Genomic DNA, 115,343 nt, shown 5'->3' with positions numbered 1-115,343 from the left:
TATACCCGTCATCTTTCAAGTTGCCTCTTTGTTGGCTGCACTCACTCACCCCGGTCTCATCGTTATCTATGCTCCCGGGGATTCGCTCCCTTGCCGTCGCGATGCATCTTGAAATCCATAGGGTATATACTAATGAAGTCTACTCTCACCCTGCTCCGGCAAATCATCTTCATCTTGCTCATCAGGATCTTCGAAGTAAGTGCCCCAACCGTCATAATTAATGCCAATTTTTTCAGCCAGATTCACTAACTGTTCAACCTGGGCATCGATCAGTTCTGCATTCAATCCACACTCACTGATAACATCACAACACATCAGAATAGTACCATCTTCGACTTCCAATTCTTCCGCATCAGTCACTTCATAACCCAGTTTAAAGGCTTCAACCGCAGCCTTTTCCAACAGACTAAAATCCTCAGCAGAAAAGTGATGCTCAATGGTATAAAGTGCATCTGGATCACTACCATCTTCCAGTAATTCTTCAATAATAAGCCGCGTTTCTTCGCGTTGTTCTTCTAAGTCTCTTTGATTTGCCATACCTAATATCCTCAAGCAGTTGGCCGTCCCAATACTCATTCTCCCACACCACAGGCGGGCTAACCACTGTTTACATCAAAGAAATCCAATACGGAGTTGAAATTGCATTTTTATAGATATAGATTGAATTTAAATGCAAACAATAAATACGGAGACACCAAACAATGAATCCGTTCCATCAGCGTCATTTCCTAAGGTTACTTGATTTTTCCTCAGCAGAAATTCATGCCTTGTTAAGACTATCTGCTGAATTAAAATCGACTAAAAAATCTGGTACAGAAAAAGCCCTGTTAACAGGCAAAAATATTGTGCTGATTTTTGAAAAAGATTCCACCCGTACCCGCTGTTCATTTGAAGTGGCAGCTTACGATCAAGGAGCAAATATCACCTACCTCGGTTCCAGTGGCAACCAGATTGGTCATAAAGAATCGATCAAAGATACCGCCCGTATACTTGGCCGTATGTATGACGGTATTCAATATCGCGGCTATGCCCAGACAATCGTTGAATCACTGGCAAAATATGCAGGTGTTCCGGTATGGAATGGGCTAACAGATGAATTTCACCCTACTCAGCTACTGGCAGATCTGCTAACTATTCAGGAACATCAACCAGAAAAACCGTTGTCAGAAATCAAATTCGCCTACTTGGGGGATGCCCGTAACAATATGGGTAATACCATGCTAGAAGCCGCGGCACTAACGGGTATGGATGTTCGGTTGATTGCCCCTGAAAAGTACTGGCCCAATGCCGCGCTGGTGACTGAATGTCAGAAACTGGCTGAAAAAACAGGAGGCCAAATTACCCTGACGGAAAATATCGCCGAGGGGGTTAAAAATACCGATTTTCTTTATACCGATGTCTGGGTTTCTATGGGCGAGCCAAAAGAAGTTTGGCAACAACGCATTAACCTACTGAAACCTTATCAAGTGAATATGGATATGGTGAACATGACAGGCAATCCACAGGTAAAATTCCTGCACTGTCTGCCAGCATTTCATAATGAAGAAACGACATTAGGCAAACAACTCGCTGCTGAGTTTAATATGTATGGAGGGCTGGAAGTGACTAATGAAGTTTTTGAATCAGAGCACAGTATTGTGTTTGATCAAGCAGAAAATCGCCTACATACCATTAAAGCGGTAATGGTAGCAACTCTAGCAAATGATCTTAAAATCTAATTAGTTGGGATATCCTCAGGATTATGTCTTTAAAGATATGATCCTGCCAATATTATTTTTCTTTGGTCGAATGCTTGCTGTAATATTTTTCACGAGTATAATGCGCCACAATTTGCCGGGAGAAATCATGAAAGACAGCGCTGATTTTTGTCATAAAGCACAACTGCCTGAAAAAAGAAGGCAACTAGCCGTCATTGTTTTCCCGTTGCTAAACCAATCATTTAACGCCCCTCAATGAGGGGCTTTTTTTTGCCCGGTAATCAATTCATGATCGCCACCCGGATGTCAGCATTAGAGGAGAGTGAAAAATGGCTAATCCGTTATATCGCAAACATATCATCTCAATAAATGATCTGAGCCGCGAAGATCTGGAATTGGTGTTGCAGACTGCTGCTGCACTGAAAGCCAGACCACAACCTGAATTGCTGAAACCCAAGGTTATCGCCAGTTGTTTCTTCGAAGCTTCCACCCGCACTCGCCTCTCTTTTGAAACAGCAATCCACCGCCTTGGCGCTTCAGTTGTCGGTTTCTCAGACAGCAGCAACACTTCCCTAGGTAAGAAAGGTGAAACGCTAGCCGATACTATTTCCGTTATCAGCCAATATGTTGACGCCATCGTGATACGCCATCCACAGGAAGGCGCCCCGCGTCTGGCTTCTGAATTTTCCGGTGACACTCCGATTATCAATGCCGGTGACGGCGCCAACCAACATCCGACTCAAACCTTGCTGGATCTGTTCACTATTCAGGAAACTCAGCAACGGCTGGATAGTTTGAATATCGCGATGGTTGGTGATCTGAAATATGGCCGCACGGTCCATTCGCTATCACAAGCGCTGGCGAAATTTAATGGCAACCACTTTTATTTTATCGCCCCGGAAGCGTTGGCAATGCCAAGCCATATTCTTCATATGCTGAATGAAAAAGGTGCAACCTACAGCCAACACGCTAATATTGAAGAAGTATTACCGGAGCTAGATATTCTTTATATGACTCGTGTACAGAAAGAGCGTCTTGATCCATCCGAATATGCCAACGTAAAAGCACAATTTGTTCTGCGTGCTTCCGATCTGATCGGAGCGAAAGAGAACCTCAAAGTTCTGCATCCGTTGCCACGTATTGATGAAATTACTGTCGATGTCGATAAAACGCCCTATGCTTATTATTTCCAACAGGCAGAAAATGGGATTTATGCTCGTCAGGCTCTATTATCTTTAGTTTTAAATGAATGATTAAAGTAAAGAGAATATATTCAATTCGAGAATATAATTGACCATATTAATTTTCAAGTCAATCCAAAATACTTCTTGCCCATTAACGGGCAAGATAAAATTACCTATACCCGTCATCTTCCAAGTTGCCTCTTTGTTGGCTACACTCACTCACCCCGGTCACAGAGCTATCTATGCTCCCGGGGATTCGCTCCCTTGCCGTCGCGATGCATCTTGAAATCCATCGGATATAGGTTATCAAAAGTAAATGTATTACGAAAATAACATACTTAATCCAATAAAATACAATAATACTGTAAAGGCAATTCTTAGTTTTCTTTCTGGAAGCGTATTGGCTAATTTTGTTCCTAACAATGCTCCTGGTATTGTTGGTATTATGAATAGCCAGAGATAATTATAATTTAAAAAACCTATATTTCCAGGTGGTAAGTTGTTTTTATTTAGGCCGAGTGATACCATAAATATTAGTACAAATACAGAATACAACCAGACTACAACAGTTGTTGTCCCTATTGATTTTTTAATATTTAAGCCAATGCTCTCATAATAAGGAACAACAAATGAAGCTGCCCCGGACAAAGTTGATATTAATCCTAGTAAAAAACAACCAATATAACGAAATGACCAGCCAAGATCTCTATTTGTATTATTTTGTTGGGTATTGGAAATTAATTTTTGTGTTGACCTAATCGCCAAAATTAATGTTGCTAAAGAAAAGACATATATAACCAATTGGCTTGAAACAACAGTCATGGTAAAACAACCTAGTATTGAGCCGATTATAATTAGTGGAGAAGACCATTTTAGAACATTCCAATCAATATGGTTGTATTTGTGATGTTTAACAATAGCAACTAGACCAGATATCATTAGAGAAGCTATCATCGTTGTGATGCTAGTTTGCATGATATAACTAGAATTTGGGTTAGCATAAGATAAAAATAAATAAATTGTAGGAGTAAAAATCAAACCCGCTCCCCCACCAAAGAGCCCAGATAGTATACTTCCAGCAAATGCAGATATTATAATTAATATATCTATATACATACACGCACCTTACATTAACCCAAATTATGGATAAGAAATTGACGAGAAGCGTTCCAAGAGCAAAGTTTTGGTACACACCAAAAACAGCTCCGAGGTGGAACAGGTTATAGACAAGTTAGCTGAGATTTTCTGTGATGTCGATGATTTCTCCCGTTTTTTCATCCCTCAATGGGAACGATTTTCCCACCTTGCTCAGTAATCAAAGGATTTATGTTGACCGTTTTAGGCGGTTTGATTGTTTATTGCCTTAAATGGAAGAAGCCATCACTGAAAGTTTTCTATTCAGAAGACGATTTTTCAGTGACGGCTTAAACAGAATTCGGGTTGCATTTATAATATTTATTCTTAAATGAAAACAACCTATTAGAAGTGGTAGCGTCTTGATTTTAGAGATTTGATTACGTCCTTCTGTAGCAAAATCAATTCCGCCTTCTATGAAGGCAGATTTTTACTATAGGATAAGCCAATCTCTGCACGAAATAGCTCTACTAAATATTGAATTATCATTTATAACATCTAGCATAGAATAGCTATTTTGTATCAATTCAAGCCTTACTAATTCTGGGTCTGTTTTATCTTGAAATAACCTAGTTGCAGTGTGAAATCCTCGATTGATGCCAAGACCATGTCTAAAGTCTGTGCTAGCTAGACTATCTCCGACAGCGCAAGCTGTTACTGAAGAAATTTGATTATGTAATGAATTATTATCATTCGAAAAGATAAGATTAATTTTTGTTGTTACTTTATTTGTTGATAACCATCTCTCGGTTCTAGATGGTACAAAAATAACTCTAATTTTCATTAAATCTAAAAAGTTTTCTTCAAGATTAGCATATGTGTTTTCTATAGTTACTCTTTTATCTATTATCCTACGAACGACTAAAGCAAGACTGTCTGCCTCTGACCAATTGAAACCTTGCAAGTAATTAATGAATTCTAATCCATTAATACCGGAAAGTTTATTTCTTCTAATCGTATTGAATAAGTCAACTGCTCTTTTATATAGAAAATGATCTTTCTTAAGAGATGTTATTTTGTCTAAGAATGGTGGTAATTTTATTGAAAAAGGTGTTGTATCAAATTTCAGAAATGGTAATTTAGTACTCGTGTGATTTATAGAATACCCACATTCTTCAAAAAATTCACTAAATTTATCAGATGGATATGAGAATTCAGCTACAGATGAGTTTCCTTCGCTAAAAAAGATTGTATTTTCATGACAGTCATGAAATTCAGTTTTTTTATTTTCAACATGAGACATTTCATGTTCTGGCCAGGTCATTTTTAGAGCTGAACCATATTCATACTCACTTTCGAATTGAATGCCTATTGTTTTATTCATTAAGATGGAATGATAACCAGTTGCATCTACAATTAATTCCGGGTTTAAATTTTTTAAAATACTATTATCATCAAAGTGCTCTGTAAAAATAGAAATTGAAACAATATCATTGTCAGAAGATATATCTTTTAATCCTACCATAAAAAAACGATTTTTATAAAATTTTTCCATATTTTCTAGAATGGTGGATTGTATGTTTTTTATACTCATGTGATCTAAATCACTATACTTCTTCCGATTATCTTCATAATCTTCTTTAAGTACTCCATGAGGACACTTTTTCACTATTTCTGGAAGATAAGAGAGAGAAAAAAGCTTTCGATGAAATTGTACAACCATTGATCTTTCTGCCCAGCCTTTAAAGGTGTAAGCAGAAATAAATCGCTTATCTAATATCAATACATTTTCCGCAAAATTATTTTCTAATATTTTAAAAGCAGAAAATAGACCAATTGGGCCAGCCCCTAAGACAATAACCGTTTCGTATTTATTATTCATATATACCCACTTAACTTGAAGATGCAGGATTCTAAACCTGGAAGTTGTCATTAATACGGTACGACAGGTTCCCGGCAAGTTCCGGTAATATTTCCGTAAAAAAGCGATGTATTTATCCCACTCTTCTTTTACAAGACGGATAACAACCTGTGTGGTGGGCAGAAGATTCGCAGTCAGATAAGCAATAAGTGCCTGAGTCTGTGTTTCGCTGAGATAGTCCTGAGAGCCGCCATTTTCGGGCTTCCATTTGCGGTGATTAAGGTAATCGCTGATATGACGATTAACGGTCGTTTCATGAAGACGCAGAGCCTGAGCGATCATCACTGAACTCCAGCCCTCAGAGGCCAGCAGAATCGCTTTGATACGATCACATTCCCTCTTATCACGACAGGTGTGATGGAGGTGTTCAAGTTCGGCTTTTTGTCCATCGGTAATGAATATTTCCATGACTGATACCATGAGCCTTATTTTGGGGAAAACCAAACAGTTTCAATAAGCACGGGTATATTTCCGTATAATTAAAATAACTTTTAGTTAAAAAATAAAATTTAATTTTTGCAAGCCCTCTTTTTAAGTTAAAAAGATAGATACGTTTCTTAGTATTTTTTAAAAACTCTTGAATTTTATATAACTCAATTAGAGCATTCTTTAATCTCCCTTGGATTCACATTATAAGATTAAATACTGAACGAACCATGTTCTCCATTTAAAAGTAATATCATGGGTAAATTGATTTTCTTTTTGAAATAGCACCCATTTATAGAAAATGGCGTGTTCATAAGTGGATTTTTTATATATTAAAAAACATGCTTTCATTTTAAATCATTTCAAAAAAAATTAATACTGTTTTTATATGAATTTGCTTTTTTTATTTCAAGTATTTATTTTTCATTTTATTAATTATACCAACTTATTATTAACTTTTAATATATTTACAGAAAAGTAATATTTTTAGTTATTAACCGTCATTCCGCACCTAATTCCTGATTTAAAATAAGTATCTCTCGACCAGCTAGCCGGCTTTCATGGGGCATACCGCTGCCTTTCTGTACTTCAAAATGAAATTTCACTATTTCTGTGCTAACTCACGCTCTCTGCGGGGATATGGCTTTCTGATATTCCTTGATAGATTGTCCTGTCAGGAGGAGATTGGGAATAATTTGTAGTACTGAATCACCGACGCTTTATCTGGATAAACGAGGTACCACCGCCTAAAATGGAAGACGTGTCGATTCTTAATAATATTCTGGAGGATGAATACAGAAAGTTGTCACTAAAATGTATTCATATAAAACACGATGACCCAAGATCATAAACTACAAGTCGAAGCGATTAGATGCGGTACGGTGATTGACCATATCCCGGCTCAGGTCGGCTTCAAACTACTCTCTCTGTTTAAGCTAACTGAAACCGATCAACGCATTACCATCGGCCTGAATTTACCTTCCAATCAACTAGGTAAAAAAGATCTCATCAAAATCGAAAATACATTCCTGACAGAACAGCAAGCTAACCAACTTGCTATGTATGCGCCGAATGCCACAGTGAACTGTATTGAAGACTATGAAGTTGTGAAGAAACTCCCCATTAACTTGCCTGAGCGTATCGATAGCGTATTAGTCTGCCCTAACAGCAACTGCATCAGCCACAATGAACCCGTAGAAAGCAGTTTTCGAGTCAAAGTGACAACGGAAGATGTGGTGCTAACCTGCAAATACTGCGAGAAAGAATTTGACCGCAATGTGGTGATACTCAACGAATAAATGATCTAATGTCAGTTGCTGAGGCAAAAGCGAACACTATAATAGTACCCTTAATGAAATATTCATTCAGTTATCACATTAACAGGAGAACCTATGTCATACGAGATTAATACCAATAAAGCCCCTGCTGCAATTGGTCCATATGTTCAGGGTGTTGATCTAGGCAATATGGTCATCACTTCCGGCCAGATTCCAGTCAACCCAGAAACAGGTGATGTCGCAGAAGATATCGCCGCTCAAGCTCGTCAATCACTGGAAAATGTTAAAGCTATCGTTGAGAAAGCCGGTCTCACTGTAGGTGACATTGTTAAAACAACTGTCTTCGTTAAAGACCTGAATGACTTCGGTACCGTTAACGCAACCTATGAAGCATTCTTCAAAGAACACAATGCATCTTTCCCGGCACGTTCTTGTGTTGAAGTAGCTCGTCTACCAAAAGACGTTAAAATCGAAATCGAAGCTATCGCGATTCGTAAATAATCCCTGCCCTGTTTTCTACAACCCCTTGGTTAGTTACTGACCAAGGGGTTGTACTTCTCACTGGACCTTAAATATTAAGTCTTCATTCTTTGTTTCAGATCAAATGAGATCGTGATTATCTCACCGAAAATTACTATATATTGTGTTTAAATATAAAAATAAAACCATATATAGTAATATCTATCTTTAAGCTGGATATCAAAACGAGAATAGTTGCCCTTTTGGATAACATTCTCAAGGAGTCATATTGTGAAAACTGTTGTGATAAAACGGGATGGTCACCAGGTACCATTTGATGAAACACGTATCAGAGATACCGTAAAACGGGCCACTTCTGCCGTTGGCATGACGGATGATGAGTATTGTATCCAAGTTGCATCCACAGTAACGCAATCAATGGCTAACTACAGGCAAGTTGATGCACAAGATATTCAGAACGCAATAGAAAAGCAATTGATAGCAGACAACCATAAGCACCTTGCCCATCGCTATATTCAATATCGTCACGACAGAGATACTGTCCGAGAATTACACAGCCGACTTAATCAAGAAATCCGTGGTTTAATTGAACAGAGTAACGTTCCCCTGCTCAATGAGAACGCCAATAAAGACAGCAAAGTGATTCCAACTCAACGGGATCTGCTGGCCGGGATTGTTGCTAAAAATTATGCCAAACAATATATTCTGCCGCGTAATGTGGTATTGGCTCACGAAAGAGGCGAAATCCACTATCATGATCTCGATTATTCCCCCTTTTTCCCAATGTTTAACTGTATGCTAATCGACCTAAAAGGCATGCTAACCAGTGGGTTCAAAATGGGTAATGCCGAAATAGAACCACCAAAATCCATTTCAACCGCAACAGCGGTAACGGCTCAAATTATCGCTCAGGTTGCCAGCCATATTTATGGCGGTACCACCATCAATCGTATAGATGAAGTATTAGCCCCCTTCGTTAAAGCCAGCTATGAAAAACACTTGGCGATTGCCGAAGAGTGGGATATCACCAATAAAAAATCTTATGCCGAAGTACGAACAGAAAAAGAGTGTTATGACGCTTTTCAATCACTGGAATATGAAGTTAATACACTGCATACCGCCAACGGACAAACTCCTTTTGTCACTTTTGGCTTTGGTCTGGGTACATCAAAAGAATCCCGTCTAATCCAACAATCTATTCTGCGTAACCGCATTACTGGTTTGGGTAAGAACCACAAAACAGCGGTGTTCCCCAAACTGGTATTTGCTATCCGTGATGGCCTAAATCACAAACTCGGCGATCCTAACTACGATATCAAGCAACTGGCTCTCAAATGTGCCAGTAAGCGCATGTACCCAGATATTCTTAACTATGATCAAGTGGTTAAGGTCACAGGCTCCTTTAAAACCCCAATGGGTTGTCGCAGTTTCCTCGGTGTTTATGAGGAAAAGGGGGAACAAATTCATGAAGGACGCAATAACTTAGGGGTTATCAGTTTGAACCTGCCTCGGATAGCTATCGAAGCCAAAGGAGATGAAAAACATTTCTGGCAATTACTAGACAAACGTCTGGCACTGACAAAGCAAGCACTAATGACCCGTGTTACCCGCTTGGAAAGTGTCAAAGCACGAGTTGCACCAATCCTTTATATGGAAGGTGCCTGCGGGGTTCGCTTGAAAGCCGATGATCATATCGCTGAAATCTTCAAGCATGGCCGGGCTTCTATCTCCCTAGGCTATATTGGTATTCATGAGACCATTAACGCATTGTATGGCAATCAAGTTCATCTATTTGATGATCAACAATTACGTGTAAAAGCACTCTCAATTGTTGATCATCTGCGAAAAGCCACTGATCAATGGAAAAAAGAGACAGGTTACGGTTTCAGTTTGTACAGCACACCAAGTGAAAATCTATGTGACCGTTTCTGCCGCCTTGACACCGCTGAGTTTGGAGTGATTGAAGGAGTGACAGACAAAGGTTATTACACCAACAGCTTCCATCTTGACGTTGAAAAGAAGGTCAATCCTTATGACAAATTGGATTTTGAAGCCCCTTATCCACCACTAACAAATGGCGGTTTTATCTGTTACGGCGAATATCCTAATTTGCAACATAATCTAAAAGCACTGGAAGATGTCTGGGATTACAGCTACTCACGTGTCCCTTATTACGGTACCAATACCCCCATCGACGAATGCTATGACTGTGGATTCGCCGGTGAATTCTCCTGTACCAGTAAAGGGTTTACCTGTCCACGTTGTGGCAATCATGAACCTTCCAGAGTATCAGTCATCCGCCGCGTCTGTGGTTATCTGGGAAGTCCCGATGCCCGCCCATTCAATGCAGGCAAACAAGAAGAAGTGAAACGCAGAGTAAAACATCTGACAAATGGGCAATTAGGCTAATTTAAGGCAGGCTGACAACGTGAATTACCACCAATACTACTCTGTTGATGTGGTCAACGGCCCCGGAACCCGCTGCACACTATTTGTCGCGGGGTGCGAACATCAATGCCCCGGTTGTTATAACAAAAGTACCTGGCGGGTGCACTCCGGCCAACCATTTACGCAGGAAATGGAAGACCGTGTAATTTTTGATTTACAGGACAAACGCATTAAACGACAAGGACTATCTTTATCTGGTGGAGATCCCCTACATCCACACAACACATCCGCAATCCTGAAATTGGTAAAACGGGTTAAAGCAGAGTGCCCAGACAAGGACATTTGGCTTTGGACGGGTTATCGGCTAAAGGGACTTAGCGAAATTCAACGGGAAATTACCAGCTATATTAATGTGCTAGTGGATGGCAAGTTTATACAAGATCTTTATGAACCCGGTTTACTATGGCGTGGTAGCTACAACCAGATTATTCATAGATTAAGATAATTTTATCGCTGCCAGCAGATTTTTTTACCAAATCCAAGCGTATTATCAGTCATCTTTATTTCATTGAGATTCAGTTGCCAAATAGGTGTTTTAACAGCAATTGCCACAGGAAAACGGCGGCAATAACGTGCTCTGGCCGCTTTATCTTTTTCACCCTCAAGACGAATGACTTCTCCTTTGAACTGAATACCTTTTATCTGTGCAATATTACGAATCTGCCCGGCAATAGTACCTGCAACCTGTGGATTTACCTGTATCATTTCACCGTGGCGAGTATGACGTTCAGTCATAAACCAGAAGGCTATTTCATCGGCATTGAAAACATAGAAACAATTTGCGCACCAAATATCATCACCGGTTGCTGTACAAAGTGTTAGAACATGCTGTCTTGCGAGGTATCTGTGGATAATCTGAAAGTTTTCAGTCGCGTTCACTCTCTCTCCAATAGCAGAATTGTATCTGCCTAGAAGCGCAGAACCACGCCGGGATAAACATCATCCTACGGCGTGTTCTGATATCTCCTGACAGGGACAGGGTTCAGTATGCTCTACTATAAATTAGTTATAGATCTCAGCAACACCTGATAATTGATTCTTACCGCTGGCAGAGACAATGCGGAAAGAAGATGCGCCTGCTTTGTCAGCTTTTTTGGACAATTCGGTACTTAGGGTTTCCAAAGTATCAGCCCCTGTTACAGAAACTACACCAATTTTAGGGGAAGAAGAAGTTTGAACTTCTGTTGCCGCCATACTACCAAAAGAGATAGCACTTAAAGCTAAAGCAACAGCGATATATTTTACGTTTTTCATATTATGATCCTTGATCAATTTTTAGTGGAATGAGTTACTCTCTGTGATGTGGATCATAGTATGCTCTAAAGGCCGGAATAAAAATTAGCAATTATTGCTATTCTATTTCAATTTTTTTGAATAAACAATGCGACGTATAGCAAATTGATATGTAACAGGTTTTATAAAACTGTTATATTGTAATAACTTAAACTAAATTATTCAGAAAAATGATATAGAAAAATGTTCGAGTAAAATATAAATATCAAAAATAGAAAACTCAGAAAAAAATTATATGGCTGAAAATCAATGGGTTCTTTACTTACTGAAAACAAAATCAGGAATGCTTTATACCGGGATAACAACAAATATTCACCGCCGTTTTGCACAACATAAAAACGGGAAAGGAGCCAAATCACTGAGGGGGAAAGGACCGTTACAGCTAGTTTTCAGTAGTCATGCCGGAGACCGCTCCAATGCCTCACAGCTGGAATATCAAGTAAAACAATTAAGTAAACAGCAAAAAGAGAGGCTGGTTATTTGCCAGCCCGTCTGTATAGCAGAATATTTAGCATCAATTAAAAACGGTCAAAGTATGGGGAGTAAGTAACCAACCCCTTATGGTCAGCCAAAGAACTATCAGCTAATTCATATACCTGAAAATAAGATTCACACGTTGACCACTGGCAATGCAACTGATGCTCACTGGCAAGCGTAAAACCAAACCGGCGATAGTAGTGTGGATCACCTAAAACAACGACGACACCATAACCAAATTCATTCAGGCTATCCAAACCTTCATACACCAGCTTTTCACCAATCCCCTGCCGACGATATTCTTCAACAACCGCTAACGGCGCCAGACCAACCCATTGGTGATCTTCACCATTAATATCCACCGGACTAAAAGCCACGTAACCGATTACCTGGCCTTCGTCATCAGTAGCAACCACCCCTAACGTCAATAATCCATCTTCCCGCAATTGTTGGACCAATTCCGCTTCTGCCGGGGTATCAAAAGATTTCCGTAATAACTGATCTATTCCCGCTGCATCTACAGGAATTTCTACTCTGATCAACATGATAATCGCGCAAGATCGTGCTGATCCACGCCCTCCGGCAAACTCGCTTCTATACACTCAGCCAATTGGAACAAACCCGCACAAAGAACAGCAAGCATGAACTTCAACGCTATCGTATCTACCAAATTTTTAACACACAACCCTAATTCTGTACGAATAACTATTAGAACCAGATAATTGGCTTCGTCGCTGAAACTAACCTCTTCCTGCTTATACTGGTTGACAACTAAATGACTATCACGGACAGTAATAAACCAGTGCAGAGTAAGATTGTGGATTTTTCCTAACACAGCTCAGACTCCTTACTTGATAAAGTAACGTAGCTATCTAGCCAAAATATATCGGCATTCGCCCGATCCTACATCAAGAATCCAATACAGACCTAACTGTAAATTTTACCTTTTAACTATGAGGGTAATATCTGACTATAAACTGCGCTAAATCAAAACATCCCACCACTAATTCAATTACAATTACTAATCATTCATTACTTTATTCCGGTATTTTATATGTAGTAACTTTGCCCCCACAAAAAATTTATTTACGGAACAAAGTTGTCGTCGATAACGGAGAAGAACTTATCTATATCTGTCTGAAATATGATATTAAAGTCCATGATTCCTTAATCCCAATGGAAACAAAAGCATCTCATAAACATACAGTTATAGAAAAAAATGTAAACATAAGTTGCATGATGAAATTAAAATTTACACATACTGATTATAGCCGATTGCAAACTTTTGGCTTAATGTATGGCATCAGTCCATATGTATTTCTTAAATTATTGAGAGAGATAATGCTAAAAAGCACGCATCGGATTTATTAAGATTTGCTTCTGGATTGATTATCCTTGGGCTGAATTGTCACAAACGTATATAGTTTAATCCTTATACAATAAATAGGAACGGTGTATGGAAAGCCAAGATATTTATTCAAAATTCATTGGTAAGAGGATAAAGCTATGGATGGATGAGCGTTTCCCGCTACAAAATGCGCCGCTTTTCTTTATCTTTTATATCATCAGCTATTCCGTAGCTTTTTATTCAATAGGGGAAAAGCCAGTTTTGACATGGGAGATCCTTCTCGGTTGCCTGATGTCCTTCTCCTATTTTTTACTATTACGGATATTCGATGAGCATAAAGATTACCAACTGGATTGTGAACATCATCCACAACGGATTTTACAACGCGGTATTATTACGCTGAAAAATCTACGGGTACTTGGTATCTGTTGTATCGCATTACAATTAGGTGGAAGTCTATTTCTAGATCGGGGAATTGGCTCAGTTACTTTTGCCTGGCTGTTAGTCTTTATCTGGACCTGTCTTATGGGGAAAGAATTCTTTATCGGTGAATGGCTAAACCAACACCTTACTTGGTATGCCATTTCCCATATGCTGGTAATGCCACTCATTATCTGGTGGTTAGGCAATATCGCCAGTCCTAACCTCACATTCACTTTTCCAATATGGGTTTTAATGGGGTTGTGCTTCTTTTCTGGATTCAGTTTTGAAATTACACGCAAGTGCAAAGGCCCAGATGAAGAACGTCTGGAAATACCGACCTATTCATCTATTTTCGGCAGAAAAGGAGCCGTTGCTATTATCGCGGCATTACTCACTGTAATGTTGGCGTTACAGATTTGGCTAATCAATATCACCACTGATGGTATAGCGTTATGGGCGTTAATTATCTTGGTCGTTTGTTATGTGTTGTGTCTATGGCAATTAGGCAAATTCCTCTATAGCCCCACCATCAAGAATCGCAAACGCGATGAAGCTGTCGTGGGAATATTCATGGTGCTAGGTTATTCAGTTTGCACTGCTAGCATCTTAATAAAGCTTGGGTTTGCTTAGGCATTAAAGGAAATATAGTTATGTTGCAAAAGAATATCCCATCATATGTAAGTGATGCATCAGATAATACCACTGATCACATAGAAAACTGTGCGCGAGGTTCTATTCTAGAATTGTCACGTGACATATTCAGCATCAAAAAACACCAAGGAACATCTACCGTCCGTACAGATACAACCCAAGTAAAACTATTGCCCCGCCGCCACCTCTACACCTACACCGAGGAAGCGCGACAAAAGCGTCTGGATTATTTGGCAAAACATACCGGGCATGCATTGGAACACGTGGCAGATACTCATCTGGATGCGACCAAACTGACAAAAACCATTGAGGGATTTATTGGTTCAATAGAAATCCCCGTGGGGATCGCCGGCCCTCTCTTGATAAAGGGACAATACGCTCAAGGGGTATATTATGCTCCACTTGCTACCACAGAGGGCGCTTTGATTGCTTCGGTATCCCGTGGTTCTTCCGTTATTACGCAATCAGGGGGGACGACCGCGCGTGTACTCGGTCAACGCATGATACGAGCCCCTCGTTTTGAATTTCATAGCGTCTCGCATAGCATTATGTTCAGTGATTGGATCAAAGAACATATCAGCGAATTACGGTATGAAATAGGACGCCATTCCAAACATGCGCAATTGTTGGAAATAAATCCACATATCATTGGTCGCAGCGTCCATTTGCAATTTATCTACAATACAGCCGCTGCGGCAGGTCAAAATATGACCACCGTTTGCACTTGGTATGCATGTCAATGGATCCAACAGCAATTAGCCAAAATGGCGTTTATACCACTACGTCACTTTATGATCGATGGTAATACATCTAGTGATAAAAAGGTGTCTTATCAACCTTTCATCGAAGGTCGTGGAACTCGTGTAGTGGCTGAGGTTTATTTAGATGCTGAATCCTGTCAGCAAATCTTGCGAGTCACACCACAACAACTTGTCACGGCTTATCATCATGTCTGCGAAGGAGCTATTGCCTCAGGGATGATCGGCATGAATATTAATGCCGCAAATGTAATTGCCGGGATGTTTACCGCTCTAGGGCAGGATATTGCCTGTGTACATGAATCGTCAGTCGCCCACCTGCACATGACATTAACTGCCGATAACCGCGTCTATTGCAGTATTACACTGCCTTCTCTGATCATCGGTACTATCGGTGGCGGAACGTATTTACCACACCAACGTGAATGTCTGAACATGTTGGGCTGCACCGATGAAAATGGCACCGCCCGCCTGGCGGAGATCATCGCCAGCTATTGTCTGGCCCTTGATATTTCAACATTGTCAGCTATTGCTGCGGATGAATTCGCTCAATCACATGAAAGACTTGGCCGCTATCGCCCTGTCACCACTAACAATATCACTGCACACACCCCACAGGAACTTGATCTCTCCTTCTTCCAGCAAGCAGATTTTAACCCTGTGTTACAAGGGGCCCATTTAACCACGATCAATCCTAAATTTTCTGGCGGTGATGAACACAGCATGCTGACGCATCTGAGCTCGAATTATGCGGAACGTTTAATTGGCTTATTTCCTTTTTCCATGACGACATCCGCACAGCATAATTTACCCGTAATGCTGAAACTGAAACCTTTGGGAACAGAGGTCGTCGAGATGGTACTGGATATTGCCAAACACTGCTCTTCCGAGTTGTTTGCCGTTTTCCAAGATTTTGCACATCAGCTTGAATTTAACCAAAGCCATAGCCGTGAGCTGGCTATTATGAATCAGCAAGATCCACGGTTGATGCGCTACATTCCAGTTATCTATGGTGTAATTGAAAACGAAGCAACCGGAACTTATGCCCTGATTGAAGAATTGCTCCACGATATGGTGTTAATGAACAATATTAACCTGGAAACACCTTGGGAGCAGCGCCACCTTGAAGCCGCCATCCGAGGAATAGCCGATATTCACTCTATCTGGTTGGGACGGGAAGAAGAGCTCACGTGGAAATTCTCGCAACTACAAATTCCGAATGCCGATACGGTTTCACAGATGAAGCCCCTGTGGCAAAAACTGGGCAATTTTATCCACCAAACGTTCCCTGAGTTGTTCACTGCCGAAGAACATAAAGATTTCCAGCACTGGGTAGACAATGCCTCCACCTGGTGGAAAGAGATCGAACAGATGCCCAGGACATTGATCCACGGTGATTTCAACCCACGCAATATTGCCTTCCGACAACAGGAAACCGGCTTACATTTATGCGCTTGGGATTGGGAATTGTCTACTTTGCATCTCCCCCAGCGCGACCTGGCAGAACTTCTGGCTTTTAGCTTAGACCCACAAAGTGATGCAGATAAGGTAGCTTATTATATTGAACTACACCGGGTTGAACTTGAGCAAAAATCGGGGATCTCCCTCGATCCAATAATTTGGCATCGTGGCTATGAATTAGCGCTGCATGATTTATGGATGAGAAGGATTCCGCTTTACATGATGGCACACAATGTTGTTGGCTACCCATTTATGGAGCGCACAATGAAAACGCTCCGCTGGCTTATTTCATTAACACGGAATTAATAATCAACCGAATAAACTATTTAATTTACTCTTCCTCTAAAATAAGGGTGCAGCAATAGCTTGTAATACATTCATATCTTATTGATCTATTCACGCCAACAATATTACGTACAAATAAGAGCATGATGTAAGCAAGGTATACTATTGCTGTATTGGTGGAACAATATGAAATATCTCTACACGCAAGATAACGCTATTGCATTGCCGGAACATTCCTTAGGTGGAAAAGCGGCTAATTTATTATGGCTTACGCAAAACGGTTTTCCTGTACCTAATTATTGGGTCATCAGCAGCGAGGTACTTAATAGCCTACTCATCAACGATACGTTTGCAAGCAACATCATAGAGCAGTTGGCTACCGTACCACATGATATCAGCCAGGAAACACTCGACGCTATTGCCGCGCCATTGCGTCAGTGGCTACAGTCGATTCCATTACCTACTAAATTAGAAGAAGAATTAGCTCTCTTGTCAGAGAATCACCCAGATGAATTTTTCGCTGTTCGCTCATCAGCCATTGGTGAGGATGCCGCCAATGCTTCTTTCGCCGGGCAGATGGACAGCTACCTATTTCAGCGGGGTAAATCAGCGCTTGCCAATAGCTTACGTGCCGTGATGGCCTCAGCTTTTAACACGCGTGCATTACAATATCGCCTACACAAACGGCTACCGATGGGCAATATCAGTAGTGCTGTCATCATTCAGAACATGGTTGCCGGTGAGGTTTCCGGTGTCATGTTTACTGCACACCCTGTTACGGGTAGCAGGCAACATTGCCTAATCTCATCCGCCTGGGGCACCGGAGAAGGCGTAGTTTCCGGCGAATGCGATACCGATGAATTTTCAGTTCATCTCACCACACCTGAGATCGAACGTCATATCACACAAAAAGAGACAGCAACTGTTTTCAATACCACCAACGGCAGCGGTACAGTAACAATACCCGTCGCGAAAGAAAAACAGTGGGAACCGACCTTACTCGATAATAAAATCTATGCATTACGAGATATTGGCAAAGAAATTGCAGCAGCTCAAGGGTGTCCACAAGATATCGAATGGACGATTCAAAACCATCAAATCTTTATTCTACAGACCCGGCCAATAACCCGATTGCCACGTCTGGACGATAAAAGCGAACGTCATATTATTTTCGATAATTCCAATATTCAGGAATCTTATTGTGGAATAACAACACCACTGACTTTCTCTTTTGCCCGGGCAGGTTATGCCACCGTTTATGAACAGACAATACGTGCTTTAGGTTGCTCAGATAAACAGGTTAATCAGCATCGTTCTATGCTGGAAAATATGCTCGGCTTAGTTAAAGGTAGGATCTATTACAACATCAACAATTGGTACAAAGGACTCCTATTACTTCCCGCTTTCCAAACCAATAAAAAAGATATGGAAAGAATGATGGGGCTAGAAGATCCGGTTGATTTTATTGAAGATCAAGCACTTTCGCTGGGCGATAAAATAAAAAAACTGCCAAAGATGGGATGGGCGCTTCTGCGCCTGCTATATGCTTTCAGAACGATGGATCAGCGGGTAGAACTATTTTTAGAACAGTTTAAATGGCATGCCGCCGCTATAAAACAAGCAGAGCTGCATACTTGCAACAGCGGCCAACTGATCGAAAAATTAAAATATCTGGATGAACATCTGCTACGACGCTGGACGACACCGATCTTAAACGATTTCTACGTGATGATGTTTAATGGCCGTGTACATCGGGGGCTAATTGCTGCCGGTATTGAAAACTCATCTGCATTATTAGGTGATCTTCTTTCTGGGGATGAAGATATCGAAAGTACCCAGCCGACCAAAGTGCTGTTAAAAATGTGCCAATATGTACGCCAGCACTCTGAGTTATGCAGCCTATTGATCCACGGTGATGCTCGTACCCTGTTGACCCAAGTACACCAACTCGATGAATCATTCCACCAGCAGTGCATTGATTATATTAAAAAATATGGCGATCGCACGATGGGTGAATTGAAGCTGGAAACCATCACACTAAAACAAGATCCCAGTTTTTTATTTCTGATACTAAAAAACTACCTTGCTATCGATACCCTCACACCAGAGACGTTATCCAGCCGGGAAAGAAAATTGCGTACTCAAGCCGAAAATACCGCATTTCAGCAAATACAGGAACGACTCGGTTCCAAGCGGATGAACGCCTTCAAAAAGAATTTGCAAAAATTGCGTCAAGCAATACGCCACCGGGAAAATATGCGCTTCACCCGAACTCGCATGTTCGGGCTGTATCGAGATATCTTCCTACAACTTGGTCAGGCATATGCCTTAGAAGGGATACTCGCTGAACCCCGCGATATTTTTTATCTCACGTTAGAGGAGATCTACAGCGGCTACGAAGGAACAGCAATACAGACCCAACTTAAGCCTTTAGTTGCTATGCGCAAGCAAGAATATGCCAACTACGAAACAGAGGATGAACCAGCTCATCACTTTTTCATTAGAGGTTCACTGTATCAGCAGCAAGATTACAGCTATCCCTATCAGGAAAAACAGGCCCCTACTGATAGCAGCGTGCTACAAGGCATAGGTTGCTACCCAGGGCAAGTTGAAACAACTATCCGATTAATTAAAAACCCACAAGATGAAATGTCGCTGGCAGGGCAGATCCTGTGTACTGTACGCACCGATCCCGGTTGGGCACCGTTATTCCCTACAGCAGGTGGATTACTAATCGAACGCGGTTCCACACTTTCACATTCCGCCGTTGTTGCTCGTGAACTGGGGATCCCCGCCATCGTCGGCATTCCCGCCGTCACACAAATTTTGAAAGATGGCGATCGGGTAAACATGGATGGAGCAACTGGGACTGTTGTCCGCTTGCACGACACCACTGTAGAAGAGCTGACATCAAGGAGTGAACATGTCTAATATCTTCATAGGAGAATGGTCTCCAGCCAATCCACTACCTGAAGGTTTTCTTGACCTTCCCCCCAGTATTTATCGCGATTGGCCGCTATGGCCTGGTGAAGACCGGGAAAAAGTACAACAGCAATTCAGCCTGAAGAATTCTTGGTTTAATCACAGTAAAGCCTGGATTGGCTGCATTCCAGGGAAAGCCCGTCTTGTCGGCTTTTTAGTACCTCATAGAGTTGATGGCCGATCTGCCGCATTTTTTGGCTTTTGGGAAACTGATAACGACATAGCAAGCAACACCATGTTGTTTAGCGCTCTAGAACAATGGGCCAAGGAAAATGGTGCGTGCAATCTCTACGGGCCGATTAACTTTTCAACTTTCGGACACTACCGCGTTCGACTTGATCATTTTGATGTGCCTCCCTTTGAACATGAGCCTTATAACCCTCCTTACTATCACCTTTTGTTGAAAGAATTAGGGTTTGATATCCGTTATCGCTATACCTCGATATTCGACGATACCCAAGCAATAGAAGGCAACTTTCGGCAGGCTCATCAACGCGCACAAAGACTTCCTGATGTTCCAGCGACATTATTGCCGCTAACGCCTGAATTATGGATGCAAGAGCAAGTTAAACTCTATTCTTTTATCGACTCGGTGTTTGGTGAGAATTTCGCTTATACCACCCCGTCTTGGGCCACATTTCAGCAGCATTGTGGTAAGGAGTTTATCAAACCTTTTTGCCATTACCCTGCGTCATTTCTGGCTAAAACTCCTAGTGGCGAAATTGCCGGGATAATTTTGAGTCTGTCAGTCCTGCAAAAAGGTCAGCCCGCTATCGGGTTGCTGAAAACCGTGGCAGTCGCACCGCAATACCGGCGCAGTCGGCTGTACAACACGCTATACCACTCATTTGAACAGAGTGCCAGACGTATTCACCCTCGTCTAGGAGGGGCCATGATGCGTGAAGATAATACATCGCTCAAAACCGCAAAACGGCTTTTCAATACACCTGCTGCCACCAAGCATCAATATGCGCTTTATTACAGGAGGATCGCATGACAAATATTTGTCAACCAATTGTCGATGCAGCCCAAAAACATCCTGAGCATTTAGCCCTGCAAACGCCACATTCACGGGATCATAGTAACGGTTTAAGCTTTCAGGAGTTTTTTTCTCACGCCTCCCATTTCCAGTATCAGTTAACTCAAGCTGGGTTCGTCGCTGGCGATCGCTTGTTAGTGATTATCCAACCAAGCTTAGTACTTTATCCATTGCTTATCGCCATTCTGGGGCTAGGACTAGTTCCCGTTATGCTTGAGCGCGGGCTTGCCAAAAAGCAACTGAGGGAGATACTACGCCACAGTAAATTATCGGCGGTGATCACTCAACCTACATTAGGAAAATTCTGGTTTCTGATCCCTGAACTGTGGCGACTGCGACGTTTTGTCATCGGACAACGTATCTTGGGCATGAAAGTGCTGGAAACACCCAATCAACATTTACCACTGAGTAGCTTTATCTGCCGAGATTTACCGTCGGATACAACTGGGTTAATTACCTTTACCTCGGGTTCTACCGGCACACCCAAAGGCGCAAACCGCACTCATGACAGCTTGCTAGCACAACTTTATGCCATAACAGCACTTTTTATCGAAGGGAAGAATGAGATAGATCTACACAGTTTCCCCGTTATGGTGCTGCACTCATTATGCTGCGGCAACAGCAGTATTCTGCCTGATTTTGACTTTGCCCATCCCGCAACTGTCGATCCGCAGAAGATCGTCAAGCAAGTGCAAGACAAAAGTGTTACATGCCTCAGTGGTGCTCCCGCCTATATGAACAAAGTCACCGGTTATGCTAAGAGCAAAGGGTTGTCATTCCCCAACGTGCGAACAGTCATCGTAGGTGGTGCGCCTGCTAACAAGGCTCTGCTTGAAAACTGCCTGACCGTCTTTCCATATGCTCGGCATTTAGTGGTCTATGGTTCCACCGAGGTTGAACCGATCAGTACCGTCGAAATGACGACTCAATTAAACCACTGGGCAACTCATGATGGTTATCTGGTCGGAAAACCGGTTACACAAGCAGAAATATGTATCCGGGAAATAACGGCTAACCCCCAACAAATTACCCCACTAGCTGCCGGTAATGTCGGTGAAATCTTGGTTGCCGGGCCTCATGTGCTCAAAGACTATATTGATAATCCTCAAGCAACGAAAAAAAACAAACTCCCACGTAAACAGGGAGGCATTTGGCACTGTACCGGTGACATCGGCTATCTGGATACGACAGGACAGCTCTGGCTACTTGGGCGGGTAAAAGACAAAGTGGTGTTAGATGATGGTCATATCATCCATCCCTACGTACTGGAAAAAAGGATCAATGAACTGCCAGGGGTCACTCAAAGCGCATTCGTGTTACATCCTTTAGGTGGAGCCGCCCTGATACTGGAAAGTGCCACACTACCGACAGATTTACCCGCTATTTTAGACGAGCTGGATCTCACGCAGGTTACTCGTATTTATTGTGCTAATCCTATCCCTGTTGACATTCGTCATAACAGCAAAATAAACCGCATCGCGCTGATCAATATGCTCGGTAAAGGCCAATTATCTTCCGTTCCACACAAGGAAAAATTATGAATAATAATCATTTCATCATTCATCTAAACAAAGCAGACTATATTACTATCGTTGGGGCGGTCTTTAGCGCGCTTGCCGTCGCAGCCGCATTACAACATTGGTATTATTTAGCTATTGCGTTTTTGTATCTTGCCATGCTTGGCGATGCGCTTGATGGCATGCTAGCCAGACACTTAAATATTGCGCGCCCATTCGGTCGTTATCTTGATGGATTTATGGATCAACTTATTTACTTGATCTCTCCAGCCATTATCCTCTACCTTTCCGGTTATCAATCTTGGTATTCCCTGTTTATTATCTTAATGATCATTAGCGGTTGCCTGAGATTATCCGTATTTAATGAAGTCGGAAATATTCAGGATGAAGATCGACTCTCCTACCTTGGTATGCCGGTATTCTGGAGCTTATTTATTGTCAGTGGTTACGCTTTGGTAGGTTTGGTGGCAACGCCAGGGCTGACCCATCTTTTACTGACATTAGCGCTTCTTGCATTCAGTATCGCCATGCTATGGGATCGCCCGTTTTATAAGTTCAAACATCTCAGTACTATCGTCAGTACAACACTTGCAGGGTTTGTTTTATTTACAGGTCTTCATTTCTGGAGTTTTTATGCTCAATAGTTTTTATCACGCGGGGATTTTACTTATCCCCGTTATCCTTGGTGGTTGTTTACATATGGTGATTGTGACGAAAAACTATTTTTCCTGCTGGGCTATTCCAATACATCAACGTTATTTCGGTCGCAACAAGACCTGGCGCGGTTTTATTGTTGTACCCATTATTACCGCGCTATTTTCACCGCTGTGGTTAATACTCTGTACCGAAACACAGGACACCATTATTCCACGGACGATTGGATCCTGCTTATTTACCGGGTTCCTAGCGGGTTTAGGTTACGTTCTTTTCGAATTGCCAAACTCCTGGTTGAAAAGGAGACTCGGCGCCCCACCGGGACAACATCCGAAGCAAAATAAGCAGTTGTTTATTTTATTCGATCAACTTGATTCTGCTATTGGTATTACAATGGCCTATTTTATTTGTCTTAATCTTACTTATATTGATGCGTTTTTCATTTTCCTCTGGTTTTTAATCAGCGCTTTTATCGTTAAAAATATGCTGTTTTTACTTTCGCTGAAAAAAACCAGATTCTAGTCAGAAAATTCGATGGAAATACCGCAGCAAAACGGCTTCCTTTAACGGAAGCCTTTTAGAACAAGCAAATCTTAAATATCACCACCAACGGAACACACATTCTGTAGTATTACTTCGCAGTTAAAGATAACTCAACACCACATGCAGCAGCATAACGTTTAAGTGTGTGCCAACTAGCTTTCGTTACATTCTTCTCAATACGGGTAACCGCAGACGGGTTAATTCCCATCCGTTTAGCCACATCTACTTTTTTTAGACCTGCCTTTTCCCGCCATTCAGTGAGCTGTTCTAGCAACTCATATTCTTCTGTGGCCTCAGCATAGGCTTGCAGAGCTTCCGGTGTATTAAGAAGACGTTTTCTCACTTCCGAATGTGAGATAGGAGTTACTTTAGCCATGTGTCATATCCTCCAGTCGTTTCAGCGCTAACTCTATTTCAGGTGGTGGAGTTTTATCTCCTTTTTTCACAAAACATCGTAAGATGTAAATCCGCTTCCCCTTTTGGAACACAAATAGTGTCCTCGCGATGTCTGAACCCGAAGCCCGTAATTCAAATAAACTATCCCGAACGGGTCTTGTTAACGGGTAGCGTAGCCCGTTGCCACGTTGCTCTAACTGGTCCAGTAATCTTGCCATCTTACCCCGAAGCTCACCCGGTAAATCTTCTACTTCCTCAGCAGCTTCCGGATGATACAAAAGTTCAAACATCTTTCGACCTCCTTCAACCGGGTTGAAATTAACTTATACGTGAAATTCATGCAAACGATAAATTAATTTATAGGGCAAAAGATCGGATTTTCGTACAGAAATCAGCTAAGAATACCGAAACAATCCGTTTTACCAACAATGACTTTGGTATATCACGGATAGTATTTCCATAAGTATTTTCCATCTCATATCGGTGAAATTGACCGTTCCTGACAACACACCAAACTATCATTGGTTCTGTTATATGATTCTGAAAAAACAATACATAGAGAGATATTTAATGGTAAGTACTAATTATTAATGTGATTACCATAACTTAATCTATCCAACTGAATTACATAGATAAAAAATCATAATGAGTATAAAAATAGAACATATATACACCACTCTATCTGGTCATTTTTCTATCGCACTAGAATAAATCACGAATTAGGAAACATAAATCATCACTTAAATACCCTATGCAAATAATAGGTTATTTTCCTGAATTCACCATTACGCACCATACCTATCAAAATTCCTAGCAGGGTATAAACCACACCAAGAACCAGCATCATAGCGATATCTCCCAATACATTCTGTACTGGCAATCCCATCTGGTTAACACCAGCAATCGCTTTTGTTGCCCAAGTAGACGGTAAAACAGAAGAAATTACTCTCACCCAATCAGGCATTGCCTGCACCGGCCAGACTGTGCCGGAAATATAGAACACAGGCGTGGTAAGCAAAGCGATCGTTAAATAGATCATTTCTACACTGCGCATACACTCTGTTACTAATTTCCCTAATCCGAGTACTGCCAACATAAACAGGAACGTCAGCATTAATAGCAAAGGAATAGACGCCTCCTGCCGATATCCCAACACCCACGGCCAAAGCACAAAAAAGATGATGGAAAGAAAAAGCCAAATCGGTAATAGCGCCGACAGCGCTCCCAAATAGACAGGCAATGGTGGTTTACCTTTCGGTGTACCACGTATCGTAATACTGACCCGCACACAAGATATCAATAACGAGTGTTGTAATAACATCACCAACAAACCGGGAAAAACAATTGCGGCAAAACTGACACCAGGGTTAAATAATCCAATAGCTTCACTACGAATCGGCATTAATAATAATTTTGTCTGTTCAGGACTAAAACCATATTTCAATAATAATTTGCTGTTATATTCGTTTAGCAATTGCCGGTGAGCAGAAGTCAATTCTTGTTGAATTTGTCCATTAGCAAGACGACTGGTTGCATCGCCATAAATCGGAAAGGTGATATTTTTTCCATTAAGGATATTTTTCTCCAGATCCGCCGGGATGATGATAATCGCAAAAATTTCACGTAGCAGTAGATCGTGACGAGCACCAGCCAAATTGTCATAGCTATGGACAGCAATTTTAGCCGTAGAATTAATCTGGCGTATCAAAGCGCGACTAGCAGAGCTGTGATCTTGGTCGATCACAGCAACCGGTAGATCCCATACTGTTGGCCGGACATATACCAAACTCATCATACACAAGGAAACTAGCATCAACATCCACATGGGCTTTTCCAACATTCCCATTAATACCCGGCGAAAAGTTTGCCAATACATCTGCATTATTCATCACCCTGTGGCAAGCCAAGCCGTTTAAATAACCGATTTCGTACTAACAGAAAGCAAACGACCGGATAAATAAGCAATAAAGCACAAACAGATAAAATACCCAGTAAAGAAACCTCACGCAGAAAAATATCAAACATCGCATTTAAAGCATGCGTCAAAGGCTCAATATTGGCAATTATCCGCGCCGGCAATATCATTGATAATTCTGGCACTGACATACCTGAAAAAGTTGTCGCAATACTGACTAGCACTCCGATTAAACTGTAAGCCGTCAGTGTGCTATTAGTGAAAGTAAACAACAACAAGCCAATACTTTGAGCGGCAATGACATAGAAGAAACCCACTATCACCATATATATTGGGTTACCATTCACTTTTGCATCAAATATACCAATCAGAGCCGCCAATTCTACGATTAGCAACAAAGTAAAAAACAGGGTATAAGGTGCTAATTTTCCCAACAACGCGAAAGTAAATGGTTTCATTGTCATCAGTGTCTTGCTGCGTGCCATGCTATAAATCGTGCAGGTTACAACAAAAAGCTGTAACAAATGAATTGTGGCCGCAAACTGCTGATAATAGATGTAACTACCGCTGGCATTAAAAAGGCTATCATAAACGAGCGTGACATTAGCTAATGGAGGTAACTGATGGCCCATTTCCGTCGCTAATATAGAACGGTACTTCGCATTAATCTCTGCCATTAATCCACTGAAATCCTGAATAGAGTAACTTCCAGCACCATAAAACAACGCGTTGTAATACATACGCACGGTTGGCTGGTCACCTCTGAGCGCATTAGCTTCAAAATCGTGCGGGATATAAAGTAAAGAGTAATCCTTAGCACTACCAAGCCGTTCAAGAGATTCATGCAATCCGCCATCATAAGATTTAATCTGCGCATGGGAAGCCGCATCCAGGTTACGTATTAGATGACGTGACAGCGGACTCTGATCATTATCAACCACCGATACTGGCAGATTGAGCAATGTCCCTTCTGAGAAATTAGCGCTGATAAGCACAAATAGCATCAACGGGAATAACCAGCTTAACCAGTGAAAAACTGGACTACGAATCACAGCCCGGATTTCTTGGCTAAAAGCACGCTCGAAACCACGCCATGCAACCTTGCTCCGCATCAGTCACCTACTTATCCCAACGCCACAATGCACTCATACCAGGACGTAAACCTTTAATAGGCTGTAAGGAATACAAGCGCACTTCAAAGGTTCTTAAATCGAAATCACCGGTGGCACGAGTGGCACGTTTAGTCGCGTAATCACCCATTGGTGAGATATAACGAACTTCGGCTTCAATCTCTTTATCACCTAGCGCAGGTATACGAAGTTTGACTTTATCCCCTTTGTGCACCTTTGCCAGAATGTCTTCCCGCAGGTTATAAATAAAATAAGCTTCTGGTACACGGATTAATGTCACTAAGGGGCTATTAGCACTAAATAATTCACCAACTTCTGCCGGAATCGGCCCAACTTCCCCCGCGACAGGTGCTTTGACCTGCAAATCATTACTCTGGGTTTGTAACTCAATCAGTTGCTGTTCAGCCTGACGTAAAGCCGCTGCATATTTCTGACGCAGTTCAATCCTGTCACCATGCATACCTTCATCCAATACCGCTTTTGCACTCTGCATTTTCTGATAGGCAACATCTCTACTTCTGTGAGCATTATCTAGATCGTTCCGTGAAACATAGCCTTTAGATGCTATATTCTGAATACGATCATATTCACGTACCGCGTTATCATATTCGGTCTGAGCTTGTGCCAAACCCGCTTCCAAATTTCGAATACTTTCTTCACGTGTTCCATGAAGAGATTGTTCCAACTGCGCTTTGGCTTGATCACGAGCAGCTTCTAATGAAGCAACCTGGGCCAGTAATTCAGGGCTTTCGAGAGTGATAAGCAACTGGCCTATTTTAACATCATCTCCTCGTTCAACGTGACGTTTAATCACTCGTCCCTTAGCTTTAGATGCCACAATCACTTCCGGTGCATCAACTTCACCTTGCAACAATAAATATTGGTTATGGGAACGAAATAACACAGCCATTGCTGTGAGCAAAATAACCAGTAAGATCGTAAAAAGTGTTCTTTTTTTCATGATGTCTTACACATCCAAAATTACCCGACTCGAAACTAACGCTATAGCTTCGCATTGTTCTACGGAAAATTTCTTATATGTTTGTGCGTATAATCACTGATAGAAAGGAAAACGCTTTATAATAGTGTCGTGGTTTATGATTCTTGTCAAATATTAACCCACTTAAACTAAACTTTTAATAATATTATTAGCTGTTTCTGTAAACTAATAACATCCATAAATCCTCCCGGAAAGTTTATGTACGAATTTAATCTTGTGTTGTTATTACTACAACAGATGTGTGTTTATTTGGTTATCGCCTGGCTACTAAGTAAAACACCGCTATTTATTCCACTATTACAAGTGACTGTACGTTTACCTCATAAGTTGCTGTGTTATGTTACTTTTTCCATTTTTTGCATTATGGGGACTTATTTTGGTTTGCATATAGGTGATTCCATTGCCAATACCCGTGCTATTGGCGCTGTCCTTGGCGGACTTCTGGGTGGACCCGGTGTCGGCGCACTGGTGGGATTAACCGGTGGGCTGCACCGCTATTCTCTTGGTGGGATGACCGCTTTCAGTTGCATGATATCGACCATTATTGAAGGTTTAATCGGTGGCATTATTCACAGCTATCTGATGAAACGTGGTCAGATAAACCGACTGATTAATCCCTGGACAGCCGCTATCGTCACGTTTTGTGCTGAAATAATACAAATGGGCATTTTACTACTGCTCTCTCGTCCATACAGTGAAGCATTAGCGTTGGTCAAAAATATCGCCGCCCCCATGATCGTCACCAATAGTATCGGCTCAGCAATGTTTATACGTATCCTGCTTGACCGACGCGCGATATTTGAAAAATATACCAGTGCATTTTCTGCCCAGGCACTAAAAATCGCTGTCTATACCGAAGGTATTCTGCGAAAAGGATTTAATGAAAATAACAGTATGAAGGTAGCGAAAGTTATTTATCAACAACTGGAAATAGGCGCAGTGGCTATTACAGATAGAGAAAAACTCCTGGCGTTTATTGGTATCGGTTCAGATCATCACCTCCCTGGAACACCTATTTCTTCAGAACAATCCCGTCGAGCAATTGAAAATAATGAAGTGGTTTATGCCGATGGCAATGAAATACCTTACCGTTGTTCAATCAATCCAACCTGCAAACTCGGTTCCACCTTGGTCATTCCGTTACAGGGAGAAAATCAGCAAGTTATCGGCGCAATCAAACTTTATGAAGCCAAAAACCGTCTGTTCAGCTCAATCAACCGCCCCCTAGGAGAAGGTATTGCCAGTTTGTTATCCGCCCAAATCCTCACAGGGCAGTATGAACGTAACAAACAATCACTACTTCAATCAGAAATTAAGCTGCTTCATGCGCAAGTGAATCCTCACTTTTTATTTAATGCCTTAAATACCCTGCAAGCAGTGATCCGACGGGACAGTTATCAAGCAGGTCAATTAGTACAATATCTCTCAACCTTTTTCCGTAAAAACTTGAAACGGTCAGAAGAGATTGTCACGCTGTCTGATGAAATAGAGCATGTGAATGCTTACTTACAAATTGAGAAGGCGCGTTTCCGTGAGCATCTGCAAATAAATATTGAACTGCCGGAATCTCTGATTCACGCCAAATTACCCGCTTTTTCTCTCCAGCCAATAGTAGAAAATGCGATCAAACACGGCACATCACAGTTATTAGAAACCGGCAGGGTTACTATTCGTGCTCATCAGCAGAATCAATTGTTGATACTGGAAGTGGAAGATAATGCTGGTCTTTATAAATCGGTCTCTATGGGGGATGGACTAGGAAAGAGTCTGGTAGATAAACGGCTACGACTTCGCTATGGTGAAAATTATGGCGTGCAAATAGATTGCCAGCCAGAAAAATTTACCCGCGTAATTTTATACTTGCCACTCATTAAAGAGGCTAATAAAACTGTGTGCATATGAATATATTAATTGTTGATGACGAACCGCTTGCGCGAGAAAACCTACGTTGTTTGCTAGAAGAAGAACATGATATTCAAATTATTGGCGAATGCGCCAATGCCGTTGAAGCCATTGGCGCCATACATCATCTAAAACCCGATGTTGTATTTTTGGATATCCAGATGCCACGTATCACCGGATTGGAAATGGTTGGTATGCTAGATCCAGAGCATCGTCCCTATATTGTTTTCCTGACCGCATTTGATGAATATGCAATACAAGCGTTTGAAGAGCACGCATTTGACTATTTATTAAAACCACTGGAAAAAAACCGTCTAACCAAAACCTTACAACGATTACGGCAAGGGTATCAGAAACAGGATATTTCCACCCTGAAAGCAGAAGAGCCGTTGAAATATATCCCATGCACCGGCCACAGCCGAATCTGGCTTGTGCGGCTGGATGAAATCCTTTATGTCACCTCCCGCCCAAGTGGAGTTTATGTTATGTGTACCAATGGGCAGGAAGGATTTACTGAACTAACACTTCGCACATTAGAAACCCGCACACCAATGATGAGAAATCATCGTCAATATCTGGTCAATATGACCCATCTGCGCGAAATCCTATTTGGTGATCACGGACAGGCCGAACTGATTCTACGCAATGGCAAAACTATCCCCGTCAGCCGCCGTTATTTGAAACCATTGAAAGAGGCACTAGGATTGAAGTAACCGTGACACTCATCATCTTTTCAGCGGGTTAGTCAGTTCTTACTCACCGCTCACCTGCTGAATCTGACCACTTAACCCGCCATACAACCACTCACTTAGACACTCCCTTATAGCTTCCTTTACCTATGACAAGATACGAGTAAAAATTTATAACTCTCAGGAGAAGAGGAATGCAACACGCTCTCACATTTGTCATTGCAACGTTGTGTATTCTGGTTATCTGCTACCGCTTGTACGGCGTATTCTTCGTTAAAAAGGTACTGAAAGCAGATGACAGCGAGGTTACACCTTCCCATTTACTGGAAGACGGTAAAGATTATGTACCCACGAAAAAATGGGTCAATTTTGGTAGCCACTTCGCAGCAATCGCAGCCGCAGGACCGCTGGTTGGCCCTGTATTAGCAGCTCAATATGGTTATTTGCCAAGTATATTATGGCTACTAATCGGCTGTGTTATCGGCGGAGCCGTGCATGATACGGTTGTTTTATTCGCCTCAATGAAACACAGTGGTAAATCCCTGTCAGAAGTTGCCAAAACAGAACTTGGCCCAATTGCTGGTTGGTGCACCGGCCTTGCAATGCTGTTCATCATTACTATTACTATGGCTGGTCTATCCATGGTGGTTGTTCACGCGCTAGAGCGTAATCCCTGGGGAACATTTGCAGTATTTATGACCATTCCGGTCGCAATCGGTGTCGGTCTATGGGAGCACTTCACAGGTAATATGCGCGGAGCAACTTGGGTAGGTATTATCACCATCATGGCTTGTGTGATTGTCGGCCCTTACATTCAAACATCTACTTTCGGTGAATGGCTAAGTCTACGTACATCAACTGTTAGCTTGGTGCTGCCAATCTATGCGTTTTTTGCAACCGCTCTGCCAGTATGGATGCTACTGACTCCCCGAGGTTACCTTTCTAGTTTTATGAAAATCGGCGTATTCGGCGCGCTAGTTGTGGGAGTCATCTTTATTAATCCAGAGATCCAATTCCCGGCAGTCACTGAATTTATTCATGGTAATGGCCCTGTACTGGCTGGTCCGGTGTGGCCGTTTATCTCTATTACCATCGCGTGTGGCGCTATTTCTGGTTTTCATGCATTTATCGGCTCTGGCACAACACCAAAACAGATCGATAAGTGGAGTGATATTCTGCCAGTTGGTTTCGGTGCCATGCTGGCAGAGTGTGTCGTTGGCGTCATGGCATTGATCGCTGCCACTTCTCTATATCCTGCTGACTATTTTGCGATTAACTCCTCTCCAGAGGTCTTTGCTACACTAGGTATGGATGTTATCCATCTACCACAACTGAGTCAGGAAATTGGTCTGGATCTATATGGCCGTACCGGTGGTGCAGTCACATTGGCAGTTGGTATGGCAGATATCTTCACTCGCATTCCTTGGTTCAGCCAGTTAGCATCCTACTTCTTCCAGTTCGTCGTCATGTTCGAAGCTGTATTTATCCTGACAGCGGTTGATTCCGGTACACGTGTTGCCCGTTACCTGCTGCAAGATTTCTTGGGCGATATCTGGGCACCTCTGAAACGCATTAACTGGTTACCAGGTTCCATTGGTTGCAGTATCGTTGCCTGTTTACTGTGGGGCTACCTACTGAATTCCGGCGATATCAATTCAGTCTGGGCGCTATTCGGTGTCTCTAATCAATTAATGGCGTCCATCGGCCTGATGATTGGTGCAACAATTATCCTACGTCTGTCCGAAAAACGCTGGTATATGCTGACCTGCCTGATACCACTCGCTTACCTGTACGTTACTGTGAACTATGCTGCTTACTGGATGGTGAAGAATATTTACTTCAACTCCGCAACAAAAGGTTTCAACATCTTCAACGGAACAATCTCCATTGTGATGGTTATCCTCGGCATTGTGATTATGGTCTCTTCCATTATTCAATGGCTGAAACTATGGCGCACCCGCAGTGCAGGTAATCCCGTTGAAGCATTAAGTAACTGATCTCTTTCTGTATATTAAAAGCTGCCTTTTGTATAAAAAGCAGCTTTTTTTATTATAAAAATATTGAAACAATTAACTGGCAACAAAAACGGCTCCTGTAAAAAGAGCCGCTTTATTATTTAAATATCAGTCCAGGTGATTACTGTGCGTTACTATTGTTATAACGACGGCGTGGAGCAGATGAACCATTATCATCACCTCGACCACGGAAACTGCTACGGCTTTGGCCTTCACCACGACCTTCACCACTGCGGCGTTCACCATTGAAGCGACGGCCACCACCATTGAAACTCTCACGATCACGACGGGGGCCATTACCATTACCATTACCGTTACTGTTACCGTTACGCCCACCACCACGACGTTCGCGGCGTTCAAATGGTTGTGCATCACCCATTAACTGCATATTCATTGGCTTATTCAAAATGCGGGTACGGGTAAAGTGGGATAACAAATCACCTGGCATGCCTTTTGGCAATTCAATCGTGGAATGCGTTGCAAACAATTTGATGTTGCCAATATAACGGCTGCTGATATCACCTTCGTTAGCAATCGCACCAACGATATGACGAACTTCAACACCATCATCGCGACCCACTTCAATACGGTACAACTCCATTTCACCGACATCACGGCGTTCACGACGAGGACGATCACTACGTTCGCCACGATCATCAAAGCCACTACGACGACGATCATCACGTTCGTTGAATTCGCGGCGAGGACGACGAACCGGATCCGGAGGCAGAATCAACGGGCGCTCACCCTGTGCCATTTTCAATAATGCGGCTGCCAGCGTTTCTATATCCAAATCTTCCGCAGGTTGCAGTTTAGACAGCAGAGTACGGTACTGATCCAGATCGCTACTTTCCAATTGCTGCTGTACATTAGTAGCAAATTTTTCCAGACGACGCTGACTTAGCAATTCAGCATTTGGCAGTTCAACTTCCGGGATAGTCAGCTTCATTGTACGTTCAACGTTACGTAACAAGCGACGTTCACGGTTTTCTACAAACAACAGAGCACGACCTGCACGACCTGCACGGCCAGTACGGCCAATACGGTGAACATAAGATTCCGCATCCATTGGAATGTCATAGTTAACAACCAGACTGATGCGCTCAACATCCAAGCCACGTGCTGCAACATCAGTTGCAATCAAAATATCCAAACGGCCATCTTTCAGACGTTCCAATGTCTGCTCACGCAGTGCCTGGTTCATATCACCGTTTAGCGCCGCACTGTTGTAGCCATTACGCTCCAGTGCTTCTGCTACTTCCAACGTTGCATTTTTGGTACGCACAAAAATAATCGCGGCATCAAAATCCTCAGCTTCAAGGAAACGCACCAAAGCTTCATTTTTACGCATACCGTAAACAGACCAATAGCTCTGGCTGATGTCAGGACGAGTCGTTACACTCGCTTGGATACGCACTTCTTGCGGATCGTTCATAAAACGACGAGTAATGCGACGGATAGCTTCTGGCATAGTTGCAGAGAACAGCGCAGTCTGATGTTCAGCAGGGATCTGGCTCATGATGTTTTCAACATCTTCGATAAAGCCCATACGCAGCATTTCGTCTGCTTCATCCAAAACTAAACCGCTCAGGTTAGACAGATCCAACGTACCACGCTTCAGATGGTCCAGAAGACGTCCTGGTGTACCCACAACAATTTGTGGCCCTTGACGTAAAGCACGTAACTGAACGTCATAACGTTGCCCACCATACAGTGCAACAACATTCACGTTACGCATATGTTTAGAAAAATCTGCGCACGCTTCGGCTACCTGTACCGCCAGTTCACGGGTCGGCGCCAACACAAGGATCTGCGGAGCTTTCAACTCAGCATTGATATTATGCAGTAAAGGCAGACTGAATGCCGCTGTTTTACCACTCCCCGTCTGCGCCATGCCCAGTACGTCACGGCCATTTAATAAATGGGGAATACATTGTTGCTGAATTGGAGATGGCTTTTCATAGCCAAGATCTTCCAGTGCAGAAAGGATAGGTGCTGATAAACCCAGATCAGCAAAAGAGATTTCAGTCTCAGTGGTCATGTAATGGTGCCTCATTAGTTATGGCGGCCAGTCTACATAACGCATCGAAAAAAATTTCGGTCATTTTCATTTAAAATGTGAACTGGCTCAAAGTATTTAATTAAACGAACAAACAAGCCCTCATCGGTCAAGATGATGGACTTTACTAATCGATCTCGAAATGTTCGTCAGCTATTGCTGGTCCGATTCTGATAGGTCATCTTGTTCCTGGCCTAACAGCGCCAATTCCAACAATGCATAGCGGTGCTCAACAAAGTTATGTGCATTGTTAGCTACCGTCAGCTTGAATAACGCAGATGCGCTATCCTTGTCCCCCAGACTTAGGTAATGTTTACCTAAATAGAAGTCAGTTTCACTGAGATGCTCAGCGAGCGAAGTGTTATCCGTTGCATTCTCTTTCAAGCGGTTCATCAATGTATATTCACTAATTTTGCCTAAATAGAATTCAACTATATTCCAGCCCCATTGCCCCCGGTTCGCTTTTTCGTAGTGTTGCGACAAGTTCACCATCGCCCCTTTAGGATAAAATTCCTTTTCCACCAGGTACACCCACAACGAACGGAAAGGATCATTTGGATCGTCTTGATAAAACGCCTGCAGATCATCCTGCGCTAACTTATACCGACCACCGTAATACAACGCGATGCCACGGTTAAGACGCGCGTAATTGTAAGTTGGATCAAGCTCTAATACAGAATCAAACGCTTCATAGGCGGCATCAAAATTGCCAGCCTGTGTGAAGTAAATTCCCAGATAATTAAAAATCTCTGGAATATTAGGCCTAATAGATAAGGCAACAGAAAAATCATTCCGTGCCAAAGCCCTTAGCCCGAGACTATCATACAGCACACCTCTCTCATATAAAAGCTGTGCGTACTCATCTTCTGTCAATGACCGACTCGCAAGAATCTGTTCCATACGAGCCAGAATGACTTCTTGTTGCAATGAAGGTTGTAACGGAATAGCAAAAACTTCGTTTTTACGCCAATCCTTGCTGCTGCATCCTGCCAAAAGAAGTATTGCTACAGCATAACACCAGCGCAGAAAAAGATTCATTTCCTACTCCCGAAAGTCAGACATTAATTAAGAATGCCCTATCACCCATATTGCATTTATTGGGCCTCCTGCCCTGAGTCTATAAACGGCGCTTTTTTACAAGACGCCGTTTATAACATCAAATTTATTCTGCTGATTGTGGTGCCAGTGGTGTATCCTCGGCAATTACGCCGACTGTCGCTTCTTTAATGCTCAGACGAACACGACCCTGGCGATCAATTTCCAGAACTTTAACTGAGACTTCCTGACCAACCTGCAAATAGTCAGCCACTTTCTCAACACGCTTATCAGCAATCTGAGAAATATGTACCAGACCTTCTTTACCACCACCGATAGCAACAAACGCGCCAAAATCAACGATGCGGGTTACTTTACCAATGTAAACACGAGCAACTTCGATTTCAGCAGTGATTTCTTCAATGCGGCTGATGGCATGTTTTGCTTTTTCACCATCAGTTGCAGCAATTTTCACTGTGCCATCATCTTCAATCTCAATGGTAGTACCAGTTTCTTCTGTCAGTGCACGGATAACTGAACCACCTTTACCGATAACATCTTTGATCTTATCAGGATTGATCTTAATAGTATGAATACGTGGTGCAAATTCAGAAATATCATTACGTGGGCTGTTAATTGCCTGTTCCATTACACTCAGGATATGCAAACGCGCACCTTTTGCTTGATTCAGAGCAATTTGCATAATTTCACGGGTAATGCCTTCAATTTTGATGTCCATTTGCAGAGCGCTGATACCTTCACAGCTACCCGCTACTTTAAAGTCCATGTCTCCCAAATGATCTTCATCACCCAAGATGTCAGACAGAACAACAAAATTATCGCCTTCTTTCACTAACCCCATTGCAATACCAGCAACAGCAGCTTTAATCGGCACACCCGCGTCCATTAACGCAAGAGATGCTCCACAAACAGATGCCATTGAAGACGAGCCGTTTGATTCCGTGATTTCAGAAACAACCCGAACGGTATATGGGAATTCGTTAGCTTTTGGCATAACTGCCGCCACACCACGTTTGGCCAGACGACCATGACCAATTTCACGACGTTTTGGTGAACCCATCATACCTGTTTCACCAACAGAATATGGAGGGAAGTTGTAGTGTAATAGGAAACGATCTGTACGCTCTCCCATCAACTCGTCAATGATCTGTGCATCACGTTCTGTACCCAAAGTCGCAGTAACCAAAGCCTGAGTTTCACCACGGGTAAACAGCGCAGAGCCATGAGTTCGGGGCAGAACACCAGTACGTACATCCAATGCACGCACCATATCTTTTTCACGACCATCAATACGTGGTTCACCACACAAGACTCGGCTACGAACAACTTTTTTCTCTAAGCTACCCAAAATTTCATGGATTTCAGCTTCTTCTAAAGCCTCATCCTGTTCCAACAGCGCTGCCGTAACTTCCTCTTTAATAGCATCAACCCGAGCATAACGCTCCTGTTTTTCAGTGATACGATAAGCATCACCCAGACGGCCTTCTGCCAATTCAGCTACCCGGTCATGCAACGCTTGATTAACAGGTTCTGGCACCCAATTCCATTTTTCTTTGCCTGCTTCCGCAGCCAACGCATTAATGTTATCAATAACCACCTGTTGTTGATCATGGCCGAATACTACCGCACCTAACATTTGCTCTTCAGTTAGAATGTCTGCTTCAGACTCAACCATCAGAACAGCACCAGCAGTACCTGAAACCACCAGATCCAAACGGCTATTTTTCAGCTCATCACTGGTTGGGTTCAGCACATACTGATCATTAATATAACCAACACGAGCAGCGCCAATTGGGCCATTGAACGGGATACCAGATAGTGCCAACACAGCAGAAGCACCGATCATTGCAACAATATCTGGGTTAACTTGCGGGTTAACAGAAACAACTGTTGCTACAATCTGCACCTCGTTCAGGAAACCTTCCGGGAACAGAGGACGCAGAGGACGATCAATCAAACGAGCGACTAACGTTTCTCCTTCACCTGGACGACCTTCACGACGAAAGAAGCTGCCTGGAACACGACCAGCAGCATAAGTACGCTCCTGATAGTTAACAGTCAGTGGAAAGAAATCCTGACCTTCTTTTGCTTTCTTTTGACCAACAACAGTGACAAATACAGCCGTGTCATCCATATTGACCATGGCAGCAGCTGTGGCCTGGCGGGCCATCATACCTGTTTCGATAGCAACGGTATGTTGACCATATTGAAATTTACGAACAATCGGATTAAGCAAAATAATATCCTTTCGTTAACATTGCCTTTTATATTCAGCAGACAACAATGAATGATCTCTCCATGCCACATCCTCGCGACTAACGACAGGTCTTACTCCCTTAAGCACTCTCATTAGCCGCGCGAACCTCTGTAACTGAAGAGCCTTAACAAAAACCACCACCAGCATTTTTGTGCTGTTATCTATGATGGCTTCTCAGAAGAAAAGGGGCCATATATGGCCCCTTTCCACTGAAACTTGCTTGATTAGCGACGCAGGCCAAGACGCCCAATCAGCGCAGTGTAACTTGTTACATTTTTACGCTTCAGATAGTCCAAAAGTTTACGACGCTGAGAAACCATGCGCAGCAGACCACGACGGCTGTGGTGATCCTTTTTGTGCTCTGAAAAATGGCCTTGCAAGTGGTTAATCTGTGCAGTTAACAAAGCAATCTGTACTTCACTAGAGCCACTGTCATTCGCATCACGACCAAATTCAGCAATAATTTGCGCTTTTGCTTCAGTACTTAGAGACATATTACAACTCCAAAAATATATAAACTAAAATTACAGGTGCCGATCTCTAATTCAGCCACCCAACATATAACTGCGCTATTCTACGCTGCAAATAAGTTAAGCGCAAGATAACCCAAAATACCCTAATCCCGACTTTCAACAACTAAACGGCGGGGAGCAACAAGCCCATCATCATTGATAACAGCAATGCCAATGAATTTCCGTTCATCACCTTCAGTTACGCGTACCATACTTTCAACTAAAGCTGGGGATTTGGCACTGCGCACCGCCTGACCTTGTTTAAAATAAGCCGCAACTACTGGAATCAAATTAACCTCTGGGAAATGAGCAATTGCACTATCCATTGGTAATAGTAATGAATCAATTAATTCGCCCACAGGTATTTCCTGATCTTTGGCTTGCTTTTGTAATTCATATAATTGCTCAAGTGTCACCATGCAATCATTTGGATAATGCGCTACCTGTAAACGTCTTAAATAAATAACGTGAGCACCACAGCCTAATAATTCACCTAAATCATCAATAATAGTGCGAATATAAGTGCCTTTCGAACAGTGTATTTCCAATTCCAGTTCATCATCTTCCCAACGGATAAACTGTAATTCATAGACTGTAATTGGCCGTGCTTCGCGTTCTACCTCAATACCCTGACGAGCATACTCATACAATGGTTTTCCCTGATATTTCAGTGCAGAATACATGGAAGGAATTTGCATGGTATCACCAAGGAATTTATCCAAAGCTGCATCAAGCTGAACCTGACTTAACCGGATTGCCCTTTCACTGATGATTTGCCCGTGTGAATCAGATGTGTCAGTTCGCTGACCAAGACGAGCTATCACTCGATAACGCTTGTCAGAATCAAGTAAGAACTGGGAAAACTTCGTCGCTTCACCAAGGCAAACCGGCAGCATACCGGTTGCCAGTGGATCCAACGCGCCAGTGTGACCAGCTTTGCTAGCGTTGAAAATACGTTTTACTTTTTGTAACGCATCATTAGAAGAAATATCCTGCGGCTTATCCAGTAACAACACACCATGTATATCACGACCGCGACGACGATGCCCCATTACTTCTCCTCTTTGTGATCCACAGAAGCCCGGCGCTGTTCATCATTCTTTACAACATTAGTAACCAGATTGGACATCCTCATCCCCTCTACCAGGGAATTATCGTAGGAGAAAGTCAGTTCTGGCACGACACGCAAACGCATTGCTTTACCCAGCAGAGAGCGAATAAAACCAGAAGCTTCATTCAATGCCTTAATACCATTCTTTACCACATCGGAATCATGTTCTTCAGTCAACACATTCAGAAAGGTGACGAATACTTTGGCATAAGCCAAATCACGAGAAACTTCAACGCCAGAAACAGTCGCCATACCGATTCGGGGATCTTTCACTTCTCGCTGTAAAATGATGGCAATCTCTTTTTGCATTTCCTGTGCAACGCGCTGAGTACGACTGAATTCTCTTGCCATTGTTATATCTCCTGACATTTGGGGGGCAAAAGCCCCCCAATAATGAAATTAACCAGTGGTAGGAATTAAGCGATAGATCGTTTAACTTCAATAACTTCAAATACTTCGATCATGTCACCAACACGAACATCGTTGTAGTTCTTAACACCGATACCACATTCCATGCCATTACGGACTTCGTTAACGTCATCTTTAAAGCGGCGAAGGGATTCCAATTCACCTTCATAAATCACTACGTTATCACGCAACACGCGAATTGGATTATTGCGTTTAATAGTACCTTCGGTCACCATACAACCTGCAATCGCACCAAATTTCGGTGATTTAAACACATCACGAACTTCTGCTAGTCCCATGATCTGCTGTTTATATTCAGGCGCCAGCATACCACTCATTGCCTGTTTAACCTCATCAATCAGGCTATAGATAACAGAGTAATAACGCAGATCCAAACTTTCATTTTCAACAACTCGGCGTGCAGAAGCATCGGCGCGAACATTGAAGCCTAGAATAATTGCATTAGAAGCAGCAGCCAGTGTTGCATCAGTTTCAGTAATACCACCTACGCCAGAGCCGATGATTTTCACTTTCACTTCATCAGTAGACAATTGTTCCAATGCTTCGCGGATCGCTTCACATGATCCCTGAACGTCAGATTTCAGAACAATATTCAATTCAGAAACTTCACCTTCTTCCATGTTAGCAAACATGTTTTCCAGTTTAGACTTCTGCTGGCGAGCCAGTTTGACCTCACGGAATTTACCCTGACGATACAGAGCAACTTCACGAGCTTTCTTCTCATCACGTACAACCGTTGCTTCATCACCAGCCGCAGGTACGTTGGATAGGCCAAGGATTTCCACTGGAATAGATGGCCCTGCGGAGAACACTTCACGACCTAGCTCGTCACGCATTGCCCGAACTCGTCCATATTCAAAGCCACAAAGTACTATATCACCTTTGTTCAAAGTACCTTCCTGAACCAGCACTGTCGCAACCGGACCACGGCCTTTATCCAAGAATGATTCGATAACAACGCCGCTTGCCATACCAGAACGGACTGCTTTTAGTTCAAGAACTTCAGCTTGAAGTAAGATTGCGTCCAGCAATTCATCAATACCAATACCCGCTTTAGCGGATACATTGATAAACTGAGTTTCACCACCCCATTCTTCAGGCTGAACACCGTGCTGAGAAAGCTCACTCTTCACGCGATCCGGATCAGCTTCTGGTTTGTCGATCTTGTTAACCGCAACAACTACAGGCACATTCGCTGCTTTTGCATGCTGAATAGCTTCGATAGTCTGAGGCATCACGCCATCATCAGCAGCAACAACCAGGACCACGATGTCGGTAGCTTTTGCACCGCGTGCACGCATTGAAGTAAATGCAGCATGCCCTGGAGTATCTAGGAAAGTAATCATGCCACTTTCAGTTTCAACATGGTAAGCACCGATATGCTGGGTAATACCACCCGCCTCACCAGAAGCAACTTTCGTAGAACGAATATAATCCAGCAGAGAAGTTTTACCGTGATCAACGTGACCCATGATGGTCACAACCGGCGCGCGCGATTCAGCAACAGCTTCACCTATATCGCGGTCGCTCATCAGCGCTTCTTCCAGCTCATTCTCACGACGCAGGATAACTTTATGACCCATTTCTTCAGCAACCAGCTGTGCAGTTTCCTGATCGATCACCTGGTTGATGGTTGCCATTGCACCCATTTTCATCATGGCTTTGATGACCTGAGAACCTTTGACAGCCATTTTATTCGCCAATTCAGCAACTGTAATAGTTTCACCGATCACAACATCACGGTTAACAGCAGCTACAGGCTTATTGAAGCTTTGTTGCAATGTACTGGTTTTACGTTGCTTGCCTTTTGTACGACCAACTGCACGGGCTTCTTCACGATCTGCTTTAGATTCAGAATGTTTATTATTCTTCTTCTGGCGAGTAGCCTTACCACTACGACTGCGGGCACGACGATCACCTTCAACTTTAGCATCATTTTCGTCTTCTGCTGCACGGGCATGACGGGAGGTAGTGACATGATAATCATCGCTATCAATGGAATCTGAATCACTTGACCACTTATCCTGATTCTCTTCAGCCATACGACGAGCTTCCTCAGCAACGCGTTTAGCCTCTTCCTCTACCTTACGACGCATCTCTTCTTCTGCTTTACGCTTAAGATCGGCAGCTTCTGCTTCACGGCGTGCTTTTTCACTTTGAGTTGTTTTATCAGTCTGTGCTGGTTTTTGTTTATGTTCGGTATGTTGATTGGTCACTTTTTCATTTTCCGCTGCCGGGCGCTTAGCTTTTTCAGCTGCTTCACGTTTGGCCTTGTCTTCTGCCTCACGTTTAGCCTGCTCTTCAGCGAGTTTCTTCGCTGCTGTTTCGGCTTCGCGTTGCGCTTTTTCTTCTGCTTCGCGCCGTGCTTGCTCTTCCGCTTCACGCTTCGCCTGATCTTCCGCTTTAGCCTGTTCAACTGCATCGCGGTTCACATATGTACGCTTTTTGCGGACCTCAACGGCTACCGGTTTGCTTTTACCATCGGTGCCTGAAACATTCAGCGTACTACGTGTCTTACGCTGCAATGTTAATTTATCGGGTTTACCAGCTGAACCACCTTGTTCGCGGTTCAAATGTGCCAGTAAAGCTTCTTTTTCTTTCTGGGAGACTAAATCAGTTTCGGTTTTTTTAATCCCTGCATCAGCAAATTGCTGTACCAGGCGATCAACTGAAGTCTGTATCTCTTCTGCCAGTGATTTTACGGTTACATCTGTCATGCTGTTCCTTCCTGCTACGGTTTATTACGCATCATCGCCAAACCAACAGATATTTCGGGCAGCCATGATGAGCTCGCCTGTTTTCTCATCATTCAAACCTTCAATATCAGATAGGTCGTCGATACCCTGCTCGGCAAGATCTTCCAGCGTATAGATGCCACGGGCAGCCAGGTCAAATGCCAGAGTACGATTCATACCAGTCAGATTTAACAACTCTTCAGTTGGTTGTTTATCACTGAGGCTTTCTTTCTGAGCCAGTTCCAGAGTAGTTAAAGCAGCTTTCGCACGTTCACGCAGGACTTCGATAGTTTCCTCATCAATGCCTTCAATTTCCAGAAGTTCCTTAATTGGTACATAGGCCAATTCTTCCAGAGTTGAGAACCCTTCTTCGACTAGAACGGTAGCAAATTCTTCATCAATATCGAGATGCTTAGTGAATGTATCAATAGAAGCATGAGCTTCTGCCTGATGTTTTGCTTGTAACTCTTCAGCAGTCATGACATTTAATTCCCATTTGTCATCACCACGGTGTTTTTTCAACAACTGCGCAGCCAGGCGCACATTTTGACCATTACGGCCGATAGCCTGCGCTAAGTTGTTGCTTTCAACGGCAACATCCATCGTACACTTGTCTTCGTCGACAACAATAGATGCAACATCAGCCGGAGCCATAGCATTAATGACAAACTGAACAGGATTATCATCCCACAGTACGATATCGATTCGTTCGCCGCCCAGTTCACTGGAAACAGCCTGTACCCGCGCACCACGCATGCCAACGCAAGCACCTACCGGATCGATACGCTTGTCATTCGTTTTTACTGCAATCTTAGCGCGAGAACCCGGATCTCGGGCAGCAGCTTTAATTTCAATTAGCTCCTCACCAATTTCCGGAACCTCAATACGGAACAGTTCAACCAGCATTTCCGGGCGGGAACGACTGACAAACAGTTGCGCACCTCGTGCTTCAGGGCGAACATCATACAGTACACCACGCACGCGGTCACCTGGGCGGAAATTTTCCCTTGGTAACATATCTTCGCGAAGGATAACGGCTTCAGCGTTATTGCCCAAATCAAGAGTGATATTCTCACGATTGACTTTCTTAACTACACTGGTGATGATCTCACCTTGCTGTTCGCGGAACTGGTCAACAACCATAGCGCGCTCAGCCTCACGTACTTTTTGTACAATAACCTGTTTAGCGGTTTGCGTTGTAATACGATCAAACGTTACTGATTCAATTTGATCTTCGGTATAGCTACCCAAATCGATTTCAGGCTCTTCAAATCTAGCCGCTTCCAGCGTAATTTCACGAGTCGGCTGAGTCACTTCTTCAACAACTAACCAACGGCGGAAAGTGTCAAAATCGCCAGATTTACGGTCAATGCTGACACGAACATCAATATCTTGTTCATATTTTTTCTTGGTGGCTGTGGCCAATGCTGTTTCCAGCGCCTCGAAGATCTTTTCGCGTGGAAGGGATTTTTCGTTGGAAACCGCTTCCACAACAGCCAGAATTTCTTTATTCATCCTAGTTGCCTCATCCGAACTTTAAAAGTGGGGTACCAGGTTCGCTTTCTGGATGTTGCTCAGTGCGAACACTTCATCTTTTCCATCCACCGTAACCGTGATAATTTCGCCGTCGACAGTTTTGATAATGCCCAGCCATTTCCGACGGTTTTGCATTGCTATACGTAAAACCAGACTGACTTCCTCACCAATAAAACGCTGGTAATGTTCAGCCGTGAACAATGGACGCTCTAAGCCAGGTGAAGAAATTTCCAGGTTATAAAGCACTGAGATAGGATCTTCGACATCCAATACCGCACTGACCTGGTGGCTAACATCAGCACAATCATCAACAGTGATACCATTCTCACTATCAATATAAATCCGCAATGTAGAAACACGTGCACGAATAAACTCCAAGCCGACTAACTCAAAGCCTAAAGCTTCAACTGGTGCTGAAATCATCGCTGTTAATTTTTGCTCTAATGTGGACAAGCCCACCCCCAAGACATAAAAAAAGGGCTAATTAGCCCAGTAGTTCTGTTGTCAAATAACAAAAAACCCCGAAATTCGGGGCTTTATGCAACTGGACCCTATTTGCTGCCAGTGGCTTCAACCACTCACTTCATGCCCCTTTAAATCAGAACCAATATTTCAAATATTGCTGAATTATTTCGTTCAAAAAAGTGCATCTTAATTTAAGAAGTGGTTGCGGGAGCCGGATTTGAACCGACGACCTTCGGGTTATGAGCCCGACGAGCTACCATGCTGCTCCATCCCGCGTTCGAAAACGTGGCAAATATTACGCCGATAGCTGCAAAAACGCAAGCTATCCGAATAATGGTACCGAGGACGGGACTTGAACCCGTAAGCCCTAGTGTGGGCACTACCACCTCAAGGTAGCGTGTCTACCAATTTCACCACCTCGGCACTACTATGAGGTTATCGTTGATTAAACAACCCCATTTCAATTCTTTCTTGTGACGATTACTGCGGAATATCACTATTTGGTGCTGCCGGGACCGTCGGAATCTCCATTGGTTTCTCAGCTTTAGCAGGCTCGCCAATGTTTTCCCATTTACTGCTTACACCCGTTTGGTTACTGGTCATATTTCCAAGCACCAAACTAATAATAAAAAACAGAGTGGCGAAAAGCGCAGTCATACGAGTCATAAAGTTACCAGAGCCCGATGAACCAAACAGCGTTGCAGAGGCACCCGCACCAAAGGAAGCACCCATATCAGCACCTTTACCCTGCTGTAGCATAACCAAGGCAATTAGCCCCATAGCAACTAGCAAGAAAACAACTAAAAGAGCTTCATACATATGTCGTACCTATGTCCTCGTGGGGTTTACCACGGTTTACGTGGCTACCTTATACCGCATCACCCACTCAAACAGGTTAATCACCTGACTGAGTGGGTCTGAATACTAACCAAACCACATCTGATACGCAAGGTTAATTTCAATAATCATAATCACTTGAAGAAAAAAACAACAAATTAACCAGCGCGTTTCACTGCATCAGCAATACGATGTGCCAAAGCAGTGACTTGTACATCATCTTCACCCTCTACCATGACACGAATCAATGGCTCAGTACCAGACTTACGTAACAATACCCGTCCACGGCCATTTAATTCAGCTTCAACAGATTTAGTCGTATTCATTACGCTTTCCGATTTAAGTGGATCGTGTGAACCGGAGAAACGAACATTTACCAGCACCTGCGGTAAAAGTTTCATACCACTACACAGATCGTGCAAACTCATATGGTTACGCACCATAGCACTCAGAATCTGAAGGCCAGCAACAATGCCGTCACCCGTAGTTGTTTTATCCAGTAAGATAACATGACCAGAGTTTTCGGCCCCTAAACGCCAGCCTTCTTCCTGCAATTTTTCCAGCACATAACGGTCACCCACTTTAGTACGCAAAAATGGGATACCAAGCTGCTTCAATGCTAACTCCAATCCCATATTACTCATCAGCGTACCAACAACGCCACCACGCAGTTGTCCTTGTCTCAATGCTTCACGGGCAATAATATAAAGGATCTGGTCGCCATCAACTTTCTGTCCCAAATGGTCAACCATAATAACGCGGTCACCATCACCATCAAATGCCAAACCAACATCTGCTTTCTCTTCTACAACACGTTGTTGCAACAAACGAACATCGGTAGCACCGCACTTTTCATTAATATTGATACCGTTTGGTTCACAGCCAATCGTCACAACATCAGCCCCTAGTTCTCTGAGTACATTTGGAGCAATGTGGTAAGTCGCACCGTTAGCGCAATCAAGTACAATTTTCAATCCATTAAGACTTTGCTCACTTGGAAATGTACCTTTACAGAATTCGATATAACGACCAGCAGCATCAACAATACGATTTGCGCGCCCTAACTCTGCGGATTCCACACAAGTCAGTGGCTTTTCCATTTCAGCTTCAATCGCTTCTTCCACATCATCCGGCAGTTTCGTACCATCAATAGAGAAGAATTTAATACCGTTATCATAATAAGGATTATGAGAAGCAGAGATAACAATTCCAGCTTCAGCACGGAAAGTTCGGGTCAGATAAGCAACAGCAGGTGTTGGCATAGGACCAGTGAACGAAGCAGATAAGCCAGCCGCAGCTAAACCTGCTTCTAAAGAAGATTCCAGCATATAGCCAGAAATACGGGTATCTTTACCGATAATGATCTTACGAGAACCATGACGAGCCAGTACCTTACCCGCAGCCCAACCAAGCTTTAACACAAAATCTGGCGTAATTGGGCTATCGCCCACTTTGCCACGGATACCATCGGTACCAAAATATTTGCGGTTACTCATAATTTCTTTTCTTCCTTTGCTGAAAGTGTTGCTCCGACAATGTGCATTGCCTGCACGGTTTCTTTGACATCATGTACCCGGATAATTTGCGCTCCTTGCATAGCAGCGATAACTGCGCAAGCTACACTACCGGTAACCCTTTCTTGTGGCGGTACATGAAGCAACTGACCTATCATAGATTTACGTGACATTCCTGCTAGCACAGGTAAACCAAATTGATGAAATTGGTTTAAATGTGCCAATAACTGATAATTATGCGTCAAGTTCTTGCCAAAACCGAAGCCAGGATCAAGAACAAGTTTATCTTTTGTTATCCCTGCCATCACACAACGTTTAATTTGCTCAGTAAAAAATTGGTTCACTTCTATTAACAAATTTTCATAATGTGGAGCATCTTGCATAGTACGTGGCTGGCCTTTCATATGCGTCAAGCAAACGGGTAAGCCAGATTTAGCTACGCTTTCCAAAGCACCAGGCTCTTGTAATGCACGAATATCGTTAATCAAATGGGCGCCAGCTTTTGCTGACTCACTCATCACCAATGCTTTCGAGGTATCAACAGAAATCCAGATATTAAATCGTTGAGCTAAAGCCTCAACAACCGGAACAACACGATCCACTTCTTCTTGTTCACTAACTTCATCAGCTCCCGGACGGGTAGATTCCCCACCGATATCAATGATCGCAACGCCTTCATTAATCATCTTCTCAGCATGTTGTAAGGCCATATCCAGAGTATTATGAGCCCCTCCATCAGAAAATGAATCTGGAGTCACATTCAAAATACCCATTACTTGTGGGCGGGAAAGATCGAGAACATTGTCTCTGGCTCTGAGTTTCATGTTAGGTTACCTTCAATGTCAAAACCCCAGGACTTACCTGGGGTTTCATGAATATCAAATCAGACTACGAAACAATGGAACAATTACTGATCTTTATTTCCTGACTGCCCTACTTGCTCACCACCTTGCGCCAATGTATTGATATCATCAGTTGGTTTTGCAGCCTGTGGAGGAGGTGTATTACCTGTTGGGCGACTGTTATTACTGCCGCCGCTATCACTTTCCCATCCAGCTGGTGGACGAACATTTGTACGATTCATTAAGTCATCAATCTGGGGAGCATCAATAGTTTCGTACTTCATCAATGCATCTTTCATCGAATGCAGAATATCAAGGTTGTCCATCAGAATCTGACGAGCACGTTGATAGTTATGATCGATAATTGCCTTAACTTCCTGATCAATAAGACGAGCAGTTTCATCAGACATGTGCTTAGCTTTAGCAACTGAACGGCCAAGGAACACTTCCCCTTCTTCCTCTGCATAGAGTAATGGGCCAAGTTTTTCCGAGAACCCCCACTGAGTTACCATGTTACGGGCAATTGATGTCGCCACTTTGATATCGTTAGATGCGCCAGTAGAAACGCTGTCTGGGCCATAAATAATCTCTTCCGCCAGACGACCTCCATATAAGGTTGAAATCTGGCTTTCCAACTTCTGGCGACTAGCGCTGATCTGATCGCCTTCCGGTAGGAAAAAAGTCACACCCAAAGCGCGACCACGCGGAATAATGGTAACTTTATGAACAGGATCATGCTCAGGAACCAGACGGCCAATAATAGCATGGCCTGCTTCATGATAAGCAGTTGATTCTTTTTGCTCTTCCGTCATCACCATAGAGCGGCGTTCTGCGCCCATCATGATTTTGTCTTTCGCTTTTTCGAATTCAACCATAGAAACTACGCGTCTGTTACCACGGGCAGCAAACAAAGCAGCTTCGTTCACTAGGTTAGCCAAATCAGCACCAGAGAATCCCGGAGTACCGCGAGCAATGACAGAAGCATCAACATCAGTATCCAGAGGAACCCGGCGCATATGAACCTTCAGAATCTGCTCGCGACCACGTACGTCTGGCAAACCAACAACAACCTGACGGTCAAAACGACCAGGACGCAACAACGCAGGATCAAGTACGTCGGGACGGTTAGTCGCGGCAATAACGATAATACCCTCATTGCCTTCAAAACCATCCATCTCAACTAGCATCTGGTTCAGAGTCTGCTCACGTTCATCATGACCCCCACCCAAACCAGCACCACGCTGACGGCCCACCGCATCAATCTCATCAATAAAGATGATACAAGGTGCTGCTTTCTTCGCCTGCTCGAACATATCACGAACACGGGATGCACCAACACCAACAAACATTTCAACAAAGTCAGAACCAGAGATAGTAAAGAACGGCACTTTCGCTTCACCAGCAATTGCTTTTGCCAGTAAAGTCTTACCCGTACCCGGAGGCCCAACCATCAGAATACCTTTCGGAATTTTTCCACCTAACTTCTGGAAGCGGCCTGGTTCTCGCAGATATTCCACCAGTTCACCAACTTCTTCTTTCGCTTCGTCGCAACCAGCAACATCAGCAAAAGTGGTTTTAATCTGATCTTCTGTCAGCATACGGGCCTTGCTTTTACCAAAAGACATTGCCCCTTTACCGCCACCACCCTGCATCTGGCGCATAAAGAAAATCCAGACCCCAATAAGCAGTAACATCGGGAACCAGGAAATGAAAATAGAAGTTAGCAGACTTGGTTCCTCTGGGGGTTCACCAACCACTTTTACGTTTTTATTCAGCAACGTATCTAGCAGTTTTTCATCCTGTACTGGTAGGTAAGTGGTGTATCTGCTGTTATCTTTCCTACTAACGTTAATTTCACGACCTGTGATACGAACTTCGCGCACCTGATCCTGGGCTAATTCATTGATGAAGGTAGAGTAATCCACCCTACGACTATTGGAATCGCTGGGACCAAAACTCTGGAATAACGACATCAGCACAACTGCGATAACTAACCAGAGAATCAGGTTTTTCGCCATGTCACTCAAGGGATTAACCTCATATTACAACTGTGTTAACAAATAGCATTCAGGGTACTATAGTTTCCGCCCTGTCGCTACAATGTATACTTCACGCGATCGGGCCCGCGAAGCGTCTGGCTTACGAATTTTCACGTTCGTAAATAGGGAGCGCATTTCCCTCAGGTATTCATCAAAGCCCTCTCCCTGAAACACTTTGACAATAAAACTCCCCCCAGGGGCCAGCACATCACGACACATATCTAACGCCAATTCAACCAGATACATGGATCGAGGAATATCGACCGCAGGTGTTCCGCTCATATTGGGTGCCATATCCGACATGACGACCTGGACTTTGTTATCACCAACTCGCTCAAGCAATGTTTTCAATACAAGTTCATCACGAAAATCACCCTGAAGGAAATCGACGCCAACAATGGGATCCATCGGTAAAAGATCACAGGCAATCACTCGCCCATTATCACTAATTTGACTCACTGCGTACTGAGACCATCCACCAGGAGCTGCACCTAAATCGACAACGGTCATGCCAGGCTTAAAAATTTTGTCACTTTGTTGAATTTCATCAAGTTTAAACCAAGCGCGAGAACGAAGCCCTTTTTTCTGTGCTTGCAGAACATATTTATCACTAAAGTGTTCTTGTAACCAGCGACTGGAGCTTGCCGAACGTTTTTTATTGGCCATTGTCCTTTCCAACTATACTACGAATAAAGAGCCAGATATCTATTGCTCCATACACCAAAACCACAACACACTATTTATGGTGATAGAGATGAGATGGCGGTAGAATGTCTCGTTTTCAATCCTAACTAAGCAAAAAAACAATGGCCCTTAACAAAAAACAAGTACAACACCTGAAAAGTCTCGCTCACCCGCTAAAACCTGTCGTCATGATTGGTAATAACGGCCTGACCGAGGGTGTGTTGGCCGAAATTGAACAAACGCTGTCACACCATGAGCTTATCAAAGTCAAAATCGCAGGCGAAGATCGCGAAACCAAAAATTTGATCGCCGATGCAATTGTCCGCGAGACCGGTGCATATAATGTGCAAATTATCGGTAAAACTCTAGTTCTTTACCGCCAATCGGAAGAACGCAAAATTATTTTACCTAAATAATCAAACCACATTTATATAAAATGCGGTGCGCATATTATGATAAAAAAGGCCATATTCGGCCTTTTTTACTTTTCCACGATCCTTATGTAACTTTACCTAACGTAAACCAATAGCAACAGGCCAATCCCGAAGTTAAATATATTCAACTTTCAGGATTTCATATTCAACTTCACCACCTGGTGTTTTGATAATAACAACGTCATCAACTTCTTTACCTATCAAACCGCGGGCAATTGGTGAATTCACTGAGATTAGATTTTCTTTAATATCCGCCTCATCATCACCCACAATCCGGTAAGTCTGCTCTTCATCAGTATTAACATTCAAAACCGTAACTGTAGTCCCAAAAATAACACGTCCAGCCTTGGGCATCTTTGTGACATCAATCACTTGTGCATTAGAAAGTTTAGCTTCGATTTCCTGAATACGGCCTTCGCAGAAACCTTGTTGTTCACGAGCAGCATGATACTCAGCGTTTTCTTTCAGATCACCATGTTCACGCGCTTCAGCAATGTCTGAAATAATTTTTGGACGACGTACGTTCTTTAGATAATCTAGCTCTTCGCGCAACTTATCCGCGCCACGTACCGTCATTGGAATCTGTTTCATTTATTAATCCTCTAAATCTTTCCTGAGCAAAAAACCAGCATCATCCTGATGTTTTCAGATAACAGCACAATGAGCACACCTTGTCGGGCGGGCTTACAGACAATAAACAATAGTGCAAACCATGGGACTACCCAGAGTTCACAATCATATTTTACATATTAATATATCATTCTAACGTAGACTTGGTGATGGGTCATCGTTTACTTTTCCCCACTTTGCGCCTTAGTATTGTGGTATGTCTACATCCATATGCGAAATTTATGTCCTTCTTTAAAATTGCCGGCAGATTAATTTGCGTTACCGCTCTGTATCTGATTACACCCAACGCAAACGCCACACCTGTTGAGGAATATACGCAATATCTGCCTGATGGTACTAATCTGGCGTTAATCGCTCAAAAAACGGGTAGCAGTACCCCGTTAATTGATTATCACGGGCAACAAATGGCTCTACCAGCAAGTACGCTGAAAGTTGTCACAGCTCTTGCAGCATTGTTACAACTGGGTAAAGATTATCGCTTTATCACCACACTGGAAAGTCACGGAAAAATTTCAAACGGCGTCCTGAAAGGGAATTTGATTGCTCGTTTTGTCGGAGATCCGACACTGACCCGTCAACAACTTCGCAATATGGTCACAGTTCTGAAACAATCTGGCGTGGAAAAAATTGACGGCGATCTTCTGATAGATGTTTCCACCTTTGCCAGCCACGATAAAGCTCCCGGTTGGGTATGGAATGACATGACCCAATGTTTCAGTGCTCCCCCTGCTGCCGCAATTGTAGATCGAAATTGTTTTTCAGTTTCGCTATATAGTGCTGAACGCCCCGGTGATACTGCATTTATCCGCGTAGCATCCTTTTATCCCGTAAATATGTTCAGCGAAGTTAAAACGTTGGCAAAAGGCTCTCCTGAAAGCCAGTACTGTGAACTGGACGTCGTTCCCGGAGAACTGAACCGTTTTACTCTTACCGGATGCCTTACTCAACGCAGTGAACCGTTGCCACTGGCTTTCGCGATTCAAAATGGTACCAGCTATGCGGGTGCAATCCTCAAAAATGAATTGCAAATTGCAGGAATTGAAATCACAGGTAATCTTAAACGCCAAAGCTTACCAACTGAACCGGGAAAAGTTCTGGCTCAAAATCAATCAGCACCATTACATGATCTGCTGAAAGTCATGCTAAAAAAATCTGACAATATGATTGCTGATACCGTATTTCGGACAATAGGCCGACAATACTTTGATATACCAGGAACCTGGCGTTCAGGCTCTGATGCGGTAAGGCAAGTATTAAAACAAAAAGCAGGTATCGATCTAGGAAATACCGTGATGGTGGATGGCTCAGGATTATCCCGCCATAATCTGATTACTCCAGCAACCATGATGGAAGTATTACAGTTTATTGCTCAACATGATCAAGAATTAGATTTTATTTCCATGCTGCCATTAGCGGGTCATGATGGCACATTAAGATACCGAGGAGGGCTGGATGAAGCAGGAGTAAACGGAAAAGTTTCGGCTAAAACCGGTGCTCTGCAAGGAGTTTATAACCTAGCTGGCTTTATAACCACTGCTAGCGGTCAACAAATTGCTTTCGTGCAATTTATTTCTGCTTACGCCGTACCGCCAAAAGAGCATCGCAACCGTCGGGCCCCTTTGATTCGATTCGAAAGCAGACTGTATAAAGATTTATACCAACACAACTGATAAAATTGGCGCCACAAAGATGGCGCCCTTAGCTATGATGAGAAAGTAAAAAAATCAGCGTTTGTAAATAACTTCAACGCCTTTATCGTCATCTTCGTCCCAATCGTCATCCCAGTCATCGTCTATTTCCGAAACCTGTTCCAATTGCTTCTTATGGTAGTCATCCCACATGAATTCAACTTTCTCAGGCTGAGCTTCACCTTCTGTTCTGCTCATATTACGAGGCTGAGTTTTCATAAAGTCCATAATATCCCAGCAAAGCGCTTTAACGCCCAGACGATTTATCGCTGAGATCATATAAAAGTCGCCTTCCCAACCCAATTCATCAGCAATAGCTTGGGCACGCTGTCTAGCTTCTTCTGGCTCCAACAGATCAACTTTATTGAACACCAACCAACGTGGTTTTTCTGCCAATTTTTCACTGTATTGCTGTAGCTCGTTGACAATAATCCGGGCATTTTCAATAGGATCTGATTCATCAACAGGACAAATATCGATTAAGTGCAGCAATACCCGGCAACGTTCCAGATGTTTCAAGAAGCGAATACCCAAGCCAGCACCATCGGAAGCACCTTCAATGAGCCCTGGAATATCAGCAACAACGAAACTTTGTTCGTTATCCATCCTTACTACACCCAAGCTTGGGACCAGAGTGGTAAATGGATAATCTGCAACTTTTGGTTTAGCAGCAGAAACAGCACGGATAAAGGTGGATTTGCCCGCATTTGGCATCCCTAGCATACCAACATCTGCCAACAACATCAGTTCCAGCATCAATTCACGAGTTTCACCTGAAGTCCCCATCGTTCTTTGACGAGGGGCCCGGTTAACAGAAGATTTAAAGCGGGTATTACCAAGCCCATGGAATCCACCCTTTGCTACCATTAGACGCTGTTCATGACGAATCATATCGCCTAAAACCTCACCGGTTGCTGTATCACGGATACGAGTCCCCACAGGGACTTTAATCGTAGTATCCTGACCACGCTTGCCTGTACAATCACGGCTTTGACCATTTTGTCCACGTTCTGCTCGAAAGGATTTTTCAAAACGATAGTCAATCAATGTATTGAGATTTTCATCTGCTAACAGATAAACATCCCCACCATCCCCACCATCCCCACCGTCTGGCCCACCTTTCGGAATATATTTTTCACGACGGAAGCTGACACAACCATTGCCACCATCCCCTGCAACAACCAGTATTCTGGCTTCATCTACAAATTTCATATTTTTTCTCCGTATGATAGCCATTACAGTGCTGGACGGCCGTGTTACCCAGAGATGGCGTACTTTAAATATAAAAAGCCCCGCAACACATGCAGGGCTTCTGATTCGGTTTATAACTCGAAAAACTTATTCAGCTTCGATGCTGATAAATTTGCGGTTTTTCGGGCCCTTAACTTCGAATTTAACTTTCCCGTCAGCTAATGCGAACAGGGTGTGATCACGACCACAACCAACGTTATCGCCAGCGTGGAATTTAGTACCACGTTGACGAACAATGATGCTGCCTGCTAATACAGACTCGCCACCAAAACGTTTTACACCTAGACGTTTGCTTTCAGAATCGCGGCCATTACGAGTTGAGCCGCCAGCCTTTTTGTGTGCCATTAATCTGCTCTCCTAAATCTTAAGCGATGCCAGTGATTTTAACATCGGTGAACCACTGACGGTGGCCTTGCTGCTTACGGCTGTGTTTACGACGACGAAACTTAACGATTTTAATTTTCTCGCCACGACCATGGGCAACCACTTCAGCTTTGATTTTAACGCCTTCAACGACAGGAGCGCCGATTTTGATGTCATCACCATTAGCGACCATCAGAACCTGGTCAAACTCAACAGTTTCACCCGTTGCGATGTCCAGCTTTTCCAGGCGAATTGTTTGACCTTCGCTGACTCGGTGTTGTTTACCACCACTTTGGAAAACCGCGTACATATAAACTCCGCTTTCCGCACGCCCCCTTAAATAATCATTCCAGAGCGCACTATAAATATTCATAATAGGGCGCGAATTCTACGCAAAAAAGCCTAAGAAGACAAGAGCAGAATTAGAGCAGATGATAAAAAAACACAGTTGCTGAATTGTCATTTATTTAGACTGTTTTTCGAGTACAATCAAGACACAGCAATAACTATTTTAATGTTAATATGAACACAACTCTGCATTAAAACCCACAGCCGAAAAAATATGAATTTAGAATCCATTATCAAGCTAACCGCTGATGATATGGCAGCGGTAAATGAAACCATTCTTAGTCAGTTGAATTCTGACGTTACTCTTATCAATCAGTTGGGCTACTACATAATCAGTGGTGGTGGAAAACGTATTCGCCCAATCATTGCCATCCTGGCTAGCAGAGCATTGGGTTATCAGGGTGATAAGCATATTACTGTTGCTGCATTAATTGAATTTATCCACACAGCGACTCTGTTACATGATGATGTAGTGGATGAATCAGACATGCGACGTGGCAAAGCGACTGCCAATGCCATGTTTGGTAATGCAGCAAGCGTGCTGGTTGGTGATTTTATATACACGCGCTCTTTCCAGATGATGACAGCGCTTAACTCCATGCGAGTTCTTAAATTGATGTCAGAGGCAACCAATGTTATCGCTGAAGGCGAAGTTTTACAGCTGATGAACTGCAATGATCCAAATATTTCTGAAGATGATTATATGCGGGTGATTTACAGTAAAACAGCCCGATTGTTTGAAGTCGCCGCGCACTCTTCCGCAATTCTTTCTAATGCCACCCCAGAGCAAGAAATGGCTTTACAAAATTACGGACGTTATTTAGGCACTGCATTCCAGTTAATTGATGATTTACTGGATTATAATGCTGATAGCGATACATTAGGCAAAAACACCGGTGATGATCTTAACGAAGGTAAACCGACATTGCCCTTGCTACACGCTATGAATCATGGCACTCCAGAACAATCCGCACTTATCCGTGAAGCAATTGAAAAAGGTAATGGCCGCCATTTACTCGAAACCGTACTGACAACCATGAAACAGTGCGGTTCATTGGAATATACCCGTAAACGAGCAGAGGAAGAAGCAGATAAAGCAATAGCTGCTTTGCAGGCGCTGGAAAACTCCCCATACAAGCAAGCACTCGTGGGGTTAGCCCATATTGCCGTACAACGCCTTTCTTAATCGATAGAACGAAACCTGGGGTTAATCTGACTCTAGGTTTTTCTCTACGTCTTCAACACCTACATCAATATAACCAATAAGTTTTGCGAGCCCCTCTCGAAGAATAAATTTCACAATTTTTTCCCGCTCAACTTTAGTTAATTGATAGTAAGCCTCAATCCAAATTAAGAATGGGTCTTGTCGTTTGTTTGTATAATCAATAGTACTTTCCCCTACGGATAGCACATTAAGTACATCTTCAGGCAAACTATTTATATGATATTCAAGAGCCTTGCCCTGAACACCTCGTTTACGTCTATATTCCCATCCTTCCCGCCTTGCCATCAGATTTATCCCCTGTGGCGAAGAAGGAAGTCCGGCAATACCAACCAGCTCTTTAGCTGAGTACCATTCTTTTTTCATACTTTTCTTCTCACTTTGCACCGGGATAATGAAGAAGAATCCAAGTTAGTTGGCATTTCTAATTTCCAAAAATGGGCTAAACAACAGAAAGTTTTTCTAAAAAACTTCTGATACCATCCCGTAAAATCATGGCTATCACAGCCTGTTTCTCAGATTCTGATAACTGATGAAAAGCGCCAACCCAAATCGACAAAGGATCTTGCTTATGCACCTGATACTCAGAAGATGATTCATGAAGCTCCAATGCTGCAATGGTCGTTTCCGGGAAACAGGAGTAGTGATACTCGACTGCTTTACCTTGTACACCTTGTCTTTTCTGACATACCCACTCCTCTCGTTTTGCTCTGGCATTAACTCCTTGTGGTGATCCAGGTAACTCACCCACGCCGATTAACTCCTTGGCCGAATACCACTCTTTTTTCATCACGTTTCTCTATTTTTGTAACCAAGTTCAAAAAAGAAGTTTTTAAGAAAAAATTTGGAAATACTTTTGGAAAAATAATGCTATTTTATTTCTCAATAACAGGTTTAAGTTCGTTATTGCTCTCATGCACACCTGTTATTTATACCACTAACATAGCATCAAATTTAATAAAAAAAGGATTAAAAATGATTTCAAGGAAATCTGATTGGCATCCTGCCGATATAATTGCAGCTTTACGCAAGCGGGGAACAACCTTAGCTGAGGTATCACGCAGAGCAGGGCTCAGCTCATCGACCCTGGCGAATGCACTATCTCGTCCGTGGCCAAAGGGAGAATGGATAATTGCGAATTATCTGGAAATACACCCTTCAGAAATTTGGCCAAGTCGTTATTTTGATCCAAATACTGGAGAATTATTAGAAAGGAAAGTACGCGAACAAACAAATAATTAGCTAACGAATTATATTAGCTGAACAAAAACCGCCGGTAATTCGCTATACCAGCGGTTTTATTGTTTCATAGATATATATTTTTTATTTATAAAATATATTAATTAGTTATTAATAAATTTTTCGCCTAATTCTATATCTTTTCTCAATACATCTAGCATGCCTTCCAGTGCTTTCTGTTCAAAATCACTCAGCTCACCAACGTTCAAACGCTCTTCTACGCCATTTTTACCCAAACGAACTGGCTGGGCAAAGAAGCGAGTATATTTACCATCACCTTCAATATAAGCACATTCTACAACATCACTTTCGCCTTGTAAGCCACGGACCAAAGAGAGGCCCAGACGAGTCGCAGCTTGCCCCATAGACAGAGTTGCAGATCCTCCACCCGCCTTAGCCTCAACGACTTCAGTACCGGCATTCTGAATACGCTTAGTTAAGGCAGCCAGCTCTTCATCAGTAAAGCTCACACCAGGGATCTGAGACAACAGAGGTAAGATTGTCACACCAGAATGACCACCGATGACGGGTACTTCGATTTCCTGTGGTTTTTTACCTTTCAATTCAGCAACAAAAGTATTAGAGCGAATAACATCCAGCGTTGTAACACCAAACAGGCGGTTTTTGTCATATACACCTGCTTTTTTCAGCACTTCGGCTGCAATAGCCACAGTTGTGTTGACTGGGTTAGTAATAATCCCAATCAGTGATTTAGGGCAAGTTTTAGCCACTTGTTCTACCAGGTTACGAACGATCCCCGCATTAACATTAAACAGATCTGAACGATCCATACCTGGTTTACGGGCAACCCCGGCAGAAATCAATACAACATTTGCTCCTTCCAACGCTGGAGTTGCATCTTCACCAGCAAAGCCTTTAATTTTCACTTCCGTTGGAATGTGGCTCAGATCAACAGCCACCCCAGGTGTTACTGGAGCGATATCATATAAAGAAAGTTCTGAACCTGAAGGAAGCTGGGTTTTTAGTAGAAGAGCAAGAGCCTGACCAATACCACCGGCTGCACCGAGAACTGCAACTTTCATCCTGATACTCCTTAAATCGTTTATACTTTAAAATGCTGTGAATTCATCTAGTTAAGAACCATAGATTACTACGTTTTTGAAAACAATCGGTTAACAACCAAATTGTGGACTTACGCTATAGATAGTGGGACGCAAAAGTCGCCGTATTCTAGGCAAAATGCTTATCTGTTAATGAGATAACGGACACTATTTTGAGAATTTCCTTATGATTTTACGAAACAATTGGCTAAATACCTTACACCCAACAACAACGCCAAACAACATCATTTGATTAACAATATATTTACTTGATAACCGGCTAAAAAAGCAAATTTCCATATTCATATTTTATGAATTTCTATATAACATAAGACCAACTTTACACGGTTCAAATTGGTTATAAAATCATTATTATTGCATAAAAATTCATTTATATGCATAATACAAGTTTCATAGCTGATTGAATATGGTGAAATATGCGCACTCCCTCTAAACAGGAAGACTTAGTAAAAGCTTTCAAGGCGTTATTGAAAGAAGAAAAATTTAGCTCTCAAGGTGAAATTGTCACTGCTTTACTGGAAGAAGGTTTTGAGAACATTAACCAATCCAAAGTTTCTAGAATGCTGACTAAATTTGGTGCTGTTCGCACCCGTAATGCTAAAATGGAGATGGTTTACTGCCTGCCTGCTGAGCTTGGTGTTCCTACTGCCACTAGCCCACTAAAAAATCTAGTATTAGACGTTGATTACAACCATCCTATAGTTGTGATTCGCACAAGCCCTGGTGCAGCTCAACTTATTGCTCGTCTGCTAGATTCTCTTGGTAAATCAGAAGGTATACTCGGCAGTATCGCAGGTGATGACACCATCTTCGTTACACTCACCAGAGATTCTACAACAGAACAGCTGCGTGGAGCCATCCTTGGGTTGTTCGAACAAGAGCTTTAAATGAACGCGCCAACATGGCGCGATTCATTTTCCCGCTGCTATTCTCAGGATTGATAAGCTTTTTTATTCAGCTTAGAGAGTAATTTTTCATGAATATCACCAAACCCTCCATTACTCATAACCAGAATATGATCCCCCTGCTGCGCCTTATCAACAATCATATGCACCAGTGAATCTATATCAGCACTCCAATACGCTGGCTGAACACAGTGATCTGCAATTTCTGATACGTGCCATTTAATATTAGCTGGCTGGAATAAGAATACTTCATCAGCACGCCCCAATGCTGGTGCGATCTCATTCTTACTCACACCCATTTTCATCGTATTTGAACGCGGTTCCAGTACGGTAATAATACGGGCTGTTCCTCCAACCTTACTACGCAGGGCTTCGAGTGTTGCCAAAATTGCTGTCGGGTGATGAGCAAAATCATCATAAACAGTAACGCCGTTTTCCTCACCACGTAGTTCAAGGCGACGACAGGCATTAATAAATTCACTTAAAGCACAACAGGCATCTGCGGGCTGGACACCAACATGATGTGCAGCAGCAATTGCAATCAACCCATTGCGCATATTATGTTCACCCACCAGCAACCCGTTCACTTCTCCGACAACTTTACCACCATAAGACACCTGATAATGACAGCTGTCTGTACTGATCTTTTTTGCCTGCCAGTTACCGGTTTCACCCACTAGTTCCAACTCACTCCAACAGCCCATAGACAAAACCTGTTTCAGGTTAATATCATTATCCGGGACAAGGATCTTACCACTACCCGGAACGATCCTGACAAGATGGTGGAACTGCCTCTGAATAGCAGCCAGATCGCCAAAAATATCGCCATGATCGAATTCCAGATTGTTCATGATCAGCGTACGTGGGCTGTAATGCACAAACTTAGATCGTTTATCAAAAAAAGCGCTGTCATATTCATCAGCTTCTATTACGAAAAACGAGCTTTCCCCGATCTGAGCTGATGTTTCAAAATTCCCCGGAACACCACCGATTAAAAAACCGGGTTTATAGCCACAAGCTTCCAAAATCCAGGCTAACATACCCGCAGTTGTTGTCTTACCATGCGTCCCTGCAACCGCCAGCACCCAGCGTTCTGGCAAAACATAATCATGCAGCCATTGTGGGCCAGAAGTATAAGGGAGCCCACGCTCCAGCACCGCTTCTACACAAGGATTCCCACGGCTCATAATGTTACCGATGATGACCATATCTGGCACAGAATCCAACTGTGCCGGGTCATATCCCTGAATCAGATTAATCCCATGTTTTTCCAGTAAGGTACTCATTGGTGGATAAACATTGGCATCAGAACCAGTCACTTCATGACCAAGAGAACGAGCCAAAATTGCCAGTCCCCCCATAAAAGTGCCGCAGATACCAAGAATATGAATACGCATTGATTTCCTATTCCATAGCATGAAGTTAGCCACTATTCTAACCATCAAAAGCAAGATAAGAAATGGAATAGCCTATGAATCATCCCTTTCTTTGGCTAAACTGCCCGCGTAAGAGTGCAATGGACACTCTAAAACCACTATCAAATCACATTCAGGACTTTCGTCATGAAAACATTAGGCGAATTCATCGTCGAAAAGCAGCACGATTTTTCTCACGCTACAGGTGAACTCACTGCCTTGCTTTCTGCTATTAAGCTCGGAGCAAAAATCATTCACCGTGATATCAACAAAGCCGGTTTAGTGGATATTTTAGGAACCAGCGGTGTGTCCAATATCCAAGGCGAGGTGCAGATGAAACTGGACCTGTATGCTAATGAAAAACTCAAAGCAGCACTGAAAGCACGCGGTGAAGTTGCGGGGATCGCTTCAGAGGAAGAAGATGATATTGTTATTTTCGAAGGAGACCGCGCTGAAAACGCAAAATATGTTGTTTTGATGGACCCATTAGATGGTTCTTCAAATATTGATGTAAACGTTTCCGTCGGTACTATCTTCTCTATCTACCGCCGTATTACCCCCATCGGCCAGCCAGTGACTGAAAAAGACTTCCTGCAACCAGGTCATCGTCAAGTCGCCGCCGGGTATGTTGTTTACGGTTCTTCAACTATGCTGGTCTACACCACTGGCTGTGGGGTACACGCCTTTACTTACGATCCTTCCTTGGGAGTATTTTGTCTTTCCCATGAGAAAGTTCAGTTCCCACCCAATGGCAATATGTATTCCATCAACGAAGGGAATTACATCAAATTCCCTATGGGGGTAAAGAAATACATCAAATATTGCCAGGAACAAGATGAAGCAACTCAGCGCCCTTATACCACCCGTTATATTGGTTCGCTGGTTGCTGATTTCCACCGCAATTTACTGAAAGGCGGCATCTACATTTACCCAAGCACCGCCAGCCATCCATCAGGAAAATTGCGCCTGCTGTATGAGTGTAACCCAATGGCATTCCTGGCTGAACAAGCCGGTGGTAAAGCCAGTGATGGAGCTAATCGCATTCTGGATATCATCCCATCCAAACTGCATCAACGCGTCCCTTTCTTTGTGGGCAGTAAATCGATGGTAGAGAAAGCCGAGAGTTTTATGGCTGAGTTCCCAGATGAGTAATTTCATCGGTTAATGACGGATAAGCGGCGGGATTTTTCGTCGCTTTTTTAATTTTAACTAATGAGGTTAAAATACCCCAGCTATCCTGTCCGCTAGTTTTTTCTGAGAGATATTCAGCTCTTCTCTCATCAGTTGCAAACCCGTTTCTAACAAGCTACTTGTCAGAAAAATGGAGAGTACTTTAAAAAATGTTTTGGTTATAATACTCCCCACTCTATTCTGGTTTAAAATAAAGGAAACTTTCATGAGCCTGAACTTAGTACCGGCAGGAAAGGAACTGCCTGAAGATATCTATGTCATTATTGAGATCCCTGCAAATGCAGATCCGATTAAATATGAAATTGATAAAGAATCTGGTGCGCTATTTGTAGACCGTTTTATGTCTACTACGATGTTCTATCCATGCAACTATGGTTACATCAACAACACTTTATCTCTGGATGGTGACCCGGTTGATGTTCTGGTTCCCACACCATACCCACTACAACCAGGTTCTGTGATCCGTTGCCGTCCGGTTGGCGTTCTGAAAATGACTGATGAATCAGGTGAAGACGCGAAACTGGTTGCAGTTCCACATAGCAAACTAACCAAAGAGTATGATCACATTAAAGATGTGACTGATTTACCAGAACTACTGCGCGCTCAGATCACTCACTTCTTTGAGCGCTATAAAGATCTGGAAAAAGGTAAATGGGTTAAAGTTGATGGTTGGGATAATATCGAAGCTGCTAAAGCAGAAATTATCTCCTCTTTCGAACGTGCCGCTAAGAAATAGCTTTTCTCTGTTTAAATAATTAAAAAACCTCTGGGGAACATCACCGGCAGAGGTTTTTTAAAACCATACTCCCTTTTTATGACAAAAAAGGATTTTTATTTACTCTTCCACATGGCGCTTCAACCAGTCACCACTTTTTATCCGCCGTAAACCGGTTATTGGAAACTGATAAAGATATATCCATGCATTGCCATACGGTGTTTGAATCAATTCCCTTACATACTCCCGCGAATTATCTTTCAAATCATCTAATTCTGTCAGTATAGTAGAATTGATTCGATATACCTCACATTCAATACTTCCGTCACCACGGATAACGGCAGGATAATGCCCAAGGTCATATAGCTCATAGCCTTCCAGCCGATGATCACCTAACCATTGAGCATCGGTCATCCAATGATGATTGCCCTGTTTGCGCCGTAAGCTGCCATAAACAATAATTCGCATTTTTAAAACTCAAACTGATAGAGCAAATCCAATGTCTGATCAATACCAGACACCGCTTCCAGATACAACCTAGGCATTAACCTATAGCGTAAGGTTAATGTTGCTAGTGAATCAAATATACCAACACCATACTTAACTTGCAGATCTTTTGTAATCTTTCCGCTAACAACTACCTGTGATTTGTCACCAACCCCCTGAGTATCCAGTGCTAAGTCGGAAACACCAAATATTTCACCGATCTTACCCACCAACTGACCACTCTGTGCAACCCCCAAACCTATTAATATTGCCGTCATCTGTGAGTTGTCCGAGTTACTATTCTCTAACCCTTCACCACGCAACAGATAAGAAAGTGCTTCCAATTGTGATCTAACAGGCTCTGAAAAAATTTCTACTTTTGGCTGATCCGCCAAACCGCTCACCCTTACCCCTGCAATAACCCGCCCATCGGTAGAATCTGGATTACGGATAGCCTCAATGTTAAGTAATGGCTGATCAGGTGGGCCTGAGAACATAATCAGCCCTTTACGAACGATCAGATCCTGTCCATAAGTATGGAAACGACCATCAAGAATATCAACTTGACCATTCAAACCCAGGCCTTGTTTATCTTGAACAACCATCAGATCGCCTTTAAGTTGTGCTTTAAGGCCGAAAGCACTAAGACGAACATCATCTCCTATATGAATCGTCAAGTTACTTTGAATCGGGATAGACGCTTTTTTCTGTTGTAATGGCTGAAGATTCTCATTCAATATAACTTCATCCGATGAAGCCTCAACTGTCGATTCTGGTAGCTCCTTCACGGTAATACGCGCCCAAGGAATACCAACGCTACCATCCAATTTCAGCAACTGAGGAGAAGCCTCAAACACCAGAGCAGGGCTAACATCAATTTTCACCATTGGTGGAAAAACCACTCTTAACTTGTCGCCGTTAGCCCTTACTCGTGCATGCCATGCATCCACATTACGCCAGTCTGCATCACCATTTAGGTTAAGCTGCCCCTTCGGCGTTTTAATAACACCATCAAGAACGGAACGTATTCCATCAAAATTCACACCAACTTGCCCTTGAGTAATATCAAATGGGATCCAATGGCCCGAAGCTTGCAGTGCACTCAGGTCTAACCGGCCAAACAATAATGGATTTCTGACATTGCCTCCCAGAAGCAGGTGAGCATTCAAATGACCTTCAGCTTTATCACCTTTCCCAAGAATCGGCTTGATTAACGCCAGTGAAATATCCTGAATATCTACATTTCCCGACAGCTTACGGCTCCCAGCAAGATCAGCAACCTGTACGCCACCGTTGAATCGGCCATTTCCCATAATCTTAAATAACCAATTCAACTCTGCTGTGCCATTCTTCAAGCCTACATTGAGTGTCAGGGTCTGGAAATCTACCGGTAATGCAGTGCCATCAACCATCTGCCTAACATGCACCCCATCACCACGCAAATTAACGTTGGCCTGAGGCAATCCGCTTTCCGCGTTCCATTTAACGTCGGCATTGCCACTGAATACACCTTTCAAATGTATTTCAGACCCCAGTAATGGCTGAATCATAGCAAGATCCAAACGTTCAAGAACAATGGATGCACTACCGCTGACGCCAGCTTCAATAGATTCAGGTACGCAGAGCTGCGCATGTGGATTCAGCCAACAGTGAGGGCCCACAGTGACTTTCTGCTGCTGATTAAGATAATCAAGAGTTATCGCTTTAGTTAAACGCCATTCTCCAACCGGGGTGTCAAAACGGGTATTGTTAATGCTACCTTTCCATCGCTGCTGCTTACGATCAAAACTACCATTCAATGCAAGTTGACCAGCAATCGGTTTGCCGTCAATCTTCAATTGCAAGTTGTGCTGTTTCTCATTGCCCTTAGCATCCAACGTAAAATTACGGACAATCAAATCCGCTTGTTTCAACTCACTGACTTTAACAGCAAGATTCCCTTGGATCTGTTCAGCAGAACGTACATCCCCTTTCACATTCACTCGATCAATGAGAAAATCCTGCCATTTCAACCTGTTAGCATTGAGATCAACCAAAAGCTGAGGTGCTTGTATATTACCACGTAATTTCAACGTTCCATTCACGACACCGCCAAGCCCCGGAAATATACCATCCAACTTCGGTGCACGGATATCGCCATCCAGTTTCCACTGTTTGAACAATTGTCCCTGGAGATTCATTTTATTGCGCCCTAAAGCCAGCTCGAATTGAGGAATATTCCACTGACCGGCCGCGTTACCAGAAATCTTACCTTTGGCTTTTATTAAGTTCTGTTTTACGTTACCGTCCAGCATAATTTCCGGGATATGAAGCTGCCAACTACCACCGTGTAAACTACCCCGGGTAACTATTTTCCCATCGATTTTGGCTGGCCATTCCGGCCACTGTTTAGCGGTATTGATCCCGGAGAGTGTCAGCACCGCATTCCAACTTACTGCCTTACTCCAATCTGCTACACCGACCAATTCGCTCTTTCCTTGCAAAGCAGACAGGCGTAAACGGGTCAACTTAAGCTGTTCTTCATTACCTTTGGCATCTAATACAAGTAATGCTGGCGGGATTTCACTACCGTTAATACCGGAACGCAATGACAAATCATAACCACTGGCCTTACCATTGAGGCGCATTTTTACGCTATCAAGCTGATATTCTGGCTTCCCCGTTAAAGGCCAACTCAGTTGCTGGCTTTCAAGCGTCACCCGCACGGGTAAACCTACCTTAGCCAGTTCCGCTTGAGCATCAAGTTTAGCACTGACAGGACCAGACAAATTCAGCCCTAAGTTGAGTTGCTCCAGTAAAGCGCCATTAAGCTTTACATTAACCTTTTGTCCTTGGATCTCTTGTCGACTTAGCTCACCTTTTATTACCAGTTTTATCGGCCATTGCTGTGCCAGAGTCGCGGAACCATTAATGGCAAGAGAACCTTGCGGCATTTTAACATTCAATTTATTGAGCTGAATCTGCTGCCCCTGATTGCTAAGTTGCAGTAAAAACTCATTGATTGTGATATTGGTATCACCAGTCAGCCTTAATTGCTTACCACTTATCCCTGCAACAGTCATATCCAGTGGAATAGGCACTTCTGGTAATGTTGCCAATAGCGGTTGAGAGAATAATTTTTTCAGAATTTCTCCCAACGATTTTTCCAGTTCGGTCCCTCGTTTCGCTTTCTCCTCTGCTTCCGCTATTTTCAGCCGTTCAGGGGGAGTTTTTGGCAGTCCCACCAGCAACCCATTAATTTTCGTTGGCTTAAGCGTTAATGCCTTTTGCTGCCACTGAGCTGCGGTTCTAAATTCATCAAGGGCAAATACCACGCCATTTACAGTGACAGTGGCATTTTTAACGGACAACAAATCAAGTGAAATCGGATATGGTGTCCTCAGTTCAGTTAAAGGTGCTGACTTTGGCGACGATTCTCCCGCAAGTGGCAATCGTTTGGTATTAATTGCAACTATTACGCCTTCTGTCGTTAATGCATTAACACATAACTGACTGTTTTTAAAGCAGGAAAGACGAAGCGAAAGGTGGAGTTGATTCACATTGACATCAACACCGGGCATTTGATACTTAACGCCTTTCAGGGTCAAATCACGCCAACCGCCACTGACGCTGGCTATATCTAGTCCCGGTACCCAACGAGCAGCACTGTTAATCATAAAATGCAGGCCAGATTGCGTTCCTACCAACCCGGCAACAACAATAACCAACAAAGTCACCATCAGCAGAAAAGTAATACTGACTTTTTTAATCCATCTCATAATTCAGATCCTAACCCGATGTAAAACTGGATATTACGGGATTCTGAATCCCCTATTGGTCTGGCAAGGTCAAATTTAATGGGTCCGACCGGAGAAGCCCAACGCACACCAACACCCACGCCGGTTTTAAAATTGCTCTTTCTAATGTCATTAATGGCTTCACCGGTATCAACAAAAACAGCACTCCACCAATTACCCGTTACGTTATATTGGTACTCAAGTGAACCCACAACTAGTGCGGACGCACCGGTCAATTTTCCTTTATCGTCTTTAGGGGAAATTTTCTGATATCTGTAACCACGAACACTGTGATCACCACCAGCAAAAAAGCGTAAGTCGGGTGGAACCTTCTCGAATGCATTAGTTTCTATCCAACCCAAATTACCCCGAGCAACAAAACGGTGATTATCCCAATAAGTTCTGATCCAAACGTTTTGCGCCTGTAACACCAAGAAATCAACATCAGAACCCCAAAGGGTATCAGAGATATCAATAGAATAGCGCTGGCTATCGCCCCAATAAGGCATCGTTCCTCCACGCTGGCGGATACGGCTGACGTTCACCCCTGGGTAAAATAACATTGCCGTATTGGTGACATTAGCCTGAGTAAAGTGGCTGAGACTCCAACGCATATTTATCCCATACTGCCAACCCGTTGAAAGATCCCAATTACGGGAAAGATTTACTGTCGCGGTATCTGATACGGTATCGTTGATATCTTTACGCTTATACCCCGTCTGCAATGCGTAATATTGCTCTAACGGATTCACCTTCAGCGGCATTTTATAGGTAGCATCAATCACCTGTTCAGGTGCAGAAAGGTTGATGCTGGTGCTAAGGCTGTGTCCACGGGAATTAAGCCACGGTTTTGTCCATTTCGCCTTTACCCGTGGCCCTACATCAGATCCATAACCCCCACCCAGTTCAACATAGTTTTTGGAACGTGGAGTTAATACCGCTTCAAGAGGAAGCATTCCGTCACCATTTTTTCTCGCGGTATTAAAATCCGGTGAGACTACTGCTGAATTAAACCAGCCAGTTTCTGCTAACCGCCGATTCAATTCGGCCAATTGTTCAGAGGTATAAAAATCCCCTTCTTTGAATGGAACTAGATGACTCAAATAATCTTCGCGGATCTGTGAACCACGATAACGCACCTGACCAAAGTGATAACGCTCACCGCTATTAAAAACAAAGTCCCAGAATGCCTCATGTCGTTCTTTGGCAACACCCAATTGGCTCTTTTTCATAACCGCGTCAAAATAACCTTTCCTAATAGCGAGCCCGGTCAGAGAACCTTTAAGGTTTTCATATTCATCATGATTTAGAATCGTTCCTTTCTTTGGGCTTTTACTTTTAACAAGTTTGGCATAATCTCCATCTGTCTTAGCCCCACCTTCCAAAACAACGTTAACATCGGCAATTCTCACAGGTTCGCCCGCAGTAACTTTTGCCGTTAATACCGAGCGAGCTGGCGGTTTATTTTCCTGATAGGTAAATTCGATAATAGGTTCATAATAACCAAGCGGGCGCAAGCCTTCACGAATCGCTTTATCTACACGAGATCGAAAACGGCCATCTGGCGCAACTTCATCAGTGCTGATAGTGGAGAGATGAATTCGAGCATTTTTTTCCAACTTACCTGTTAATCCTTCTATTTTCAGACGAAGATTAGCACTATGAGCAATAGGAGTTACGATAGACACACAAAGAAAGCATAAAACGGGGTACCTCGACACGCGAACTCCTAACCTGATCGGAATAATTTAACTATAATCAATTTATCTTGAGTAAAGTTTACAATATATACAATCTATCAATATCTGAAAACTTAATAATTACGGGAGTGAATTGTGCCAACTTCAGCTAATAAAAGCCTATCTATTGATCCTCATAGTGCATTACCAGGCAGAACTGAGCCACTTAAGGTTTCACCTAACCATGCTGTTACCGATCATACGATAGAACCTGTTCCAGAAAATATGGAAGTTGCCTATTTTGGTATGGGATGCTTCTGGGGCGTAGAACGCCTATTCTGGCAACAACCTGATATTTACACCACCTCCGCAGGTTATAGCGGCGGTACAACACCAAATCCAACTTACGAAGAAGTTTGTAACGGCCTGACCGGACATGCTGAGGTTGTTAGAATTGTTTACGATCCAACAAAAAACAGCTACGAAAACTTATTAAAACTTTTCTGGGAAAACCACGATCCAGCTCAAGGGATGCGCCAGGGCGGGGATATTGGCTCTCAGTATCGCTCCGCGATTTATACCGTGTCACCTCAGCAACATGAATTGGCATTAGCCAGCCGTGAACGTTTCCAAAAAGCAATGCAACAACAAGGCGATAACCGCCCTATTACAACGGAGATCACAGAAGCGGGACCATTCTATTTTGCTGAAGACTACCACCAACAGTATCTATTTAAGAACCCTGAGGGGTATTGCGGGCTAGGCGGTATTGGTGTTTGCCTACCCAAAATGAACAAAAACTAGCCGCCACATTTAATTAATGTTATAATTACCAAGCTAATCAATAGCTTTCTAAGTGTTTGTTGTCACTTTTTATTTTATATGATTTTTATTGTTTCCTCCGGTGCTTTTCTAATGACAACCTACCCTACCACCGGAGGTAGAACATGGATTCCTTATGCTAAATAGTCTCTTAATAGTATTTCTATTGTGCGCGATAAGCGCCTTTTTTTCGTTATCTGAAATCTCTCTTGCTGCCTCTAGGCGAATCAAACTAAAACTGATGGCAGATGAAGGTAATGTCAACGCAGCCCATGTCCTCAAATTACAAGAAACGCCGGGAATGTTTTTTACCGTGGTGCAAATCGGCCTAAATGCAGTGGCAATTTTGGCAGGTATTGTCGGTGAATCCGCATTCTCTCCTTCATTGAAAACGTTTTTCATGAAATTTATGCGCCCCGAATGGGCAGACCAGTTGGGCTTTATCTGCTCATTTATCATTGTGACCAGTATATTCATTTTGCTCGCTGACTTGACACCAAAACGTATCGGCATGATTAAGCCTGAAGCAGTCGCCGTGAAAATCGTTAACCCAATGCGTTTCTGTCTGACAGTTTGTCGTCCACTAGTTTGGCTATTTAATGGCCTGTCTGATCTTATTTTTAAGCTCTTTAAAATTCCGACAGCGCGTAATGAAGATATCACATCCGATGATATTTTTGCGGTTGTGGAAGCAGGAGCTGTTGCTGGTGTGTTGCGTAAACAAGAGCATGAACTGATTGAAAACGTGTTCGAGCTCGAATCCCGCACAGTGCCTTCTGCCATGACCTCAAGGGAAAATATCATTTACTTCGATAAGAATGAAAGCGAGGAAAGTATCAAACAATGGGTTTCTAGCCAGCCACATTCCAAGTACCTAATATGTGATAGAGATATTGATCACGTTATCGGTTATGTGGATTCCAAAGATCTGCTTAACCGTGTCCTAAGTGGTCAAAGCCTAAGCTTCAATAAAGGTGTCCAGATCCGCAACGCGCTGATCATTCCAGATACCTTGACACTTTCAGATGCACTGGAAAGTTTTAAAGCAGCGGGTGAAGATTTCGCTATTATCCTGAATGAATATGCGTTGGTAATGGGTGTGATTACCCTTAATGATGTTATGACCACACTGATGGGTGATTTAGTCGACCAAGGACAAGAAGAGCAGATCATCATCCGTGACGAAAATTCATGGTTAGTAGAAGGAGGAACACCTATTGATGATGTACAGCGTGTACTGGATATTGATAATTTTCCTGATTCAAGTAACTATGAAACCATTGCAGGTTTCATGATGTTTCGATTGCGTAAAATTCCAAAGCGTACTGATTCAGTTAAGTTTGCTGGTTACAAATTTGAAGTTGTCGATATTGATAACTACAAAATCGATCAGCTATTAGTCACAAAAATCACTGATACTCTCACCACGACACCAACGCAAAACCTGCCTATCAGTGATGATAAATAAAAACGGCCTATTCTTGAGCTAAGGCCGTTTAGTATTCTCATGTTAAGCGCCACTTATTGTTATTTTGTGGCGCAGATTACACCAGTATGCAACCCGATTCTTTTTCGTTTTATCTATCCTATTTCGGCCTGCAAACGTAGCACTTGCTGATTGACTTCACTCATTACACTAAAATGGCGCTTATCTCTCACCTTCGGCGGTAAAATTTTGCCGCAGTCGAATTCAAAAGCCCCCATATCTTTAATGTATAAACGTCCACGGAATAAAGTTTTAACGTAGAGAGCAATTTTCAGTGGGTTATATCGGTGAAAAATTTTCATCTCTGCTTTTTTCCTCCTAACTACTTCTTACGGTTACGTTTGGTGAACCAACTCCATACACCATACCGTTATGTAGAATAATAGACTGAATTTATCCGATTTTGTTCCCTCCATTTTTAGTTTTATGCACTGAATTTACATAAAATGACAGATATTTAGATATACATAACTATGTAACTTTATCTCTTACTTAATGTTAAAAATTTGATCTTCTTTAAAGAGATAAATCAGTTAATACCCGCTATGCTAGAGATCCATGCATTGTCACATTAACCTACAAAGGAAAAATTATGATAAAGAACTTTATGCTATATGCTGCGCTACTTTGTTCTCCTGCTTTAGCATTCGCCCACAACATCACTCTGGAACAACAGGTTCCTGCGATCAGTGTTTCTGATAAAGGTGAGTTGTTACTCAACAATAACAAGTTTAGCTACCAAAATTGGGATAGTGGAAAACTGATTGGTAAAGTGAGAGTCATACAACATATTGCAGGTCGTAGTGCAGCTAAAGAGATGAATGCCCCACTGATAGAAGAAATAAAACGCGCTGATTTTTCAAAAGAAAAATACCAAACAACCACCATCATCAATATCAATGATGCAATATTCGGCACTGGGCCATTTGTCCGCAGCAGTATTGAAGATAGCAAAAGAGAGTTTCCGTGGTCCCAGTTTATCGCTGACAGCAACGGTGTGGTCAAAAAAGCTTGGCAGTTGGAAGCTAAAAGTTCTGCCATTATTGTCCTGGACAAAAATGGCGTAGCGAAGTTTACCAAAGAAGGTGCGTTAAACAATAGTGAAATCAAACAGGTCATTGAATTAGTTCGTAAGGAACTACAGTAAAAACATCCGTGGTGATAACGACTTACAGGTATGTTTTCGTTTGCCCTTATCACCACAATTCCGCTGAAAAACAAATCTACTAGAAAACAACCACAATTAGAAAATCGTTACTCTAAATCCCGGATTCAGGAATGATTCACGAGGCGTATAATCTAGCGTCTGACCTTTCCAGTTCGTCACGTGAGCACCAGCAGCAATGGCTATAGCATGACCCGCCGCAGTATCCCAGATATGAGTGGGTCCAAAGCGAGGATAAAGTTGCGCTTTTCCTTCAGCCACCAAACAGAACTTCAGTGAAGAGCCCACAGAAACCGTCTGATGTTCACCTAGCTGATTGAGGTAATCTTCTAATTCTGTATCCATATGAGAGCGACTAACGACGACCATTGGTGGATTAGCATCACGAATCTTAATCGGCAAACATTGACCTCCACAGACTTTTTTCCATGCCTGCCGCCCTTGCCCGGAATAAAGCGTATCCTGCACAGGAGCATATATCACTCCCATCACAGGAACGCCCTCATCAATCAAGGCGATATTAACCGTAAATTCACCATTACGATTAATAAATTCCTTGGTACCATCCAGAGGATCAACTAACCAATAGCGCTTCCAATCACGCCTCTCTTCCCAAGTAGGAAGCTCTTCTTCCGACAACAGTGGAATTTCCGGAGCGATACGGGATAATCCGGCTTTAATTATTTTATGAGCCACAATATCAGCCATAGTAACCGGTGAATCATCTTGCTTATGATCAACTTTCAGGGGATGTTCATCCTGATAAATTGTCATAATAGCCGCACCAGCTTCCTGAGCCAGTTGGCAGATTTGTTCTAGCATCACACACCTCTGCGGTTAGTCATCTGTTATCATTTTAGACTATATTACCAATTGATCTTTTTATTGGAACGGTAAGAATTTTATTACCATTCTTAATAGCATTCCTGTCTATTTTTCAGATAAATGGCAAAAGCTGGCGGGCCAAAGACTCTATTTAAAGAAATAATTAGGAAATTGAGGGAAAGCCAGTTCATCGGCGACATCCTAGCTGAAATTTTCGATGGTTTGAAAATATCCCCCATTTTTTAAATGGGTTTGTCAGTAGTCTGAGACGGATATACCGGCTATTTTTTAATCCTACTTCTGGATAAAACTTACAGAATTTCCAACAATTCCACCTCGAAAATCAGAGTGCTATATGGGGGAATCGATGCACCGGCACCACGCTCGCCATAAGCCAGATTATAAGGGATATAAAGTTCCCATTTAGAACCGACAGGCATCAACGTCAATGCTTCAATCCATCCAGCAATCACCCCATTTACAGGAAATTCAGCAGGTTCACCACGCTGTACTGAGCTGTCAAACACGGTGCCATCAATCAGACGACCCGTATAATGAACACGCACGTGGTCAGTATGGGCAGGAATTGCACCATCACCCTGTTTTAGTACAGAGAACTGTAAACCAGATTCTGTCGTGCTTATACCGTCACGCTGAGCGTTTTCTGCCAGAAACTTCTGACCCTCTTCTGCCATAGCTTGCTGACGTTCACGACGCACACCATCTGCACGTTCGTGCATTTCACGTAAGGCACGATGCAATATATCGACCGGCACCGCTGGAGAATGATTTTCCAGCGCATCACATAACCCCGCTAACAACGCTTCAGGTTCCAGACCTTGCAGGCCAGACTCCAGTAATTGCTGACCAACCTGCAAGCCAACCCCATAACTTGCTTGTGCTTCGATAGAGTCAAAAGAAAGTTTTGCCATGAAAATACCTGTGATCAAATTAAATTAGATTTGTAAGCATAACAGCGCCATGCAGCAGGGTAAACCGAAGATGTCACCCGGAAAATACATGTCGCCCAAATATATAAGAGCTAATAATAGATATAATTCTAAGTAGCATATTTATTTCTTAAAGGTTACAATATAAAAATTCAATTTTTAAAAATTTTTACTTATAATTGATTATATGAATAAAATATTTTTTATATAAAATTAATTTTATTGCAAATATTATATGATGAGGAAAATCTTATGAATAAACCATTTAATGAGATTTTATCAGAAATTAAAAAGTCCAAAACCATGCCTGAATTAGAAAAGAGGTTGTTAAACGCGATAAACTATCTGGGTTTTGAATTCTACTCAATTTATCAGGAAGAAAAATATCCATTCACGACAAAAAAATATGTTCTAATAACCAACCTAAATATAGAAACTGCAAGCAATTATAATCAAGATAATAATCACGACAGCGACCAATTAATGAATGGTGATTACACTTTCTCTATTCCGTCAGTTTGTAATGATAAAATATCAAAATCTGCTGATTTTATGATTAAAAAATCAAATTCAAATAAAAATGAAGTTAAAAATAGTCTTTCAATAAAAATTAAAGGTTATCATGGAGAAAGGTCAATTTTTTCAGTTGCCAGAAAAGAAGGCTCTATTTCCCACAATGAAATACTTAATAAAGCAGGAGTATTAGGCATATTGGCAAATGAATGCATAAAAACATTTAATAATCTAAAAAATAAAAAGGATAAAATCATTGTTCCAACGCTCTCTACCAGAGAAGTTGAAGTCATAAGATGGACTTGTGAGGGAAAAACTTCTGCTGAAATAGCCGATATACTGGATATTTCAACAAGAACAGTTAATTTCCACATTAACAATGTTATGGAGAAATTAGTGGTTCCCAATAAAGTTGCAGCAGTTGCTAAAGCAATAGCATATAATCTAATCATATAATAATTAGAGCCAAAATAAGGCTCTAACCATACGAAATTATACAATATAATTAGACAATATCTCTCTCCATGCATCATTAATCTCATTCATCAGGGATTCACATTTGACGTGCTCATCATTAATATGCACACAAACGTAACCACAGAAATCATTATTGCTTTTTGGTGTTTCATAAACCGGTGAATTCTTATCTAAACTAATTTTTATTGCAATAATTTCATAACATAATTTACTCAAAATATTATTAACAGATGCTAATAATACTTCATTAACTTCTGTTTGATCGAATTTATCATTAATTTTGCCATCTTTATCTGCCAGCAAATTAATCAAAAATGCCCTTCCCTTTGCTTCAGGCAATATCATTCGATCACTAAATCCTTTGACTAAATGGTCAACCCAAATTTCCTGCAAGCTTATACCATATACCCGGTTAGCCATATCCCAAATACGCATACCCGCTGGTCTACGATTAGTTTCAACCAGAAAAGTTTCTCCCGTTTTACTATCTTGCTTAATCTCATTATGGAATGCGCCAAGAGTCTGCCCTGAAATCAGATTCATTGCCTGCCCCGCTTTATGTAATGCAATCGTATTTCTGCCATCACATTGCGCCGGAACTATTTGCCCTATTTCAACAGGAAATTCCCCTTTCTGGGAAACTTTTTGCGTTAAAAATGCCATACAACCAATACCATCGTACGAATATTCTGTATCGAAAATAATAAGTTCTTCTGCAAGAGTTTGATTACCACCAGATTGCTCAACAGATTGAGCAAAAGCCGTTGGGATTTTACTTCTATCTTTAACCGCTACCACGCCTACATTTGCCCGACCACAATTAGGCTTAATAATCACACCATACGGAACAGAATCATAAAACTCTTCCAGTTCTTTAATCTCATTAATGAAAGTATATCGAGGCGTCTTAATATGTTGTGCCGCAAGCAACGGTAATATTCGAGTTTCTTGTTGGCGAAATTGATATTTCTCAATACCTGCGAAACTTAATTCGGGATCATCACCATAAACGTTTAATTTCTTCGCGATAACAGCAGCATACCCAGATACCGCATCCATAAAAGGAAGAATACCAGCACATGTCATATTAAGTTCAGCAAGAACTGTCATCACACTATCAACATAATTCTCTGTTCGTACAGGAATATGATAGACAAATGGTGTGACATTTTTTTCCTCACCGGACAACATATCGCTAATAATTACCAATTCAAGGGAGTAATTATATCGAATATAGTCACGAATATTGACGATTTCATTCAGCCTTGCCGGAAGATAATCAAGCACTAACAAATATTTTTTCGAACTCATATTTCCTCCATTATTGACTATTATGCAGATTAAATTTAAGCGAACGATAAGGATTAATAATGATAAACATCAATAAAACAAATGCAGAGAATATCAGATAAATACTATTGTAGGAAAAATAGTTCAGTAAATTAGCACAAATAAAACTGGTTAAAGGTGTCGCTAACTGATTCAAAACCAGCACCACACCAAGATACTGAGAAAAACGCTGCTTCGGAATAAGACTTGCTCGATAAGAGCGGGAAAAAAGATTAAAACAACCTTCCGAACCAATAACCAGTAAGAAACCTAATGTGTAAACCACAAATAACGGCCCAGTCGCAAATAGTGTCAGACCACATAACGCAATCAGAAAAGCCGTTACACCAACGATACGCACATCAAAAATCCGGCACAATTTTGGCGCAATAAAAAAAACACAACAATTCACCAGCCCCGCATAAGCCAAAAGCTGAGCATAACTCCCTTTCGGCTGTGAAAAAACACTGGTAATAACATAAACTGCCGTTGACAAAATAGCACCTTGCATCACATTCATCAGGAATGTCAGGCTAATGACGCGTAACAAGGGTGGGTTTTCCATCAAGAATTTAAAAATGGCCGGCAGATTATACCCTTCTCTATTAGCGTGTTCTTCAATCCGGTTTTTCCTTTGTAGCTGAAACCATATCAAACTACTAATTAGGAAAGGAAAAAATGCAAATGCAAATACCGCATAAACACTGAATTTATAAACCAGCACACCGACAACCGCCGGGGCTGCAATATAGGTAAACTGTTCAACAAATTGTAAACGAGAGTTAACAGAAGGTAATTCTATTGCACTCATGTTTTTAGAGACAAAACCTTCAAGATTGACATATCCCGCTCCACTAAAAAAGGATAAAACACATGAGAGAGAAATAATGATATATACGATACTATTATCAGAATATATAAATGAAAGGATAAAAAGAAATAAGCAAACTAATGATCGAAGAATATCACTCAGGAATAACATAACCAGAGTATGCATCCTGTCCCCCATCCAACCAGAAATGGGGAGAGAAATCACTCTGAATAGCCGTTCAAGCCCAAAAGCAAAAGATGAAAGTGAAGCGCTATTAGTTGAGGTATATACTAATACAGGCACAGCGAACATAACAAATGCCTCTGAAAAAACAGAAAAAAAGCGAGCCAGTATGATCTTATGTATCATTAATATTACCTCAACCTTATTATACCCGTTATCTTTCAAGTTGCCTCTTTGTTGGCTGCGCTCACTCACCCCGGTCACATAGTTATCTATGCTCCCGGGGATTCACTCCCTTGCCGTCGCGATGCATCTTGAAATCCATAGGGTATATCTATCCCATTAGACTATTGTATTTATCAATTTGAAACTGAGCAATGCCCAAATTGACTTCATCAATTACACCTACTGGGATAGACGTTTACTATGCAATAATTAATGAATCGATTTAATCAAATAATTCCCCAAAACTAAATAATCAATATTAGTTTTCATGAAAGTTTTAATAGCATCTTCCGGTGAACAAACAATTGGTTCGCTATCATTATAAGAAGTGTTCAGCAACAAAGGCACACCGGTTTTCCGATAAAATGCCTCAATCAACTGGGCATAATCTGGATTTGATGCACTATCTACCACCTGAACTCTGGCAGTACCATCTTCGTGAACCACTGCCGGAATTTTCGATGCTTTATCCACTTTAGCATCCATCGCTAACAACATATATTTTGCAGCTTCCGGTAATTCCTTCCGAACATGGAACCAATCAGCAACATGTTGACGCAATACACTAGGCGCAAATGGCCTAAACATTTCACGATGTTTAACTTTACGATTCATTAAATCGCGAATATCTTTATTTCTTGGATCAGCCAACAAACTACGATTACCTAATGCCCGCGGCCCAAATTCCATCCTCCCCTGGAACCAGCCAACGACATTATTTTCAGCCAGCAAGCCTGCGACAACCTCATGAATATTCTCTTCATATGTCCAGTCCAAACCGTGGGCCTTCAAACTACGCTGGTAATCATCTTCACTATATTCCAGACCCCAATAGGTATGCGTCAGAGGATAGCGCTGATTATTTTCAAGAATATGATGCCAAATAAATAGTGCGGCACCTGTGGCAGTCCCGGCATCATGTGCAGCAGGCTGAATAAAGATATCTTCGATATCCAACTCTTCATATAACCGTTTATTCGTTATGCAATTCAATGCGACGCCACCCGCAAGGCAGAGTTTATTCGTTGCTGTTTCCTGCAAATAATGATGAGCCATATTTAACACTATTTCGTCAGTTATTTGCTGGAGAGAAGCAGCAATATCATAATATTCCTGCGCTACCTCTCCACCAGGAACTCTTTTCACAATACCAAACAAAGATTCTAATTTAGAAAAGTCTTGGCTGCGGAAATTGAGAATGGTGTTATCGATAGTAAACTCACCTTTCTCATAAATTTTGACAAGTTGTTGGAACGCTGGCATAAAACCTTCAGGCTTACCATAAGCAGACATTCCCATCACCTTACAGGCATCGTATACAGAGAAGCCCAAGAATTCTGCCAATTTCTCCCACATAAAACCAATTGAATTAGGGTATTCAATGGTTTTAATTTTCTTCAGACTATTGCCATCGCCCAGATATACCCCTGCGGTATTATCCTCTCCCACACCATCAAGTGATAAGGTTAATGCTTTATCAAATGGCGAAACAAAATAAGCAGATGCCGCATGAGCTGTGTGATGAGGAACCCAATGAAATTGACCACGGAATCCCATTGATTGTAAAATTTCTGGTACTGAAGTGGTCTTACGATAAAAAATGGACTCACCCGATACACTTCCCCAATTTCCCTCACTGGTGACTTCATCAATAAAGACTGATTTTCTTCGTTCTATCGGATCAATAGAAAACCCAATATGACTCACATCTTCCAAGCGAATACCCGCAAAGTCTAATGCAACTTCAATGGAAGCCAATGGTAGTTCATCAGGATTATCAACATTTGCTGGTTTTCCGTGTTTTCTTCTATTTAAACGCTCTTCTTCAATGGCAAAAATAGTTTCTCCATCTTTTAATAAGCAAACTGCTGATTCATGGTAAACTGAATTTATACCTAAAATATACATGATTTATTATCCTCCATTATAATTATTTAATTTTTAATACTAAGCAGCGCAGACTACCACCACTCTTTAAGAATTCACTCATATCGCATTTAATGACATTATAACCATAATTATTTAATTGACGTTCAACCTCTATAGAACAATCATGCATGAGAATATCTTTACCTATTGGGATATTATTACAGACAAATAATTCCTTAGCGTCATGTTCTGATATTGAGATCCGGCGTTCAAATGTTTTATCAATATAATTCTGGCTCTCTTTAGTAAATGCTTCTGGATAGTAAATAACCGTATCTTTGTCAATAAACGAGAATGCCAGAGCCACATGAAAGAAAGTCTTATCCTGAATATGTAGTTCACCTTTAACTTTAAGTTCTGGATAGACTTTCTGAATTGTATTTATTGCTTCTTTATCTGAGCGAGGACCATAACCAAATATGATGTCATTATCCCAATAGATAACATCTCCAAGCCCTTCAAAATAAATACCTTTATCAACACGATGTATCTCATAACCTAGATTTTCCAGATAATCGATATAGTACTGGCTTTCCCCCTGGCGTTCAGCGTGCCGGAAATTACTAGCAAGGAATTTATTATTATGCACCATTCCACAATCACCTGAGAAAGTCATATCAGGCAAACCATTAACAGGATCGATAGTGCGAATAGTGATGCCACGTTCAGTCAACCGTTCATAAAGAAAATCCCATTGTTGCTGTGCCAATTCTTTATTGACTCTATTATTAGGGTCCATCCAGTCATTAATAACGTATTCAATATCATAAAAATCCGGTTTACACATTAATAATTCTTTAATCATAACTTTTGCCTCATCTTAGATTTAGCACTTTGCTTAGTATGGATATTAAATATTTTTGCAAATCCCTCGGCATCGTTTTGACTATATAAATGCCCACAATTATATATTGCTAAATTATCATCATAGATAGTCGTCTTTGAAGTACGAGAACAAACGTTGGCATATTTATAGCCTAATTCAAGTTTAATCTCACCATTGACATGTTGATTCATGCTATCAATAAAGTGGTTTAAATGAGTTAATAAGGGATCATACCAAAGCCCAGAATAAACTAATTCAACCCATTTTTTATCAATTATCTCTTTAAACCAATTTTCGTGACGATTACTACAATAACATTCTAAATCACGATGTGCGGTAATTAAGATATGTGCGGCAGGTGATTGATAAATTGCGCGTGTTTTCAAACCGACAATGCCATCTTCAACAATATCAAAAATACCAATTGATAGTTTTTTACCAATCTTATTTAATATTTCGATAATTTCATATAATGATTTCTTTTCGCCGTCAATCGATATCGGTATACCATTCTCAAAACCTAATGACAAAAATATTGGCTCAGTGGCTGATAGTGCATGCTCAAATAATTTCTCTCTGACATCTTCAGGAATTAATGTTTCCGGTTCTGCCAACTGACCACATTCGACACTTAATCCCCATATATTTTCACTAGTAGAATAAGGGTTATTACAACCAAATTCTTGAGGAATACCATACTTCATAGCATAACTATTTACGATATTTTCGTCGTATTTAAAATCTCTCAACGAAGCAATAGGTATTTTATTCAGAATTTCTATATTCATATCCATTCTGACTTGATCATTACCTCTGAATTGATGGGCAATATAATCAATATTGAGCTCATTGGCTACTTCAACTGCCGCCTCAGCAATCGCAGGCCGGGAAAGTGCCGCACTGAGAAAATAACCATTTTGATAAATAGCATTCGCTTTTATCGCTTTTGTAAGGAAGTGTTCAGCATATTGTGCTCGATAATCTTTATAGATAAATTTATCAGCACCTGCAACCATACATTCCAATTCAATATCGTCAATGTCTCTTACCTGCCCTTCATCAATATAAAGAGCAATTACCTCTCTATATTCAGATTTAAGACTTCTTATGATAAGAGGATTATAGAGGCGATTATAGTAAATCACCAAAACACGATCAGAATTCATTTAATACGCACCCCATGTTTGTAATAATTTCTTCTAGTTGAGGTTCTGTTTTACTGTCCTCAACTAATTCTGAGAAATTATTTTCAAATAACCAAGTATCATTATAAATTGTGTCTATATAACGTTCTCCACTATCAGGAATAATGACAACAATATTATCTCCAGGTTTAAAATCATCCAGGCGATTTAATGCTGCGCTTACCGCGCAACCTCCCGTTCCACCAATTAAAATACCTTCATTTCTGGCTAACTTTCTTGCTACTCGGAATGCATCAATATCTGCAACTTTCAAGGTAATATCGATATTGGTACGATCCAGAATAGAAGGTATAAACGTTAGTCCTGCACCTTGTACTAAATATTTTCCTGGTTCACCACCGAAAATAATAGACCCCACGGGTTCAACACCATAAATTTGTACCTGTGGATTTTTCTCTTTCAAATAACGGGAAATTCCAGTAAGTGTTCCACAACTTCCTGCCGTCACAAAACAAGCCGTCAAATTATTGCCAAAGGTTTCATACAACTCACGCCCCGTGGAACGATAATGTTCATCAGGATTAACCTGATTTTCAAATTGCATAGGGCTAAACGCATTCGGATAGGCTTTTATAATCTCTTTAGTTAAATCAATGCGATATTTGACAGTATCCGTTCCCGCTTCAAATTCTGGCAGGAAAATGATTTCCGCGCCAAACGCTTTTATGTTATCGCGTTTCGCTGCCGGCACCATGCGATCCAAAACCGCAATAAATCGATAACCTTTAACGGCACACGCCATTGCCAAACCAATTGCCGTATTACCCGATGATGGCTCAATCACCACCATTCCCGGTCTTAATTCCCCCTGAGCCTCAGCCCTTTCCAACATAGCAACTGCAATACGATCTTTAATACTCCCACCGGGGTTAATATTCTCCATTTTGAGAAAGACATTAATACCTTTAGTATATCTACCATTCAACATAACTACTGGAGTATTACCTATAGTTTGTAATATGCTTTTACCAAGATTCATACCAGTTTTATCCCTTATGTCTGGGTTAATATGAAGAACATATAATGATGACAAGGTATTTTTATCAACACATAAATAAATCAATTCAACATCTAATATACCTATTAATTTATTGATGAAACTATTCAATTTATCAATAACTATGGAGAATAAACTCATACCTATTAACAATAAGCGCATTCATTTGTGTTCTCACACAAGGGTTAATTAACAAAAATTATAATTATAAAATTACACTTAAAAGTCTACTGTCAACTCTGACAGTTATATCAATAAAATCCCGTATAAATTTTTGATATTATTATTTAATAATAAGGATATATATTAATATCATTAAATATTCTTATGTGAAATCATATAAAATAAATTATCATTATAAAGACAAATAACCGAAATTATATAAGAATATATTTTTATATTATTATGAAATAATCATTCTTGTAATTAACTAGATTCAGACATAGATATATCAAAATATTCTATGAAAAATCCACATATCACAATAGAATTAACAATACCGATATTATCTAATAATAAAAAATACGAATTCAATTATTTATACCCTATGGATTTCAAGTTGCATCGCGACGGCAAGGGAACGAATCCCCGGGAGCATAGATAACTATGTGACCGGGGTGAGTGAGTGCAGCCAACAAAGAGGCAGCTTGAAAGATGACGGGTATATAGATATTAATCTAATAATGAATAATATTTCCAATATAAAAACGAAAAATCAATAATAATAAAACTGGCTAAAAGACAACATTACAAAAAAATAGACAAGAGAAACCATAATTCTATAAACGACAAATAAGGTAGTAAATGTAAAATAAATCAGATTAATGCTCAGTTACTAGGCATTATCGGCAAAAATCTTATAGACTACCAAGAGAATGGTAAGTTGAGGCAATAAAAAACGCCGGCATTGCCAGCGTTTTTTACTTATTAGCATCAGTTAATCAGCGATTAAGCTTCAGCAATAACGTTAACGTTCAATTTAGCGAATACATCGCTGTGTACTTGGAAGTTAACTTCGTGTTCACCAATAGTACGCAGAACACCATTAGGCAGACGCACTTCGCTCTTAGAGACTTCAACGCCCGCGGCGATAACTGCATCAGCGATATCACGAGTACCGACAGAACCGAACAGTTTACCTTCGTCACCTGCTTTAGAAGCGATAGTAACGGAACCCAATGCATTGATTTTCTCAGCACGAGCTTCTGCTATTGCCAGAACGTTAGCCAGGTTAGCTTCCAGTTCAGCACGGCGAGCTTCGAAGAATTCGATGTTTTTCTTAGTTGCAGGAACAGCTTTGCCCTGCGGTACTAAGTAGTTACGGGCATAACCCGGTTTAACGTTAACTTGATCACCCAAGCTACCCAGGTTTGCTACTTTATCAAGCAGAATAATTTGCATTACCTTATCCTCTCAGAGTCGTTAATGGACTGTGCCGATTACTGATGACGATCAGTGTAAGGCAACAAAGACAGGTAGCGCGCGCGCTTGATAGCACGAGCGAGCTGACGCTGGTATTTTGCACGGGTGCCAGTGATACGGCTTGGTACAATTTTACCGCTCTCGGTGATGTAGTTTTTCAGCGTAGCGATGTCTTTATAATCAATCTCTTGAACGCCTTCCGCGGTGAAACGGCAGAACTTGCGACGACGGAAATAACGTGCCATTTGGCTAGTCTCCAGAATCTATCAATTCAATCTGCTCGGCATGAAGAACCAGTTTGTTAAGACCATTGCGACCTTGATGGCAACTAATGAATCCTGAAACGGTTAATCGACTGCCGACCGTTATACTGTGAGTTAAAACTTGTAACAATTGTCCGCTGGCAATAACGGGCATTCTGCACCATGCTTGCCTGCTCAGACCGGCTTCCTGTTGCTGTGAACGGTGCTCAAGCACAAACTGACAATGTGGAATGCCGGCAGGACTGACTTTTCGAATGGGGACCTTGCACACTGTGCCAGAAAGCACCAAACGATTAGTTGTCACAGTTATTACTCTTCAGAATCCCCAGCTTCTTCAGCATCCATATTGGCGTCTTCCAGAGAGTAATCACGGCTGCGACGTTCATCTTTGGCTTTAACCATTGGAGATGCTTCAGTTACCGCGTGCTTAACGCGCATAATCATGCTGCGGATAACGGCATCGTTGAAGCGGAAGTTAGTTTCCAGCTCATCAATCACTTCCTGCGGTGCTTCAACGTTCATCAGAACATAGTGAGCTTTGTGCAGTTTGTTGATTGGGTAAGCCAGTTGACGGCGGCCCCAGTCTTCCAGACGGTGAATCTGACCTTGCGCGTTAGTGATAGTCGCACTGTAACGCTCAATCATGCCCGGAACCTGTTCGCTTTGGTCAGGATGGACCATAAAAACGATTTCGTAATGACGCATTAGAATTGCTCCTTACGGATTATTCAGCCTCCTGTCAGGGTCAACCGCGGCCCGTGGAGGCAAGGAACTTGTTTAAGTGCGGCTGAAAAATTGACGCGTAACTATACCTACCCTACATGAAAAACTCAAGGAATGAACAATGCAAAAACACTTTTGTTCATATGTGGAATAGATGAGTTATAACGAACCGCGCTGACGCACCGCCTCAAACAGGCAAACTCCCGTGGCAACAGACACATTCAACGACGAGACAGAACCCACCATTGGGATACTAATCAATTCATCACAGTGTTCACGAGTCAGACGACGCATACCTTCCCCTTCCGCTCCCATCACCAGAGCCATAGGACCAGTTAGTTTACTCTGATACAGCGTATGGTCAGCTTCTCCTGCTGTACCCACCACCCAGATATTGTACTCTTGCAATAAACGCAAGGTACGAGCAAGGTTGGTGACACGAATAAGTGGTACGCTTTCCGCAGCACCACATGCCACTTTCTTCGCCGTGGCATTAAGCTGAGCAGAACGATCACGTGGAATAATAACAGCATGTACACCTGCTGCATCAGCACTACGCAAACAAGCTCCCAGATTATGGGGATCTGTCACACCATCAAGCACCAACAAGAAAGGGATTTCTGCTTGTGCCAGTAAATCTGGTAGGTCGTTTTCTTGATACTGACGCCCTGGCTTCACTTTGGCAATAATCCCCTGATGCACCGCACCTTCCGTTTGATTATCCAGCCACTGACGATTTGCCAGTTGGATAATCATCCCGATACTTTCCAGCGCATGAATCAATGGTGTCAGGCGGCGATCTTCACGCCCTTTCAGGGTATAAACTTCGATAAAACGCTGAGGATCGCGCTCCAATAAAGCTTTAACGGCATGAATACCGTAGATAATTTCACTCATAATCTTCTTATTTTCATTGTCATACATATACAACACTGACGAATACTGTGAGCCTATTCGATAGGCTTCACGTACTCAGGGGGAGATTAAAATATTCAGGCTATCCTGCAACAGGATAGCCCTTTGATTATTTATCTGCGCTTTTCTTAGCCCGTTTGGCTTTGAATTTAGCGACAATTTTCTGAGTTTTGGTAGAAAACGTCTTACCCTTTTTCTTATCCCCTTTAGGCTTATCCGCAGATCGTTCTTTACGAACAGCACCATCAGGCTCAAAATGAGCTTCTTTGCGATGACCACGCCCATTTTTCTTACTGCTTTCGCGGCCAAGTTCTACTTTTCTCTCTCTATCGCGCGCTGTTTTACCTACATTCTGGGCTTTGCGGGTGGTAGAAAGCAGCTTAAAGTCAATTTTACGTTCATCCATATGAACCGCTTCCACACGAATTTCAACTTCATCCCCTAACCGGAAAGTTTTACCCGAGTATTCACCAACTAAACGCTGACCGATATTATCGAAATGATAATAATCATTACTCAATGTGGAAACATGCACCAGGCCGTCAATAAACAGCTCATTCAAACGAACAAAGAAACCAAAACCTGTCACACTCGTGATGATCCCAGTAAAAGTATTGCCCACCTGATCCTGCATAAAATCACACTTAAGCCAATCGGCGACGTCTCTCGTCGCTTCATCTGCGCGGCGCTCTGTCATGGAACAATGTTGGCCCAGTTGCAACATCTGTTCCATATCACTGTGCCATCCCCCACTCGGTGTTCCACATTGCTCAACAATGCTTTCCTGTTTCGCTAGCAGATATTTAATCGCCCGATGCAACACCAGATCCGGGTAACGGCGGATAGGGGAGGTAAAATGCGCATAAGAATTTAATGACAGACCGAAGTGACCCCGGTTTTCTGGATCATAAATTGCCTGTTTCATTGAACGCAGTAATAGGGTTTGCAGTAGCTCATGATCCGGGCGTTCAGCCACTTGATGCATCAGTTGCGCATAATCCTTTGGTGTTGGTTGCATGCCACCGGGCAGCGTCAATCCCAATTCGCCAAAAACCGTGCGCAGGTTAACAATGCTCTCTTCTTTTGGCCGATCATGAATACGGTAAAGCACCGGCTCCCCATTTTTTTCCACGAAGCGCGCCGCAGCAATATTCGCCAGAATCATGCACTCTTCAATCAACTTATGAGCATCATTGCGAACAATCGGTTCAATTCGCTCGATACGACGTTCAGCATTAAAGATAAACTTCGCCTCTTCTGACTCAAACGAGATTGCACCACGTTGCTCACGGGCATTTTCTAATGCCTGGTACAATTCATGTAAATGCTCAATATGCTGAACCAGTGGCTTGTAGTGCTCACGCAGCTCTTCATCACCCTGCAACATACGCCATACTTTGGTATATGTCAGACGGGCGTGAGAATTCATGACGGCTTCGTAAAATTTATAGGATGATAATCGCCCCTGCGCTGAAATCGTCATCTCACACACCATACAAAGGCGATCAACCTGCGGGTTCAGAGAACAGAGTCCATTAGAAAGCACCTCCGGCAACATGGGGACAACCTGAGATGGGAAGTAAACCGAGTTACTCCGGCTACGTGCTTCGGTATCTAACGCCGTTTGTGGGCGCACATAGTAACTGACATCAGCAATGGCAACCCATAAACGCCAACCACCGCTTTGCTTTCTTTCACAATAAACGGCATCATCAAAATCACGGGCATCTTCACCATCGATTGTCACCAACGGCAGAGTACGCAGATCAACACGGCCTTTTTTCGCAGATTCTGGTACCTGCTCATCCAAGGAAGCAACCTGGTTTTCCACCTGTGGCGGCCAACTGTGGGGAATTTCATGAGTACGTAGGGCAATTTCCACTGCCATGTTCGTTCCCATCTTTTCACCCAACACTTCAACAATCTTACCGATAGCTTTTGTGCGGCGCGCCGGGCGGGTAATTAACTCGACTACCACCACATTCCCCATGCGAGCACCACCGCTTTCATCTTTCGGGATCAAGATATCGAAGCTTAAACGGCTATCATCCGGCACAACAAATCCCATACCAGAATCAAGAAAATAGCGGCCAACAATCTGACTGGTCTTAGGCACCAATACACGAACGATACGCGCTTCATTACGCCCTTTGCGATTCAGGGACAATGGTTGTGCCAGCACAACATCGCCATGAATAGCCATTTTTAACTGCTCGGCAGAGAGATAAAAATCGTCTTTGTGACCTTCTACCCGTAGGAAACCATAACCATCTCTATGCCCAATAACAGTACCTTTCAGTAAATCCAATCTTTCCGGCAAGGCATAACATTGGCGACGAGTGAAAACCAATTGACCATCACGTTCCATAGCCCGTAAACGACGACGTAACGCTTCAATATCCTCATCGTTAATCAGATTCAGCTCTTGTGCCAGTTCCTGGCGACTTACCGGTACAGTATGTTTAGCAATAATGTCTAAGATGTACTCACGGCTTGGAATGGGTGATTCGTATTTTTCTGCTTCGCGCCCCAAAAAAGGATCTTGTGACATAGCTGTTCCTCCGCTGTCATCAGCAGGCTGTTTGCGCCATTTCTTCATTCGGTCAGAAGCAGCTTGTAAAGGGGGATATTATCTTCAATCATATCAGCTAAAGTATGCTTATCCAGTTCTTCTAAAAACTTTTCTATTGCCTGATTTAATACGACCTTCAGACGACACGCAGAAGTGATATGGCAAGATTCCTGACTACAGTCAACCAATGATAATGGCTCAAGAGCACGAACGACATCGCCAATTCTGATATCCTTCGCGGGTTTACCTAAACGGATACCGCCGTTTTTACCACGAACAGCATCTACTAATCCTAAATGACTCAATTGGTTAATGATTTTTACCATGTGGTTACGAGAAACGCCATAAATATCAGTAACTTCAGAAATACTGGTCATCCGGCTTTGCGGTAAAGAAGCCATATAAATTAGCGCACGCAAGCCATAATCTGTAAAACTCGTTAACTGCACATCAACCTCTGGATAATAAGATATAAACTAATATATCCGAGAACAAACTGAAAAAATAAGTATTTGTTCAACTCATATACCATGAATCTACCAAAATCATGTTGATCTCCTCATCGTTAAACAAAAAAGGCCACAATAAATAGCAAAAAACCGGGCTGAAAAGCCCGGCTTCACCTGATTATAGGTACCATCAGACATCAAACGGATCACGCAGAATGATAGTTTCTGAACGATCCGGGCCTGTAGAAATAATATCAACCGGAACACCGGTCAGCTCTTCTACACGTTTGATATAGTTCAGTGCCGCCTGAGGCAATCTTCTATGCTCTTTCACACCGAAAGTGCTTTCATTCCAACCAGGCATGGTCTCATAAATAGGCTCGATACCTTCCCAGTCATCCGCTGCCAGAGGTGTCGTTTCAATTACACTGCCATTAGGCATACGGTAACCAGTGCAGATTTTTACTTCTTTCAAGCCATCCAGCACGTCCAGTTTGGTCATACAGAAACCTGACAGTGAGTTGATCTGTACTGCACGACGGATGGCAATGATATCCAACCAACCAGTACGGCGGCTACGCCCAGTAGTCGCGCCAAACTCTTGGCCTTTTTCGCGCAAGTAACTGCCAGTTTCATCAAACAGCTCAGTTGGGAATGGACCAGCACCGACACGAGTAGAGTATGCTTTGATGATCCCCAAAACATAATCAACATAGCACGGACCTAAACCGGAACCTGTTGCAACGCCACCCGCGGTAGTGTTGGAAGAGGTCACATATGGGTAAGTACCGTGGTCAATATCCAACAATGTGCCCTGCGCACCTTCGAACATAACCAATTCATCTTTCTGAGTTGCTTTATACAACAAATCAGAAACGTCGACGACCATATCCGTCAAAATATCGGCAACAGCCATGATTTCATCTAGGGTTTTCTGGTAATCAACCGCTGGTTCTTTGTAGTAGTTAACCAGTTGGAAATTGTGATATTCGATAATTTCTTTCAGCTTAACGGCGAATGCTTCCTTATCAAACAAATCACCAACACGCAGACCACGACGAGCAACTTTATCTTCATACGCAGGGCCAATACCACGACCGGTTGTACCAATTGCTTTTGCACCACGCGCTTTCTCGCGGGCATTATCTAATGCAACATGGTATGGAAGAATAAGTGGACAGGCTTCTGAAATGAGCAGGCGCTCGCGAACAGGAATACCACGGGACTCTAATGCGTTCATCTCTTTCATCAGCGCATCAGGCGCTAATACGACGCCATTTGCAATAATACTGATAACATTTTCACGCAAGATCCCTGATGGGATTAAGTGGAGAACGGTTTTTTCACCGTTGATAACCAGTGTATGACCAGCATTATGGCCCCCTTGATAACGAACAACATACTTAGCTCGTTCAGTCAGCAAGTCGACGATCTTGCCCTTGCCCTCGTCACCCCATTGGGTGCCCAATACGACAACGTTCTTACCCATTTCAAAATTCACTCGGTTGCTTAAAAATGGATTCTAACATCTCATCCCACACCTTTCAGTAATTTTTATCACATCCGTTATTTTTGTTAGCCACCAGACATAACAAGGCCCGCCTGATGCGGGCCTTACTGAGTGATTCAAAACTCATTAGTGCTGAACTGCACGCTTTTCAGGTGCTTTCATATAGCGGAAGAAATCAGCTTCTGGGCTTAATACCAGAACATCTTTCCCGTCTTCACTAAAGCTTTTCTCGTAAGCACGTAAACTACGGATAAAGGCATAGAAATCTGGCGCTTGACTGAATGCATCCGCAAACAGTTTAGCGGTTTCCGCATCACCAGCACCACGCAATGTAAGCGCTTCACGCTCCGCTTTTGCACGGATTTCAATAACTTGCTTATCTGCTGCTGCACGCAGCTTTTCTGCTTCTTCCAAACCTTGTGAACGATGACGACGAGCTACCGCTTCACGCTCAGCGCGCATACGCTGGTAAATCGCTTCTGAAACTTCCAGTGGTAAATTGATTTGTTTGATACGCACATCAACAACTTCAATACCCAATGCCGCCATACTGTTCGGATTGATAGCAAGCTGTTTATCTGCCGTTTCTCGCTCTACACGAGCCGCCGCCGATGCAATAGCATCATCCGCTTCAGTTATACTCGCTGTTTCTTTATCCGTTGTACCTTTGTTCAGCGCATCACGAACATCGGTGGTCAATTGACCACGGGAATCCGTTACGATACCACGAACATCCTTACGGCCAATCTCAGAACGCAGGCGGTCACTGAATTTACGCTTTAACAATACTTCTGCTTGAGAAATATCACCATTGCCGGTCGCCAGATAATAACGGCTGAAATCGTTAATCCGCCATTTCAGGTAAGAATCAACTATCAGGTCCTTATTTTCACTGGTCAAGAAACGGTCGGCTTGAATATCCATAGTCTGGATACGAGCATCCAGTGTTTTCACCGTTTCAACAAAAGGTATTTTGAAATGTAACCCCGGCTCATAAACAATCGGTTTATTTCCTGCATCGCGCAGAACCTTACCAAAACGCAGTACAATACCACGCTGTCCTTCCTGCACGATAAATAGAGAGGCATAGAGTGCAACTAATACCGCGACAATAACAACGACTAATGATTTACGCATGATTATTATCTCCCTACCCTGATAATGTCATTACGCAGATTATCTGTTCGGTTATAATTCGCTCCCCGGCCTGAATTTGAAGGCACAGTTGGACGGGTACCCCGCAGGTCAGAAGCTACCGTATTATCTGATTGCACTGTTCCCTCTTTTTTAACACCAGAAACATCACCACGTAACATTTGTTCTAATGGCAATACCAGCAAATTGTTATTGTGATCATTAACAATAATTTTGCGAGTACGGCTCAATACTTTCTCCATCGTTTCAATGTACAGACGTTCACGGGTAATCTCAGGTGCCTCTTTATACCTAGGCAACATTTTGGCAAAGCCCGCCACTTCCCCCTGTGCTTCCAATACTACACGAGACTTATAAGCTTTCGCCTCTTCAATGATACGTTGCGCATCACCTTTCGCACGTGGCAAGACTTCGTTCGAATAAGCCTCCGCTTCACGAATAGACTGCTGTTCATTCTCACGTGCAGCAATAACATCGTCAAAAGCAGCCTTGACTTCTTCTGGCGGACGAGCAGCCTGGAAGTTAACATCCAACAAAGTTATTCCCATGCGGTACGGAAGAATCGTCCTTTCCAACTCACGCTGAGTATCATCACGGACAATCATACGGTTTGCCGTCAAGATTTTATCCATCGTATATTTACCAACAACACCACGTACCGCGCTATCTGTCGCCTGACGCAGGCTGTTATCAGGACTTGTCACACTATAGAGATAAGCGGCAGGATCAGTCACACGATACTGCACGTTCATCTCCACGCGAACAACGCTTTCATCTGATGTCAGCATCACGCCAGAGGTTGCCAATTCACGAACAGATTCCACGTTAACTGGAACAACTTCATCAATGAATGTGGGTTTCCAGTTCAGACCTGGCTGCACAATATGGCTAAGTTTACCCAAACGGGTAACAACACCACGTTCTGTCTCCTTAATCGTATAAAAACCGCTAGCGGCCCAGATCACGACGACAACAGCAACGACAAGGCTAACAATACGCCCGCCAAATTTTGCCCCTTGGTCAGAACCATTACCGCCCTTGTTCCCACCAAAACCCCCGAGTTTACTGCTCAGCTTACGGAACAGATCGTCGAGATCAGATGCCCCACGGTTTCGACTACTTTTGTTCCCGCCGGAATTGCCGCTTTTATTGCTGCTTCCCCACGGGTCGCGGTCTTGTCCGTTGTTCCCGGGCTGATTCCACGCCATGTTTTAGCTCCATTCTTTTATGATTGGTTTTTCAGGCCAAGAGCCTCTTATAAACAAGCCGACTCTCAATCACATAAGTTTTCTGATATTCACCTGACAGGCACATCAGACAACATAATCAAACAAATCCTGTTCTTGTTTGCATAGACGGCGCCAGTCAACAATCGGCATTCTCACTTCGATACCAACTTTACCGTCCTCTTCTATCCACTCTTTCTCTATTGCTTGCAGTTGATAGAAGCGGCTGCGTAAACGACCTGCTTCCGGAGGCAAACGCAATTCGTAGTGTGCAATTTCACCCGAAAGACGCTCCGTTAACGCTTGTAACAATAACGGGATACCTTTACCGGTTTGCGCAGACAGCCAAACTCTAACCGGTAAGTTATCTTCGTTGCGATCAATACGCGGCGTGAAGCTGTCCAGCATATCAATCTTATTCATCACCAACAGTACCGGAATTTCATGCGCTTCAATTTCTTCCAGTACGCTGTCGACAGCGGCAATATTTTCGTCGATGCGGCTATCCGCAGCATCAATAATATGCAGCAACAATGTGGCTTGCCGGGTTTCCTGCAATGTTGCTTTAAATGCCGCCACCAGATCATGAGGCAAATGACGGATAAAGCCAACCGTATCAGCCAATACCACCGTACCAACATCATTAACTTCAATCCGTCGCAACGTTGGATCCAGCGTAGCAAACAATTGATCAGCCGCATAAACCTCAGCAGCCGTCATACGGTTAAACAAACTCGATTTACCGGCGTTGGTATATCCCACCAGTGAAACCGTCGGTATATCCGCTTTATTTCGCGCTTGACGCCCCTGTTCACGCTGTTTCTCAACCCGGCTCAGACGACTCAGGATCTGACGGATTTTATCCCGCAATAAACGCCGGTCCGTCTCAAGCTGCGTTTCCCCCGGCCCTCTCAAACCAATCCCACCTTTCTGACGTTCAAGGTGAGTCCATCCCCGGACAAGACGGGTAGAAAGATGACGTAGCTGCGCCAACTCTACCTGTAACTTCCCTTCGTGAGTCCGCGCCCGTTGGGCAAAAATATCCAGAATCACGCCGGTGCGGTCGATAACTCGACACTGACAGAGCCGCTCAAGATTGCGTTCCTGTGCAGGACTGAGTGCATGATTAAACAACACAACATCAGCACCACTAGCCTGTACCGCCTCAGCAATCTCTTCCGCCTTACCTTCTCCAACAAAATATTTCGGATGAGGGGCTTTCCTGCTCCCCGTGACAATTTGCACAGGAACTACACCAGCAGAAGTTACCAGTGATTCAAACTCACTGAGATTATCTGTGTCTTTATCCTGCGAGAAAAAAACATGCACCACAACGGCTTGTTCGCCGCCTTCATAACGTTCAAACAAAGGTGCGACCTCTCAGGCTGAGTAAAAAACTACGGGAAAAAACATAGGTAAAACCCCCTCCCTATGTTTTTCTTCATTCTATTACTGCTCTCAAACTTATTCAGTGCCATCACTTTCCTGTTGTGCTGCCGGAGCAGAAACGCCACCAGAATGATAATTACCTACGCTCGCCCCTACACTCGTATTGCTACTGTGATGAGAAACTGGGCGGGAAGGTACAACAGTAGAGATGGCATGTTTATAAACCATCTGGCTAACCGTATTTTTCAGTAAAATGACAAACTGGTCAAAAGATTCAATCTGACCCTGCAATTTGATGCCGTTGACCAAATAAATAGAAACCGGGACCCTTTCACGCCGCAATGCGTTCAGGAACGGATCTTGCAAAGATTGCCCCTTAGCCATTCTATATTTTCCTTATTTTGTTGTTTTTAACTAAGAACCTAAAGGTTCGAAAAAATGAACTACTCAAAAATTGCGCTTTGGTACTCATCAATTGTACACAATCAATAAACCTATGCACTAACAACCTGCATAACTGTGCTTAAAGCTTGCTCTGGTTGAGAACTATCCAACCAATGAACCGACTTCCAACCTCTGAGCCAAGTTACCTGACGCTTTGCCAACTGGCGCGTCGCACAAATACCGCGATAAATCATTTCATCGTAGTCAATTTCGCCGGAAAGATAAGACCACATCTGACGATAACCGACACAACGAATAGAAGGTAAATCCACATGCAAATCACGACGAGCATAAAGTGCTTTAACTTCCTCTTCAAACCCTGATTCAAGCATTTGATGAAAACGCGCTTCAATGCGTTGATGAAGGAGCTCACGTTTTGCCGGTGCAATAGCAAATTGATGAACACGATAAGGCAGCGATTCTCCTGACAATTTAGTCAGTTCAGTGAGAGTTTTACCTGAAATAAGAAAAACTTCCAGTGCCCGAGAAAGTCTCTGTGGATCATTAGGATGAATTCTTAACGCCGCCACAGGATCAATCTTCTGTAGTTGCTGATGCAATGCATCCCATCCTTGCTCTGCCGCCTGTTGTTCTATTTGTGCCCGAATAACTGGATTAGCCGAAGGTAAAGGCGACAAACCTTCAAGTAACGCCTTGAAATAGAGCATCGTTCCTCCCACCAGCAGAGGAATACGGCCAGAAGCAGTAATTTCTGCCATCTCCTTCAATGCATCGTGACAAAAATCAGCAGCAGAATAAGGTTGAGAAGGGTCCAGAATATTGATTAAACGATGAGGTGCCAACGCTTGCTCTTCGGTTGTTGGTTTGGCGGTACCAATATCCATTCCACGATAAATTAGCGCAGAATCAACGCTGATCAGCTCCACAGGAAGATGCTGGCGTAAAGCAACAGATAAAGCCGTTTTGCCTGAGGCCGTCGGACCCATAACAAAAATTGCCATTGGTAGATGTTGAGTTTTCTGATCACTCATGAGTAAGAGATGCCACCACTGCTTGTAAATCAATTAATTGTAATAACCCATCTGGTGGAGATTTTACCAGTTGTGGGCAAAGACGCTCAACATCAGCTAATAACTGCACCGCCTGAGCAACGTTCCACGTTCCATACTCACTGCCGATATGACGAGCAAGCCAAGTTACAACCTGTTCAGCCGATGCTGATGGCTGTTGTGCCAAATAACCTAGCAACTCAGGAATTAATTTAGGCAGATTTTGTTGCCGTAATGGTAACGATACCGCACATAGTATCGCTTTTCCATGAGATACAGATGCTTCAATACCAAAAGAGCCCAATAAGTCACTATAACGATTTAAAGCATCAGCTTCCTCTTTACTAAGAGATAGTTTCAGCGGTATCAACAATGGCTGTGATTTCAGCCCTTGCTCTGTTGGTGTTAACTGTGCTTGTCTTAACCAGCGTTCAGCTACCGGCAAAGATAACAACCCAATTCCCAATGGAGATTCAATCAGAGCATAACATGGTGAATATATGCTCAACACCTTACCAAAACTATGATTGCTATTTTTAACCTGAACAAGAGCAGAAGTGACCTTTTCTGCCATAACCGGAGCGGTTCTAGCTGGAAACAGCTCTCTTTTTTCTTCAGGTTCAGACTGCATCAGTTTCTGATATACCTCACCCTGACGTTTCTGATAATGATCTCCATGATATTGGCGATTTTCACCACCGCGAGAGCCCCCCATATTCCCTTTACTTGACAAAACCTCTTTTGGTGATGATGTTGCCACAGATGTCGCATTGTTTTGCCGGGAAAAATGATTTCCCCCTGCTGATGGCCGGTTTTCCGGCTCCCAGGCTGGCGCAGGTTCACAGCAAGCCATATCCAGCTCGGCACCGCTTCCGCGCTGTTTCAATACGGCTGTTACACCCTGATAGATAAAATCATGTACCAAACGGGCTTGATGGAAGCGAACTTCATGCTTCGCAGGATGCACATTCACATCCACTTGATGTGGATCAACCTCCAAATATAAAACATAAGCAGGCTGTTGTTCTCCCCGGAGCAAATCTTGATAAGCCTGACGGATAGCATGATTAATTAAGCGATCACGCATCATACGCCCGTTTACATAACAATATTGAATATCACTACTCGCCTCAGTATTCATCGGGTCAACAACCCATCCTTTAATCGATAAATCGTCGTGCTGCCAGGAAAGAGAAAGTGCCCGTTGCATAAAAGCGGTACCACAAATGGAGGCCAACCGCCGCTCATACTGCGATTCATCTTTTGCCGGCCGGTATTGGCGCACCAATTTACCGTTATGATGCAAATTGATTAATACATCCAAACGCGCCAACGCAATGCGTCTAACGACTTCATCAATATGACCAAATTCCGTTTTTTCTGTTCGCAGAAACTTGCGCCGCGCAGGAGTGTTATAAAAGAGATCCAATACTTCAACAGTACTGCCTACTGGATGTGCTGCCGGCTTTACAGTCACTGCCATATCCCGCCCTTCCGCGTAAGCTTGCCAGGCTTCATGCTGTTCTTCAGTACGGGAAGTTAATGTCAGACGCGAAACTGAGCTGATACTAGCCAGCGCCTCTCCACGGAATCCCATACTGATAATGGCTTCCAAATCATCAAGGGTAGCAATCTTACTGGTAGCATGACGAGCCAACGCTAGCGCAAGATCCTGATGGTTGATGCCACAGCCATTATCACGGACACGAATAAGTTTTACTCCACCGCGCTCAATTTCAATATCAATACGGCTAGCGCCAGCATCAAGGCTATTCTCCACCAACTCTTTTACTACTGATGCAGGGCGTTCTACGACTTCGCCAGCCGCAATTTGGTTTGCTAATTGAGGAGGTAAGATCTTGATCGCCATATTTAACCTTTACTTCTTGGCTGTTTCAGGTACAGCCTGTAATGGATTTGCTAGAAAATAGTTGCGCAACCCCCGATGGATAGCACTTGCTAGCTTATCCTGAAAATCATTGGAACCAAGTAATGCTTCTTCAGCCGAGTTACTGATAAATCCTGTTTCCACCAAAATTGAAGGAATATCTGGTGAACGTAACACACCTAAGCTAGCATGTTCTGGCGAACGTTTATGTAATAAACCGACCTTGCGCAATTCACTCAAAACCTGTACTGCAACATTATAGCCCACCCGTTGGGAGTGGCCGAATTGCAAATCCAGCACCGCCTGGCTTAGATAAGGATCAGCACCATTTGCCAAGGCATTACCTGCACCACCCAGTAACTCAGACTGTTTCTCATGCTGTTCAAGCCAATTACCCAATTCACTGTTTGCACGCTTGTTTGACAGCACCCAGACAGAAGCGCCACGTGCACTGCGATTAGGAGCGGCATCCGCATGAATAGAAATCAGCATATTTGCGCTATGTTTACGTGCAACCTCAGAACGACCAGCAACAGAAATAAAATAGTCTCCATTACGGGTCAAAACGGGTTTGAACATAGGATCATTGCGTAACAATGCTTCAAGTTTGCGCGCTACACTGATAGTCACATTTTTCTCTTTCAATCCACGTTGCCCAATCGCACCGGGGTCTTGACCACCATGTCCTGCATCAATAGCGACAACTACCCGCTGACCGCCCTTAGAAGTTGCTTGCAAAGCCGCCTGTTTTGTCGTCTGCAATTTGCTGTTAGTAAGTGATAGCTTACCTGTAGCAGCTTGGGAACTCTCTCTAAAAACAGACTTGCCAGTAGATACCCCGGAGGCCCGAAGGGTAAAAATCACCCGATATTCACTATTCGATTGCTGCATTATAGAGTTGACTTTAACTTTATTATTTAGTTCAAATACAATGCGTTTTTTTTGTCGATCAGGTGCCTGGCTGGAACGGATTTTCCTTACTAAATCCTGCTCCGGTAAATTCATAGGTAAACCAACAATTTTTTCTGATTGATGGATATCTACCACTAAACGCTCTGGCGAATGCAATGGAAAAAAACTGTAATTAGGGCGACCACCGGAAAAAACCATCGTCACTTTAGATTCATTTATGCTGTTACTGACGTGAATATTGGATAAAGTCGCCGCGGTTGCGGTTGTTACCACTAAACTGCTCATCATAATAAACAACCAGCACATTATCATAAAACTGATCTGCCATTTCTTTATCATTTTTGCGACTAAAGGACACATCATGGTCGGGTGATCCCTTATAAGTATTTCAAATTATCTAACAGGCTCTCACCATATTTAGACAAAGCAATAAAATGTGCCTGTCTCCCTTCGGACTGGTAACTCAAATGTAATTCAATATCTGCATCCGGTAATACGCCTTCTCCTTGCTGAGGCCATTCCACCAGACAAATGGCATCTTGATGGAAATAATCACGTATTCCCATAAATTCCAACTCTTCCGGATCTGCCAATCGGTAAAGATCGAAATGGTAAACCGACCTCGGTGTTAAAGCATAAGGCTCAACCAAAGTATAAGTTGGGCTTTTTACATGCCCTTTATGACCCAGAGACTGCAAAAAACCACGGCTAAACGTAGTTTTACCGGCACCCAAATCACCATATAAATAAATTACACCACCACTATTACAGGCAGCAGCAACTGCGCTTCCAAGAGAAACTGTCGCATCTTCATCTTTAAGTGATAAAATAAGTTCTTTCATCGAATAATATCTGTTGTTTTATTAATTCATCAGCTAAAACGATAACCCTAACACACTTCTATTATCAACATTTAACATCTTCTGCTCAGTTTCATTATCAAACCCACTATTTTTGGGCTGAAACAAATTATGCTACACTGCAACACCTTGCAGTATAAGCCGATTTCCACCATGACAACGCCTCTCGATCTTAACCTTCTGGTCTCCAACATCAAACAATGGGGTCACTCCCTTGGTTTCCAGCAAGTTGGCATTTGCGATACTGATTTATCCGTGGAAGAACCAAAACTTCAGGAATGGCTGGATAAACAGTACCACGGGGAGATGGCATGGATGAAACGCCACGGCATGATGCGTGCTCGCCCGGATGAACTTTTCCCAGGGACATTGAGAGTTATTAGTGTAAGAATGAATTACCTCCCTGCTAAAGCTTCTTTTGCCAGCACGCTAAACGACGCCGAACTCGGTTATATTAGCCGTTATGCCCTGGGAAGAGATTATCACAAACTGCTGCGCCAACGTCTTAAGAAACTCGGGGAGCAAATTCAAAATTATTGCCATGACTTTGAATATCAAGGAGTCCTTAATTTTCGGCCTTTTGTTGATTCAGCACCCATAATGGAACGCCCACTCGCCGCTAAGGCCGGATTAGGCTGGGTCGGTAAACACTCACTTATTCTTAATAGAGAAGCTGGTTCATGGTTTTTCCTCGGTGAGTTGCTGATTAACCTTCCTCTGCCTATAGATCCTCCACAAGAAGAGCAATGTGGACGCTGTGTCGCCTGCATGACAACCTGCCCAACCGGTGCAATTATCGCCCCTTATACTATTGATGCCCGCCGTTGTATTTCCTACCTCACAATTGAATTGGAAGGCATTATTCCTGAAGAATTTCGTCCACTGATGGGAAACCGTATTTACGGTTGTGATGATTGTCAGATTATTTGTCCTTGGAACCGCTTTTCCCAATTGACAGATGAAGATGATTTCAGCCCTCGTGTGACATTACATACACCAAAGTTATTGGATTTATTCAATTGGAGTGAAGAGAAGTTCCTACGGATAACGGAAGGTTCTGCAATTCGTCGCATCGGCTATTTACGCTGGTTACGCAATATTATTGTTGCTTTAGGAAACGCACCCTATCAATACGATATCATTCTGGCTCTGCAACAGAGACTAGGATTAAACACAATGCTAGACGAACATATTCATTGGGCTATTGAACAGCAAATCATTCGCCGCAAAACGAATACTGTTAGTGTACAAACACCACAACAGAAACGACTTATTAGGGCGATAACCAAGGGCTTGCCCAGAGATGCTTAATTATTAGCCATCTTTGTAACGTATAAAAAGATTCAGATAATTTTTCTGTGAATAAAATAAAAACCCCTTGTTGATCAATGCTCAAAAAAAGCGCAAGTGATCAATGTGATATTTCTTAACAAAGGAGCATTCCGAAAAATTATCAATAAGTTACAAAATAAATATTCATTTTGTAACATTCAAAGTCAGAAAAATTCAAATGCAACAGCCTGTGGATAAGTCTGTGTGATAATTTTAAAGCATCGAACTTATTTGCCGGGAAACCAACTTCTGGGCTGTGGATAAAAAATAGAAATCTGTACTGCGAGGATATAACCTAAAAATCAAATCAAAGTAAGTGAATACAACCATTGAGGAAGAAACTTAGAGCGGGAAGTAAATCCTTCGAATATCATCTAATTCATTGATTCAAAAGAGATTTTACCCATACCTCATTGACGAAAGGAGTGCATTATGTACTACCTCAAAAAGTTTGGCAAGCAGAAGTTGAAAAAATATTTTGCAATTATAAGGATAATACTTTCTTCACCCCTATATACCCGTCATCTTTCAAGTTGCCTCTTTGTTGGCTGCACTCACTCACCCCGGTCACATAGTTATCTATGCTCCCGGGGATTCGCTCCCTTGCCGTCGCGATCCATCTTGAAATCCATTGGGTATATATAGCAATGGTGCGACAACTCAGACTTTCAGCGTTTGTTATACCCCACGATATTCATCCACCCCATCGCAATGCCTGGATGTCTCCGGTGCCCTAAATAGCACCACAAATGCCTTTAGCGGCCATGATGCCAAAGGTTCCTTTAGAATTAGCGGGATTCTCAACGGAGGTACTTACCCCGTTTACCCGTCCCATTACAATATGATCAAAGTTGATTATCAGTATTAAGCAATCCGACCTGAAGCCTCATGGCCTCAGGTCAACAAGCTCCCTGGAAGCAAGGGAGACAGCCGAATTCACCATGCGAAATTTTTTAGTCGCCAATGCGATAAATGCTTTAGTGGCCGGTGACGATTGACGTTCATCAAACACAGCCAACCCGACATGTCGTTTCACCTTTGGATTCAGCGCCTTCTTGATATAGTGAACATCACGAGCCGGCGGCAGAGATGACTCGGCAACAATCGACACCGCATCCCCACGTTCAACCGTAGCCAAAGTACTTAACAATTGAGACGTCCGATAGCGAATATTAGGTTGCAATCTTGCCGATAAAAAAAGCCTGGAAACCAGTTCAGCCGATCCGGCTTCTGTCAATACGAATGGTCCAACACACAGATCTTTCAACATCACCGTATCCTGCAATACCAAAGGATGATCTACCGGCAACAAAGCCACCATCTGGTCTTCAAGAATCGGATAAGTGTCGAATTGGTCTTCCGGCAGAGTCACAAATCCCACATCCACGCGCCTATCCATAAGCCATTGCACAACCTGCCTGTCTGGTCCCTCATCAATATGGACCTCAATGCCGGGGTAAAGCCTGCGATAATCGGCCAGTACCGTTGGCAACAGCCACAAGGATGAAGTCGGGCCAAACGATCCGATTCGCAGCGTACCTCGTTTCATCCCTCGTGCATCCGCTGCTTCTTGCCGCATAGTTTCAGCCAGACCAAGAATGGCCTGGGCTTTTTGTAGCAAACTTTCTCCTATATCTGTCAGTTCGACAGCGCCTTGATGCCGATGCAGTAGCTCTACGCCAAGCTCCTGTTCAAGGAGTCTGATGGCATGGGAAACCCCAGACTGAGAGATCTTGAGCTGGGCCGCAGCTAAGGTAAAGCCCTTCCGTTCAGCAACAACAGCAAAAATTTCGAGCTGGGTTAAAGTCATTATCTCCCCCTTGAGTAATCACTCATTTCCGCATGATCATACATCTGAATAAGTATATGCAATGCGGATATAAAACAATAGGCGAAGCATGCTCGCCGAGCGCTCAACCGAGTTTCCAAACCATAATTAATTAAAAAAGGGGATTTTATGAGTTACCAATGGCCTTCAGATGGCTCATCTTCCATATGGCCGGAGATAAACAGCATGTTCTTATCCCTCCGTGGATTTTCAGACGAATTTATTCCCATGAATGACACTCAGCGAACCTACAAAAAACTCCTGATGGGATTTGATGCCATCACCTCTTGCGAGATGAAAGAACTTTATAAATTCAAAATCACATTAACTCAAATGAACGAACACGACCTCTCTCTCCCTGAGCTTTGTCTTATCCATAAGGCATTCAGCGCATGGGTAAAATTTGATTACGAAAACGCGAGATCGCTTCTGACCCAACATATTCGAGCATACCCATCGGATATTATCGCGCTCTTCTTCATTCACATGCTTGATTTCTGCACTGGCAAAACAACCAACCTAAGGTCTCTTCTGCTTTATTGTGACGAACACATTCCTGGCACTCACTACCTCTATCCATATTATCTTTCCATAAAATCATTCGTCCTTTGTGAAGCTCAATGTTTTGATGATGCCTTAGCAGTTGGTTTTAAGTCTGTTAAACTAATGCCGGACAATATCTATGGCATTCATGCTGTCGCACATGCCTTGCATGAGCTAGGCCGCTGGAAAGAACTTTGCCACTTCCTGACCAATTGCAAAGAACATTGGATAACCAACGCCGGAATGGGAATGCATGTATACTGGCATCTCGCCATCGCGTATGAACGATCCGATGAGATCACGCTGGCATTGCAAGCTTTTGATGAATTATATGCGCTAAAAGACAATCCATTTGCTAAACAAGATTTGGACGCCGTAGAATTCTTGTGGCAGCTTAGGCTCAAATCTGCCGACGCTAAGTTCCAACCAATATGGGAGCGTCTTGCCGTCCTTTGGACAGGCAGCATCAGCTCATCCACCTCTTACTTCCACAAGATACATGCAGCACTTGCTTTTTCTGCAATAAATCAGTCTTTTCTTATCGAGAAGCTAATCGCGGAAAGCGATGGATTTGGCATCGAACCAGACACACATTCCACAGGGATAGACGTCCTTAAAGCGATCTTACTATTCACATCGAGACACTACGAAGAGTGTTTAAGCAAACTCCGTCTCAGCTATGAGAAATGGCCATTATTGGGAGGTAGCCGTGCTCAACGTGAAATATTAGAACAGACGATGGAATACGCCGCCTTGAAAGCCTCTTCCACCCTATAAATCGCGATATTGACAAACATGAAAAGCAACCACGCATCAACGCAGTCGGTCAACAACTACTCAACCTATATCAAGCTGTCTCTTGTGGCTATCATCTGGGGCGGAACATTTGTTGCAGGTCGATACATTTCTGTCGAGACACCTCCCTTGCTATCAGCAAGCCTCAGATTCATTCTTGCGGGCATGACGTTAATTATCTTCCTCATTTTATCAGGAAAGATGTTCGTCAAGATTAGCCTATCTCAGTTATTGAAAATCATTGGACTTGGCCTCTGCGGAATATACACCTACAACCTGTTCTTCTTTTATGGTCTACATCATACAACCGCATCCAGAGCTTCACTTATCGTGGCGCTGAATCCAGCAGTAATGGCGATTTTTTCATATCTCTTTTATAAAGAAAGGCAATCACCATTGAAAATACTGGGAATTATTCTTTGTCTGCTTGGTGCAATGATCGTGATTTTCAGCAAAACACCACAACTGACGGTGGGAGCAGAGGGTAACTGGTTGGGTGATACGTTGATCTTTGGCTGTGTTTTAAGCTGGGTTGCTTATAGCGTCTTCTGCAAGAATATTGTGAACCAAATCGGCCCGCTACATACCGTTACATACTCCATCCTGGCAGGCGCTATCATGCTGACAGCAACGGCCATTTTCACAGGGCAAATGAGTTTATCTGCAATACATACATTACCTATAACTGATCTCTACAGCTTACTTTATCTCGGTGCAGTAGGCTCAGCGGTAGCCTACATCTGGTATTACGACGGAATCCAAAGAATTGGTTCCACTCGCTCTGGCGTATTTATTGCGCTTAACCCTTTGACTGCGGTATTGCTCGGCGCAGTACTATTAGATGAGAGATTAACATTCCCAATGTTCATCGGCGGTGCTCTCGTCATCGGAGGCATCCTGATTTGCAATAGGAGATCAATCGGTAAAAAACTTATTCCACCGGAACCTAAATCTGGGATCAACCATAAAGCAAAGAATTACAGGAGATAAGCCAGAAATTTCCCCCTATCGACGCTTTGGTACAAACAAAAGCGTCGATCTTACTGAGACCTGATGGCAAACCTGATTTTTGAACTTAAAAACCATGAATGTAAGAAATTTCAATGGATATTTGCATATCAAAAATGGGAGCGGAGAAATGCAACTCACAAACCATCTCTAACAAGCAAAAAAATAATAATTTTTCCTACATTACCTCATGCCAATAGACTTGCTTGTTCTACTTTTACAAAATCGGCATTTGCTTAATTTGCTCAGTCATTTTACAATCAATTTATTGACTTTTTATAGTCTATATTTAGTCTTTTTTGATGTGAGGGATTCTATGCGTTATTCAGAACAAATTAAGCCTATCAGCTACCTTAAAGCCAATGCAGCTACGGTGATGACGACACTCTCTGAGTCCCGCTCACCGATGATTATTACACAAAATGGCGAAGCAAAAGCGGTGATCCAGGATATTGCTTCTTATGAACAGATTCAGGAAACTATGGCGTTGTTAAAGATTTTGGCTTTAGGACAACAGCAGGTTAAAGCGGGAGAAATCACTCCGGTAAAGGATGTGGTTCAACGTTTAAAGAATAAAAGAAAGTTTTCCTAATGCCATATCAGGTGGTACTGACTAAAGATGCCGAGGCGGATTTAGAGGATATCTACGATTACATTGTCGAAAATGACAGTTCAGGGAAAGCCGATTATGTATTGGATCAGTTGCTGAAAACAGCAAACAACTTGGCTAACTTTCCTGAAAAAGGCAATTATCCCAAGGAGTTGCAGGAGCTAGGGATCCGCGATTTTCGCCAAACATTTTTTAAATCTTATCGGGTCATTTATCAGCTCATTGGTCAACAGGTGGTGATTTTTGTAATTGCCGATGGTCGGAGGGATATGCAAACCCTGCTTATGCGCCGGTTGCTGAGTGGTTAGATTTTCCCTGTATGTATTACGTTATCAAACAATGGATATGAAACTCACAAGTTAAATACAAAAAATTTACCAATAACCCAGACGATGTTTACAACATCATGCAACATGTTTATCACGTGAAAATAAGACTGGCAAAGGAGAAGGATATTTAGGTTATCGACATGATAAAGGAAGACTTGGAGCGGGAAACGAGACTCGAACTCGCGACCCCGACCTTGGCAAGGTCGTGCTCTACCAACTGAGCTATTCCCGCATTACTGACTGGTGATCACCTGAAATAATATACTAATCCCAGGAAATCAATTGCGAATCTAAACTTGGAGCGGGAAACGAGACTCGAACTCGCGACCCCAACCTTGGCAAGGTTGTGCTCTACCAACTGAGCTATTCCCGCGTCATTGATTGGCTAACGATAGCCAGAAATAACATACTGATTCTAAACCAAAATTTGGAGCGGGAAACGAGACTCGAACTCGCGACCCCGACCTTGGCAAGGTCGTGCTCTACCAACTGAGCTATTCCCGCATATCTTTTAGTACGCTATCTATACCTTATGAAATTCTTCATCGGTATGGGGAGCGCATTATACGAAAAATCATTGCGCCCGCAAGCCCTTCAACGCAAAAAAACAAACTTTTCGGCAAAATGACGATTTAAACATCAACATAGATTAATTAATCGTCATACTGAGCTTGCGTTATCAAGCCAGTTAAAACTTTCTGGCTTACAGTTGAATAAAATGTTCCCGATAATAGGCTAATTCAGCAACTGATTCACGGATATCATCCAGCGCCTGATGAGTATTCTGTTTCTTAAGCCCAGCAAGGATTTCCGGCTTCCAGCGACGAGCTAATTCTTTAAGTGTACTGACATCCAGATAGCGGTAATGAAAGTAAGCTTCCAATTCTGGCATATAGCGGAACAAGAAACGCCGATCCTGACTCACACTGTTACCACAAATGGGAGAAGCACCTGCCGGAACCCATTTTTCCAAAAATTCAATCGTCGCCTTCTCTGCCTCACGATCATCAATTTTACTGGCTTTAACACGTTCAACCAACCCACTGCCCGTATGGGTGCGCACATTCCATTCATCCATCAGAGCAAGTTGTTCATCAGACTGATGAACCGCAATGACCGGCCCTTCAGCCAAGATATTCAAATTTGCATCGGTGACAATTGTCGCAATTTCAATAATGCGATCCCGCTCTGGATCTAAACCCGTCATTTCTAAATCTATCCAGATAAGATTGTGCTCACTTTTTGACATGTTATATCCTAGATTGGAGAGAGAGTTATTATTAATGGTGTATCATAGCGCTTTTAAGCAATAACAGCGATAAATGTGGAACAAGTGAGGTTCGGTGGCTAAGCATAAACTATCCAAAGGCCAGCAACGGCGGGTACAGGAAAATCATCAGCGCAGGCTGAAAAAACAGGACAATAAACCTGAAATGGATGATAGTCAGTTAGGTGAACCTCAGGAAGGGCTAGTTATCAGCCGTTTCGGCCAACATGCTGATGTCGAGGCAGAAGACGGTTCTATACAACGTTGTAATATTCGCAGAACTATCCGTTCATTGGTAACGGGTGATCGGGTGGTATGGCGTCCTTCGCTGCAAACCCAAGTAGATGTTAAAGTGAATGGTATTGTTGAAGCCGTTCACGAACGGACTTCCGTACTTACGCGGCCTGACTATTATGATGGTATTAAACCTATCGCCGCCAATATTGATCAAATAGTGATTGTGTCAGCCATTCTTCCTGAACTGTCACTCAATATTATCGATCGCTACCTTGTTGCCTGTGAAACATTGGGCATTGAACCGTTGATTGTATTGAATAAAATTGATCTTTTGGACGAAGAAAGCCGTGCATGGGTCAGCGAAATCATGTCCACATACCACAACATTGGTTACAGAGTATTGAAACTATCAAGCCATACTGGCGAAGGTATGGAAGAATTAACGAAGATGCTCGCAGGTCGAATCACTATTTTTGCCGGTCAATCTGGTGTGGGTAAATCAAGTTTACTCAATACACTCTTGCCGGAAAGTGAAGCAGAAATCTTGGTCAATCAGGTTTCAGATGTTTCCGGTTTAGGTCAACACACCACAACGGCATCCCGTCTTTATCATTTTCCTCATGGCGGTGATGTCATTGATTCTCCTGGTGTTCGAGAGTTTGGCCTGTGGCATTTAACACCGGAGCAGATAACTCAGGGTTTTATTGAGTTCCGTGATTATCTGGGCAGTTGTAAATTCCGTGATTGTAAACATCGGGACGATCCAGCATGTGCGTTACGCAAGGCAGTGGAAGACAATGAAATAACTCAAGAACGTTTTGAGAATTATCACCGTATTCTCGATAGCATGGATCAAATTAAGCCACGCAAGACTTTTACAGATAACGATAGCTAACTGACATCAAATGAAAGGACGGGTACAATAACCCCCTTTTATCTAATTTTGCCAATAGAATCCAAGAGGTTGACGTGCTGGATAACATTAAAATCAGGTTGCACTATTTACTGCCTAAACAGGGAATAACTCATCTAGCAGGTTGGTTTGCCAACAAAAAAGCTGGCTGGTTAACTCAACTGGCAATCAAGGCGTTTGCCCGTGTTTATAAAGTGGATATGAATGAAGCGAAAGCGCCTGAGTTTTCAGCATACACCACATTCAATGAGTTTTTTATCCGCCCATTAAAAGATGATATTCGCCCAGTTGTCAGCAATGAACACCAATTAGCGCTACCTGCTGATGGTACTATCAGTCAGTTAGGCAATATCCGAACATACCAGCTCCTTCAAGCCAAAGGACATCACTACACACTTGAAGCTCTACTCGCCGGCAATCACCAATTGGCAGAGATATTCCGTGATGGGCAGTTTGTAACGACTTACTTATCACCTAAAGATTATCACCGTGTACATATGCCTTGCGATGGATTACTGAAAGAGATGATCTATGTCCCAGGAGATTTATTCTCTGTCAATCCATTGACTGCTGCCAACGTGCCAAATCTGTTCGCTCGTAATGAAAGAGTCATCTGTCTGTTTGAGACTCAATTTGGGCCCATGATACAGATTCTAGTTGGTGCAACTATCGTCGGCAGTATTGAAATGACTTGGTGTGGTACGGTTACACCACCACGGGAAGGTATTATCAAACGCTGGACTTACCCCGAAGCTGGTGCAACTGACGCAATTTCTTTAAAGAAAGGTGAAGAAATGGGGCGTTTCAAATTGGGTTCTACCGTCATTAACCTGTTTGCACAAAATCAGATACAGTTAGCCGGGCATTTAAGCAGTGGCTCAACAACCCGCATGGGTGAACTGTTAGCCCAAGCTATCATGCCTGACGAACCTACTGACAACATAAGCTAATCCCTTGCCAAGGAGAGCCCTTTATCGTGCGCCTGATTATCAGCTTACTGCTTAGCCTGATCATTATTAATCCGGTTCTTGCTGCGATTCCACTTGATGAGAACCAGCTCAAACAAGAACTGAAACAAATCGAATCCAGCAAAAACCCGCAGGATGCAGAAGTTACTCAGGCGTTGCAAGGCGCTCTCAATTGGATTGCCGATACTAAATCAGCTAACGACAGAACACAAAAGTATCAGACCGCCATTGATGATTTTCCTAAAATAACGAAAGAACTTCGTCAAAAATTACTTACTGAAAGTGATACTCCCCGCCCAATTCCTGCTAACCAACCCATAGCAAGCATTGAGCAACAGATCATTCAGGTCAGCAGTCGGTTACTAGAACAAGGGGGGCAATTACAGCAAGAACAGGACAAAGGACGGGAAATCAGTGACTCTCTAATACTATTACCGCAACAACAATCAGAAGCACGAAGCTTGCTAACTGAAGCATCTTCTCGCCTACAATCATTAGGAACACCCTCCACCCCATTAGGAGAGGCTCAATTTGCCTTAGCTCAAGCCGAAGTCAATGCCCACAAAGCGACAGTCAATGAACTCGAAATAGCTCAACTTTCTGCAAATAATCGACAGGAAATTTCCCGTATGCGGGTTGAACTGTTCAAAAAGCGATATCATCGACTTGATCTTGAACTGCAACAACTCCGTAGCCAACTTAATGCACAACGCCAGCAAAAAGCAGAATTAGCCCTAGAACATACCGAGATGCTGGCGGAACAAAGTGATCAGCTACCAAAATTTCTGCTTGATGAATTACAACTGAACCGGAATTTATCTCAGGAATTAAATCAACAAGCACAACGAATGAATGTCATCGGCTCAAAGCAACGCCAAGCCGCCAGTGATATTATTCAGGTCCGGCAAGCATTGAATACTATTCGTGAACAGGCACAATGGCTCGGTGGCTCTACAACACTCGGAGAAGCGCTCCAAACTCAGCTTGCCCGTTTGCCTGACATGTCTAAACCACAGCAACTTGATCGGAATATTGTCAAATTCAGGGTCGATAGGCTGAAATACGAAGACATGCTGGAGCAGCTACAAAAAGACACAAAACCCGTACAGAAAAGCAACGTTGCGTTAACTGCTGAACAAGAGAGGATTTATGATTCTCTTACCCGCACCCGCAAAGAATTACTTAATTCATTATTATCTGGTTACGACAGTGAAATCCTTGAATTGACCAAACTGAAAGTCGCTACCAGTCAGCTAAATGATGCGCTAACCGAAGTTAAAGAGGCCACACACCGTTATCTATTCTGGGTCGCGGATGTTAACCCCATTTCGCTCAATTACCCAATCAGTGTTGTGCAGGATCTGACCCGTCTATTATCGCTGGATACCTTCTCTCAGTTAAGCGGCGCTCTAATAGTCATGCTGACCACTCAGGATACGCTGCTGTATCTGCTTGGCACCCTCTTCCTGGTTATATTCAGCGTCGGTTCTCTCCGCCATTATCATGCATTCCTTGAACGCGCGAGTAACCGTATCGGCAAAGTCACCTATGATCACTTCTCCCTCACTTTACGTACCGTATTCTGGTCGGTTGTGGTCGCGTTACCTTTGCCCATGCTCTGGTCCGCCATTGGCTATGGCCTGCAAAGCGCTTGGCAGTATCCTATGGCGACAGCTATTGGTTATGGTGTCAGTGCTACGACGCCCGTATTATGGATCTTCATACTAAGTGCCACTTTCGCCCATCCCAATGGGTTATTCATTGCCCATTTTCGTTGGCCGGAAGAACGTGTTAAACGGGCCTTACGATTCTACCAACTATCTATCTTTGCCATTGTACCGTTGGTCATGGCATTGATAACGTTTGAACATTACAGTGATCGAGAATTTTCTTCCACACTCGGTAGGCTCTGCTTCCTCGTCCTATGCGTCTCCTTAAGCCTGATCACTAACAGCTTGAAACGGGCAAAAGTCCCGCTCTATCTGGATAAAAATGGCTACGGCGAAAATGTTATCAATATTGCTCTCTGGTGGATTTTACTCTCTGCGCCGATAGTCGCAGCACTAGCTTCCATACTCGGGTATTTCAGCACATCACAAGCATTGCTAGGGCGTTTAGAAACTTCCGTTGCTATCTGGTTCTTCCTACTGGTTATTTACCATATTATCCGTCGTTGGATGCTGATTCAGCGACGCCGGATCGCCTTTGACCGGGCAAAACAGCGACGGGCAGAAATTCTGGCCCAACGCGCCAAAGGAGAAGACGACTCAACAGGTTCAAGCAGTATCGAAGGCGCCATTGAAGTTGAGGAACCCATTATTGATCTGGATGCAATCAGCGCTCAGTCACTGGGATTAATCCGTTCAATTCTGACTCTGCTTGCCTTGGTTTCACTCATTTGGCTCTGGTCTGAACTGCATTCCGCTTTCTCATTTCTAGAAAATATCCGACTGTGGGATGTCACCACCACCATAAACAATGTAGAAACTGTTCAACCCATCACCGTAGGTTCTGTCTTGATTGCTATCTTGGTGATTATTATCACCACTCAACTGGTGCGTAACCTGCCCGCGCTGCTTGAGTTGGCCTTACTACAGCATTTGGAACTCACGCCAGGTACCGGCTTCGCCATCACCACACTCACCAAATACACCATTACTTTGATTGGGGGTTTAGTGGGTTTCTCCCTGATTGGTATTGAATGGTCAAAATTGCAATGGCTTGTCGCGGCGTTAGGGGTTGGATTAGGTTTTGGCTTACAGGAAATCTTCGCCAACATCGTTTCCGGCCTGATGATATTGTTTGAAAAACCCATTCGTATCGGAGATACCGTGACTATCCGCAACCTGACCGGGAGCATCACCAAGATCAATACACGCGCGACAACCCTGTCAGACTGGGACAGAAAAGAGATCATTGTTCCTAACAAAGCCTTTATTACCGAGCAGTTTATTAACTGGTCATTATCTGACACCATCACTCGTGTTGTACTGACAATCCCTGCGCCGGCAGAAGCTAGCTGTGAAGAGGTCACCCAAATCCTGTTAACTGCGGCTAAACGCTGCACGCTTATCCTTGATAACCCGACACCTGAAGCCTATCTGGTTGATCTTCAACATGGTATTCAGATATTTGAATTACGTATTTATGCCGCTGAAATGGGGCACCGCATGCCGGTTCGTCACGAAGTCCATCAGCTTATTTTGCAAGGATTCCGCGAACACGGCATTACTCTGCCATTCCCGCCATTTCAAGCGAGTATTGATGTGATTGGTCGGGATATTCGCAGTGCGACAACAACTAGATCAGGCCGTAATCCACCACGTCAACCGGGTAGTTTGTAAAAAGATAATGAAGCACTGAACATCCGTACTTGAATCAACTCACCCTATTTCAGGCAGAATATGGCCTTTTACCGCCATTCTATGCTTGAAATAGGCTTTGCGAAGCAATTAATGTCGCGCCACAAGAGGTTTTCATTCCCTCCAGTGCGTACATTTGCCCATGAGAGCTGACTATTTTAGGCGTCCCTTCCACAATGGTTTGATTGCCACCACATTTTGGACAGGATACAGCATCCCCAACCCGAGCCGCTTTCTTCCCTAACACATCAAAACCTCCATCACCGGCTAACACCTTGCCACCATGCGAAGTCGAATCACCGACCAAAATAATAGGACGTGACATCTTTCCCTCCATTAACTAATGATTAAATATTAATTTCAGCTTCCAACATCTGGCTATCATGACGCCACAACTTGATTAAAGAAAATTTATCTATACCCGTTATCTTTCAAGTTGCCTCTTTGTTGGCTGCACTCACTCACCCCGGTCACATAGTTATCTATGCTCCCGGGGATTCGCTCCCTTGCCGTCGCGATCCATCTTGAAATCCATTGGGTATAAATAAAACTCATTGAAATAAATTACATAATTATGTTAATCGAACACCTAAAAAATTTACATCATTAACTGTTTGAAACAAAAAATTGCACCTATTTAAATTATCAACCTTGATATCCATCAGCTCAAAATATAAATTTACATTAATATTTGATCGGAAAAAAGACAAAGGTAGATATGAAAAATTTTGAAGATTTCTATCGGGAAGCACTTTCACAAATAAAGCATGATCTGAGTAACGCAGCGCAAGAGCATCCACACCTTGCTCCATTTACCTCCGAATCTGGCGACCCGGATGTTCTCCGAGTACTGGAAGGTTTTGCGCTTACAACTGCCGGTATTAAGCAGAAAATTGATGATGGCTTCCCAGAAGTCATTAACCCTCTTCTACGAAAAGTATGGCCGATACCTTTACATCCGATCCCTTCAACCAGCATTGTCCAGCTAGATATTCAACCGGGCAACATGACTGAAACCACAAGCATTGCCAAAGGCAGTGAAATTTCCGCCATACAGCAGAATCAATCCATTACATTCAGAACCACTCAAGATATCAATATTGAGCCCATCACTTTGGCCCATAAAACGCTGACACACAGCGGAGACAAGAGCCTGATATCACTGACCTTTCAATATCATGGGCAAGCTACCCATTGGAAGACAGGGCAAGTCACGCTTTTTCTCGGAGAAGATCAAAAACTGGCGTCTTTACTGACCAAATACGTGGATCAATCGCTGAACAACACTTATCTGAAAACATCCCTAAAAGAGACGGAGATGTGGCTGGCTATTGAGATCACACCACGCCTGAAAGAAAATTTGGTCCTGCCGAGACCCCATGACTATTTCTGGCCGTTGCAGGTGTTATACGAATACCTCTATCTGCCACATGTTAATGACTTTATGTCATTTGATTTATCGGAAGAAATCGCTGAGCTCCCTTTGGGAGAAGATAAGCAATTTACCATTATTCTAGAATTTGACCGTAACATTCCCATCGAGGATATTACACCCGCATTTATTCCCCATTGCGTACCCGTTATTAACCTGGCTCCGGCAAGAACAAAACCGATAACATTTGAAAAGGGCAAATCGCGTTATGTATTAGCAGCGAATGAAATCTTTAGTATTGATAACATTAAACTCCAATCCGATCCTGATGGAACATCTGAAGGATCTGCTCACAGCGTTCCTCTTATCAATAGCGCGCAACTGGCCGCCTGCCATTTTGCCGAACCCGGTGACAACATATTACTTTTTAACCATATACGGGAAGAATCGCCATTTGGTGGCAATCAAATTAATCTCACGTTTTATGATCATCAGGCAAAACCCGTAACAGAACACCACTATCGCGAATTTTACTGCCAATATCACAGATATCATACGCAAGCACGGACATTGGGCATCGGGCAAATCTGTATACCCAGCGAGCAGATACCCAGCCATATTCAGGCCAGGAATATCGTGGCGGCGTCAAAAGATCTTCCTGCCGTCGTAAACAGTCATCAGCACTGGCCGATACTCTCTTTGTTGTCGATTGGGCCATTTTTTCTCAGTCATATTGAATCAGTCAGATCTCTGGTCAAACAACTTGATACCTTCGCGCATCTGGACGCCCCGCGTAGCCGGCATATTCAGCGC

At 42.8% G+C, this 115,343-nt stretch carries 105 protein-coding genes, 5 tRNA genes and 2 pseudogenes; 39 read left to right on the top strand and 73 right to left on the bottom strand.

The annotated features are described in order from the left end of the window. Positions 1-129 precede the first annotated feature (129 nt). Entirely contained in the window at positions 130-537 is a 408-nt protein-coding gene (gene rraB / locus ACGF49_RS07220) for a ribonuclease E inhibitor RraB (RefSeq protein WP_113041603.1), read from the bottom strand. Between the two features lie 164 nt (positions 538-701). On the opposite strand from rraB, the gene argF reads away from it, so the two are divergent. Next, positions 702-1,718 (top strand): ornithine carbamoyltransferase, encoded by a 1,017-nt coding sequence (gene argF, locus ACGF49_RS07215; RefSeq protein WP_228902952.1) that lies wholly within the window; start codon positions 702-704, stop codon positions 1,716-1,718. Between the two features lie 308 nt (positions 1,719-2,026). Next, positions 2,027-2,950: an aspartate carbamoyltransferase gene (gene pyrB / locus ACGF49_RS07210; protein WP_113041606.1), complete on the top strand. Its 924-nt coding sequence runs from the start codon at positions 2,027-2,029 to the stop codon at positions 2,948-2,950. A 100-nt stretch (positions 2,951-3,050) separates the two neighbouring features. Here the strand turns inward: pyrB and ACGF49_RS07205 are convergent, their stop codons facing one another. Next, on the bottom strand, positions 3,051-3,191 hold the full coding sequence (locus ACGF49_RS07205; RefSeq protein WP_158536513.1) for a hypothetical protein: 141 nt from the start codon (positions 3,189-3,191) through the stop codon (positions 3,051-3,053). Between the two features lie 11 nt (positions 3,192-3,202). Beyond that, on the bottom strand, positions 3,203-3,997 hold the full coding sequence (locus ACGF49_RS07200; RefSeq protein ID WP_349010554.1) for a sulfite exporter TauE/SafE family protein: 795 nt from the start codon (positions 3,995-3,997) through the stop codon (positions 3,203-3,205). Between the two features lie 198 nt (positions 3,998-4,195). Here ACGF49_RS07200 and ACGF49_RS07195 point away from each other — a divergent pair. Beyond that, positions 4,196-4,309, top strand: a pseudogene (locus ACGF49_RS07195) (IS982 family transposase); the annotation flags it as partial. A gap of 1,642 nt (positions 4,310-5,951) precedes the next feature. Here the strand turns inward: ACGF49_RS07195 and ACGF49_RS07190 are convergent. Next, positions 5,952-6,284 (bottom strand): annotated as a pseudogene (locus ACGF49_RS07190) (transposase); the annotation flags it as partial. An 851-nt stretch (positions 6,285-7,135) separates the two neighbouring features. Here ACGF49_RS07190 and pyrI point away from each other — a divergent pair. From pyrI to nrdG, 4 genes are all read left to right on the top strand, one after another. Then, positions 7,136-7,600, top strand: coding sequence for an aspartate carbamoyltransferase regulatory subunit (pyrI, locus tag ACGF49_RS07185; protein WP_113041609.1), 465 nt, complete (start codon positions 7,136-7,138; stop codon positions 7,598-7,600). A 93-nt stretch (positions 7,601-7,693) separates the two neighbouring features. Beyond that, complete coding sequence (ridA, locus tag ACGF49_RS07180; RefSeq protein ID WP_036810177.1) at positions 7,694-8,080, top strand: 2-iminobutanoate/2-iminopropanoate deaminase; 387 nt, start codon at positions 7,694-7,696, stop codon at positions 8,078-8,080. 249 nt (positions 8,081-8,329) lie between these two features. Beyond that, complete coding sequence (gene nrdD, locus ACGF49_RS07175; RefSeq protein ID WP_228899425.1) at positions 8,330-10,468, top strand: anaerobic ribonucleoside-triphosphate reductase; 2,139 nt, start codon at positions 8,330-8,332, stop codon at positions 10,466-10,468. Between the two features lie 19 nt (positions 10,469-10,487). Next, on the top strand, positions 10,488-10,952 hold the full coding sequence (gene nrdG, locus ACGF49_RS07170; protein WP_113041611.1) for an anaerobic ribonucleoside-triphosphate reductase-activating protein: 465 nt from the start codon (positions 10,488-10,490) through the stop codon (positions 10,950-10,952). A 2-nt stretch (positions 10,953-10,954) separates the two neighbouring features. On the opposite strand, the gene ACGF49_RS07165 is transcribed toward nrdG, so the two are convergent. Together ACGF49_RS07165 and ACGF49_RS07160 are read right to left on the bottom strand one after the other, a co-directional pair. Then, the gene (locus tag ACGF49_RS07165; RefSeq protein WP_113041612.1) at positions 10,955-11,386 is read right to left on the bottom strand and encodes a YhbP family protein; all 432 of its coding nucleotides are present in this window, start codon (positions 11,384-11,386) and stop codon (positions 10,955-10,957) included. A gap of 123 nt (positions 11,387-11,509) precedes the next feature. Further along, positions 11,510-11,761 carry a YdgH/BhsA/McbA-like domain containing protein gene (locus ACGF49_RS07160; protein WP_113041613.1) on the bottom strand — a complete coding sequence of 84 codons (252 nt, stop codon included), beginning with the start codon at positions 11,759-11,761 and terminating at the stop codon, positions 11,510-11,512. Between the two features lie 274 nt (positions 11,762-12,035). Here ACGF49_RS07160 and ACGF49_RS07155 point away from each other — a divergent pair, with 274 nt between their 5' ends. Beyond that, positions 12,036-12,350, top strand: a complete 315-nt coding sequence (locus ACGF49_RS07155; protein WP_113041614.1) for a GIY-YIG nuclease family protein — start codon at positions 12,036-12,038, stop codon at positions 12,348-12,350. Here the strand turns inward: ACGF49_RS07155 and ACGF49_RS07150 are convergent. Further along, on the bottom strand, positions 12,319-12,822 hold the full coding sequence (locus ACGF49_RS07150) for a GNAT family N-acetyltransferase (RefSeq protein ID WP_228899432.1): 504 nt from the start codon (positions 12,820-12,822) through the stop codon (positions 12,319-12,321). The two genes, ACGF49_RS07155 and ACGF49_RS07150, sit on opposite strands and share 32 nt — an antisense overlap. Continuing rightward, a complete protein-coding gene (locus ACGF49_RS07145) occupies positions 12,816-13,112 on the bottom strand; it encodes a hypothetical protein (protein WP_112894248.1) in 297 nt (98 codons plus the stop codon). The genes ACGF49_RS07150 and ACGF49_RS07145 overlap by 7 nt, the downstream gene beginning before the upstream one ends. A 621-nt stretch (positions 13,113-13,733) precedes the next feature. Between ACGF49_RS07145 and ACGF49_RS07140 the strand changes: the two genes are divergently transcribed. The 7 genes from ACGF49_RS07140 (at position 13,734) to ACGF49_RS07110 (ending at position 23,917) form a co-directional block, all read left to right on the top strand. Continuing rightward, positions 13,734-14,678, top strand: coding sequence for a prenyltransferase (locus tag ACGF49_RS07140; protein WP_113041616.1), 945 nt, complete (start codon positions 13,734-13,736; stop codon positions 14,676-14,678). A gap of 20 nt (positions 14,679-14,698) precedes the next feature. After that, the gene (locus ACGF49_RS07135) at positions 14,699-17,224 is read left to right on the top strand and encodes a phosphotransferase (protein ID WP_228899438.1); all 2,526 of its coding nucleotides are present in this window, start codon (positions 14,699-14,701) and stop codon (positions 17,222-17,224) included. A 165-nt stretch (positions 17,225-17,389) separates the two neighbouring features. After that, complete coding sequence (locus tag ACGF49_RS07130) at positions 17,390-20,134, top strand: phosphoenolpyruvate synthase (RefSeq protein ID WP_387490311.1); 2,745 nt, start codon at positions 17,390-17,392, stop codon at positions 20,132-20,134. Further along, entirely contained in the window at positions 20,127-21,182 is a 1,056-nt protein-coding gene (locus tag ACGF49_RS07125; protein WP_271858844.1) for a hypothetical protein, read from the top strand. The genes ACGF49_RS07130 and ACGF49_RS07125 overlap by 8 nt, the downstream gene beginning before the upstream one ends. Next, positions 21,179-22,765 (top strand): fatty acid CoA ligase family protein, encoded by a 1,587-nt coding sequence (locus ACGF49_RS07120; protein ID WP_113041620.1) that lies wholly within the window; start codon positions 21,179-21,181, stop codon positions 22,763-22,765. Before ACGF49_RS07125 ends, ACGF49_RS07120 begins: the two co-directional genes overlap by 4 nt. Next, on the top strand, positions 22,762-23,385 hold the full coding sequence (locus ACGF49_RS07115) for a phosphatidylcholine/phosphatidylserine synthase (RefSeq protein WP_113041621.1): 624 nt from the start codon (positions 22,762-22,764) through the stop codon (positions 23,383-23,385). The genes ACGF49_RS07120 and ACGF49_RS07115 overlap by 4 nt, the downstream gene beginning before the upstream one ends. After that, the gene (locus ACGF49_RS07110; RefSeq protein ID WP_113041622.1) at positions 23,375-23,917 is read left to right on the top strand and encodes a CDP-archaeol synthase; all 543 of its coding nucleotides are present in this window, start codon (positions 23,375-23,377) and stop codon (positions 23,915-23,917) included. Before ACGF49_RS07115 ends, ACGF49_RS07110 begins: the two co-directional genes overlap by 11 nt. Before the next feature lie 109 nt (positions 23,918-24,026). Here ACGF49_RS07110 and ACGF49_RS07105 read toward each other — a convergent pair whose 3' ends face one another. The 5 genes from ACGF49_RS07105 to ACGF49_RS07085 form a co-directional block, all read right to left on the bottom strand. Then, positions 24,027-24,314 (bottom strand): helix-turn-helix transcriptional regulator, encoded by a 288-nt coding sequence (locus tag ACGF49_RS07105; protein ID WP_113041623.1) that lies wholly within the window; start codon positions 24,312-24,314, stop codon positions 24,027-24,029. Continuing rightward, positions 24,307-24,624 (bottom strand): type II toxin-antitoxin system RelE/ParE family toxin, encoded by a 318-nt coding sequence (locus ACGF49_RS07100; RefSeq protein WP_113041624.1) that lies wholly within the window; start codon positions 24,622-24,624, stop codon positions 24,307-24,309. Before ACGF49_RS07100 ends, ACGF49_RS07105 begins: the two co-directional genes overlap by 8 nt. A 446-nt stretch (positions 24,625-25,070) precedes the next feature. Then, a complete protein-coding gene (locus ACGF49_RS07095; RefSeq protein WP_113041625.1) occupies positions 25,071-26,216 on the bottom strand; it encodes an ABC transporter permease in 1,146 nt (381 codons plus the stop codon). Next, entirely contained in the window at positions 26,216-27,361 is a 1,146-nt protein-coding gene (locus ACGF49_RS07090) for an ABC transporter permease (RefSeq protein ID WP_228899468.1), read from the bottom strand. The genes ACGF49_RS07095 and ACGF49_RS07090 overlap by 1 nt, the downstream gene beginning before the upstream one ends. A 7-nt stretch (positions 27,362-27,368) precedes the next feature. Further along, entirely contained in the window at positions 27,369-28,340 is a 972-nt protein-coding gene (locus ACGF49_RS07085) for an HlyD family secretion protein (RefSeq protein WP_387490304.1), read from the bottom strand. A gap of 237 nt (positions 28,341-28,577) precedes the next feature. Here ACGF49_RS07085 and ACGF49_RS07080 point away from each other — a divergent pair, with 237 nt between their 5' ends. From ACGF49_RS07080 to ACGF49_RS07070, 3 genes are all read left to right on the top strand, one after another. After that, a complete protein-coding gene (locus tag ACGF49_RS07080; RefSeq protein ID WP_113041628.1) occupies positions 28,578-30,281 on the top strand; it encodes a sensor histidine kinase in 1,704 nt (567 codons plus the stop codon). Beyond that, positions 30,278-30,994, top strand: coding sequence for a two-component system response regulator BtsR (gene btsR, locus ACGF49_RS07075; RefSeq protein WP_112894262.1), 717 nt, complete (start codon positions 30,278-30,280; stop codon positions 30,992-30,994). Before ACGF49_RS07080 ends, btsR begins: the two co-directional genes overlap by 4 nt. Positions 30,995-31,164: 170 nt before the next feature. Continuing rightward, a complete protein-coding gene (locus ACGF49_RS07070) occupies positions 31,165-32,967 on the top strand; it encodes a carbon starvation protein A (RefSeq protein WP_113041629.1) in 1,803 nt (600 codons plus the stop codon). Between the two features lie 139 nt (positions 32,968-33,106). Here the strand turns inward: ACGF49_RS07070 and ACGF49_RS07065 are convergent, their stop codons facing one another. The 17 genes from ACGF49_RS07065 to rlmE form a co-directional block, all read right to left on the bottom strand. Beyond that, the gene (locus ACGF49_RS07065) at positions 33,107-35,026 is read right to left on the bottom strand and encodes a DEAD/DEAH family ATP-dependent RNA helicase (RefSeq protein WP_113041630.1); all 1,920 of its coding nucleotides are present in this window, start codon (positions 35,024-35,026) and stop codon (positions 33,107-33,109) included. Next, the gene (gene yrbN, locus ACGF49_RS07060) at positions 35,016-35,090 is read right to left on the bottom strand and encodes a protein YrbN (RefSeq protein WP_350385507.1); all 75 of its coding nucleotides are present in this window, start codon (positions 35,088-35,090) and stop codon (positions 35,016-35,018) included. The genes ACGF49_RS07065 and yrbN overlap by 11 nt, the downstream gene beginning before the upstream one ends. 107 nt (positions 35,091-35,197) lie before the next feature. Continuing rightward, positions 35,198-36,082 carry a lipoprotein NlpI gene (gene nlpI / locus ACGF49_RS07055; protein ID WP_113041631.1) on the bottom strand — a complete coding sequence of 295 codons (885 nt, stop codon included), beginning with the start codon at positions 36,080-36,082 and terminating at the stop codon, positions 35,198-35,200. Between the two features lie 124 nt (positions 36,083-36,206). Next, positions 36,207-38,336: a polyribonucleotide nucleotidyltransferase gene (pnp, locus tag ACGF49_RS07050; protein ID WP_387490297.1), complete on the bottom strand. Its 2,130-nt coding sequence runs from the start codon at positions 38,334-38,336 to the stop codon at positions 36,207-36,209. A 245-nt stretch (positions 38,337-38,581) separates the two neighbouring features. Beyond that, complete coding sequence (gene rpsO / locus ACGF49_RS07045) at positions 38,582-38,851, bottom strand: 30S ribosomal protein S15 (RefSeq protein WP_015836102.1); 270 nt, start codon at positions 38,849-38,851, stop codon at positions 38,582-38,584. A gap of 122 nt (positions 38,852-38,973) precedes the next feature. Continuing rightward, the gene (truB, locus tag ACGF49_RS07040; protein ID WP_228899475.1) at positions 38,974-39,921 is read right to left on the bottom strand and encodes a tRNA pseudouridine(55) synthase TruB; all 948 of its coding nucleotides are present in this window, start codon (positions 39,919-39,921) and stop codon (positions 38,974-38,976) included. Then, positions 39,921-40,331, bottom strand: a complete 411-nt coding sequence (gene rbfA, locus ACGF49_RS07035; RefSeq protein WP_036836733.1) for a 30S ribosome-binding factor RbfA — start codon at positions 40,329-40,331, stop codon at positions 39,921-39,923. The genes truB and rbfA overlap by 1 nt, the downstream gene beginning before the upstream one ends. A 65-nt stretch (positions 40,332-40,396) precedes the next feature. Then, complete coding sequence (gene infB / locus ACGF49_RS07030; RefSeq protein ID WP_113041634.1) at positions 40,397-43,126, bottom strand: translation initiation factor IF-2; 2,730 nt, start codon at positions 43,124-43,126, stop codon at positions 40,397-40,399. Positions 43,127-43,150: 24 nt separating this feature from the next. Further along, entirely contained in the window at positions 43,151-44,659 is a 1,509-nt protein-coding gene (gene nusA, locus ACGF49_RS07025) for a transcription termination factor NusA (protein WP_113041635.1), read from the bottom strand. 21 nt (positions 44,660-44,680) lie between these two features. Beyond that, the gene (rimP, locus tag ACGF49_RS07020) at positions 44,681-45,133 is read right to left on the bottom strand and encodes a ribosome maturation factor RimP (protein ID WP_146747889.1); all 453 of its coding nucleotides are present in this window, start codon (positions 45,131-45,133) and stop codon (positions 44,681-44,683) included. Between the two features lie 211 nt (positions 45,134-45,344). After that, positions 45,345-45,421: transfer RNA gene (locus ACGF49_RS07015), tRNA-Met, on the bottom strand. A gap of 58 nt (positions 45,422-45,479) precedes the next feature. Continuing rightward, positions 45,480-45,568: transfer RNA gene (locus tag ACGF49_RS07010), tRNA-Leu, on the bottom strand. 57 nt (positions 45,569-45,625) lie between these two features. Beyond that, positions 45,626-45,964, bottom strand: coding sequence for a preprotein translocase subunit SecG (secG, locus tag ACGF49_RS07005; protein WP_113041636.1), 339 nt, complete (start codon positions 45,962-45,964; stop codon positions 45,626-45,628). Positions 45,965-46,140: 176 nt separating this feature from the next. Continuing rightward, positions 46,141-47,478 (bottom strand): phosphoglucosamine mutase, encoded by a 1,338-nt coding sequence (glmM, locus tag ACGF49_RS07000; protein ID WP_113041637.1) that lies wholly within the window; start codon positions 47,476-47,478, stop codon positions 46,141-46,143. Continuing rightward, the gene (folP, locus tag ACGF49_RS06995; RefSeq protein ID WP_113041638.1) at positions 47,475-48,320 is read right to left on the bottom strand and encodes a dihydropteroate synthase; all 846 of its coding nucleotides are present in this window, start codon (positions 48,318-48,320) and stop codon (positions 47,475-47,477) included. Before folP ends, glmM begins: the two co-directional genes overlap by 4 nt. Before the next feature lie 83 nt (positions 48,321-48,403). Continuing rightward, positions 48,404-50,365, bottom strand: coding sequence for an ATP-dependent zinc metalloprotease FtsH (gene ftsH, locus ACGF49_RS06990; RefSeq protein WP_191214797.1), 1,962 nt, complete (start codon positions 50,363-50,365; stop codon positions 48,404-48,406). Positions 50,366-50,413: 48 nt separating this feature from the next. Then, positions 50,414-51,043, bottom strand: a complete 630-nt coding sequence (gene rlmE / locus ACGF49_RS06985) for a 23S rRNA (uridine(2552)-2'-O)-methyltransferase RlmE (protein ID WP_112877186.1) — start codon at positions 51,041-51,043, stop codon at positions 50,414-50,416. A gap of 140 nt (positions 51,044-51,183) precedes the next feature. On the opposite strand from rlmE, the gene yhbY reads away from it, so the two are divergent. Then, the gene (gene yhbY, locus ACGF49_RS06980; protein WP_112877185.1) at positions 51,184-51,477 is read left to right on the top strand and encodes a ribosome assembly RNA-binding protein YhbY; all 294 of its coding nucleotides are present in this window, start codon (positions 51,184-51,186) and stop codon (positions 51,475-51,477) included. Positions 51,478-51,609: 132 nt separating this feature from the next. Here the strand turns inward: yhbY and greA are convergent, their stop codons facing one another. Further along, the gene (greA, locus tag ACGF49_RS06975) at positions 51,610-52,086 is read right to left on the bottom strand and encodes a transcription elongation factor GreA (RefSeq protein ID WP_112877184.1); all 477 of its coding nucleotides are present in this window, start codon (positions 52,084-52,086) and stop codon (positions 51,610-51,612) included. Positions 52,087-52,346: 260 nt separating this feature from the next. Between greA and dacB the strand changes: the two genes are divergently transcribed. Continuing rightward, on the top strand, positions 52,347-53,795 hold the full coding sequence (gene dacB, locus ACGF49_RS06970) for a serine-type D-Ala-D-Ala carboxypeptidase (protein WP_113041640.1): 1,449 nt from the start codon (positions 52,347-52,349) through the stop codon (positions 53,793-53,795). Between the two features lie 54 nt (positions 53,796-53,849). On the opposite strand, the gene cgtA is transcribed toward dacB, so the two are convergent. The 3 genes from cgtA to rplU form a co-directional block, all read right to left on the bottom strand. Then, positions 53,850-55,025, bottom strand: a complete 1,176-nt coding sequence (gene cgtA, locus ACGF49_RS06965; RefSeq protein ID WP_113041641.1) for an Obg family GTPase CgtA — start codon at positions 55,023-55,025, stop codon at positions 53,850-53,852. Positions 55,026-55,151: 126 nt separating this feature from the next. Further along, positions 55,152-55,409 (bottom strand): 50S ribosomal protein L27, encoded by a 258-nt coding sequence (gene rpmA, locus ACGF49_RS06960; RefSeq protein ID WP_036776537.1) that lies wholly within the window; start codon positions 55,407-55,409, stop codon positions 55,152-55,154. Positions 55,410-55,428: 19 nt separating this feature from the next. Then, positions 55,429-55,737: a 50S ribosomal protein L21 gene (gene rplU / locus ACGF49_RS06955; protein ID WP_011148618.1), complete on the bottom strand. Its 309-nt coding sequence runs from the start codon at positions 55,735-55,737 to the stop codon at positions 55,429-55,431. Between the two features lie 252 nt (positions 55,738-55,989). Between rplU and ispB the strand changes: the two genes are divergently transcribed. Continuing rightward, positions 55,990-56,961 (top strand): octaprenyl diphosphate synthase, encoded by a 972-nt coding sequence (ispB, locus tag ACGF49_RS06950; protein WP_113041642.1) that lies wholly within the window; start codon positions 55,990-55,992, stop codon positions 56,959-56,961. Positions 56,962-56,982: 21 nt separating this feature from the next. On the opposite strand, the gene ACGF49_RS06945 is transcribed toward ispB, so the two are convergent. After that, positions 56,983-57,363, bottom strand: coding sequence for a DNA-binding protein (locus tag ACGF49_RS06945; protein WP_113041643.1), 381 nt, complete (start codon positions 57,361-57,363; stop codon positions 56,983-56,985). A gap of 76 nt (positions 57,364-57,439) precedes the next feature. Further along, a complete protein-coding gene (locus ACGF49_RS06940; RefSeq protein WP_271858847.1) occupies positions 57,440-57,787 on the bottom strand; it encodes a DNA-binding protein in 348 nt (115 codons plus the stop codon). Between the two features lie 185 nt (positions 57,788-57,972). Here ACGF49_RS06940 and ACGF49_RS06935 point away from each other — a divergent pair, with 185 nt between their 5' ends. Beyond that, entirely contained in the window at positions 57,973-58,239 is a 267-nt protein-coding gene (locus tag ACGF49_RS06935; protein WP_011148622.1) for a helix-turn-helix transcriptional regulator, read from the top strand. 101 nt (positions 58,240-58,340) lie between these two features. On the opposite strand, the gene mdh is transcribed toward ACGF49_RS06935, so the two are convergent. Next, positions 58,341-59,279: a malate dehydrogenase gene (gene mdh / locus ACGF49_RS06930; protein WP_271858848.1), complete on the bottom strand. Its 939-nt coding sequence runs from the start codon at positions 59,277-59,279 to the stop codon at positions 58,341-58,343. A gap of 455 nt (positions 59,280-59,734) precedes the next feature. Here mdh and argR point away from each other — a divergent pair, with 455 nt between their 5' ends. Continuing rightward, positions 59,735-60,205 carry a transcriptional regulator ArgR gene (gene argR, locus ACGF49_RS06925; RefSeq protein WP_011148624.1) on the top strand — a complete coding sequence of 157 codons (471 nt, stop codon included), beginning with the start codon at positions 59,735-59,737 and terminating at the stop codon, positions 60,203-60,205. 44 nt (positions 60,206-60,249) lie between these two features. On the opposite strand, the gene mpl is transcribed toward argR, so the two are convergent. After that, positions 60,250-61,620, bottom strand: a complete 1,371-nt coding sequence (gene mpl / locus ACGF49_RS06920) for a UDP-N-acetylmuramate:L-alanyl-gamma-D-glutamyl-meso-diaminopimelate ligase (protein WP_113041646.1) — start codon at positions 61,618-61,620, stop codon at positions 60,250-60,252. 165 nt (positions 61,621-61,785) lie between these two features. Here mpl and fbp point away from each other — a divergent pair, with 165 nt between their 5' ends. Together fbp and ppa are read left to right on the top strand one after the other, a co-directional pair. Further along, positions 61,786-62,790, top strand: a complete 1,005-nt coding sequence (gene fbp, locus ACGF49_RS06915) for a class 1 fructose-bisphosphatase (RefSeq protein WP_112877177.1) — start codon at positions 61,786-61,788, stop codon at positions 62,788-62,790. Between the two features lie 244 nt (positions 62,791-63,034). Continuing rightward, positions 63,035-63,565, top strand: coding sequence for an inorganic diphosphatase (gene ppa / locus ACGF49_RS06910; protein WP_113041648.1), 531 nt, complete (start codon positions 63,035-63,037; stop codon positions 63,563-63,565). A gap of 99 nt (positions 63,566-63,664) precedes the next feature. Here ppa and ACGF49_RS06905 read toward each other — a convergent pair whose 3' ends face one another. Genes ACGF49_RS06905 through ACGF49_RS06895 form a run of 3 tightly spaced genes read right to left on the bottom strand, consistent with a single transcriptional unit; the run spans position 63,665 to position 69,527 of the window. Next, positions 63,665-64,012, bottom strand: coding sequence for a gamma-glutamylcyclotransferase (locus ACGF49_RS06905; protein WP_011148628.1), 348 nt, complete (start codon positions 64,010-64,012; stop codon positions 63,665-63,667). A gap of 2 nt (positions 64,013-64,014) precedes the next feature. Continuing rightward, complete coding sequence (locus ACGF49_RS06900) at positions 64,015-67,788, bottom strand: translocation/assembly module TamB domain-containing protein (RefSeq protein WP_262977808.1); 3,774 nt, start codon at positions 67,786-67,788, stop codon at positions 64,015-64,017. Then, positions 67,785-69,527, bottom strand: a complete 1,743-nt coding sequence (locus ACGF49_RS06895) for an autotransporter assembly complex family protein (RefSeq protein ID WP_271858851.1) — start codon at positions 69,525-69,527, stop codon at positions 67,785-67,787. Before ACGF49_RS06895 ends, ACGF49_RS06900 begins: the two co-directional genes overlap by 4 nt. A 114-nt stretch (positions 69,528-69,641) precedes the next feature. On the opposite strand from ACGF49_RS06895, the gene msrA reads away from it, so the two are divergent. Together msrA and ACGF49_RS06885 are read left to right on the top strand one after the other, a co-directional pair. Then, positions 69,642-70,289, top strand: coding sequence for a peptide-methionine (S)-S-oxide reductase MsrA (msrA, locus tag ACGF49_RS06890; protein WP_387490281.1), 648 nt, complete (start codon positions 69,642-69,644; stop codon positions 70,287-70,289). Positions 70,290-70,443: 154 nt separating this feature from the next. Next, positions 70,444-71,775: a hemolysin family protein gene (locus tag ACGF49_RS06885; RefSeq protein WP_058589600.1), complete on the top strand. Its 1,332-nt coding sequence runs from the start codon at positions 70,444-70,446 to the stop codon at positions 71,773-71,775. A gap of 113 nt (positions 71,776-71,888) precedes the next feature. Here ACGF49_RS06885 and ACGF49_RS06880 read toward each other — a convergent pair whose 3' ends face one another. Continuing rightward, a complete protein-coding gene (locus tag ACGF49_RS06880) occupies positions 71,889-72,095 on the bottom strand; it encodes a DUF1107 domain-containing protein (RefSeq protein WP_011148633.1) in 207 nt (68 codons plus the stop codon). A gap of 290 nt (positions 72,096-72,385) precedes the next feature. Between ACGF49_RS06880 and ACGF49_RS06875 the strand changes: the two genes are divergently transcribed. Beyond that, complete coding sequence (locus ACGF49_RS06875; protein ID WP_113041652.1) at positions 72,386-72,940, top strand: YtfJ family protein; 555 nt, start codon at positions 72,386-72,388, stop codon at positions 72,938-72,940. A gap of 96 nt (positions 72,941-73,036) precedes the next feature. Here ACGF49_RS06875 and cysQ read toward each other — a convergent pair whose 3' ends face one another. After that, complete coding sequence (cysQ, locus tag ACGF49_RS06870; RefSeq protein WP_113041653.1) at positions 73,037-73,780, bottom strand: 3'(2'),5'-bisphosphate nucleotidase CysQ; 744 nt, start codon at positions 73,778-73,780, stop codon at positions 73,037-73,039. A gap of 314 nt (positions 73,781-74,094) precedes the next feature. Continuing rightward, a complete protein-coding gene (locus ACGF49_RS06865; RefSeq protein WP_058589603.1) occupies positions 74,095-74,715 on the bottom strand; it encodes a peptidylprolyl isomerase in 621 nt (206 codons plus the stop codon). 270 nt (positions 74,716-74,985) lie between these two features. On the opposite strand from ACGF49_RS06865, the gene ACGF49_RS06860 reads away from it, so the two are divergent. Then, complete coding sequence (locus ACGF49_RS06860; protein WP_113041654.1) at positions 74,986-75,702, top strand: helix-turn-helix transcriptional regulator; 717 nt, start codon at positions 74,986-74,988, stop codon at positions 75,700-75,702. 36 nt (positions 75,703-75,738) lie between these two features. On the opposite strand, the gene ACGF49_RS06855 is transcribed toward ACGF49_RS06860, so the two are convergent. The 22 genes from ACGF49_RS06855 to tsaE all read right to left on the bottom strand — a co-directional run bounded on the left by ACGF49_RS06855 (position 75,739) and on the right by tsaE (position 99,948). Further along, complete coding sequence (locus tag ACGF49_RS06855) at positions 75,739-77,010, bottom strand: acetyl-CoA carboxylase biotin carboxylase subunit family protein (protein WP_387490364.1); 1,272 nt, start codon at positions 77,008-77,010, stop codon at positions 75,739-75,741. 34 nt (positions 77,011-77,044) lie between these two features. Beyond that, the gene (locus ACGF49_RS06850; RefSeq protein ID WP_229015767.1) at positions 77,045-78,310 is read right to left on the bottom strand and encodes an MFS transporter; all 1,266 of its coding nucleotides are present in this window, start codon (positions 78,308-78,310) and stop codon (positions 77,045-77,047) included. A 171-nt stretch (positions 78,311-78,481) separates the two neighbouring features. Continuing rightward, entirely contained in the window at positions 78,482-80,179 is a 1,698-nt protein-coding gene (locus ACGF49_RS06845) for a carbamoyltransferase C-terminal domain-containing protein (protein WP_113041657.1), read from the bottom strand. Between the two features lie 22 nt (positions 80,180-80,201). Next, the gene (locus ACGF49_RS06840; protein WP_113041658.1) at positions 80,202-81,005 is read right to left on the bottom strand and encodes a dimethylarginine dimethylaminohydrolase family protein; all 804 of its coding nucleotides are present in this window, start codon (positions 81,003-81,005) and stop codon (positions 80,202-80,204) included. Continuing rightward, on the bottom strand, positions 81,002-82,192 hold the full coding sequence (argG, locus tag ACGF49_RS06835) for an argininosuccinate synthase (RefSeq protein WP_113041659.1): 1,191 nt from the start codon (positions 82,190-82,192) through the stop codon (positions 81,002-81,004). The genes ACGF49_RS06840 and argG overlap by 4 nt, the downstream gene beginning before the upstream one ends. Then, a complete protein-coding gene (locus tag ACGF49_RS06830; protein ID WP_240002819.1) occupies positions 82,182-83,390 on the bottom strand; it encodes a PLP-dependent cysteine synthase family protein in 1,209 nt (402 codons plus the stop codon). The genes argG and ACGF49_RS06830 overlap by 11 nt, the downstream gene beginning before the upstream one ends. Positions 83,391-84,176: 786 nt before the next feature. Further along, a complete protein-coding gene (rplI, locus tag ACGF49_RS06825; RefSeq protein ID WP_113041660.1) occupies positions 84,177-84,629 on the bottom strand; it encodes a 50S ribosomal protein L9 in 453 nt (150 codons plus the stop codon). Between the two features lie 38 nt (positions 84,630-84,667). Continuing rightward, positions 84,668-84,895 (bottom strand): 30S ribosomal protein S18, encoded by a 228-nt coding sequence (gene rpsR / locus ACGF49_RS06820; protein ID WP_000135199.1) that lies wholly within the window; start codon positions 84,893-84,895, stop codon positions 84,668-84,670. 4 nt (positions 84,896-84,899) lie between these two features. Beyond that, entirely contained in the window at positions 84,900-85,217 is a 318-nt protein-coding gene (gene priB, locus ACGF49_RS06815; RefSeq protein ID WP_011148645.1) for a primosomal replication protein N, read from the bottom strand. A 5-nt stretch (positions 85,218-85,222) separates the two neighbouring features. Continuing rightward, positions 85,223-85,618: a 30S ribosomal protein S6 gene (rpsF, locus tag ACGF49_RS06810; RefSeq protein ID WP_011148646.1), complete on the bottom strand. Its 396-nt coding sequence runs from the start codon at positions 85,616-85,618 to the stop codon at positions 85,223-85,225. 177 nt (positions 85,619-85,795) lie between these two features. After that, the gene (gene rlmB / locus ACGF49_RS06805) at positions 85,796-86,533 is read right to left on the bottom strand and encodes a 23S rRNA (guanosine(2251)-2'-O)-methyltransferase RlmB (protein WP_387490362.1); all 738 of its coding nucleotides are present in this window, start codon (positions 86,531-86,533) and stop codon (positions 85,796-85,798) included. A gap of 127 nt (positions 86,534-86,660) precedes the next feature. Beyond that, a complete protein-coding gene (rnr, locus tag ACGF49_RS06800) occupies positions 86,661-89,102 on the bottom strand; it encodes a ribonuclease R (protein WP_228901238.1) in 2,442 nt (813 codons plus the stop codon). 44 nt (positions 89,103-89,146) lie between these two features. After that, positions 89,147-89,572 carry a nitric oxide-sensing transcriptional repressor NsrR gene (gene nsrR / locus ACGF49_RS06795; protein WP_113041661.1) on the bottom strand — a complete coding sequence of 142 codons (426 nt, stop codon included), beginning with the start codon at positions 89,570-89,572 and terminating at the stop codon, positions 89,147-89,149. Between the two features lie 190 nt (positions 89,573-89,762). After that, positions 89,763-91,061, bottom strand: coding sequence for an adenylosuccinate synthase (locus ACGF49_RS06790; RefSeq protein ID WP_113041662.1), 1,299 nt, complete (start codon positions 91,059-91,061; stop codon positions 89,763-89,765). A gap of 147 nt (positions 91,062-91,208) precedes the next feature. Then, entirely contained in the window at positions 91,209-92,219 is a 1,011-nt protein-coding gene (hflC, locus tag ACGF49_RS06785; protein WP_113041663.1) for a protease modulator HflC, read from the bottom strand. Between the two features lie 5 nt (positions 92,220-92,224). Then, complete coding sequence (gene hflK, locus ACGF49_RS06780; protein WP_113041664.1) at positions 92,225-93,445, bottom strand: FtsH protease activity modulator HflK; 1,221 nt, start codon at positions 93,443-93,445, stop codon at positions 92,225-92,227. Positions 93,446-93,550: 105 nt separating this feature from the next. After that, the gene (gene hflX, locus ACGF49_RS06775; protein WP_113041665.1) at positions 93,551-94,831 is read right to left on the bottom strand and encodes a ribosome rescue GTPase HflX; all 1,281 of its coding nucleotides are present in this window, start codon (positions 94,829-94,831) and stop codon (positions 93,551-93,553) included. Between the two features lie 96 nt (positions 94,832-94,927). Then, positions 94,928-95,236 (bottom strand): RNA chaperone Hfq, encoded by a 309-nt coding sequence (gene hfq / locus ACGF49_RS06770; RefSeq protein WP_011148654.1) that lies wholly within the window; start codon positions 95,234-95,236, stop codon positions 94,928-94,930. A 110-nt stretch (positions 95,237-95,346) separates the two neighbouring features. Beyond that, a complete protein-coding gene (gene miaA, locus ACGF49_RS06765) occupies positions 95,347-96,288 on the bottom strand; it encodes a tRNA (adenosine(37)-N6)-dimethylallyltransferase MiaA (protein ID WP_113041666.1) in 942 nt (313 codons plus the stop codon). Then, positions 96,281-98,176 carry a DNA mismatch repair endonuclease MutL gene (gene mutL, locus ACGF49_RS06760; protein WP_113041667.1) on the bottom strand — a complete coding sequence of 632 codons (1,896 nt, stop codon included), beginning with the start codon at positions 98,174-98,176 and terminating at the stop codon, positions 96,281-96,283. The genes miaA and mutL overlap by 8 nt, the downstream gene beginning before the upstream one ends. 9 nt (positions 98,177-98,185) lie before the next feature. Next, on the bottom strand, positions 98,186-99,469 hold the full coding sequence (locus ACGF49_RS06755) for an N-acetylmuramoyl-L-alanine amidase (RefSeq protein WP_387490266.1): 1,284 nt from the start codon (positions 99,467-99,469) through the stop codon (positions 98,186-98,188). A gap of 14 nt (positions 99,470-99,483) precedes the next feature. Further along, positions 99,484-99,948, bottom strand: coding sequence for a tRNA (adenosine(37)-N6)-threonylcarbamoyltransferase complex ATPase subunit type 1 TsaE (gene tsaE, locus ACGF49_RS06750; RefSeq protein WP_113041669.1), 465 nt, complete (start codon positions 99,946-99,948; stop codon positions 99,484-99,486). 171 nt (positions 99,949-100,119) lie between these two features. Here tsaE and queG point away from each other — a divergent pair, with 171 nt between their 5' ends. Further along, positions 100,120-101,277 (top strand): tRNA epoxyqueuosine(34) reductase QueG, encoded by a 1,158-nt coding sequence (queG, locus tag ACGF49_RS06745; protein WP_262978247.1) that lies wholly within the window; start codon positions 100,120-100,122, stop codon positions 101,275-101,277. Positions 101,278-102,184: 907 nt separating this feature from the next. On the opposite strand, the gene ACGF49_RS06740 is transcribed toward queG, so the two are convergent. Continuing rightward, the gene (locus tag ACGF49_RS06740; RefSeq protein WP_113041670.1) at positions 102,185-103,108 is read right to left on the bottom strand and encodes a LysR family transcriptional regulator; all 924 of its coding nucleotides are present in this window, start codon (positions 103,106-103,108) and stop codon (positions 102,185-102,187) included. Positions 103,109-103,255: 147 nt separating this feature from the next. Here ACGF49_RS06740 and ACGF49_RS06735 point away from each other — a divergent pair, with 147 nt between their 5' ends. The 5 genes from ACGF49_RS06735 to ACGF49_RS06715 all read left to right on the top strand — a co-directional run bounded on the left by ACGF49_RS06735 (position 103,256) and on the right by ACGF49_RS06715 (position 106,390). Beyond that, positions 103,256-104,446 carry a tetratricopeptide repeat protein gene (locus ACGF49_RS06735; protein ID WP_113041671.1) on the top strand — a complete coding sequence of 397 codons (1,191 nt, stop codon included), beginning with the start codon at positions 103,256-103,258 and terminating at the stop codon, positions 104,444-104,446. Positions 104,447-104,464: 18 nt separating this feature from the next. Then, a complete protein-coding gene (locus ACGF49_RS06730; RefSeq protein ID WP_113041672.1) occupies positions 104,465-105,454 on the top strand; it encodes a DMT family transporter in 990 nt (329 codons plus the stop codon). A gap of 63 nt (positions 105,455-105,517) precedes the next feature. Continuing rightward, the gene (locus tag ACGF49_RS06725) at positions 105,518-105,712 is read left to right on the top strand and encodes a hypothetical protein (protein WP_191214799.1); all 195 of its coding nucleotides are present in this window, start codon (positions 105,518-105,520) and stop codon (positions 105,710-105,712) included. Between the two features lie 76 nt (positions 105,713-105,788). Continuing rightward, positions 105,789-106,064 (top strand): type II toxin-antitoxin system Phd/YefM family antitoxin, encoded by a 276-nt coding sequence (locus ACGF49_RS06720; protein WP_049585369.1) that lies wholly within the window; start codon positions 105,789-105,791, stop codon positions 106,062-106,064. Next, positions 106,064-106,390: a type II toxin-antitoxin system RelE/ParE family toxin gene (locus ACGF49_RS06715; protein ID WP_113041673.1), complete on the top strand. Its 327-nt coding sequence runs from the start codon at positions 106,064-106,066 to the stop codon at positions 106,388-106,390. Before ACGF49_RS06720 ends, ACGF49_RS06715 begins: the two co-directional genes overlap by 1 nt. Before the next feature lie 177 nt (positions 106,391-106,567). On the opposite strand, the gene ACGF49_RS06710 is transcribed toward ACGF49_RS06715, so the two are convergent. From ACGF49_RS06710 to orn, 4 genes are all read right to left on the bottom strand, one after another. Beyond that, positions 106,568-106,643, bottom strand: a tRNA-Gly gene (locus ACGF49_RS06710). A 65-nt stretch (positions 106,644-106,708) separates the two neighbouring features. Further along, positions 106,709-106,784 (bottom strand) — tRNA-Gly (locus ACGF49_RS06705). A 55-nt stretch (positions 106,785-106,839) separates the two neighbouring features. Beyond that, positions 106,840-106,915: transfer RNA gene (locus ACGF49_RS06700), tRNA-Gly, on the bottom strand. Between the two features lie 199 nt (positions 106,916-107,114). Next, on the bottom strand, positions 107,115-107,660 hold the full coding sequence (gene orn / locus ACGF49_RS06695; RefSeq protein ID WP_113041674.1) for an oligoribonuclease: 546 nt from the start codon (positions 107,658-107,660) through the stop codon (positions 107,115-107,117). 94 nt (positions 107,661-107,754) lie between these two features. Between orn and rsgA the strand changes: the two genes are divergently transcribed. The 3 genes from rsgA to mscM all read left to right on the top strand — a co-directional run bounded on the left by rsgA (position 107,755) and on the right by mscM (position 113,140). After that, a complete protein-coding gene (gene rsgA, locus ACGF49_RS06690; RefSeq protein ID WP_113041675.1) occupies positions 107,755-108,810 on the top strand; it encodes a small ribosomal subunit biogenesis GTPase RsgA in 1,056 nt (351 codons plus the stop codon). A gap of 74 nt (positions 108,811-108,884) precedes the next feature. Further along, positions 108,885-109,778, top strand: coding sequence for an archaetidylserine decarboxylase (asd, locus tag ACGF49_RS06685; protein ID WP_113041676.1), 894 nt, complete (start codon positions 108,885-108,887; stop codon positions 109,776-109,778). A gap of 26 nt (positions 109,779-109,804) precedes the next feature. Beyond that, positions 109,805-113,140, top strand: a complete 3,336-nt coding sequence (gene mscM / locus ACGF49_RS06680; protein ID WP_387490257.1) for a miniconductance mechanosensitive channel MscM — start codon at positions 109,805-109,807, stop codon at positions 113,138-113,140. Positions 113,141-113,219: 79 nt separating this feature from the next. Here the strand turns inward: mscM and ACGF49_RS06675 are convergent, their stop codons facing one another. Together ACGF49_RS06675 and ACGF49_RS06670 are read right to left on the bottom strand one after the other, a co-directional pair. Continuing rightward, on the bottom strand, positions 113,220-113,483 hold the full coding sequence (locus tag ACGF49_RS06675; RefSeq protein WP_387490254.1) for a PAAR domain-containing protein: 264 nt from the start codon (positions 113,481-113,483) through the stop codon (positions 113,220-113,222). An 86-nt stretch (positions 113,484-113,569) separates the two neighbouring features. Then, complete coding sequence (locus ACGF49_RS06670; protein WP_158536514.1) at positions 113,570-113,713, bottom strand: hypothetical protein; 144 nt, start codon at positions 113,711-113,713, stop codon at positions 113,570-113,572. 163 nt (positions 113,714-113,876) lie between these two features. Here ACGF49_RS06670 and ACGF49_RS06665 point away from each other — a divergent pair. Next, positions 113,877-115,343: type VI secretion system baseplate subunit TssF (locus ACGF49_RS06665; RefSeq protein ID WP_387490251.1), on the top strand; the 1,467-nt coding region annotated here is incomplete at its 3' end.

It is taken from the genome of Photorhabdus sp. RM96S (assembly GCF_042879335.1).
GTDB lineage: Bacteria > Pseudomonadota > Gammaproteobacteria > Enterobacterales > Enterobacteriaceae > Photorhabdus > Photorhabdus kayaii.
This window is presented reverse-complemented; position numbering and strand designations above follow the sequence as displayed.

Excerpts from the sequence above, each read along its gene's own strand:
- rraB (WP_113041603.1), bottom strand. The coding sequence starts at position 537 with ATGGCAAATCAAAGAGACTTAGAAGAACAACGCGAAGAAACGCGGCTT.
- argF (WP_228902952.1), top strand. The coding sequence starts at position 702 with ATGAATCCGTTCCATCAGCGTCATTTCCTAAGGTTACTTGATTTTTCC.
- pyrB (WP_113041606.1), top strand. The coding sequence starts at position 2,027 with ATGGCTAATCCGTTATATCGCAAACATATCATCTCAATAAATGATCTG.
- ACGF49_RS07200 (WP_349010554.1), bottom strand. The coding sequence starts at position 3,997 with ATGTATATAGATATATTAATTATAATATCTGCATTTGCTGGAAGTATA.
- pyrI (WP_113041609.1), top strand. The coding sequence starts at position 7,136 with ATGACCCAAGATCATAAACTACAAGTCGAAGCGATTAGATGCGGTACG.
- ridA (WP_036810177.1), top strand. The coding sequence starts at position 7,694 with ATGTCATACGAGATTAATACCAATAAAGCCCCTGCTGCAATTGGTCCA.
- ACGF49_RS07160 (WP_113041613.1), bottom strand. The coding sequence starts at position 11,761 with ATGAAAAACGTAAAATATATCGCTGTTGCTTTAGCTTTAAGTGCTATC.
- ACGF49_RS07155 (WP_113041614.1), top strand. The coding sequence starts at position 12,036 with ATGGCTGAAAATCAATGGGTTCTTTACTTACTGAAAACAAAATCAGGA.
- ACGF49_RS07150 (WP_228899432.1), bottom strand. The coding sequence starts at position 12,822 with ATGTTGATCAGAGTAGAAATTCCTGTAGATGCAGCGGGAATAGATCAG.
- ACGF49_RS07140 (WP_113041616.1), top strand. The coding sequence starts at position 13,734 with ATGGAAAGCCAAGATATTTATTCAAAATTCATTGGTAAGAGGATAAAG.
- ACGF49_RS07135 (WP_228899438.1), top strand. The coding sequence starts at position 14,699 with ATGTTGCAAAAGAATATCCCATCATATGTAAGTGATGCATCAGATAAT.
- ACGF49_RS07130 (WP_387490311.1), top strand. The coding sequence starts at position 17,390 with ATGAAATATCTCTACACGCAAGATAACGCTATTGCATTGCCGGAACAT.
- ACGF49_RS07125 (WP_271858844.1), top strand. The coding sequence starts at position 20,127 with ATGTCTAATATCTTCATAGGAGAATGGTCTCCAGCCAATCCACTACCT.
- ACGF49_RS07120 (WP_113041620.1), top strand. The coding sequence starts at position 21,179 with ATGACAAATATTTGTCAACCAATTGTCGATGCAGCCCAAAAACATCCT.
- ACGF49_RS07115 (WP_113041621.1), top strand. The coding sequence starts at position 22,762 with ATGAATAATAATCATTTCATCATTCATCTAAACAAAGCAGACTATATT.
- ACGF49_RS07110 (WP_113041622.1), top strand. The coding sequence starts at position 23,375 with ATGCTCAATAGTTTTTATCACGCGGGGATTTTACTTATCCCCGTTATC.
- ACGF49_RS07105 (WP_113041623.1), bottom strand. The coding sequence starts at position 24,314 with ATGGCTAAAGTAACTCCTATCTCACATTCGGAAGTGAGAAAACGTCTT.
- ACGF49_RS07100 (WP_113041624.1), bottom strand. The coding sequence starts at position 24,624 with ATGTTTGAACTTTTGTATCATCCGGAAGCTGCTGAGGAAGTAGAAGAT.
- ACGF49_RS07095 (WP_113041625.1), bottom strand. The coding sequence starts at position 26,216 with ATGCAGATGTATTGGCAAACTTTTCGCCGGGTATTAATGGGAATGTTG.
- ACGF49_RS07090 (WP_228899468.1), bottom strand. The coding sequence starts at position 27,361 with ATGCGGAGCAAGGTTGCATGGCGTGGTTTCGAGCGTGCTTTTAGCCAA.
- ACGF49_RS07085 (WP_387490304.1), bottom strand. The coding sequence starts at position 28,340 with ATGAAAAAAAGAACACTTTTTACGATCTTACTGGTTATTTTGCTCACA.
- ACGF49_RS07080 (WP_113041628.1), top strand. The coding sequence starts at position 28,578 with ATGTACGAATTTAATCTTGTGTTGTTATTACTACAACAGATGTGTGTT.
- btsR (WP_112894262.1), top strand. The coding sequence starts at position 30,278 with ATGAATATATTAATTGTTGATGACGAACCGCTTGCGCGAGAAAACCTA.
- ACGF49_RS07070 (WP_113041629.1), top strand. The coding sequence starts at position 31,165 with ATGCAACACGCTCTCACATTTGTCATTGCAACGTTGTGTATTCTGGTT.
- ACGF49_RS07065 (WP_113041630.1), bottom strand. The coding sequence starts at position 35,026 with ATGACCACTGAGACTGAAATCTCTTTTGCTGATCTGGGTTTATCAGCA.
- nlpI (WP_113041631.1), bottom strand. The coding sequence starts at position 36,082 with ATGAATCTTTTTCTGCGCTGGTGTTATGCTGTAGCAATACTTCTTTTG.
- rpsO (WP_015836102.1), bottom strand. The coding sequence starts at position 38,851 with ATGTCTCTAAGTACTGAAGCAAAAGCGCAAATTATTGCTGAATTTGGT.
- truB (WP_228899475.1), bottom strand. The coding sequence starts at position 39,921 with ATGGGGCATCGTCGTCGCGGTCGTGATATACATGGTGTGTTGTTACTG.
- rbfA (WP_036836733.1), bottom strand. The coding sequence starts at position 40,331 with ATGGCAAGAGAATTCAGTCGTACTCAGCGCGTTGCACAGGAAATGCAA.
- infB (WP_113041634.1), bottom strand. The coding sequence starts at position 43,126 with ATGACAGATGTAACCGTAAAATCACTGGCAGAAGAGATACAGACTTCA.
- nusA (WP_113041635.1), bottom strand. The coding sequence starts at position 44,659 with ATGAATAAAGAAATTCTGGCTGTTGTGGAAGCGGTTTCCAACGAAAAA.
- secG (WP_113041636.1), bottom strand. The coding sequence starts at position 45,964 with ATGTATGAAGCTCTTTTAGTTGTTTTCTTGCTAGTTGCTATGGGGCTA.
- glmM (WP_113041637.1), bottom strand. The coding sequence starts at position 47,478 with ATGAGTAACCGCAAATATTTTGGTACCGATGGTATCCGTGGCAAAGTG.
- folP (WP_113041638.1), bottom strand. The coding sequence starts at position 48,320 with ATGAAACTCAGAGCCAGAGACAATGTTCTCGATCTTTCCCGCCCACAA.
- rlmE (WP_112877186.1), bottom strand. The coding sequence starts at position 51,043 with ATGGCCAATAAAAAACGTTCGGCAAGCTCCAGTCGCTGGTTACAAGAA.
- yhbY (WP_112877185.1), top strand. The coding sequence starts at position 51,184 with ATGGCCCTTAACAAAAAACAAGTACAACACCTGAAAAGTCTCGCTCAC.
- greA (WP_112877184.1), bottom strand. The coding sequence starts at position 52,086 with ATGAAACAGATTCCAATGACGGTACGTGGCGCGGATAAGTTGCGCGAA.
- dacB (WP_113041640.1), top strand. The coding sequence starts at position 52,347 with ATGTCCTTCTTTAAAATTGCCGGCAGATTAATTTGCGTTACCGCTCTG.
- cgtA (WP_113041641.1), bottom strand. The coding sequence starts at position 55,025 with ATGAAATTTGTAGATGAAGCCAGAATACTGGTTGTTGCAGGGGATGGT.
- rpmA (WP_036776537.1), bottom strand. The coding sequence starts at position 55,409 with ATGGCACACAAAAAGGCTGGCGGCTCAACTCGTAATGGCCGCGATTCT.
- rplU (WP_011148618.1), bottom strand. The coding sequence starts at position 55,737 with ATGTACGCGGTTTTCCAAAGTGGTGGTAAACAACACCGAGTCAGCGAA.
- ispB (WP_113041642.1), top strand. The coding sequence starts at position 55,990 with ATGAATTTAGAATCCATTATCAAGCTAACCGCTGATGATATGGCAGCG.
- ACGF49_RS06945 (WP_113041643.1), bottom strand. The coding sequence starts at position 57,363 with ATGAAAAAAGAATGGTACTCAGCTAAAGAGCTGGTTGGTATTGCCGGA.
- ACGF49_RS06940 (WP_271858847.1), bottom strand. The coding sequence starts at position 57,787 with ATGAAAAAAGAGTGGTATTCGGCCAAGGAGTTAATCGGCGTGGGTGAG.
- ACGF49_RS06935 (WP_011148622.1), top strand. The coding sequence starts at position 57,973 with ATGATTTCAAGGAAATCTGATTGGCATCCTGCCGATATAATTGCAGCT.
- mdh (WP_271858848.1), bottom strand. The coding sequence starts at position 59,279 with ATGAAAGTTGCAGTTCTCGGTGCAGCCGGTGGTATTGGTCAGGCTCTT.
- argR (WP_011148624.1), top strand. The coding sequence starts at position 59,735 with ATGCGCACTCCCTCTAAACAGGAAGACTTAGTAAAAGCTTTCAAGGCG.
- mpl (WP_113041646.1), bottom strand. The coding sequence starts at position 61,620 with ATGCGTATTCATATTCTTGGTATCTGCGGCACTTTTATGGGGGGACTG.
- fbp (WP_112877177.1), top strand. The coding sequence starts at position 61,786 with ATGAAAACATTAGGCGAATTCATCGTCGAAAAGCAGCACGATTTTTCT.
- ppa (WP_113041648.1), top strand. The coding sequence starts at position 63,035 with ATGAGCCTGAACTTAGTACCGGCAGGAAAGGAACTGCCTGAAGATATC.
- ACGF49_RS06905 (WP_011148628.1), bottom strand. The coding sequence starts at position 64,012 with ATGCGAATTATTGTTTATGGCAGCTTACGGCGCAAACAGGGCAATCAT.
- ACGF49_RS06900 (WP_262977808.1), bottom strand. The coding sequence starts at position 67,788 with ATGAGATGGATTAAAAAAGTCAGTATTACTTTTCTGCTGATGGTGACT.
- ACGF49_RS06885 (WP_058589600.1), top strand. The coding sequence starts at position 70,444 with ATGCTAAATAGTCTCTTAATAGTATTTCTATTGTGCGCGATAAGCGCC.
- ACGF49_RS06880 (WP_011148633.1), bottom strand. The coding sequence starts at position 72,095 with ATGAAAATTTTTCACCGATATAACCCACTGAAAATTGCTCTCTACGTT.
- ACGF49_RS06875 (WP_113041652.1), top strand. The coding sequence starts at position 72,386 with ATGATAAAGAACTTTATGCTATATGCTGCGCTACTTTGTTCTCCTGCT.
- cysQ (WP_113041653.1), bottom strand. The coding sequence starts at position 73,780 with ATGCTAGAACAAATCTGCCAACTGGCTCAGGAAGCTGGTGCGGCTATT.
- ACGF49_RS06865 (WP_058589603.1), bottom strand. The coding sequence starts at position 74,715 with ATGGCAAAACTTTCTTTTGACTCTATCGAAGCACAAGCAAGTTATGGG.
- ACGF49_RS06860 (WP_113041654.1), top strand. The coding sequence starts at position 74,986 with ATGAATAAACCATTTAATGAGATTTTATCAGAAATTAAAAAGTCCAAA.
- ACGF49_RS06845 (WP_113041657.1), bottom strand. The coding sequence starts at position 80,179 with ATGTATATTTTAGGTATAAATTCAGTTTACCATGAATCAGCAGTTTGC.
- ACGF49_RS06840 (WP_113041658.1), bottom strand. The coding sequence starts at position 81,005 with ATGATTAAAGAATTATTAATGTGTAAACCGGATTTTTATGATATTGAA.
- argG (WP_113041659.1), bottom strand. The coding sequence starts at position 82,192 with ATGAATTCTGATCGTGTTTTGGTGATTTACTATAATCGCCTCTATAAT.
- ACGF49_RS06830 (WP_240002819.1), bottom strand. The coding sequence starts at position 83,390 with ATGCGCTTATTGTTAATAGGTATGAGTTTATTCTCCATAGTTATTGAT.
- rplI (WP_113041660.1), bottom strand. The coding sequence starts at position 84,629 with ATGCAAATTATTCTGCTTGATAAAGTAGCAAACCTGGGTAGCTTGGGT.
- rpsR (WP_000135199.1), bottom strand. The coding sequence starts at position 84,895 with ATGGCACGTTATTTCCGTCGTCGCAAGTTCTGCCGTTTCACCGCGGAA.
- rpsF (WP_011148646.1), bottom strand. The coding sequence starts at position 85,618 with ATGCGTCATTACGAAATCGTTTTTATGGTCCATCCTGACCAAAGCGAA.
- rlmB (WP_387490362.1), bottom strand. The coding sequence starts at position 86,533 with ATGAGTGAAATTATCTACGGTATTCATGCCGTTAAAGCTTTATTGGAG.
- rnr (WP_228901238.1), bottom strand. The coding sequence starts at position 89,102 with ATGTCACAAGATCCTTTTTTGGGGCGCGAAGCAGAAAAATACGAATCA.
- ACGF49_RS06790 (WP_113041662.1), bottom strand. The coding sequence starts at position 91,061 with ATGGGTAAGAACGTTGTCGTATTGGGCACCCAATGGGGTGACGAGGGC.
- hflC (WP_113041663.1), bottom strand. The coding sequence starts at position 92,219 with ATGCGTAAATCATTAGTCGTTGTTATTGTCGCGGTATTAGTTGCACTC.
- hflK (WP_113041664.1), bottom strand. The coding sequence starts at position 93,445 with ATGGCGTGGAATCAGCCCGGGAACAACGGACAAGACCGCGACCCGTGG.
- hfq (WP_011148654.1), bottom strand. The coding sequence starts at position 95,236 with ATGGCTAAGGGGCAATCTTTGCAAGATCCGTTCCTGAACGCATTGCGG.
- miaA (WP_113041666.1), bottom strand. The coding sequence starts at position 96,288 with ATGAGTGATCAGAAAACTCAACATCTACCAATGGCAATTTTTGTTATG.
- mutL (WP_113041667.1), bottom strand. The coding sequence starts at position 98,176 with ATGGCGATCAAGATCTTACCTCCTCAATTAGCAAACCAAATTGCGGCT.
- ACGF49_RS06755 (WP_387490266.1), bottom strand. The coding sequence starts at position 99,469 with ATGATGTGTCCTTTAGTCGCAAAAATGATAAAGAAATGGCAGATCAGT.
- tsaE (WP_113041669.1), bottom strand. The coding sequence starts at position 99,948 with ATGAAAGAACTTATTTTATCACTTAAAGATGAAGATGCGACAGTTTCT.
- queG (WP_262978247.1), top strand. The coding sequence starts at position 100,120 with ATGACAACGCCTCTCGATCTTAACCTTCTGGTCTCCAACATCAAACAA.
- ACGF49_RS06740 (WP_113041670.1), bottom strand. The coding sequence starts at position 103,108 with ATGACTTTAACCCAGCTCGAAATTTTTGCTGTTGTTGCTGAACGGAAG.
- ACGF49_RS06735 (WP_113041671.1), top strand. The coding sequence starts at position 103,256 with ATGAGTTACCAATGGCCTTCAGATGGCTCATCTTCCATATGGCCGGAG.
- ACGF49_RS06730 (WP_113041672.1), top strand. The coding sequence starts at position 104,465 with ATGAAAAGCAACCACGCATCAACGCAGTCGGTCAACAACTACTCAACC.
- ACGF49_RS06725 (WP_191214799.1), top strand. The coding sequence starts at position 105,518 with ATGGCAAACCTGATTTTTGAACTTAAAAACCATGAATGTAAGAAATTT.
- ACGF49_RS06720 (WP_049585369.1), top strand. The coding sequence starts at position 105,789 with ATGCGTTATTCAGAACAAATTAAGCCTATCAGCTACCTTAAAGCCAAT.
- ACGF49_RS06715 (WP_113041673.1), top strand. The coding sequence starts at position 106,064 with ATGCCATATCAGGTGGTACTGACTAAAGATGCCGAGGCGGATTTAGAG.
- orn (WP_113041674.1), bottom strand. The coding sequence starts at position 107,660 with ATGTCAAAAAGTGAGCACAATCTTATCTGGATAGATTTAGAAATGACG.
- ACGF49_RS06675 (WP_387490254.1), bottom strand. The coding sequence starts at position 113,483 with ATGTCACGTCCTATTATTTTGGTCGGTGATTCGACTTCGCATGGTGGC.
- ACGF49_RS06670 (WP_158536514.1), bottom strand. The coding sequence starts at position 113,713 with ATGAGTTTTATTTATACCCAATGGATTTCAAGATGGATCGCGACGGCA.